The 111,139-nt window shown below is 69.9% G+C and carries 114 protein-coding genes (2 of these 114 running past the window's edge); 57 read left to right on the top strand and 57 right to left on the bottom strand.

Features of this window, described 5'->3' with window-relative positions; translation table 11 throughout:
* The 7 genes from FHR72_RS03685 to FHR72_RS03655 all read left to right on the top strand — a co-directional run.
* Nucleotides 1–355, top strand: partial view of a hypothetical protein gene (locus tag FHR72_RS03685; RefSeq protein WP_311736041.1) — the 3' portion only. 92 nt of this gene lie to the left of the window's left edge; 355 of the gene's 447 nt are visible here — the last part of the coding sequence; its start codon lies off the left edge, out of view; the stop codon is at nt 353–355.
* Nucleotides 352–1,638: a hypothetical protein gene (locus tag FHR72_RS03680; protein WP_183466518.1), complete on the top strand. Its 1,287-nt coding sequence runs from the start codon at nt 352–354 to the stop codon at nt 1,636–1,638. The genes FHR72_RS03685 and FHR72_RS03680 overlap by 4 nt, the downstream gene beginning before the upstream one ends.
* Before the next feature lie 29 nt (nt 1,639–1,667).
* Entirely contained in the window at nt 1,668–2,345 is a 678-nt protein-coding gene (locus tag FHR72_RS03675; protein ID WP_183466517.1) for a PAS and ANTAR domain-containing protein, read from the top strand.
* Nucleotides 2,342–2,947 (top strand): nicotinamidase, encoded by a 606-nt coding sequence (locus tag FHR72_RS03670; protein WP_183466516.1) that lies wholly within the window; start codon nt 2,342–2,344, stop codon nt 2,945–2,947. Before FHR72_RS03675 ends, FHR72_RS03670 begins: the two co-directional genes overlap by 4 nt.
* Nucleotides 2,948–3,071: 124 nt before the next feature.
* Nucleotides 3,072–5,219 carry a glycogen debranching protein GlgX gene (gene glgX / locus FHR72_RS03665; RefSeq protein WP_183466515.1) on the top strand — a complete coding sequence of 716 codons (2,148 nt, stop codon included), beginning with the start codon at nt 3,072–3,074 and terminating at the stop codon, nt 5,217–5,219.
* A 274-nt stretch (nt 5,220–5,493) separates the two neighbouring features.
* Nucleotides 5,494–6,324 carry an ABC transporter ATP-binding protein gene (locus FHR72_RS03660; protein WP_183466514.1) on the top strand — a complete coding sequence of 277 codons (831 nt, stop codon included), beginning with the start codon at nt 5,494–5,496 and terminating at the stop codon, nt 6,322–6,324.
* Nucleotides 6,314–7,135: an ABC transporter permease gene (locus FHR72_RS03655; protein WP_183466513.1), complete on the top strand. Its 822-nt coding sequence runs from the start codon at nt 6,314–6,316 to the stop codon at nt 7,133–7,135. Before FHR72_RS03660 ends, FHR72_RS03655 begins: the two co-directional genes overlap by 11 nt.
* Nucleotides 7,136–7,139: 4 nt before the next feature.
* Here FHR72_RS03655 and FHR72_RS03650 read toward each other — a convergent pair whose 3' ends face one another.
* Together FHR72_RS03650 and FHR72_RS03645 are read right to left on the bottom strand one after the other, a co-directional pair.
* On the bottom strand, nt 7,140–8,453 hold the full coding sequence (locus FHR72_RS03650) for a maltokinase N-terminal cap-like domain-containing protein (protein WP_183466512.1): 1,314 nt from the start codon (nt 8,451–8,453) through the stop codon (nt 7,140–7,142).
* Between the two features lie 34 nt (nt 8,454–8,487).
* The gene (locus FHR72_RS03645) at nt 8,488–9,537 is read right to left on the bottom strand and encodes a hypothetical protein (RefSeq protein WP_183466511.1); all 1,050 of its coding nucleotides are present in this window, start codon (nt 9,535–9,537) and stop codon (nt 8,488–8,490) included.
* Between the two features lie 157 nt (nt 9,538–9,694).
* Here FHR72_RS03645 and FHR72_RS03640 point away from each other — a divergent pair, with 157 nt between their 5' ends.
* The gene (locus FHR72_RS03640) at nt 9,695–10,513 is read left to right on the top strand and encodes a HugZ family pyridoxamine 5'-phosphate oxidase (RefSeq protein ID WP_183466510.1); all 819 of its coding nucleotides are present in this window, start codon (nt 9,695–9,697) and stop codon (nt 10,511–10,513) included.
* A 1-nt stretch (nt 10,514) separates the two neighbouring features.
* A complete protein-coding gene (gene pyrE / locus FHR72_RS03635) occupies nt 10,515–11,093 on the top strand; it encodes an orotate phosphoribosyltransferase (RefSeq protein ID WP_183466509.1) in 579 nt (192 codons plus the stop codon).
* 28 nt (nt 11,094–11,121) lie between these two features.
* Here pyrE and FHR72_RS03630 read toward each other — a convergent pair whose 3' ends face one another.
* Genes FHR72_RS03630 through FHR72_RS03615 form a run of 4 tightly spaced genes read right to left on the bottom strand, consistent with a single transcriptional unit; the run spans nt 11,122 to nt 14,972 of the window.
* Nucleotides 11,122–12,195 carry an ABC transporter ATP-binding protein gene (locus tag FHR72_RS03630; protein WP_396888385.1) on the bottom strand — a complete coding sequence of 358 codons (1,074 nt, stop codon included), beginning with the start codon at nt 12,193–12,195 and terminating at the stop codon, nt 11,122–11,124.
* Nucleotides 12,192–12,983, bottom strand: a complete 792-nt coding sequence (locus FHR72_RS03625) for an ABC transporter permease (RefSeq protein WP_183466508.1) — start codon at nt 12,981–12,983, stop codon at nt 12,192–12,194. Before FHR72_RS03625 ends, FHR72_RS03630 begins: the two co-directional genes overlap by 4 nt.
* The gene (locus tag FHR72_RS03620; protein ID WP_183466604.1) at nt 12,980–13,831 is read right to left on the bottom strand and encodes an ABC transporter permease; all 852 of its coding nucleotides are present in this window, start codon (nt 13,829–13,831) and stop codon (nt 12,980–12,982) included. Before FHR72_RS03620 ends, FHR72_RS03625 begins: the two co-directional genes overlap by 4 nt.
* A 1-nt stretch (nt 13,832) precedes the next feature.
* Nucleotides 13,833–14,972, bottom strand: coding sequence for an ABC transporter substrate-binding protein (locus FHR72_RS03615; RefSeq protein WP_183466507.1), 1,140 nt, complete (start codon nt 14,970–14,972; stop codon nt 13,833–13,835).
* Between the two features lie 109 nt (nt 14,973–15,081).
* Here FHR72_RS03615 and FHR72_RS03610 point away from each other — a divergent pair, with 109 nt between their 5' ends.
* Entirely contained in the window at nt 15,082–15,528 is a 447-nt protein-coding gene (locus FHR72_RS03610) for a TIGR03668 family PPOX class F420-dependent oxidoreductase (protein ID WP_183466506.1), read from the top strand.
* Nucleotides 15,529–15,606: 78 nt separating this feature from the next.
* Entirely contained in the window at nt 15,607–16,191 is a 585-nt protein-coding gene (locus FHR72_RS03605; protein ID WP_183466505.1) for a sigma-70 family RNA polymerase sigma factor, read from the top strand.
* On the opposite strand, the gene FHR72_RS03600 is transcribed toward FHR72_RS03605, so the two are convergent.
* From FHR72_RS03600 to FHR72_RS03585, 4 genes are all read right to left on the bottom strand, one after another.
* Nucleotides 16,167–17,075, bottom strand: coding sequence for a DMT family transporter (locus FHR72_RS03600; RefSeq protein WP_183466504.1), 909 nt, complete (start codon nt 17,073–17,075; stop codon nt 16,167–16,169). The two genes, FHR72_RS03605 and FHR72_RS03600, sit on opposite strands and share 25 nt — an antisense overlap.
* A 45-nt stretch (nt 17,076–17,120) precedes the next feature.
* A complete protein-coding gene (locus FHR72_RS03595; protein WP_183466503.1) occupies nt 17,121–17,429 on the bottom strand; it encodes a hypothetical protein in 309 nt (102 codons plus the stop codon).
* Between the two features lie 59 nt (nt 17,430–17,488).
* A complete protein-coding gene (locus tag FHR72_RS03590; RefSeq protein ID WP_183466502.1) occupies nt 17,489–18,775 on the bottom strand; it encodes an MFS transporter in 1,287 nt (428 codons plus the stop codon).
* Nucleotides 18,776–18,858: 83 nt separating this feature from the next.
* On the bottom strand, nt 18,859–19,728 hold the full coding sequence (locus FHR72_RS03585; protein WP_183466501.1) for a hypothetical protein: 870 nt from the start codon (nt 19,726–19,728) through the stop codon (nt 18,859–18,861).
* Between the two features lie 41 nt (nt 19,729–19,769).
* On the opposite strand from FHR72_RS03585, the gene FHR72_RS03580 reads away from it, so the two are divergent.
* Complete coding sequence (locus FHR72_RS03580; protein ID WP_183466500.1) at nt 19,770–21,722, top strand: potassium transporter Kup; 1,953 nt, start codon at nt 19,770–19,772, stop codon at nt 21,720–21,722.
* Here the strand turns inward: FHR72_RS03580 and FHR72_RS03575 are convergent.
* Both FHR72_RS03575 and FHR72_RS03570 read right to left on the bottom strand, forming a co-directional pair.
* The gene (locus FHR72_RS03575) at nt 21,705–24,071 is read right to left on the bottom strand and encodes a glycoside hydrolase family 65 protein (protein WP_183466603.1); all 2,367 of its coding nucleotides are present in this window, start codon (nt 24,069–24,071) and stop codon (nt 21,705–21,707) included. The genes FHR72_RS03580 and FHR72_RS03575 overlap by 18 nt on opposite strands.
* A gap of 2 nt (nt 24,072–24,073) precedes the next feature.
* A complete protein-coding gene (locus tag FHR72_RS03570) occupies nt 24,074–24,772 on the bottom strand; it encodes a beta-phosphoglucomutase family hydrolase (protein ID WP_183466499.1) in 699 nt (232 codons plus the stop codon).
* A gap of 40 nt (nt 24,773–24,812) precedes the next feature.
* On the opposite strand from FHR72_RS03570, the gene FHR72_RS03565 reads away from it, so the two are divergent.
* Nucleotides 24,813–25,685 carry an LLM class F420-dependent oxidoreductase gene (locus tag FHR72_RS03565; protein ID WP_183466498.1) on the top strand — a complete coding sequence of 291 codons (873 nt, stop codon included), beginning with the start codon at nt 24,813–24,815 and terminating at the stop codon, nt 25,683–25,685.
* On the opposite strand, the gene FHR72_RS03560 is transcribed toward FHR72_RS03565, so the two are convergent.
* From FHR72_RS03560 to FHR72_RS03550, 3 genes are read right to left on the bottom strand one after another with little or no spacing between them, the layout of a single operon-like run.
* Entirely contained in the window at nt 25,682–26,554 is an 873-nt protein-coding gene (locus FHR72_RS03560; protein ID WP_183466497.1) for a rhomboid family intramembrane serine protease, read from the bottom strand. The genes FHR72_RS03565 and FHR72_RS03560 overlap by 4 nt on opposite strands.
* A gap of 1 nt (nt 26,555) precedes the next feature.
* A complete protein-coding gene (locus FHR72_RS03555) occupies nt 26,556–26,963 on the bottom strand; it encodes a VOC family protein (RefSeq protein ID WP_183466496.1) in 408 nt (135 codons plus the stop codon).
* A gap of 50 nt (nt 26,964–27,013) precedes the next feature.
* On the bottom strand, nt 27,014–27,661 hold the full coding sequence (locus FHR72_RS03550; protein ID WP_183466495.1) for a nitroreductase family protein: 648 nt from the start codon (nt 27,659–27,661) through the stop codon (nt 27,014–27,016).
* Between the two features lie 293 nt (nt 27,662–27,954).
* On the opposite strand from FHR72_RS03550, the gene FHR72_RS03545 reads away from it, so the two are divergent.
* From FHR72_RS03545 to FHR72_RS03530, 4 genes are all read left to right on the top strand, one after another.
* Nucleotides 27,955–28,356: a heme-binding protein gene (locus tag FHR72_RS03545; RefSeq protein WP_183466494.1), complete on the top strand. Its 402-nt coding sequence runs from the start codon at nt 27,955–27,957 to the stop codon at nt 28,354–28,356.
* Between the two features lie 107 nt (nt 28,357–28,463).
* The gene (locus FHR72_RS03540; RefSeq protein ID WP_183466493.1) at nt 28,464–28,937 is read left to right on the top strand and encodes an Rv1352/Rv1906c domain-containing protein; all 474 of its coding nucleotides are present in this window, start codon (nt 28,464–28,466) and stop codon (nt 28,935–28,937) included.
* The gene (gene lipE, locus FHR72_RS03535) at nt 28,934–30,166 is read left to right on the top strand and encodes a lipase LipE (RefSeq protein ID WP_183466602.1); all 1,233 of its coding nucleotides are present in this window, start codon (nt 28,934–28,936) and stop codon (nt 30,164–30,166) included. Before FHR72_RS03540 ends, lipE begins: the two co-directional genes overlap by 4 nt.
* Before the next feature lie 171 nt (nt 30,167–30,337).
* Nucleotides 30,338–31,789, top strand: coding sequence for an LLM class flavin-dependent oxidoreductase (locus FHR72_RS03530; RefSeq protein WP_183466492.1), 1,452 nt, complete (start codon nt 30,338–30,340; stop codon nt 31,787–31,789).
* 19 nt (nt 31,790–31,808) lie between these two features.
* Here the strand turns inward: FHR72_RS03530 and FHR72_RS03525 are convergent, their stop codons facing one another.
* Nucleotides 31,809–33,143 (bottom strand): LLM class flavin-dependent oxidoreductase, encoded by a 1,335-nt coding sequence (locus tag FHR72_RS03525; RefSeq protein ID WP_183466491.1) that lies wholly within the window; start codon nt 33,141–33,143, stop codon nt 31,809–31,811.
* Nucleotides 33,140–34,054, bottom strand: coding sequence for a MetQ/NlpA family ABC transporter substrate-binding protein (locus FHR72_RS03520; protein WP_183466490.1), 915 nt, complete (start codon nt 34,052–34,054; stop codon nt 33,140–33,142). The genes FHR72_RS03525 and FHR72_RS03520 overlap by 4 nt, the downstream gene beginning before the upstream one ends.
* Nucleotides 34,055–34,222: 168 nt before the next feature.
* Between FHR72_RS03520 and FHR72_RS03515 the strand changes: the two genes are divergently transcribed.
* The 3 genes from FHR72_RS03515 to FHR72_RS03505 are packed head-to-tail and all read left to right on the top strand — an operon-like array spanning nt 34,223 to nt 36,836.
* On the top strand, nt 34,223–35,227 hold the full coding sequence (locus FHR72_RS03515) for a methionine ABC transporter ATP-binding protein (RefSeq protein WP_183466489.1): 1,005 nt from the start codon (nt 34,223–34,225) through the stop codon (nt 35,225–35,227).
* Nucleotides 35,224–35,928: a methionine ABC transporter permease gene (locus tag FHR72_RS03510; RefSeq protein ID WP_183466488.1), complete on the top strand. Its 705-nt coding sequence runs from the start codon at nt 35,224–35,226 to the stop codon at nt 35,926–35,928. Before FHR72_RS03515 ends, FHR72_RS03510 begins: the two co-directional genes overlap by 4 nt.
* 11 nt (nt 35,929–35,939) lie before the next feature.
* Nucleotides 35,940–36,836, top strand: a complete 897-nt coding sequence (locus tag FHR72_RS03505) for a MetQ/NlpA family ABC transporter substrate-binding protein (RefSeq protein WP_183466487.1) — start codon at nt 35,940–35,942, stop codon at nt 36,834–36,836.
* Between the two features lie 36 nt (nt 36,837–36,872).
* Here the strand turns inward: FHR72_RS03505 and FHR72_RS03500 are convergent, their stop codons facing one another.
* Genes FHR72_RS03500 through FHR72_RS03490 form a run of 3 tightly spaced genes read right to left on the bottom strand, consistent with a single transcriptional unit; the run spans nt 36,873 to nt 39,657 of the window.
* Nucleotides 36,873–37,988 carry an FAD-dependent oxidoreductase gene (locus FHR72_RS03500; RefSeq protein WP_183466486.1) on the bottom strand — a complete coding sequence of 372 codons (1,116 nt, stop codon included), beginning with the start codon at nt 37,986–37,988 and terminating at the stop codon, nt 36,873–36,875.
* A complete protein-coding gene (locus FHR72_RS03495) occupies nt 37,985–38,869 on the bottom strand; it encodes a DUF1295 domain-containing protein (RefSeq protein ID WP_183466485.1) in 885 nt (294 codons plus the stop codon). Before FHR72_RS03495 ends, FHR72_RS03500 begins: the two co-directional genes overlap by 4 nt.
* Nucleotides 38,866–39,657, bottom strand: a complete 792-nt coding sequence (locus tag FHR72_RS03490; RefSeq protein ID WP_183466484.1) for a glutaminyl-peptide cyclotransferase — start codon at nt 39,655–39,657, stop codon at nt 38,866–38,868. The genes FHR72_RS03495 and FHR72_RS03490 overlap by 4 nt, the downstream gene beginning before the upstream one ends.
* A 30-nt stretch (nt 39,658–39,687) precedes the next feature.
* Between FHR72_RS03490 and FHR72_RS03485 the strand changes: the two genes are divergently transcribed.
* Complete coding sequence (locus FHR72_RS03485) at nt 39,688–40,848, top strand: zinc-binding dehydrogenase (RefSeq protein ID WP_183466483.1); 1,161 nt, start codon at nt 39,688–39,690, stop codon at nt 40,846–40,848.
* A 12-nt stretch (nt 40,849–40,860) separates the two neighbouring features.
* Here the strand turns inward: FHR72_RS03485 and FHR72_RS03480 are convergent, their stop codons facing one another.
* Genes FHR72_RS03480 through FHR72_RS03450 form a run of 7 tightly spaced genes read right to left on the bottom strand, consistent with a single transcriptional unit; the run spans nt 40,861 to nt 46,889 of the window.
* Entirely contained in the window at nt 40,861–41,295 is a 435-nt protein-coding gene (locus tag FHR72_RS03480) for a cupin domain-containing protein (protein ID WP_183466482.1), read from the bottom strand.
* Nucleotides 41,296–41,312: 17 nt separating this feature from the next.
* On the bottom strand, nt 41,313–42,503 hold the full coding sequence (locus tag FHR72_RS03475; RefSeq protein ID WP_183466481.1) for an FAD binding domain-containing protein: 1,191 nt from the start codon (nt 42,501–42,503) through the stop codon (nt 41,313–41,315).
* A complete protein-coding gene (locus tag FHR72_RS03470; RefSeq protein ID WP_183466480.1) occupies nt 42,496–43,482 on the bottom strand; it encodes an amidohydrolase family protein in 987 nt (328 codons plus the stop codon). The genes FHR72_RS03475 and FHR72_RS03470 overlap by 8 nt, the downstream gene beginning before the upstream one ends.
* Nucleotides 43,479–44,237, bottom strand: a complete 759-nt coding sequence (locus tag FHR72_RS03465) for an ABC transporter ATP-binding protein (protein ID WP_183466479.1) — start codon at nt 44,235–44,237, stop codon at nt 43,479–43,481. Before FHR72_RS03465 ends, FHR72_RS03470 begins: the two co-directional genes overlap by 4 nt.
* Nucleotides 44,238–44,251: 14 nt before the next feature.
* On the bottom strand, nt 44,252–45,028 hold the full coding sequence (locus FHR72_RS03460; protein WP_183466478.1) for an ABC transporter permease: 777 nt from the start codon (nt 45,026–45,028) through the stop codon (nt 44,252–44,254).
* Entirely contained in the window at nt 45,025–45,855 is an 831-nt protein-coding gene (locus FHR72_RS03455) for an ABC transporter permease (protein WP_183466477.1), read from the bottom strand. Before FHR72_RS03455 ends, FHR72_RS03460 begins: the two co-directional genes overlap by 4 nt.
* Nucleotides 45,852–46,889, bottom strand: a complete 1,038-nt coding sequence (locus tag FHR72_RS03450; RefSeq protein ID WP_311736040.1) for an ABC transporter substrate-binding protein — start codon at nt 46,887–46,889, stop codon at nt 45,852–45,854. Before FHR72_RS03450 ends, FHR72_RS03455 begins: the two co-directional genes overlap by 4 nt.
* Nucleotides 46,890–47,000: 111 nt before the next feature.
* On the opposite strand from FHR72_RS03450, the gene FHR72_RS03445 reads away from it, so the two are divergent.
* A complete protein-coding gene (locus tag FHR72_RS03445) occupies nt 47,001–48,647 on the top strand; it encodes a helix-turn-helix domain-containing protein (RefSeq protein WP_183466476.1) in 1,647 nt (548 codons plus the stop codon).
* Here FHR72_RS03445 and FHR72_RS03440 read toward each other — a convergent pair.
* Nucleotides 48,616–49,452 (bottom strand): helix-turn-helix transcriptional regulator, encoded by an 837-nt coding sequence (locus tag FHR72_RS03440; RefSeq protein WP_183466475.1) that lies wholly within the window; start codon nt 49,450–49,452, stop codon nt 48,616–48,618. The two genes, FHR72_RS03445 and FHR72_RS03440, sit on opposite strands and share 32 nt — an antisense overlap.
* A 102-nt stretch (nt 49,453–49,554) precedes the next feature.
* On the opposite strand from FHR72_RS03440, the gene FHR72_RS03435 reads away from it, so the two are divergent.
* Nucleotides 49,555–50,274 (top strand): SDR family oxidoreductase, encoded by a 720-nt coding sequence (locus FHR72_RS03435; RefSeq protein ID WP_183466474.1) that lies wholly within the window; start codon nt 49,555–49,557, stop codon nt 50,272–50,274.
* Nucleotides 50,275–50,280: 6 nt separating this feature from the next.
* Here the strand turns inward: FHR72_RS03435 and hrpA are convergent, their stop codons facing one another.
* Both hrpA and FHR72_RS03425 read right to left on the bottom strand, forming a co-directional pair.
* On the bottom strand, nt 50,281–54,201 hold the full coding sequence (gene hrpA / locus FHR72_RS03430) for an ATP-dependent RNA helicase HrpA (protein WP_183466473.1): 3,921 nt from the start codon (nt 54,199–54,201) through the stop codon (nt 50,281–50,283).
* Nucleotides 54,202–54,244: 43 nt separating this feature from the next.
* Nucleotides 54,245–55,138, bottom strand: a complete 894-nt coding sequence (locus FHR72_RS03425) for a mycobacterial-type methylenetetrahydrofolate reductase (RefSeq protein ID WP_183466472.1) — start codon at nt 55,136–55,138, stop codon at nt 54,245–54,247.
* A 146-nt stretch (nt 55,139–55,284) separates the two neighbouring features.
* On the opposite strand from FHR72_RS03425, the gene FHR72_RS03420 reads away from it, so the two are divergent.
* The 4 genes from FHR72_RS03420 (at nt 55,285) to FHR72_RS03405 (ending at nt 60,812) form a co-directional block, all read left to right on the top strand.
* Nucleotides 55,285–56,454, top strand: a complete 1,170-nt coding sequence (locus FHR72_RS03420; protein WP_183466471.1) for a hypothetical protein — start codon at nt 55,285–55,287, stop codon at nt 56,452–56,454.
* Nucleotides 56,348–57,910 (top strand): protein adenylyltransferase SelO, encoded by a 1,563-nt coding sequence (locus FHR72_RS03415; protein WP_183466600.1) that lies wholly within the window; start codon nt 56,348–56,350, stop codon nt 57,908–57,910. Before FHR72_RS03420 ends, FHR72_RS03415 begins: the two co-directional genes overlap by 107 nt.
* Nucleotides 57,911–57,932: 22 nt before the next feature.
* Entirely contained in the window at nt 57,933–59,354 is a 1,422-nt protein-coding gene (locus tag FHR72_RS03410; protein ID WP_183466470.1) for a WS/DGAT/MGAT family O-acyltransferase, read from the top strand.
* Nucleotides 59,355–59,417: 63 nt separating this feature from the next.
* Entirely contained in the window at nt 59,418–60,812 is a 1,395-nt protein-coding gene (locus tag FHR72_RS03405) for an aspartate aminotransferase family protein (protein WP_183466469.1), read from the top strand.
* Nucleotides 60,813–60,835: 23 nt separating this feature from the next.
* On the opposite strand, the gene FHR72_RS03400 is transcribed toward FHR72_RS03405, so the two are convergent.
* Nucleotides 60,836–61,393: a hypothetical protein gene (locus tag FHR72_RS03400; RefSeq protein ID WP_396888389.1), complete on the bottom strand. Its 558-nt coding sequence runs from the start codon at nt 61,391–61,393 to the stop codon at nt 60,836–60,838.
* Between the two features lie 180 nt (nt 61,394–61,573).
* Here FHR72_RS03400 and FHR72_RS03395 point away from each other — a divergent pair, with 180 nt between their 5' ends.
* Together FHR72_RS03395 and FHR72_RS03390 are read left to right on the top strand one after the other, a co-directional pair.
* The gene (locus FHR72_RS03395; protein WP_183466467.1) at nt 61,574–62,017 is read left to right on the top strand and encodes a hypothetical protein; all 444 of its coding nucleotides are present in this window, start codon (nt 61,574–61,576) and stop codon (nt 62,015–62,017) included.
* A 90-nt stretch (nt 62,018–62,107) separates the two neighbouring features.
* Entirely contained in the window at nt 62,108–62,887 is a 780-nt protein-coding gene (locus FHR72_RS03390) for an SDR family NAD(P)-dependent oxidoreductase (protein WP_183466466.1), read from the top strand.
* On the opposite strand, the gene FHR72_RS03385 is transcribed toward FHR72_RS03390, so the two are convergent.
* Entirely contained in the window at nt 62,853–64,463 is a 1,611-nt protein-coding gene (locus FHR72_RS03385) for a GGDEF domain-containing protein (protein WP_183466465.1), read from the bottom strand. The genes FHR72_RS03390 and FHR72_RS03385 overlap by 35 nt on opposite strands.
* A gap of 132 nt (nt 64,464–64,595) precedes the next feature.
* Here FHR72_RS03385 and FHR72_RS03380 point away from each other — a divergent pair, with 132 nt between their 5' ends.
* The gene (locus FHR72_RS03380; RefSeq protein WP_183466464.1) at nt 64,596–65,669 is read left to right on the top strand and encodes a CobW family GTP-binding protein; all 1,074 of its coding nucleotides are present in this window, start codon (nt 64,596–64,598) and stop codon (nt 65,667–65,669) included.
* 31 nt (nt 65,670–65,700) lie between these two features.
* On the opposite strand, the gene FHR72_RS03375 is transcribed toward FHR72_RS03380, so the two are convergent.
* Nucleotides 65,701–66,255 carry a DUF1697 domain-containing protein gene (locus FHR72_RS03375; protein WP_183466463.1) on the bottom strand — a complete coding sequence of 185 codons (555 nt, stop codon included), beginning with the start codon at nt 66,253–66,255 and terminating at the stop codon, nt 65,701–65,703.
* A 29-nt stretch (nt 66,256–66,284) separates the two neighbouring features.
* On the opposite strand from FHR72_RS03375, the gene FHR72_RS03370 reads away from it, so the two are divergent.
* From FHR72_RS03370 to FHR72_RS03350, 5 genes are all read left to right on the top strand, one after another.
* Entirely contained in the window at nt 66,285–66,671 is a 387-nt protein-coding gene (locus FHR72_RS03370; RefSeq protein ID WP_183466462.1) for a DUF2237 family protein, read from the top strand.
* A gap of 33 nt (nt 66,672–66,704) precedes the next feature.
* On the top strand, nt 66,705–67,211 hold the full coding sequence (locus tag FHR72_RS03365) for a DUF4333 domain-containing protein (RefSeq protein ID WP_183466461.1): 507 nt from the start codon (nt 66,705–66,707) through the stop codon (nt 67,209–67,211).
* A 93-nt stretch (nt 67,212–67,304) separates the two neighbouring features.
* Nucleotides 67,305–67,952 (top strand): MOSC domain-containing protein, encoded by a 648-nt coding sequence (locus tag FHR72_RS03360; protein WP_183466460.1) that lies wholly within the window; start codon nt 67,305–67,307, stop codon nt 67,950–67,952.
* A gap of 153 nt (nt 67,953–68,105) precedes the next feature.
* Nucleotides 68,106–69,335, top strand: coding sequence for a mechanosensitive ion channel family protein (locus FHR72_RS03355; protein WP_183466459.1), 1,230 nt, complete (start codon nt 68,106–68,108; stop codon nt 69,333–69,335).
* A gap of 39 nt (nt 69,336–69,374) precedes the next feature.
* Nucleotides 69,375–70,304 carry a phosphotransferase family protein gene (locus FHR72_RS03350; RefSeq protein ID WP_183466458.1) on the top strand — a complete coding sequence of 310 codons (930 nt, stop codon included), beginning with the start codon at nt 69,375–69,377 and terminating at the stop codon, nt 70,302–70,304.
* A gap of 15 nt (nt 70,305–70,319) precedes the next feature.
* On the opposite strand, the gene FHR72_RS03345 is transcribed toward FHR72_RS03350, so the two are convergent.
* Nucleotides 70,320–70,754: a hypothetical protein gene (locus FHR72_RS03345; RefSeq protein ID WP_183466457.1), complete on the bottom strand. Its 435-nt coding sequence runs from the start codon at nt 70,752–70,754 to the stop codon at nt 70,320–70,322.
* 163 nt (nt 70,755–70,917) lie between these two features.
* Nucleotides 70,918–71,634 (bottom strand): NUDIX hydrolase, encoded by a 717-nt coding sequence (locus FHR72_RS03340; protein ID WP_183466456.1) that lies wholly within the window; start codon nt 71,632–71,634, stop codon nt 70,918–70,920.
* Nucleotides 71,635–71,691: 57 nt separating this feature from the next.
* Between FHR72_RS03340 and FHR72_RS03335 the strand changes: the two genes are divergently transcribed.
* Nucleotides 71,692–72,402: a hemerythrin domain-containing protein gene (locus FHR72_RS03335; RefSeq protein WP_183466455.1), complete on the top strand. Its 711-nt coding sequence runs from the start codon at nt 71,692–71,694 to the stop codon at nt 72,400–72,402.
* 363 nt (nt 72,403–72,765) lie between these two features.
* On the opposite strand, the gene FHR72_RS03330 is transcribed toward FHR72_RS03335, so the two are convergent.
* Nucleotides 72,766–73,749 (bottom strand): ferritin-like domain-containing protein, encoded by a 984-nt coding sequence (locus FHR72_RS03330; RefSeq protein ID WP_183466454.1) that lies wholly within the window; start codon nt 73,747–73,749, stop codon nt 72,766–72,768.
* Nucleotides 73,750–73,998: 249 nt separating this feature from the next.
* Between FHR72_RS03330 and FHR72_RS03325 the strand changes: the two genes are divergently transcribed.
* Complete coding sequence (locus FHR72_RS03325) at nt 73,999–75,009, top strand: iron-containing redox enzyme family protein (RefSeq protein ID WP_183466453.1); 1,011 nt, start codon at nt 73,999–74,001, stop codon at nt 75,007–75,009.
* On the opposite strand, the gene FHR72_RS03320 is transcribed toward FHR72_RS03325, so the two are convergent.
* Entirely contained in the window at nt 74,986–75,222 is a 237-nt protein-coding gene (locus FHR72_RS03320; RefSeq protein ID WP_183466452.1) for a CDGSH iron-sulfur domain-containing protein, read from the bottom strand. The genes FHR72_RS03325 and FHR72_RS03320 overlap by 24 nt on opposite strands.
* Nucleotides 75,219–75,911, bottom strand: a complete 693-nt coding sequence (locus FHR72_RS03315) for a HemK2/MTQ2 family protein methyltransferase (RefSeq protein ID WP_183466451.1) — start codon at nt 75,909–75,911, stop codon at nt 75,219–75,221. The genes FHR72_RS03320 and FHR72_RS03315 overlap by 4 nt, the downstream gene beginning before the upstream one ends.
* 85 nt (nt 75,912–75,996) lie before the next feature.
* Here FHR72_RS03315 and FHR72_RS03310 point away from each other — a divergent pair, with 85 nt between their 5' ends.
* Entirely contained in the window at nt 75,997–76,251 is a 255-nt protein-coding gene (locus FHR72_RS03310; protein WP_183466450.1) for a metallothionein, read from the top strand.
* Between the two features lie 6 nt (nt 76,252–76,257).
* Here the strand turns inward: FHR72_RS03310 and FHR72_RS03305 are convergent, their stop codons facing one another.
* From FHR72_RS03305 to FHR72_RS03295, 3 genes are all read right to left on the bottom strand, one after another.
* Nucleotides 76,258–76,962, bottom strand: coding sequence for a cutinase family protein (locus tag FHR72_RS03305; RefSeq protein WP_183466449.1), 705 nt, complete (start codon nt 76,960–76,962; stop codon nt 76,258–76,260).
* Between the two features lie 72 nt (nt 76,963–77,034).
* Nucleotides 77,035–77,406: a hypothetical protein gene (locus FHR72_RS03300; RefSeq protein WP_183466448.1), complete on the bottom strand. Its 372-nt coding sequence runs from the start codon at nt 77,404–77,406 to the stop codon at nt 77,035–77,037.
* Nucleotides 77,407–77,409: 3 nt separating this feature from the next.
* The gene (locus FHR72_RS03295; protein ID WP_183466447.1) at nt 77,410–77,688 is read right to left on the bottom strand and encodes a hypothetical protein; all 279 of its coding nucleotides are present in this window, start codon (nt 77,686–77,688) and stop codon (nt 77,410–77,412) included.
* Nucleotides 77,689–77,724: 36 nt separating this feature from the next.
* Between FHR72_RS03295 and ppk2 the strand changes: the two genes are divergently transcribed.
* From ppk2 to FHR72_RS03280, 3 genes are read left to right on the top strand one after another with little or no spacing between them, the layout of a single operon-like run.
* The gene (gene ppk2 / locus FHR72_RS03290; RefSeq protein ID WP_183466446.1) at nt 77,725–78,603 is read left to right on the top strand and encodes a polyphosphate kinase 2; all 879 of its coding nucleotides are present in this window, start codon (nt 77,725–77,727) and stop codon (nt 78,601–78,603) included.
* Nucleotides 78,604–78,654: 51 nt separating this feature from the next.
* Nucleotides 78,655–79,212: a type 1 glutamine amidotransferase domain-containing protein gene (locus FHR72_RS03285; RefSeq protein ID WP_183466445.1), complete on the top strand. Its 558-nt coding sequence runs from the start codon at nt 78,655–78,657 to the stop codon at nt 79,210–79,212.
* A gap of 51 nt (nt 79,213–79,263) precedes the next feature.
* Nucleotides 79,264–80,514, top strand: a complete 1,251-nt coding sequence (locus FHR72_RS03280) for an MFS transporter (RefSeq protein WP_183466444.1) — start codon at nt 79,264–79,266, stop codon at nt 80,512–80,514.
* Nucleotides 80,515–80,520: 6 nt separating this feature from the next.
* Here FHR72_RS03280 and FHR72_RS03275 read toward each other — a convergent pair whose 3' ends face one another.
* Nucleotides 80,521–81,618: a glycoside hydrolase 5 family protein gene (locus tag FHR72_RS03275; RefSeq protein ID WP_260155797.1), complete on the bottom strand. Its 1,098-nt coding sequence runs from the start codon at nt 81,616–81,618 to the stop codon at nt 80,521–80,523.
* A 309-nt stretch (nt 81,619–81,927) separates the two neighbouring features.
* Nucleotides 81,928–82,062, bottom strand: a complete 135-nt coding sequence (locus tag FHR72_RS26415; RefSeq protein ID WP_260155733.1) for a hypothetical protein — start codon at nt 82,060–82,062, stop codon at nt 81,928–81,930.
* Between the two features lie 78 nt (nt 82,063–82,140).
* On the opposite strand from FHR72_RS26415, the gene FHR72_RS03270 reads away from it, so the two are divergent.
* The 6 genes from FHR72_RS03270 to FHR72_RS03245 all read left to right on the top strand — a co-directional run bounded on the left by FHR72_RS03270 (nt 82,141) and on the right by FHR72_RS03245 (nt 88,300).
* On the top strand, nt 82,141–83,253 hold the full coding sequence (locus FHR72_RS03270; RefSeq protein ID WP_183466442.1) for an MBL fold metallo-hydrolase: 1,113 nt from the start codon (nt 82,141–82,143) through the stop codon (nt 83,251–83,253).
* A gap of 260 nt (nt 83,254–83,513) precedes the next feature.
* Complete coding sequence (locus tag FHR72_RS03265; protein ID WP_183466441.1) at nt 83,514–85,100, top strand: PP2C family protein-serine/threonine phosphatase; 1,587 nt, start codon at nt 83,514–83,516, stop codon at nt 85,098–85,100.
* Nucleotides 85,101–85,159: 59 nt separating this feature from the next.
* On the top strand, nt 85,160–86,206 hold the full coding sequence (locus FHR72_RS03260; RefSeq protein WP_311736046.1) for a cobalamin B12-binding domain-containing protein: 1,047 nt from the start codon (nt 85,160–85,162) through the stop codon (nt 86,204–86,206).
* Complete coding sequence (locus tag FHR72_RS03255; RefSeq protein ID WP_183466439.1) at nt 86,203–86,580, top strand: STAS domain-containing protein; 378 nt, start codon at nt 86,203–86,205, stop codon at nt 86,578–86,580. The genes FHR72_RS03260 and FHR72_RS03255 overlap by 4 nt, the downstream gene beginning before the upstream one ends.
* A 50-nt stretch (nt 86,581–86,630) precedes the next feature.
* Nucleotides 86,631–87,626: an NAD-dependent epimerase/dehydratase family protein gene (locus tag FHR72_RS03250; protein WP_183466438.1), complete on the top strand. Its 996-nt coding sequence runs from the start codon at nt 86,631–86,633 to the stop codon at nt 87,624–87,626.
* On the top strand, nt 87,623–88,300 hold the full coding sequence (locus tag FHR72_RS03245; protein ID WP_183466437.1) for an alpha/beta hydrolase family protein: 678 nt from the start codon (nt 87,623–87,625) through the stop codon (nt 88,298–88,300). The genes FHR72_RS03250 and FHR72_RS03245 overlap by 4 nt, the downstream gene beginning before the upstream one ends.
* 23 nt (nt 88,301–88,323) lie before the next feature.
* Here FHR72_RS03245 and FHR72_RS03240 read toward each other — a convergent pair whose 3' ends face one another.
* Nucleotides 88,324–88,692 (bottom strand): nuclear transport factor 2 family protein, encoded by a 369-nt coding sequence (locus FHR72_RS03240; protein ID WP_183466436.1) that lies wholly within the window; start codon nt 88,690–88,692, stop codon nt 88,324–88,326.
* Between the two features lie 84 nt (nt 88,693–88,776).
* Between FHR72_RS03240 and FHR72_RS03235 the strand changes: the two genes are divergently transcribed.
* Entirely contained in the window at nt 88,777–89,523 is a 747-nt protein-coding gene (locus FHR72_RS03235; protein WP_183466435.1) for an SDR family oxidoreductase, read from the top strand.
* Nucleotides 89,524–89,529: 6 nt separating this feature from the next.
* On the opposite strand, the gene FHR72_RS03230 is transcribed toward FHR72_RS03235, so the two are convergent.
* The 5 genes from FHR72_RS03230 to FHR72_RS03210 all read right to left on the bottom strand — a co-directional run bounded on the left by FHR72_RS03230 (nt 89,530) and on the right by FHR72_RS03210 (nt 93,423).
* Complete coding sequence (locus tag FHR72_RS03230; RefSeq protein WP_311736038.1) at nt 89,530–90,030, bottom strand: MarR family winged helix-turn-helix transcriptional regulator; 501 nt, start codon at nt 90,028–90,030, stop codon at nt 89,530–89,532.
* Nucleotides 90,027–90,482 carry an acyl-CoA thioesterase gene (locus FHR72_RS03225; protein WP_183466434.1) on the bottom strand — a complete coding sequence of 152 codons (456 nt, stop codon included), beginning with the start codon at nt 90,480–90,482 and terminating at the stop codon, nt 90,027–90,029. Before FHR72_RS03225 ends, FHR72_RS03230 begins: the two co-directional genes overlap by 4 nt.
* A 10-nt stretch (nt 90,483–90,492) precedes the next feature.
* Entirely contained in the window at nt 90,493–91,788 is a 1,296-nt protein-coding gene (locus FHR72_RS03220) for a hydroxyacid-oxoacid transhydrogenase (protein ID WP_183466433.1), read from the bottom strand.
* 102 nt (nt 91,789–91,890) lie between these two features.
* Nucleotides 91,891–92,514, bottom strand: coding sequence for a TetR/AcrR family transcriptional regulator (locus FHR72_RS03215; protein ID WP_183466432.1), 624 nt, complete (start codon nt 92,512–92,514; stop codon nt 91,891–91,893).
* Nucleotides 92,515–92,583: 69 nt separating this feature from the next.
* Nucleotides 92,584–93,423, bottom strand: coding sequence for an SDR family oxidoreductase (locus FHR72_RS03210; protein ID WP_183466431.1), 840 nt, complete (start codon nt 93,421–93,423; stop codon nt 92,584–92,586).
* A 70-nt stretch (nt 93,424–93,493) separates the two neighbouring features.
* Here FHR72_RS03210 and FHR72_RS03205 point away from each other — a divergent pair, with 70 nt between their 5' ends.
* Together FHR72_RS03205 and FHR72_RS03200 are read left to right on the top strand one after the other, a co-directional pair.
* Nucleotides 93,494–94,684 carry a metallophosphoesterase gene (locus FHR72_RS03205; RefSeq protein WP_183466430.1) on the top strand — a complete coding sequence of 397 codons (1,191 nt, stop codon included), beginning with the start codon at nt 93,494–93,496 and terminating at the stop codon, nt 94,682–94,684.
* Nucleotides 94,685–94,697: 13 nt separating this feature from the next.
* Complete coding sequence (locus FHR72_RS03200; protein ID WP_183466429.1) at nt 94,698–95,561, top strand: acyl-CoA thioesterase; 864 nt, start codon at nt 94,698–94,700, stop codon at nt 95,559–95,561.
* 18 nt (nt 95,562–95,579) lie between these two features.
* Here FHR72_RS03200 and FHR72_RS03195 read toward each other — a convergent pair whose 3' ends face one another.
* Entirely contained in the window at nt 95,580–96,014 is a 435-nt protein-coding gene (locus tag FHR72_RS03195) for an SRPBCC family protein (protein WP_183466428.1), read from the bottom strand.
* Nucleotides 96,015–96,023: 9 nt separating this feature from the next.
* A complete protein-coding gene (locus FHR72_RS03190; RefSeq protein ID WP_183466427.1) occupies nt 96,024–96,869 on the bottom strand; it encodes a 1-acyl-sn-glycerol-3-phosphate acyltransferase in 846 nt (281 codons plus the stop codon).
* Nucleotides 96,870–96,924: 55 nt separating this feature from the next.
* Here FHR72_RS03190 and FHR72_RS03185 point away from each other — a divergent pair, with 55 nt between their 5' ends.
* The 3 genes from FHR72_RS03185 to FHR72_RS03175 all read left to right on the top strand — a co-directional run bounded on the left by FHR72_RS03185 (nt 96,925) and on the right by FHR72_RS03175 (nt 100,660).
* The gene (locus FHR72_RS03185) at nt 96,925–99,510 is read left to right on the top strand and encodes a DEAD/DEAH box helicase (RefSeq protein WP_183466426.1); all 2,586 of its coding nucleotides are present in this window, start codon (nt 96,925–96,927) and stop codon (nt 99,508–99,510) included.
* Between the two features lie 195 nt (nt 99,511–99,705).
* Nucleotides 99,706–99,846: a hypothetical protein gene (locus FHR72_RS03180; protein WP_183466425.1), complete on the top strand. Its 141-nt coding sequence runs from the start codon at nt 99,706–99,708 to the stop codon at nt 99,844–99,846.
* 169 nt (nt 99,847–100,015) lie between these two features.
* The gene (locus FHR72_RS03175; protein ID WP_183466424.1) at nt 100,016–100,660 is read left to right on the top strand and encodes a vWA domain-containing protein; all 645 of its coding nucleotides are present in this window, start codon (nt 100,016–100,018) and stop codon (nt 100,658–100,660) included.
* Here FHR72_RS03175 and FHR72_RS03170 read toward each other — a convergent pair.
* From FHR72_RS03170 to FHR72_RS03160, 3 genes are all read right to left on the bottom strand, one after another.
* Entirely contained in the window at nt 100,657–101,487 is an 831-nt protein-coding gene (locus FHR72_RS03170; protein ID WP_183466423.1) for an LLM class F420-dependent oxidoreductase, read from the bottom strand. The genes FHR72_RS03175 and FHR72_RS03170 overlap by 4 nt on opposite strands.
* Nucleotides 101,488–101,559: 72 nt before the next feature.
* Nucleotides 101,560–102,705 (bottom strand): RNA polymerase sigma factor, encoded by a 1,146-nt coding sequence (locus FHR72_RS03165; RefSeq protein ID WP_183466422.1) that lies wholly within the window; start codon nt 102,703–102,705, stop codon nt 101,560–101,562.
* A gap of 15 nt (nt 102,706–102,720) precedes the next feature.
* Nucleotides 102,721–103,128, bottom strand: coding sequence for a YciI family protein (locus FHR72_RS03160; RefSeq protein WP_183466421.1), 408 nt, complete (start codon nt 103,126–103,128; stop codon nt 102,721–102,723).
* A 129-nt stretch (nt 103,129–103,257) separates the two neighbouring features.
* Between FHR72_RS03160 and FHR72_RS03155 the strand changes: the two genes are divergently transcribed.
* The 3 genes from FHR72_RS03155 to FHR72_RS03145 all read left to right on the top strand — a co-directional run bounded on the left by FHR72_RS03155 (nt 103,258) and on the right by FHR72_RS03145 (nt 106,087).
* The gene (locus tag FHR72_RS03155; protein ID WP_183466420.1) at nt 103,258–103,830 is read left to right on the top strand and encodes a DUF2231 domain-containing protein; all 573 of its coding nucleotides are present in this window, start codon (nt 103,258–103,260) and stop codon (nt 103,828–103,830) included.
* Between the two features lie 14 nt (nt 103,831–103,844).
* The gene (locus FHR72_RS03150) at nt 103,845–105,437 is read left to right on the top strand and encodes a phospholipase D family protein (protein WP_311736037.1); all 1,593 of its coding nucleotides are present in this window, start codon (nt 103,845–103,847) and stop codon (nt 105,435–105,437) included.
* A 167-nt stretch (nt 105,438–105,604) separates the two neighbouring features.
* The gene (locus tag FHR72_RS03145) at nt 105,605–106,087 is read left to right on the top strand and encodes a hypothetical protein (RefSeq protein ID WP_183466418.1); all 483 of its coding nucleotides are present in this window, start codon (nt 105,605–105,607) and stop codon (nt 106,085–106,087) included.
* A 42-nt stretch (nt 106,088–106,129) separates the two neighbouring features.
* Here FHR72_RS03145 and FHR72_RS03140 read toward each other — a convergent pair whose 3' ends face one another.
* The 3 genes from FHR72_RS03140 to FHR72_RS03130 all read right to left on the bottom strand — a co-directional run bounded on the left by FHR72_RS03140 (nt 106,130) and on the right by FHR72_RS03130 (nt 108,931).
* Nucleotides 106,130–106,813 carry a cysteine hydrolase family protein gene (locus FHR72_RS03140; protein WP_183466417.1) on the bottom strand — a complete coding sequence of 228 codons (684 nt, stop codon included), beginning with the start codon at nt 106,811–106,813 and terminating at the stop codon, nt 106,130–106,132.
* A complete protein-coding gene (locus FHR72_RS03135; RefSeq protein ID WP_183466416.1) occupies nt 106,810–108,183 on the bottom strand; it encodes a uracil-xanthine permease family protein in 1,374 nt (457 codons plus the stop codon). Before FHR72_RS03135 ends, FHR72_RS03140 begins: the two co-directional genes overlap by 4 nt.
* A 136-nt stretch (nt 108,184–108,319) precedes the next feature.
* Nucleotides 108,320–108,931, bottom strand: a complete 612-nt coding sequence (locus FHR72_RS03130; protein WP_183466415.1) for a TetR/AcrR family transcriptional regulator — start codon at nt 108,929–108,931, stop codon at nt 108,320–108,322.
* A 42-nt stretch (nt 108,932–108,973) separates the two neighbouring features.
* On the opposite strand from FHR72_RS03130, the gene FHR72_RS03125 reads away from it, so the two are divergent.
* A protein-coding gene (locus tag FHR72_RS03125; RefSeq protein WP_311736036.1) for a glycoside hydrolase family 3 C-terminal domain-containing protein crosses the window boundary here: on the top strand, nt 108,974–111,139 show its 5' portion. It continues 75 nt past the right edge of the window; only the first 2,166 of its 2,241 coding nucleotides appear in the window; the start codon lies at nt 108,974–108,976; the stop codon falls past the right edge of the window.

The following is a 111,139-nucleotide window of genomic DNA, read 5'->3' as shown; positions in this document are numbered from 1 at the left end:
CGAATCCGGTGAATCCGCCGGCGCCGCAACGGCGTCCAGCACGGGTGCGGCGAGTCCGTCGGAGATGACGGACGCGCAGGCCCCGCCCGATCAGCTCGTCATCGACGTGACGATCAAGGGCGGCACGGTGACCCCGACGAACGAGCAGCTGCAGGCCGGTCTCGGCGAGCAGATCGTGATCCGCGTGGACAGCGACGCGGCCGACGAGCTGCACGTGCACTCCACCCCGGAGCACACGTTCCCCGTCGCGGTCGGCCCGGCGCAGTCGTTCCAGTTCACCGTCGAGGTGCCCGGCCGGGTGGATGTGGAGCTGCACGAGTCGCACACCACGATCGCGACGATCCAGGTGCAGTGACCGAACAGTTCCTCGCCCACGGCCTGGGCGGCTCGACCGATCTGCCCATTCCGTTCACCTACGCCCTGATCGGTGCCGCATGGGCGCTGACGTTCACCTTCGCTGTGGTGGCGCTGGCGTGGCGAAAGCCGAAGTTCGACGCGGACCGCCCCGGACGTCCTCTGCCGCAGTGGGTTTCCCGCGCTGTCGACGCCCCGGTCACGCGCTGGGTGCTGGCGGCCGTCGCCCTGCTGCTGGCCGGCTGGGTGGCGGTGGCGTCGTTCCTCGGCCCGCAGAACGGCGAGAATGCGCTCCCGGGTGTGTTCTACGTGCTGCTGTGGGTGGGGCTCGTCGCGCTGTCGGTCCTCCTCGGCCCGGTGTGGCGGGTGCTGTCGCCGGTGCGCGCCCTGTACCGGTTCCTCGGCGGACGCTCCTTCGGGGGCCGCTACCCCGACGGGCTCGGCTACTGGCCTGCCGCCGCGGGCCTGTTCGCATTCGTATGGCTGGAACTGGCGAGCCCGGACCCGGGCTCGCTGGACGCCATCCGCACCTGGCTGCTGATCTATCTGGTGGTGACGCTGGCCGGGACGTTCTGGAGCGGGACGCGCTGGTGCGCCCGCGCCGACCCGTTCGAGGTGTACAGCGTGGTGGCGTCCCGCTTCTCGCCGCTACGGCGAAACCCCGACGGCCGCATCGCGATCGGCAACCCGTTCGACAACCTGCTCACCCTGCCGGTGCGGCCGGGCGTGGTCGCCGTGCTGTCGGTCCTGCTCGGATCCACCGCGTTCGACAGCTTCTCGGCGATGCCGCAGATGCGCCGGTTCGTCGACGAGATGACCGATTCGGCGTTCGGCGCGTCCGCGCTGCGGACCGCGGGGCTGGCCCTGTTCGTCGGCGTGGTCGCGACGACGTTCTGCCTGGCCGCCCGCGCCACCGGCGGGGTCGACGCCGCCCGGCGCCGGGAACTGCCGGGGCTGCTGGCACATTCGCTGATCCCGATCGTGCTCGGCTACGTCTTCGCACACTACCTGACCTACCTGATCGAACGCGGCCAGCAGACCGTGTACCGGTTGTTCGGCATGGCCGACGCCGAGGTGGTGTACCTGTTGTCGATGCACCCCGGGGTGCTCGCGACGCTGAAGGTCGGGTTCGTGGTGATCGGTCACGTCGCCGGCGTGATCGCCGCGCACGACCGGGCGTTGCGGGTCCTGCCCGAGCGCCATCAGCTCACCGGGCAGCTGGCGATGATGCTGGTGATGGTGGGTTACACGTTCACGGGGCTGTATCTGCTATTCGGAGGGTGAACGGGGCCGCGTTCGCTAGGGTTCGGTGCGTGGCGAGTGAGGACTCCCTGGAGCAGGCGCTCGCCGGTGGCGCACCCGAGCGCGTCGGCTGGTTCCGGTTCTATTTCGCCGACGAGCGGTGGGAATGGTCCGAGCAGGTCCAGATTCTGCACGGCTACGAGCCGGGCTCGGTGACACCGACGACCGACCTGGTGCTCTCGCACAAACATCCCGACGACCGCCAGCAGGTGGCCGCCACGCTCGAGGACATGCGGCGCACACACCGCACGTTCAGCACCCGCCACCGCATCATCGACACCCGTGGCGACGTGCACGAGGTCGTCGTGATCGGCGACCAGCTGCTCGACGACGGCGGGCGGCTCGTGGGCACCCACGGGTTCTACGTCGACATGACCCCGACGGACGCCCAGGCCAAGGAGATGGTGTCCGCGGCGCTGGCCGAGATCACAGAGAACCGTGCCGCCATCGAGCAGATCAAGGGCATGTTGATGCTGATCTACCGGGTCGACGACGAGACCGCGTTCGAGCTGCTGCGCTGGCGATCCCAGGAGACGAACGTCAAGCTGCGGGTGCTGGCCGAACAACTGCTCAGCGACTACCGCAAGGTGGAGTACGACGAGAACCTGCCCCCACGGGCCGCCTTCGACCACCTGCTGCTGACCGCGCACCAGCGCATCGAGAGCAGCGACGATACCGTGGCATCGTGACTACGAGATCGCCCCGGCAGGCGGCGACGACGACCCGGGCACTCCTCGTCGTGGACGTGCAGAACGACTTCTGCGAGGGCGGGTCGCTGGCCGTCGACGGCGGCGCGGCCGTCGCCCGCGGCATCTCCGCGCTGCTGGCCGGCGACCACCCCTACGCCCACGTGGTCGCGACGAAGGATTTCCACATCGACCCGGGATCGCATTTCTCGGAGACGCCCGACTACGTCAACTCCTGGCCCGTCCACTGCGTCGCCGACACCGCGGGCGCGCAGTTCCACCCCGACCTGGACACCACGCCCATCGAGGCGGTGTTCAAGAAAGGCCACTACTCGGCGGCCTACAGCGGCTTCGAAGGGACCACCGACGACGGCGCGACGCTGGCCGGGTGGCTGCGGGAGCGGGGTGTGGACGACGTCGACGTCGTGGGCATCGCGACGGACTACTGCGTGAAGGCCACGGCCGCCGACGCCCTCGCGGAGGGTTTCGGCACGCGGGTCGTGCTCGCCCTGACCGCGGGGGTCTCGCCGGTGTCGAGTGCCGATGCGGTCGGTGCTCTGCGGGCGGCCGGCGTGCAGATCGTGGAAGCGGCCCCGCAGGGGTGATAGTGGCCACTCGCCTGGCCTGGGGTTGTTTGCACTCCTTGTTTAGCGGGCAGTTCAGGCTGCGCGGACATGCCGCCGCTCAGGGTGCACCATAGGGTCACCTTGATCGAAAGGAAGGTGCCCTTTGACCACAGCCGCGCAGCCCCAGGCTCCCACTCTCGAACTCTGGCCCGGAAAGGCCTATCCGCTGGGAGCCACCTACGACGGCTATGGCACCAACTTCGCGCTGTTCAGTGAGATCGCGGAGAAGGTCGAGCTGTGCCTGTTCGACGCGAACGGCGAACAGACCGAGTGCTTCACCCTCCCGGAGGTCGACGGCTTCGTCTGGCACGGCTTCGTGCCGAACATCGAGCCCGGCCAGCGTTACGGCTACCGCGTCCACGGCCCGTACGACCCGGAGAACGGGCACCGCTGCAACCCGAACAAGCTGCTGGTGGATCCGTACTCGAAGGCCATCGACGGCAGCTTCGAGTGGAACCAGTCGCTGTTCAGCTACAACTTCGGTGACCCCGACAGCCGCAACGACGAGGACTCGGCCCCCCACATGCCGAAGTCCGTGGTCATCAACCCGTACTTCGACTGGGGCGTGGACCGGCCGCCCGGCCACGAGTACGCCGACACCGTCATCTACGAGGCGCACGTCAAGGGCCTCACGCAGACCCACCCCGACATCCCGGAGCAGATCCGCGGCACCTACGCCGCCGTCGCGCACCCGGCGATCATCGAGCACCTCACCTCACTGGGCGTCAACGCGATCGAGCTGATGCCGGTGCACCACTTCGCCAACGACTCGACGCTGGTCGACAAGGGACTGTCGAACTACTGGGGCTACAACACCATCGGCTTCTTCGCCCCCGACTTCAAATACAGCGCGAACCCGAACCCGGGCGGGCAGGTCCAGGAGTTCAAGGCGATGGTCCGCGCGTTGCACGAGGCGGGTATCGAGGTCATCCTCGACGTGGTCTACAACCACACCGCCGAGGGCAACCACATGGGCCCGACGCTGTCGATGCGCGGTATCGACAACGCCGCGTACTACTCGCTGGTCGACGACGACAAGCGGTACTACATGGACTACACGGGCACCGGCAACAGCCTCAACGTCCGGCACCCGCACTCGCTGCAGCTGATCATGGATTCGCTGCGCTACTGGGTCACCGAGATGCACGTCGACGGGTTCCGCTTCGACCTGGCCTCCACACTGGCCCGCGAGTTCTACGACGTCGACCGCCTGGCGACGTTCTTCGAACTCGTGCAGCAGGACCCGACGGTCAGCCAGGTCAAGCTGATCGCCGAGCCGTGGGACGTCGGCCCCGGCGGCTACCAGGTCGGCAACTTCCCGCCGCAGTGGACGGAGTGGAACGGCAAGTACCGCGACACCGTGCGGGACTTCTGGCGCGGCGAGCCCGCCACGCTCGACGAGTTCGCCTACCGACTCACCGGGTCGGCCGACCTGTACGAGCACACCGCGCGGCGCCCCGTCGCCTCGATCAACTTCGTCATCGCCCACGACGGCTTCACGCTGCGCGACCTCGTGTCCTACAACGAGAAGCACAACGAGGCCAACGGCGAGGACAACAACGACGGCGAGAGCCACAACAGGTCGTGGAACTGCGGCGTCGAAGGACCCACCGACGATCCCGAGGTGCTGGCCCTGCGGTCCCGGCAGGAGCGCAACTTCCTGACCACGCTGCTCCTGAGCCAGGGCGTGCCGATGATCTGCCACGGCGACGAGCTCGGCCGCTCCCAGGGCGGCAACAACAACGGCTACTGCCAGGACAACGAGATCACCTGGATCGACTGGTCCACCGCCGACACCGAGCTCCTGGAGTTCACCCGCACCGTCGCGCAGTTGCGCGCCGAGCACCCCGTGTTCCGGCGGCGGCGGTTCTTCAGCGGTAAGCCGCTGGGCCGCCGCGGGCAGGACAGCCTGCCCGACATCACGTGGTTCACCCCCGAGGGGGCGGAGATGACGGGCGAGGACTGGGGTTCGGGCTTCGCGAAATCGGTCGGGGTCTACCTCAACGGGCACGGCATCCCCGACATGGATGCCCGGGGCCAGCGGGTGGTCGACGACTCGTTCCTGCTGTTCTTCAACGCCCACTACGAGCCGATCGAGTTCACGCTGCCGTCGGAGGAGTTTGCCAAGTCGTGGATTCCGGTGATCTCGACGGCCGGTGAGCCCGGCGCCGACCCGCAGCCGGCCGGGGCCACCGTGTCCGTCGAGGCCAGGGCCGTGCTCGTGCTGAAGGCCGAAACGGACGCCTCCTGAGACACGGAACGAAAGGCGGCCTGAAAACCGTTGTGCGGCACCACGCTTAGCAGCGGAGTTGGCTCCGTTTTTGTGAACACGTGTGTTAGCTTGAATTCGCTGTAGCAACCGTGGTCACCGAGTCGGCACTGGGTTCTCCCGTGTGCCGCCGGCCGGGCGGGCCGGGTGTAGGAGCCGAAGAGCGGCGGCGACCTACCGGGTGGCCACGGTTGCCAGCTCCATGTCGCGCTCGGCGGGCCATCGAGGCCGGCCGGATGCCGCAGGAGGAGATCGCATGACCTCAGATTCGGATGCCGGCCTCGCGGTGGACTGCCGGGGCCTCACCCACCGCTACGGCGACTTCACCGCGGTCGAGGACTTCACCCTCGCGGTCCGCTCCGGCGAGACGGTCGGGCTCCTCGGCCCCAACGGTGCGGGCAAGACGACGGTGGTGCGAGTGCTGACGACGCTGACGCCCGCCCAGCACGGGCAGGTGCTGATCTTCGGGATGGACTCCCACCGCCGCACCATGGACATCCGGCACAACATCGGTTACGTCCCCCAGCAGCTCTCCATCGAATCGGCGCTGACGGGCAGGCAGAACGTCGAGCTGTTCGCCCGGCTCTACGACGTCCCGCGCAGGCAGCGGCGGGCGCGCGTCGAGGACGCGCTGCACGCGATGCAGCTGCTCGACGTCGCCGACGAGACCGCGGGCAGCTACTCCGGCGGGATGGTCCGCCGGCTTGAGCTGGCACAGGCGCTGGTCAACCGGCCGTCGCTGCTGATCCTCGATGAGCCGACGGTCGGCCTCGACCCGATCGCCCGCGAGGGGGTGTGGAACCAGGTGCGCAGCATGCAGGACGAATTCGGCATGACGGTGCTGCTGACCACGCACTACATGGAGGAAGCCGACGTGTTGTGCGACCGCGTGGCGCTGATGGACCACGGCAGGCTGCAGGTCGTCGGCAGCCCCGCCGACCTCAAGCGCCGCCTCACCGACGGCACCCGCGAGGCCACGCTCGAAGACGTCTTCCGCCACTACGCCGGCTCGGATCTGGCCGGCGAACCTCGCGGCGGTTTCCGTGCGGTGCGCGCGAGCCGGAGGACGGCACGCCGTGTCGGTTGAACCCCGCCCGCAGGCCGAGCTCGTCTCGGCGCCCCGCGGGTGGCGCCGCGTCCGTGGCACCTCGCGGCGTATCGGCGCGTTCGCGCTGGTGGAACTCCAGAAGCTGCAGCACGACCGCACCGAGCTGGTCACCCGGATGGTGCAGCCCGCGCTGTGGCTGTTGATCTTCGGGCAGACGTTCTCGCGGCTCGGGGTGATCGACACCGGCGGTGTGCCCTACCTGGCGTTCCTCGCGCCGGGGATCATCGCGCAGTCCGCGCTGTTCATCTCGATCTTCTACGGCATCCAGATCGTCTGGGACCGGGACGCCGGCATCCTGGCCAAGCTCATGGTCACCCCAGCGCCGGCCTCGGCGATCGTGACCGGCAAGGCGTTCGCCGCCGGTGTCCGCTCGGTCGTACAGGTCGTCGGTGTCGTCGCGCTGGCGTTCGTCCTGGGCGTGCACCTGACGGCCAATCCGCTCAAGATCCTCGCCGCGATGGGGGTGGTCGTGCTGGGTTCGGCGTTCTTCGCGTGCCTGTCGATGGCGCTGGCCGGGCTGGTGCGCAACCGCGATCGGCTGATGGGCATCGGGCAGGCGATCACGATGCCCCTGTTCTTCGCGTCCAACGCGCTGTATCCGGTCGAGGTGATGCCGCAGTGGCTGCGGTGGCTGTCCGCGGTCAACCCGCTGTCCTATGAGGTCAACGCGCTGCGGGGACTCCTGATCGGCACCCCCGCCAACGGCCTGCTCGACGTGGCGGTGCTGCTGGTGGCCGCGGTGCTGGCCGTCGCGGTGGCCTCGGCGCTGCTGCGGCGCCTCGTGCGCTGAGCCGTCAGGCGAGGATGCGCTCGATGGACCGCATCGGGATGGGCAGCCATGATGGGCGGAACCTCGCCTCGTACGCGGCTTCGTAGACGGCCTTGTCCAGCTCGTAGGCGGCCAGCACGTCCCCGATGCTGCGGGGGTCCACTCCCGCCACCGCGGCGTACCCGTCGCAGAAGGCCGCGCAGTTCTGGTCCACCCAGGTGCGCGCCTGCTGCGCCGTCTGCGGGTTGTCCCCGGCGTCGACGAGGCTCTGATAGGCGGCGTATTCGAACGACCGCAGCACCCCCGCGACGTCGCGCAGCGGAGAGTCCGGTCTGCGGCGTTCGTCGAGCGGCTGGCCCGGCTCGCCTTCGAAGTCGATCAGCAGCCAGTTCTCGGGGGTGCGCAGCACCTGGCCCAGGTGCAGGTCCCCGTGCACGCGGTGCACCGTGATCGAGGTGCCCGCGAGGTCGCGGTAGCGCTGCTCCACCAGCGGCGCGTGGCCGGCCAGCACGGGGGCGGCCTGCACGGCCGAGGCGAGCCGTTCCAGCGCGGTGTCCACGGGGAACTGCTGCACCGAGGTGCCCAGCGTGTCGGCCAGGGTCGCGTGCACCGAGGCGACCGCCTCGCCGAGACGGTAGGACTCGTCGGCGAAGTCTCCGGGCACCTCGTTGGCGAACAGGTCGCGGGTGCTGGCGGTCGCCATGTCCCAGCCCTCGGCGCTGTTGGCCGCGAACGCCGTCACCATGCCGAGCGCGCACAGTTCGGTGCCCGGGCCTGCCCACGTCGTCTCGAACGATCCGAGCAGTGTCGCGACGTGCGGGTTGCCTGCGCGAGCCAGCACCCGGTTCAGCTCGATGTCGGGGTTGATGCCGGGCGTGACGCGGCGAAAGACCTTGAGCATGGCGTCTTTTCCGAAGATCACGCTGGTGTTGCTCTGCTCGGCGCCCGACACCCTCGCGGGCGCGTCGACGGGCAGCGTCGTGTCCGGTTCCCTGCTGAACGTGAGCCCGCCGACGGTGGCCGAGGCGTCGATCAGCGACAGCAGCCTGGCCGCGGCCTGCGGGTCGAACAGCGCGTCGTAGGCGACGCGGGTTCCGCCCGGCCCGTCCTCGGTGCCGATCAGCGCCGCTTCGCCGTACCCGTCGACGGGCGCGTCCTTCCACAGGACGAGCACCTGGTAGCGCTCGGTGAACCCGTCGGTGTAGGCGACGTCGAGCAGCACGTGCTCGATGTCGTCGCCCAGCGGCGTCACGGCGGCCGGTTCGGCCGAGGCGAGTTCGCGGCTGCGGCCGGCGTACCACCGGCGGTGAATGATCCATTCGCTGAATGCCAGCGTCATGGTGTGGAACCTACCCAGGTGTGCCGAAAAGCAATCAGGGCAAGAAGCGTTCGGCCCCTGCGGTGCGGACGTAGCGGACGCTGTTGGCCTGCCGGTAACCGATCATCCCGCCGCTGAACGTCAGGAACAGAAGCCCCGCGACGCCGGGGACGGCCACCACCGCGATCTCGGCCACGGTCGTCTGCGTGACCCCGCGCGCGGACACGCTCGTCCGCGGTGCCAGCCCGCTCGCGGGCGTCGCCGGCAGCGGCGCCGTCACGCCCGGGGTGGGCCGTACCGACCCGCGGATCGCGGGCGTCGGGACGCCGGCCACGCCGGGCTGGGTGACACCCGGCGCCACGGCGGTCGCCGGTGACCCAGGGGGCAGCTTGGTCGGTCGGCCCGCCACGGTCGTCGACCGCGGCACGGTCACCAGCGGGGCGCGGAAGACCACGGGGCCCGACATCCCGCCACCGCCGCCTCCGCCCCCGCCGGTGGTGGTGCCCGACGTCGCGTCCGCGACCGGGGCCTCTTCCTGGGTGCGGAAGGCCGGGCCGGGCGCGGGCTGCGGCGCAGGGACCACGCGCAGCGCTTCGAGGAAGTCGGTCAGCGTGGGCACCGGAATCGCGACGGTGGTGTAGAAGGTCGACGCGCTCGGCCAGCTGCCCGCGGGGATCTCCCCGGGGGCCGGCAACCGGAACCACGGGATCGTGATCGTGCCGCTGAAGTCGCTGACCCGGGGTGCGGGCGCCCGCATCGGGGGTGGGTCGGCGGGGTCGTCGCGCCCGGGATCGACCGTGCTCCCGCCGCCGCCCTCGGGTTCGGGGTCGCTCGGGGCGGGTGCTTCGGCGTCGTCGGGGTCTTCGGCGGGCGATCCCTCGGACGGGTCGTCGGGCTCGGACGGAGCCTCGGGTTCGTTCGGTGCGGGGTCCGTGCCGCCGGAGTCCTCGCCCCCGGTGTCACCGGGGTCGTCGGTCCCCTGGCTGGACGCACCCGAATCTCCCGGCTGCGCCACGGCCGGCGCCGCGAGGGGCACCCCGCCCGCCACCCAGGTCAGCGTGAGGGCACCGGCAACCGCGAGGGAACGCAGCGCAGGCCCGACCATCGTGCACTCGATTCGCAAGAGTTCTGTTGCTCGCCAAGGGGTGAAACAACCCAATTCTCGCATATCGGCACAACCCGCCACTTTTTTTGGAACGGGCTCGCAAACCCTCCTTATCGACGGCACCGTCAGTTTCGGAGAGAGCAGATAGGGTGCCGACGTGACGACAGCCGGCCCGACCCGCGACCACGGCGACCCCGGAGATGCACCGACGGTGCCTCCGCCGCTGACCGAACCGGCCAACACGGTGCGCCCCTCGGCGGCCGAGGAGGCCCGCACGATCGCCGCGTCGACGAACAGCGGCACCCTGGCGACGCTGACCGCCGACGGCGACCCGTGGGCGTCGTTCGTCACCTACGGCCTGCTCGGCGGCGCCCCGGTGCTGTGCGTGTCCAACCTCGCCGAGCACGGCCGCAACCTGGCCGGCGATCCGCGGGCCAGCATCGCGATCGTGGCACCGGCCACCGAGACCGATCCGCTCGCCAACGCGAGGATCACCCTCGCCGGGCGCGTCGAGGCGCCCACCGGCGCCGAGCGCGACGCCGCGCGGGAGGCGCATCTGGCCGCCGTCTCCGCCGCGAAGTACTACATCGACTACAGCGACTTCTCGCTGTGGGTGCTGCGCGTCTCCCGGGTGCGCTGGGTGGGCGGCTACGGCCGGATGGACTCCGCCAGCGGGCAGGACTACTCGGCCGCCGAGGCCGACCCGGTCACGCCGCGGTCGGCGGGCGCCATCGCCCACCTCAACGCCGACCACGCCGAGTCGCTGGCGGCGATGGCCCGCACTCTCGGCGGCTACCCCGACACGACCGCGGCGACGTGCACCGGCGCCGACCGCTACGGACTGGATCTGCGCCTGGACACCGAGCGCGGCCTGGCCTACACCCGGGTCGGTTACGCGTCGCCGATCAATTCGATCGACGAATTACGTTCGGCCACCGTCGAGTTGGCTCGCCGCGCCCGCGACGGCGTGAAATAGGATGGGCGCCGTGAACGACCGTCCCCAGACCTGGCACGCCGCCTTCGACCTGATCCGCACCCGCGGCCACGAACGGCGCGAGGAGCCGTTCAAGCTCGCCAGCGGCCAGCTCAGCCACGACTACATCGACGGCAAGTACGCCGTCGACACCGGTGAGCGCCTGACGATCGTGTCGCGGGCGGTCGCCGACCTCGCGGCCGCGAACGGGATCGAGTTCGACGCCGTAGGCGGCCTGACGATGGGCGCCGATCCGCTCGCCCACGGCGTGGCCATGGTGACCGGCAAGGCGTGGTTCTCGGTGCGCAAGGAGCAGAAGACGCGTGGCCGCGAGCAGTGGGTGGAGGGCACCCGGCTGCAGGAGGGCACCCGGGTGCTGCTCGTCGACGACGTGATCAGCACCGGCGGCTCGACCGAACTCGCACTCGAACGCATCGCTCCGCTGGGCGTCGTGGTCACGGGGGTGATTCCCATGGTCGACCGCGGCGACGTCGCCGCGGCGCGCTTCGCCAAGCGCAACGTGCCGTTCCACGCGCTCGTGACCTACCGCGATCTCGGCATCGAACCGGTGGCCGACGTCTGAGAGGCGTGACGTCTGAGTGGTGTGACGTCTAGGTCGGGCGGCTGACGAGGACCCCGCCGGGCTCGAGCCCGACGGTGACGGGATCGCCCGGCGTGAACCGACGGGCGGCCGAACTCGCCATCTGCGCGAACAGCACCGCTCCGTCGGGCAGCGTGACGTTGACCCGCGAGATGGCGCCGAGGAACGACACCGAGCTGACCGTCGCGCGACCGGTGGGGTCCGGGGCGACCGTGACCGATTCGGGCCGCACCATCGCCACCCCGTCCCCGTCCACCGAACCGGGCAACGCGGGGGCGGTGACTCCCAGCAGCGACGCGGTCCCCGACGAGACCGTGGCCGGCACCTTGTTGTTCAGCCCGACGAAGTCGGCGACGAACGGGGTGGCCGGGTGGGCGTACAGCTCGGCCGGCGCGGCGAGCTGTTCGAGCCTGCCCTGGCTCATCACCCCGACGCGATCGGCGACGGCGAGCGCCTCCTCCTGATCGTGGGTGACGAACAGCGTGGTGGTGCCGACCTCGAGCTGCACGCGCCGGATCTCCTCGCGCAGCTGCGTGCGCACCTTGGCATCGAGTGCCGACAGCGGCTCGTCGAGCAGCAGCACCCTGGGCTCGATCGCCAGCGCCCGCGCCAGCGCGACCCGCTGCTGCTGACCACCGGAGAGCTCCTTGGCATACCGTCCGCCCAGCGCCGACAGCCCTACCAGCTCGAGCATCTCCCCGGCACGGGAAAGCCTGTCCTGTTTGCCCTTTCGGCGCATCTTCAGGCCGAACGCGACGTTGTCCAGCACGGTCAGGTGGGGAAAGAGGCTGTAGGCCTGGAAGACCATGCCCATGTCCCGCTTGCTGGCCGGGACCCGGCTGACGTCGACACCGCCCACCGACACCGTGCCGGACGTGGCTTCGTCGAGCCCGGCGAGGATCCGCAGCGCGGTGGTCTTGCCGCAGCCCGACGGGCCCAGCAGCGCCACCATCTCGCCCGGTTCGATGTGCAGCGTCAGGCCGTCGAGCGCGCGGGTGGTTCCGTACACCCGGGTCAGCTCGGTCAGCTCGACGGCGACGCTCGTCGTCTCGCGCGAGCGTCGGTCCATACCGGTCTTGGTCATACCGTCACCCCTGTCTCACGGACCCGGCCACGTCGCCCGCGGGTCACCAGCGACAGGATCAGCAGCAGCACGAACCCGAACAGCAGCGTGGCCAGTGAGGCCGCCACCGAGGTCGGGCCGTCGCTCTTGCCGATCAGCACGATCTGGACCTGCAGGGTCTCGTAGCCCGACAGCGACGCGATGGTGTACTCGCCGAGCACCACCGCGATGGAAATGAATGCGGCCGAGAGGATTCCCGACCAGATGTTAGGGACGACGACCCGGGTGATCGTGGTCAGCCACCCGGCGCCGAGCGACCTGGCCGCCTCCGAGAGCGTCTGCAGATCGATCGCCGACAGTGCCGCGTCGAGGGCGCGGTAGGCGAAGGGCAGCACCAGGATGACGTACACGAACGTCAGCGTCAGCGCCGATTCCCCCAGGAAGTATGTGACCCACAGGTAGACGTTGCGCAGACCCACCACGATCACCAGCGCGGGAATCGTCAGGGGCAACAGGCAACAGAATGCGAGCACGCCACCGGCCCAGGGGGCGCGCAGACGCACCCAGATCATCGTCGGGACCAGCAGCACGAGCATCGCGATCACCGTGAACACCGCGAGCAGCAGCGACACCACGATCGACTGGTACAGCGCCTCGTCGGACACCAGGTTCGCCCACGCCTGCCAGGTACGGCCGCCGGCGACCAGGTTGCGGGTGGAGAAGTCGGCCATCGCGTAAAGAGGGAACAGGAAGAACAGCGCGAACAGTATCCAGAGTGCCGCGCGCACAACCTTTGTCGACGCTCTCATGACAGCCACCGGGAACTGCGCCGGACGAGCAGGTTGTAGGCGACCATGACCAGTGCCACCACCACGATCATCTCCAGGGCGAGCGCGTAGGCGAAACCGGCCTGGCCCAGCACCACCTCGCTGACCAACGATGCGCGGATCAGCAGCGGCAGGATCGGGCTGCCCTGGCTGACCAGGGCCGCGGCGGTGGCGTAGGCGGCGAACGCGTTGGCGAACAACAGCAGCGCCGACCCGAGGAACGCCGGGGTCAGCAGCGGGATCGCGACCTCGCGCCAGTACGCGAACGTCGACGCGCCGAGACTGACGGCGGCCTCGCGCCACTGGTCGCGCAGGCCTTCGAGCGCGGGGATGAACACGATGACCATCAGCGGTATCTGGAAGTACGTGTACACGAGGATCAGGCCCGACAGGCTGTAGAGCCAGCCCGAGCCGGCCAGGTTGAACCCGAACACCTGCTGCACCCACAGTGTCAGCACCCCGTTCAGCCCTATCGTGGCCAGGAACGCGAATGCCAGTGCCACGCCACCGAATTGGGCCAGCACGCTGCACAGCGAGAGCACCGCCCGGCGCAGCATCGACGTGGGCGGGCTGCTGACGATCAGCCAGGCCAGCACTGCGCCCAGGAATGCGCCCAGCAGCGCCGTGGCCCCCGACAGCAGCACGCTGTCGGCCAGCGCGCTCAGTGCGGTACCGGTGAACAGCGCGGCGATCCGGTCCAGCGAGAAGACCCCGTCGGCATACACCGAACCCACGATGACCGTGACCGTCGGGATGATCAGGAAGATCACCACGACCGTCAGGAAGGGCAACAGCGGCAACGAGTCTCGCAGCCGCCGGCCGAACGTCACCTCAGCCAACAGCGGCAGCCCAGTTCTCCGAGAGGTACTTCGAGGCCGCCTCGGTCTGCTGGGGTGTCGGCACCGTCACCGGTCCGTCGACGACGGGCAGCGCGGCCGCCACGGCCGGGTCCAGCGTGCCGTCGGTGAGCATGGTGTCGGCCCGCACCGGCCGTACCCCGCCCTGGGCGTACAGGTTCTGGCCCTCGTCGCTATAAAGGAACTCCTGCCAGAGCCTCGCCGCCGCCGGGTGGGGCGCATCCTTGTTGATCGCCTGGTAGTAGTACCCCGCCACCGGATTCTGCGGCGGCACCAGCACCGTCCAGGACGGCAGCTTCTCGGTCTGCGACGCGTTGGTGTAGTTCCAGTCGATGACGACCGGGGTCTGGCCGGACTCGATGGTGGCCGGCGTCGGATCGACCGGCAGGAAGTTGCCCGCGTCGGCGAGCTTGCGGAAGAACTCGACGCCGGGGGCGATGTCGTCGGCCGAACCACCCTGGGACAGCGCCACCATCAGGACCCCGGAGAACGCGGCGCCGGCCTGCGTCGGGTCGCCGTTGAGCGCCACCTTGCCCTGGTACTCGGGTTTGAGCAGATCGTCGACGCCGGTCACCGGAGGCACCTTGGCCGAGTCGAAGCCGATCGACATGTAGCCGCCGTAGTCGTTGACCCAGGTGCCGTCGGCGTCCTTGAACGCCGCGGGGATGTCGTCGAAGTTCTCGACCTTGTACGGCGCGAACATCGCCGTGTTCGACAGCGCCACCGACTGTCCGAGGTCGAATACGTCGGGAGCGCTGCTGCGGCCCTTCTGCTGGGTGGCGGCGTTGATCTCATCCTGGCTGGACGCATCGGGTTGCGCGGAGTTCACCTTGATGGAGTACTTTTCGGAGAACGCGGAGATGACGGCACCGTAGTTGGCCCAATCCGGCGGCAGCGCAATGACATTGAGCTCGCCTTCGGCCCTCGCCGCCTCGACGAGGCCTTCCATGCCGCCGAAGTCCCGGGCCGAGGTCGCCTCCGCGGCGCTGACGCCCGACTCGGTCTGGGCGCCCGCGTTGTCCTTCTCCGGCGGCGCGCATCCCACGGCGCCGGCGAACAGGAGCAGGGGCGCGGCGGCGGCGAGCAGGCGGCGCGTGCGCCGTGAGGAGTTCATTGCCGAACCTTCCGATGGGCAGGAGGCTGCGCGGTGTCTCTGCGGTAACCGGCCGACGTCTCCGCCGTGAACGGATCCCGCCGACCGCACCGAACCCTACCCTGGTCGTATGGCCGAATCCGGTGCGTTCGATGCGATCGCCGCGTTCGCGTCGTCCCCGGTGGCGATGCTCGCGACCGCGGGGCCCGACGCCGTACCCCACGTGGTTCCGGTGGTGTTCGCGATCCCCGAACACCGCACGGACATCCTGTACACCGCCGTCGACGCCAAACCCAAGACGACACAACGCCTCCGTCGCCTGGTCAACATCGAACGCAACCCCACCGTGAGCCTGCTCGTCGACCACTACGACCCCGACTGGACGCAGCTGTGGTGGGTGCGTGCCGACGGTGCGGCGACGATCCATCACAGCGGCCTGGAGATGGCCAACGGGTATGCGTCGCTGCGCGCCAAGTACCCGCAGTACCGGCGCGTCGAGCTCGACGGCCCGGTGGTCTCGGTCGACATCCGGCGCTGGTCGTCCTGGCACGCCGGCGGCCTGGGGGATAACCGGTAGGCGGGGTTGCGGTTCTCCCGAACGGGATTGGGGGCCAGCCGGGCAGACCCGGGCCCCGCCACGCGCGAGAGTTTCCTCATGCGTACCGGCTCCCACGACGACCAGCTCACCGCCCGTTTCGAACGCGATGCCGTTCCGCTGATCGCGGAACTGTACCGCCACGCCTTCAAGTTGACCCGCGACCATGCCGACGCCGAGGACCTCCTGCAGGAGACGGCCGTCAAGGCCTACGCGGCCTTCGGCAGTTTCCGTGAGGGCACTAACCTCGTCGGCTGGCTGTACCGGATCATGCACAACACCCACATCAGCGCCTACCGCCGGCAGCAGCACCGTCCGACGCTGCAGTTCACCGACGAGTTCAGCGACGGTCAGTTGCTGGCGGCCAACCACAGCAGCGCCGCGCCCGGGTCCACCGAGGACGTCGTGCTCGCGGGCGCGGCCGACCCCGCGATCGTCGCGGCGATGCGGGCGCTGCCCGAGAAGTACCGCACCGCGGTCTATTACGCCGACGTCGAGGGCCGCAAGTTCCGGGAGATCGCCGAGCTGATCGACGTGCCGATCGGGACCGTGATGTCGCGCCTGCACCGCGGGCGCACGCAGTTGCGCGCGGTGCTGTCCGAGGTCGCGAAGGACCGGGGCTATCCCCTGCCCGAGGCGGCCTGAGCCGACTCCTCGCCACCGGTGAGGCGTTCCTCGTAGGCGCCCTCGTCGCGTCCGAGCGCGATCGTGCCCGCGACCATCGCGGCCGTCGAGACCCCGATCGCGATCAGGTCCCAGTGCCCGACGTTGAGGTGCTCGCCGAGCACGACCGCCCCGAGGATCACCGCGATCATCGGCTCCAGCACGAGCATGGTCGGCACCGACGTCTGCAGCGATCCGGCGTGGAACGCCGACTGCTGCAGCAGCGTGGCCCCGACCCCGATCAGCACCAGCAGGTAGAGCACCGGGGTGGTCAGCACCGCGACCGCACCCTCGTGGGTGAGCATGTGCATGACGAGCTTGGTCAGCACGGCCACGACGCCGAACAGGACACCGACGGCGACCGCCAGCAGCACCGCCCGGATCCAGCCCACGATGCGGGTCGCGACGATCACGCAGGCCAGCACCGCGACGGTGCACACGACGGCCACGACCGTCGAGGTGGTCAGCGACGCCTCGTAGTCACCCGGGCTGGCCTTGGCCAGGACGACGAAGACCGCCAGCGCGACGGTCAGCAGCACGGCCCAGGCCCACTCCGAGCGCGTCACCGTGCGGTGCGCGAGGCGGGCGCTGAGCGGCAGGGCGAACAGCAGCGCCGAGACCAGGATCGGTTGCACCAGCAGGAGCGAGCCGTTGGCCAGCGCAAGTGCCTGGAACACGAACCCCGCGACCGCCGACGCGGTGCCCATCCACCACAGGGGCCGGCGGATCAGTGTCGCGAACATGACGGGGCTGATGCCGTGCTCGGCGGGTACGTCGAGGGTGGCCCGTTGGCGAACCACGATGCCGACGGCGAGAAACACCGCGGCCAGGAATGCCAGCAGCACGGTAAGTCCATGGCCGATCACCCGACAAGGCAAGCACATTTCACCGCGCTGCGCCGAACCGCCTGATTAGGACGCTTCCTTACCCCCGACGTCCCCGACCACCCGAAGGTGCGGCCGCTGCGGCGTGGTCGCGGCGCCGTCCGGCGCGATCTTGTCGTTGACGGTGGCCACCACGGAATCCACGCGGTGCACGGCGCGGTCGCACAGCCCGCGCACGCGGTCGCCGGCGGTGTCGACGGCCGTGTCCACGTCGTCGGCGGCGCTGAGCAGGTAGGCGCGGATGTCGACCCGCAGCCGCTCGCCCGCCCGGCGCAGCCGGCGCCGCAGCCGGTCGTCGATCTCGACGGTGACGTAGGGCAAAACCCGGAGCTTCATCCCGCGCGCCTCCCCTGTGGATGCCTGTGGTGGATGCTTGAGCCCACCCTAGCCAAGCATCAGTGGACCTGCGCCAGCGAACGGCCGGCGCTCTCACGCAGGGTCAGCACCGTGCCCAGCGACACCGCGGCGGCCGCGATCAGATAGAACGCGGGGGCTATCGAGTTGCCGGTGGACGCGGTCAGCCACGTGACCACGTACGGGGTCGTGCCGCCGAACAGCGCCACACACACGTTGTAGCCGACCGAGAACCCGCTGAACCGAACGCGGGTGGCGAACAGTTCGACGCCGGCCGACACCGCGCACGAGATGTAGACCGACTCGATCGCGGCGAGCAGACAGTGCGCGGCGAGGGCGGCCACCAGCGAGCCGGAGGTGAGCAGCAGGAACAGCGGGTAGGCGAGCACGACGAACGCGGCGGCGCCGGCGATGAGCAGGGGGCGGCGGCCCACCCGGTCCGACAATGCGGCCAGGGGCAGGATCAGGACGAGCGCCACCACGCAGGCCAGGGTGATCGACAGGAACGCATCGGACTTCGAGAACTCCAGCGTCTTGATGAAATACGTTGGCAGGAAGGTGAACACGACGTAGTAGCCGATGTTGAACACGATGAACAGGCCGATCACCTGCAGGATCTGGCGCCACGACGTGCCGACGGCCTCCCGCAACGGCGAGTCGGAGGTCTTGTCGGCCTTGTTCAGCTCGGCGAACTGCGGGGTGTCGCCCAGACGCAGCCGGATGTAGAGGCCGACCAGGCCCAGCGGCCCGGCGATCAGGAACGGGATGCGCCAGCCGTAGCTCTCCATCGCCTCGGCGGGCAGCAGGGCCTGCAGCAGGGTCACGGTGACGGACCCGAGCAGGAACCCCAGCACGCCGGACCAGGCCATGAACGTGATCGTCAGCCCGCGGCGGCGGTCGCTGGCGAATTCGGCGAGGTAGACCGCTCCGCCGCCGTACTCGCCGCCGGCCGAGAAGCCCTGCAGGCACCGCAGCACGAGCAGCAGCAGCGGCGCGGCCAGACCGATGGTCTCGTAGGTGGGCAACAGTCCGATGCCCAGCGTGGCGGCCGACATCAGCAGGATGACGACCGCGAGCACCTTCTGCCGGCCGATGCGGTCGCCGAGGGGGCCGAAGAAGAACCCGCCGAGGGGACGCATGAAGAACGCCGCGGCGAAGATGGCGAAGGTGTTGAGCAGCGCGGTCGTGTCGTTGCCCGACGGGAAGAAGTGCGCGGCGATGAAGGTCGCCAGGAAGCCGTAGATCGCGAAGTCGAACCACTCCACGGCATTGCCGATCGAGGCGCCCGTCACCACCCGGCGAATGTCGGACTGCGGTTGCGGTTCCATGGCCGACCCCCGAATCTAAGCGTGGCGCTGAACATTTCGCTTACCGCGACGCAGTGATGCGCCGCTGCAGGCAACCTATCGTGTCAGCCTCTGACCGCCCGCTTGGCCGCCTTCACCGCGTCGGCGGCGTCGCGGCTGGCCTGCTTGCCCGCCGCGTAGGAGTCCTCGGCCGCGGCCAGCGCCTCCTGCGCCGCGGCGAGCCGGCGCTGCGCGTCCTGGTGCCGCAGCCGGGCGGTGGCCAGGTCGGACTGCAGCTCGGTGAGCGCGGCGTCGGCGTCGGACTTGGCCCGTTCGGCCGCGGCCAGCGCGGCACGGGCCTTCTGCGCGCGTTCGTCGACCTTCTTGCTGGGGGCCCTGTCGGTCGTGGTCTTCGCGCTTGGGGTCTTGGCACCCGGGGTCTTCGCGCCCGAGCCCTCCGCGGCCCTGTCCGGTCTCGGGCTCCTGGTGGTGGGGGCCACCGCCGAGGCCTGCTTGGCGGCACTGACCCCGAAATCGCCGAATCCCGACCACTGTTCGGCCTTGGCGAGGCGGCCCAGCCGGTCGGTGACGTCGGGATCGGCCACGGCGGCCTGCAGTGTCGAGGTCACGTCGTCGCGCAGCGCGGCCGACGGGGAGGACACCCCAGCCTGCGTGAGCGCGGTGCGGGTCAGCGCGTCGACGAGCTTGCGCTGCTCGGCGGTCAGTGCGCGGATGGCCTCGCCGTCCATGGCCGCATGCGCCTCGCGCAGCCGGGACCCGAGATCGGCGAGCTGCGCACGGGCCGCCGTGGTGAGCGCCAGCGCATTGACCGCCCAGGCCGCCGTCGTCGGTTTACGGCTGCCCGTGATGCGCTTGGCGGCATCGGTGTCCCCGCTCTTCTTGGCCGCCGCGGCCAGCCTGGTGCGCAGCCCGGTGAAGTCTTCGGGCCGGGCCCTGTACAACTCGTCGAGCGCCTCGTCGACCGCGAACCCCATGCCCTCCGTTCTAACGCGAAAGTCCGGCCGCGTCAGCGACAATGTGGCACATCGACAACACATCGGGGATCAGGAGCAGGAGCTCGCTGCGGCCTGCCATCGTGGTCGGGGCGCTCGGCGTGGTCTTCGGCGACATCGGCACCAGCCCGATCTACACCCTGGCGACCGTGTTCGACCCCGGTGATCCGCATCCGGTGCCGGTGTCGTCCCACAACGTCTACGGCGTGGTGTCGCTGATCTTCTGGTCGGTGATGACGATCGTGACGCTGACCTACGTGACGCTGGTGATGCGCGCCGACAACCACGGCGAGGGCGGCATCATGGCGCTGATCACCCTGGTCCGGAAGTGGGGGGCGCCCAGCACCCGGCACACGACGGCGGCGCTGGCCGCCCTCGGCGTCTTCGGGGCTGCGCTGTTCTTCGGCGACAGCATGATCACGCCGGCGATCTCGGTGCTGTCCGCGGTCGAGGGTCTCGAGGTCGTCGACCCCGACTTCAAGGACCTCGTCGTGCCGGTGACCGCCGTGATCATCCTCGCGCTGTTCAGCGTGCAGCGGCGGGGCACCGCGGCGGTCGGACGGTTCTTCGGGCCGGTGATGATTCTGTGGTTCGTCGCGATCGGCGCGCTGGGCGTCGGCGGTATCGCGCGCAATCCCGACATTCTGAGGGCGCTGTCGCCGACCTACGCCCTGGGCTTCCTCACCGGGCACTTCCACATCGCGTTCTTCGCCCTGGCCGCCGTCGTGCTGGCGGTCACGGGGGCCGAGGCGCTGTACGCCGACATGGGCCATTTCGGCCGCAAGGCGATCACCCTGGGCTGGCTCGGCCTGGTGCTGCCGGCCTGCACCCTGAACTACCTCGGGCAGGGCGCGCTGGTGCTCGATGACGAATCCGCCGTGCGCGCACCGTTTTTCCTGCTGATGCCGGAGTGGTCGCGGATCCCGCTGATCCTGTTGGCGACCGCGGCCACGGTGATCGCGTCGCAGGCCGTCATCACCGGGGCGTTCTCGGTGGCCTCGCAGGCCGCCCAGCTCGGCTACCTGCCGCGGCTGCGCATCCAGCACACCTCGGCCTCGACCATCGGCCAGATCTACGTGCCGTGGATCAACGGCGTGCTGCTGGTCGCCGTCCTGATCCTGGTGTTCGCGTTCCGCAGCTCGTCGGCGCTGGCGTACGCGTTCGGCATGGCGGTGACAGGCACCATCACGATCACCACCCTGCTGTTCCTCTACCTGGCGCGCACCCGGGCGGGTGCGCCGCTGTGGCTGGTGATCGCCGGGGGTGGCGCGCTGCTGTGCGTCGACCTGATGTTCTTCGCGGCCAACATGACCAAGCTCGTGCACGGCGCCTGGCTGCCGCTGCTGATCGCCGTCAGCGCGTTCACGGTGATGACGACGTGGCAGCGCGGGCGCGTCGTCGTCACGCGGGCCCGGCGCGAGGCCGAAGGCCCGATGCAGGACTTCATCGACGGTCTGGGCACCAGGACCCCGCCGCTGCTGCGGCTGCCGGGCACGGCGGTGTTCCTCAATCGGGGGGCGGACGGGCGGGAGGGGTACGGCGACGACACCGCGCCGCTCTCGATGCGGTCGAACGTCGACCACAATCATGTGCTCGCCGAGCATGTGGTCATCGTGTCGCTCACCACCGAACCCGTCCCCCGGATAGCGGACGCCGAGCGGCTCAGCGTCGACGATCTGGGCGCCGCAGACGACGGAATCATCCGTGTGATTGCCCGTTTCGGCTACATGGACCGGGTCGACGTGCCCCGCGCCCTGCGGCTGCTCGACCCGTCACAGACCGAGGGCCCGCTGGACCTCGACCACGCGACCTACTTCCTGTCCAAGCTCGAGCTGTGCCAGGGCGACGCTCCCACGATGGCGCCGTGGCGCAAACGGCTCTTCATCGCGACGTCCCACATCACCGCCGACGCGGCCGCCCACTTCGGCCTGCCGCTGGACCGGACGGTGATCATCGGGTCACGACTCCAGATCTGAGGTCCGCTTGCGCCGCAGCGGTTCCCGTCCCGGCGGCTGCTGCGGGGGCGGGAGCAGCGGAACCCGCGGCCGTACGGGGACGCGGGTCGGCTCGGAGGTGGTGATCTCCAGCGACTCCCCCGCGTGCCGGATCGTCAGGGCCCCCCGCGGACCGTCGCGCAGCGTGTAGGTCACCGTGTCGTGGTCGGCCTCGACCGTCACCCGGAAACCCCGCCAGCGCAACCGGAATCGCAGCCGGGAGATCCCCGAGGGCAGGTGCGGATCGAGTGCGAGGACGCCTTCGTCGTCGCGCAGTCCGCCGAATCCCCCGACCAGGGCGGTCCAGCTGCCCGCCAGCGACGCCAGATGCAGCCCGTCACCGGTGTTGTGGTGCAGGTCCCGCAGATCGATCAGGGCCGCCTCGTAGGCGTAGTCGTGGGCCAGTTCCATGTGGCCGACGTCGGCGCACATCACCGCCTGCGTGCACGCCGACAGCGAGGAGTCCCGCGTGGTGCGCCGCTCGTAGTAGTCGACGTTGCGGGCCTTCTGCTCGGGAGTGAACGCATGGCTCTGCCACTGCATCGCCAGCACCAGGTCGGCCTGCTTGATCACCTGCGTCGGGTACAGCCGCACATACGGTTCGTGCAGCAGCAGTGGGTATTTCGTGTTCGCGCGGAAGTCCCACTCCCTCAGGTGGGTGAACCCGTCGCACTGCGGGTGCACGCCGAGCTCCTCGTCGTACGGAATGTGCACCGCGTCGGCGGCGTCGCGCCACGCGGCGGTCTCCTCGGTGTCGACCCCCATGTCGCGCGCCGCGTCGGGGTGGCGCGTGCACGCGTCGGCGGCGATCCGCAGGTTCTGCGCCGCCATCAGGTTGGTGAACACGTTGTCGCGCACGATCGCGGTGTACTCGTCGGGTCCGGTCACGCCGTCGATGCGCCACCTGCCGTAGCGGTCGTGGTGCCCCAGCGACAGCCACAGCCGCGCCGTGTCCACGAGAACGGCCAGCCCGCAGTCTTTTTCGAGCGAATCGTCCCCGGTGACCACCCGGTAGCGGTCGAACGCCATCGCGATGTCGGCGTTGACGTGGAACGCCGCGGTGCCCGCCGGCCAGTACGCCGAACACTCCTCGCCGCGGATGGTGCGCCACGGGAAGCTGGCCCCCTTGAGGTCCAGTTCGGCCGCGCGGGCGCGGGCCAGATCCAGCGTGGACGCCCGCCAGCGCAGCGCATCGGCGGCCGCCCGCGGGGCGGTGTAGGTGAGCACCGGCAGCACGAATCCCTCGGTGTCCCAGAAGGCGTGGCCGTCGTAGCCGGTCCCGGTCAGCCCCTTGCCGGCGATGGCACGGCGCTCGGCGCGGGCACTGGCCTGCAGCACGTGGAAGAGCCCGAAGCGCACCGCCTGCTGGCAGTCGGCGTCGCCGTCGACCTCGACGTCGGCGCAGTCCCAGAAGTCGTCGAGGTATTCGCGTTGCGCGTCGAGCAGGCCCTGCCAGCCCGTGTAGCGGGCACCCGCGATCGCCGCGGCCACCTGGTCACGCAGCGCCGGCCGGGACCGCAGGCTCGACCACCCGTAGGCGAGGAACTTGACCAGACGCAGCCGCTCACCGGATTTGAGTGCGCAGACGAACGTCGTGCGCGCCCAGTCCTCCCCGGCGTCACCGCTGATGTCGACCCGGCCCTCCGCCTCGATGAGGTGGTCCATCGCCGCGGCCATGGTCAGCTCGCTGGCGCGCGTGCGGTGGATCAGCATGGCTCCGTTCTCGCTGACCTCGTGCTGCACCGCCTCCAGCGGTTTCTCCAGTACCGCGGCCACCCGCGGATCGTCGGACTGCGACGGCTGGTCCTCGTTGGCGACCAACTCGGACTGCACCGTCAGCAGGACGTCGTCGACGGCTTCCACGATGTACTCGATGGCGGCCAGCCCGCGCTGGGCCAGCGACACCAGCCGGGTCGAGTTCACCTTCACCCGTTTGCCCGACGGCGCCACCCATTCCGCGGTTCGGGTGAGGGTTCCGGCGCGCATGTCGAGAGTCCGCTCATGCGAACATAATTCGCCGTACCTGACGTCGAACGGCTCGTCGTCGACGAGCAGGCGGATCAGCTTGCCGTTCGTGACGTCCACGATCGACTGGCCGTCCTCGGGGTAGCCGAAGCCCGCCTCGGCATAGGGCAGCGGACGGATCTCGTAGAACCCGTTCAGGTACGTCCCGGGGAGCCCGTAGGGCTCGCCCTCGTCGAGATTGCCGCGCAGTCCGATGTGCCCGTTGGACAGGGCGAACAGCGACTCGGTCTGCGGCAGCAGGTCGATCCGCAGCTCGGTCTCACGCACCTGCCACGGCTCCACCGGGAAGGCGTCGTCGGTGATCATCATTATGTGAGCAGGTCCCCCAGGTCGGTGACGACGATATCGGCGCCGTTGTGCCGCAGCTCTTCTGACTGTCCGGTGCGGTCCACACCGACCACGATCCCGAACTCCCCGGCGCGGCCGGCGGCCACCCCGGACAGCGCGTCCTCGAACACGGCGGCTTCCGCCGGCGCGACGTGGAGCAGCTCGGCGGCGCGCAGGAAGGTATCCGGCGCGGGCTTGCCGCGCAGACCCTGCTCGCGCAACGTCACGCCGTCGACCCGCTCCTCGATGAAGACGTCGAGCCCGGTCAGCTCGAGCACCTCGCGGGTGTTGGCGCTGGAGGACACGACCGCGCGACGCAGCCCGGCGTCGGCGGCGGCCTGCAGGTAGCGCCGCGACCCCTCGAAGACCTCCACCCCGTCGCTCTCCAGCGTCTGCCGGAACATCAGGTTCTTCCGGTCACCCAACCGCGTCACCGTCTCCTCGTCGACGGAGATCCCGCGGCTGTCGAGGAACGACCGGATGCCGTCGGCGCGCGGCTTCCCGTCGACGTAGCGCTCGTAGTCCTCGCCCGCGTCGAAGGGACGGAACTGCTGCTGCAGGGTGTGCAGATACTCGTCGAACATCGCCTTCCAGGCGCGCCGGTGCACGCTGGCGGTGTCGGTGAGCACGCCGTCGAGGTCGAAAAGGCACGCGCGTATCCGTTCGGGAAGACCGAGCATTACCCACTCATACCCCCTTTCGCTCAATAGCTTGTTGGTCATGCGCATCGGTGTCGTATTTCCCCAGACAGAGCTCGGCGGCGACCCGGAGGCGGTCCGTGCCTACGGCCGCCGTGTCGAGGAGCTCGGTTTCACCCACCTGCTCGCCTACGACCATGTGCTCGGGGCCGACCCCGACGTGCACACCGGCTGGGCGGGTCCCTACGACATCGACACCACGTTCCACGAGCCCCTGGTGATGTTCGGCTTTCTCGCCGCGGTCACCACGTCGTTGGAGCTGGTCACCGGTGTGGTGATCCTGCCGCAGCGCCAGACCGCGCTGGTGGCCAAACAGGCCGCGGAGGTGGATCTGCTCAGCGCCGGCCGGCTGCGGCTCGGGATCGGGCTGGGCTGGAACGCCGTGGAGTACGAGGCGCTCGGCGAGCGGTTCACCACCCGCGGGCGGCGCGTCGAGGAACAGATCGAGCTGCTGCGCCGACTGTGGACGCAGCGATCGGTCAGCTTCGACGGCGACCACCACCGGGTGACCGGCGCCGGGATCGCGCCCCTTCCGACGCAGCGGCCCATCCCCCTGTGGATCGGCGCCGCGAGCCCGCCCGCCTACGCGCGCGTCGGTCGCCTGGCCGACGGCTGGTTTCCGATGCATCCCCCGGGTCCGCGCCTCACCGAAGCCCTCTCGACGATCGCCGCGGCCGCGCGCGACGCCGGACGTGACCCGGCCGGCATCGGCATGGAGGGCCAGGTCAGCTGGCAGCACGACCTTGAGCGCGTGGTCGCCGACCTCGACGCGTGGGCCGAGCACGGCGCCACCCACGTCGCGGTGAACACGATGGGAGCGGGCCTGCGCACCGTCGAGGAACACCTCGCGGTGCTGGAGACCGTCGCCGGCCGCGTCGGTCTCCGGCCCAGCTAGGCGAGCCCCATCAGCGCCCGCAGATCCGCGGTGCGCCACAGCACCAGGCCGGCGAACACGACCAGCAGCGCCACCACGGCGCCGGCCTGCACCAGGGTGCGCTGCGCCCGGGGCGCATACGCGAACGCCGCGGCCACCAGCGCGCCCGTCACCAGCCCGCCGATGTGCCCCTGCCAGCTGATGTTCTGCGAGCTGAACAGCGGGAAGAGGAACGTGAAGGCCAGGTTCAGACCGATGATCATCACCACCGACCGCACGTCCATGTTGAGTCTCTTGCCCACCACGAACATGGCGCCGAACAGACCGAACACGGCACCTGAGGCGCCGGCGGTCAGCGCATCGAGGGTGAGCAGGTAGACGAGTACCGAACCGCCGAGGGCACTGACCAGATACAGCGCGGCGAACCGGACCCGGCCCAGCGCGATCTCCAGCGGCGGGCCCACGAAGTACAACGCCAGCATGTTGAACGCGATGTGGGTGATCCCGAAGTGCAGGAACGCCGAGGTCAGCAGCCGGTAGACGTCGCCGTCGGCGACTGCGGGCGGCCACAGGCCCAGGGCGCGTTCCAGCTCCGGCGACGCCATCTGCAGCGCGAACATCAGCAGGTTCACGCCGATGAGCGCGTAGGTCACCACCGGCGTCATGGTCGCGGGCCGCTGGGCGCCGAAGGCGTTAATCACGGGGCGCACCGAGCGGGCCGCCTCCCCGACGCAGTCCACGCACTGGTGCCCCACGGCCGCGTCGCGCATGCACTCGGGGCAGATGAAGCGGTTGCAGCGGGTGCAGCGCACGTAGGTCTGCCGGTCGGGGTGCCGGTAGCAGGTCGGCACCTGCTGCGGCGGGCCCGGCTGCGGGTAGGGATAGCCCACGTCAGAGGGTCCCGAACAGCTCGATGTGGTTGCCGTCCGGATCCGCCACGAACATGAACCCCATGCCGGGCACCGGCGCGAACTCGGTGACCGGTTCGACGACCTCGTACTCCGAAGCCTCGAACGCCTCACCGACGGCCCGCAGCCCGTTCACCCCGATCGTGAAGTAGCGCAGCCCCGCCTGGCTGCGCCCGCCGCCCGGTGCGGCCGGGGCAGGCGGCGCAGTCGTGTAGGTGACGAGCTTGAGCACGCTGCCGCCCAGGGAGTAGCGGCGTTGCCTGCCGCCCTCGAAGTCGATCTCGCCCTGCGGCTCCAGTTCCAGGAAGCCCTCGTAGAACGCGACCATCGGGGCCAGGTCGGTGGTGACGAGCCCGACCTCGATGCCCGGTGTCAGCAGGTCCAATTTCACTGTGTCTTCTCTCCCGTCGCTTCGCTCGCCCCGCGGCAATTTCCCCCAAACTATCCGCCGAGCAGCTCCGCCGCCCCGCCATCCCAGGTGTCCAGCCTGACGGCGTCGGCCAGCGGCCTGCGCCGCAGCGGGCCGTGCCTGCCCTTGGGCCACCCCACCACGACGTGGCCGGCCAGCATCCAGTCCTCGGGCACCCCGACGGCATCCCGGAGCACGCGCTCGCCGTCGTAGGACGCCCAGCTCGTCAGGCAGGCGCCCAGCCCCTGCGCCCGCGCGGCGAGCAGGAAGTTCTGCATCGCCGGGAAGATCGACCCGCCGAGCAGTAGCTCCGAGGCCGTCGGGAACCGCTTCTGCGTGAACAGCACCGAGGTGAACTCGCCGGCGCGGTCGTGCAGCTCGTAGGTCGCGCGGTTGTTGCGGGCCCGCGGACTGTCGTCGTCGGGGGCGGGCCGGCTCATGCGGTAAACGGGCTCGATCACGGCCAGCGCGTGCGCGGCGGCCTGCGCGACGACGGCGCGCTGCGCGGCTGACCGCAGCACCACGAACCGCCATGACTGCGCGTTGGCGCCCGACGGCGCCCAGGTGGCGGCTTCGAGGCAGCGCCGCAGCGTGGCGTCGTCGACAGGTTCGTCGGTGAACCGCCGGATCGTGCGGGCCGTCGACATCGTCTCCCAGATGTCCGTGCTCGATGCGCGCATGACACCGAAGCTATCGGACGAATGGCCGGTAACAATTCGACAACGACACAGATCACGATCAATTAAGCAATCGCGCGCAACTCTGAGAAAGCTCAGGATTCGGTGCCGGTTATTTCGTTGGCAGCGAACAGTTTCGCCGAAATTGAGGCCAATGTCACCGTCGCCGGGAGTAACGCTCGCGGGGTTTCGACCTCGGCGTTTGGCGCCGAAGTTTGGTCCCTTCAGATTCGGCTACTTTGGTCTGCGGGCGGGGAAAGCAGTGACCGATTCACAATACGAAGGACCAATCAATCATGAATTTCAGTGGTAACACCGTGCGCCGTGGTGTGGCCGGTATCGGGGCGGCCTGTGTCCTAGGCGGTCTCGCCGCAGCAACCGTTGCCGCGCCGGTCGCGTCGGCCCAGCCGGCGGGATGCTCCGCCAGCGATCTGACGGGCACCGTCAGCAACGTGACCGCCGCAGCACGCGGCTACCTCGACACGCACCCGGGCGCCAACCAGGCGGTCACCGCGGCGATGAACCAGCCGCGGCCCGCAGCCGAGGCCAACCTGCGCGGCTACTTCACCGCCAACCCCTCGGAGTACTACGACCTCCGCGGGATCCTGGCACCGCTCGGTGACGCGCAGCGCAACTGCAACGTGACCGTGCTGCCCGCCGAGCTCCAGTCGGCCTACGACACCTTCATGGCGGGCTGATCACCCTCAACAGGAAGCGGCGTCGGAAATCTCCCGCCGCCGCTTCCTCGTATGTGGCCGCCTCGTATGTGGCCGCCTCCCGGTCCCACCCTTTAGACTGCCTAGCTATGAGGCTGACGACCCCCGCCGCGCTCGGCGCCGCGGCCACCTCCGCCTGGTTGGCCGCCTGCATCGTGGCCGCCCCGATGGCTTCGGCCCAGCCGGCGCCACCCGCGCCGCCGGCCCCCACCCCGCCCGCGCCGGGTGCACCCGCTGCGGGGCTGAAGACCACGATCGAGGCCAGTGGCACCTACGCCGTGGGCACCGACATCGCCCCCGGCGTGTACCAGTCGGCGGGGCCCGTCGACGACGGCGCCTGCTACTGGAAGCGATCCGCGGGCGACGAGATGGTCGACAACCGGCTGACGAAGAAGCCCGCGTTCGTCCAGATCATGCCGACCGACACCTCCTTCACCACCAGCGACTGCCAGGCCTGGCAGCTCACCAACGCGCCGATGCCACCGCAACCCGGGCCCGGCGACCTGCTCGGCCAGCTGACACAGGCGATCGGCAGCGGCATGTTCTCCGGCGGCCCGCGCTGAGTTCGGGCCGGATCGCCGTCCCCGCGGACCTCGACGCGGTCACCGCGATCGGGGACGAGGATCATGCGGGCGTCGATCCCGCCGCGGTCGAGCGGATCTGGGAGGCCGCCCGGCACTGGTACCGCGCGGGCATGCACCCCGCGATCCAGGTGTGCCTGCGCCGCGACGGCAAGATCATCCTGGACCGCGCGATCGGCCACGCCTGGGGCAACGGTCCCGACGAGGGCTCTGCCACCGAGAAGATCCCCGTGCGCACCGACACCCCGTTCTGCGTGTACTCGGCCGCCAAGGCCATCACCACGACGGTGGCGCACATGCTCGTCGAGCGCGGGGCGTTCTCCCTCGACGACCGCGTGTGCGAGTACCTGCCGACCTACACCAGCCACGGCAAGGACCGGACCACCATCCGGCACGTGATCACGCACAGCGCCGGCATCCCGTTCGCGACCGGCCCCAAACCGGACCTCAAGCGGATGGACGACAGCGACTACGCCCGCGACATGCTCGGCCGGATGAAACCCGTGTACCCCCCGGGACTGATCCACATCTACCACGGCGTCACCTGGGGCCCGTTGATGCGCGAGATCATCTCGGCGGCAACGGGACGCAACATCCGCGATATCCTGGCCGACGAGATCCTGGGCCCGCTCGGCTTCCGCTGGACCAATTACGGTGTTGCCGCACCGGATGTTCCGCTCGTCGCCCCCAGCCATGTGACGGGCAAGCCGCTGCCGCCGCCGATCGCGAAGGCCTTCAAGACGGCCGTCGGCGGGACCCCGCAGCAGATCATCCCGTTCTCGAACACGCCCCAGTTCCTGACCGGGGTCATCCCGTCGTCGAACACGGTGTCCAACGCCAACGAGCTGTCCCGGTTCGCCGAGATACTGCGCCGCGGCGGGGAACTCGACGGTGTGCGGGTGATGTCGGCAGACACGCTGCGGGCAGCGACGAAGGAGGCGCGCCGGCTGCGCCCCGATCTCGCCACCGGTCTGCAGCCCATGCGCTGGGGCACCGGATACATGCTGGGCTCCAAGCGGTTCGGTCCGTTCGGCCGCGACGGCTCCGGGGCGTTCGGCCACACCGGACTGACCGACATCGCGGTGTGGGCCGACCCGGAACGGGCGCTGTCGGTCGCGGTGGTCAGCAGCGGCAAGCCCGGCGGGCACCGCGAGGCGAAGCGATACCCCCAGCTGCTCGACCGCATCAACGCCGAGATCCCGCGGATCTGACGCAGGCCCCCGAGCCTGCCCCGCTCGCACCGCGAGCGCGCGTGTCTGCACACGAAACGCTGCGCAGTGCCGTGCAATGGCGCACGCTCGCGCTCGCCGACCGAGCGCAAGATTCTGATCGCGCTGAACCTAACCGGTGACGACGCGACGGCGACCGAACAGCCTTTCGGGGTGACCCGCGTGATCCGCTTCAACGCCTTCGACATGAACTGCGTCGCCCACCAGTCGCCCGGCTTGTGGAAGCATCCCGACGACCAGTCGTGGCGCTACAAAGACCTGGAGTACTGGACCGAACTGGCCAAGCTGCTCGAACGGGGCCGGTTCGACGGGCTGTTCATCGCCGACGTCCTCGGCACCTACGACGTGTACGGCGGCAGCGACGAAGCCGCGATCCGTCAGGCCGCTCAGATCCCGGTCAACGACCCGCTGCTACTCGTCTCGGCGATGGCACTGGTGACCGAGCACCTCGGGTTCGGCATCACGACCGGCACCGGTTTCGAGCACCCGTACCCCTTCGCCCGCCGCATGTCGACCCTCGACCACCTTACGAAGGGCCGCATCGGCTGGAATGTCGTCACCGGCTATCTGCCCGCCGCCGCACGCAACATGGGGCAGACCGACCAACCCGCCCACGACGCCCGCTACGACCACGCCGACGAATACCTCGAGGTGCTCTACAAGCTGTGGGAAGGATCGTGGGAGGACGACGCCGTGGTGCGTGACCGCGCTCGCGGCGTATTCACCGACCCGGCCAAGGTGCACCACATCGGCCACCGCGGACCACATTTCAGTGTTCCCGGCATGCACCTGTCCGAGCCCTCGCCGCAGCGGACGCCGGTGATCTATCAGGCCGGCTCGTCGCCGCGCGGCGTGCGCTTCGCCGCCGAGAACGCCGAGGCCATCTTCACCGCGTCGCCGACGAAGGCGATCCTGCGGGAAACGGTCAGCACGATCCGCCAGGAACTCGAGATCGCCGGACGCGACCCGTATTCGGTCAAGATCTTCAACCTGTCGACGATCGTCACCGCAGCCACCGACGAGGAGGCCCACGCGCGCCACGCCGAGTACCTGTCCTATGGCGATCCCGAAGGCGCGCTGGTATTCATGTCCGGATGGATGGGTGTCGACCTGTCCCGCTACGGCCTCCACGAGCCCGTCGGCAACGTCGACTCCAACGCCATCCTCTCGGCCGTTGCCGCGTTCCAGTCCGCTGATCCCGACGGCCGCGAATGGGCCGTCCGCGACATCGCGGAGTGGGGCAAGATCGGGGGCATGGGCCCGCGATTCGTCGGGTCCGGGATCAGCGTTGCCGATTCTTTGCAGGAGTGGGTCGAGGAAACCGACGTCGACGGCTTCAATCTCGCCTATGCGATCTCCCCCGGCTCGTTCGCCGAATTCGTCGATCATGTCGTGCCGGTGCTCTCGGAGCGGGGCGCCTACCAGACCGCGTATACGCCAGGTACATTGCGGCACAAGCTGCTCGGTCACGGCGACCGCCTGCCCGACGATCACCGCGGCGCGCGCTACCGCGTCGGCGGACCTCTGTCGACGATCATCGACCGCCCGGCCACGCTGCCATCCTCGTCGGCATCGACGGCGTCGCCACCCGCGGCGGGACGCTGACGTCGCAGCAGCCGCCGGCTCACACCGCCACGGCCCCACCCGCCGCCGGCACCCGCGCCAGACCGAGGTGACCACGCAGCGTGGTGTGGGTGTACTCGCGCCGGAACACACCGCGATCCCGCAGGATCGGCACGACGTGGTCGACGAACAGTTCCAGACCGGACGGGAAAACGTCCGGCATCAGGTTGAATCCATCAACGGCGCCGGCGACGAACCACTCCTCGATCGCATCGGCGATCTGTTCGGGCCCGCCGATCACCAACCGATGCCAGGTGATCACGCGGTCGAGAAGCTGGCGCACGGTCAGGTTCTCGCGCCGGGCCAGGTTCACGACGATGTCGCGGGCACCCTGGGAACCGCCGTGGGCCACCGCTCCGTCGAGGAGCCACTGCGGCAGCGGTGTGTCCCAGCTCAGCTCACCCGGGTCAACGGACAGCTGCGACGCCAGATGCGCGAGACGGCGGTCACCGGCCAGCTCGTTGAGCTCGTCGTTGCGGCGGCGGGCCTCGGCTTCGGTGCTGCCCAGCACGAACGACAGCCCCGGCATGATGCGAATCGCGTCTCGTGGGCGCCCATAGGACACTGTCCGCGAACGCAACTCGTCCGCGTTGCGCAGAGCATCGGTCAGTGACGCCTGCGCGGCGAACACGCCGTCGGCGTACCGGGCCGCCAGATCGAGACCACCGGTCGACCCTCCGGCCTGGAACAGCACCGGGTGTCCCTGCGGTGAACGGGGCAGGGTGAGCGGCCCGTCGACGGTGAAGAACTCACCGCAATGGTCGATGGTCCGAATGGCCCCGATCCGGCTGAACGCTCCGGTGCTTTTGTCGGCGAGCACCGCGTCGTCGTCCCACGAATCCCACAGGGCCCTCACGACATCGATGAATTCGGCTGCGCGACGGTACCTTTCGCTCCGACCGGGTTGCGCTGCGCGCCCGAAGTTGTTCCAGGCATACGGATCACTGCTGGTGACGACGTTCCACGCCACCCGCCCGCGGCTGAGGTGGTCCAGCGACGCGAATCGTCGTGCGACGTTGTACGGCTCCTCGAACGACGTCGAGACCGTTGCGATCAGCCCGAGGTGGGTGGTCGCCGACGCCAACGTCGACAACAAGACCAGTGGATCGAGCGCCAGCGGTGGCGCGTCCAGCGGTTCGTCCGGGGACTGGAACAGCGAAGGGCTGTCGGCGAGGAAGAGTGCATCGAGGGTTCCGCGTTCAGCGATGCGGGCCACCCGGATCCAGTAGTCGGGGTCGGTGAACCAGTGCGCGTCTGCGTTCGGGTGCTGCCATGCCGCCGGGTGCATCCCGTCGGACAGCACGTTGACACCCAGGTGCAGCTGGCGCCCGGTCACGCCGGGTCACCGGGCAGCGCCAGCTTCTGCACCTCGGGATCGTCGGCGATGAAGGCTTGAACGCGCGGGTCCTGGAACGCCTTGACGAGATTCTGGATGTTCTCCGTGTCGGTGTAGTCGCTGCCGACAGTCAGCACAGAGGCGAAATCGTCAGGCGACTTCGGGGCGAAGATCAGCGTGTCCTCCGACACACCAGCTGCGAGAAACGATTCCGCGTAACCGACGATCGCGTCCAGATCGCGCAGCGCGCGCGGCTGGGCTCCGAAGTCGAGGAGCGTGAACGTCAGGGTCTTCGGGTTCTCGGCGATGTCCTTGATCGTGAGCGCGGTGATGTCGGCTCCCGGCCGCAGCGTCACGAGGCCGGCCTGGGCCAGGTACCAGATTCCCTGCGCATTGTTCGCCGGGTCGGCGAGCAGGGAAACCGTTGCCCCGTCGGGAATCTCCTGAGGTGTCCGGTACTTCTCCGACCAGATGCCGAACACCCAGTGGAAGAACGGCCCGGTTGCGGCCTCCTCCCGGAAGCCCGGGTTCGCGTCGAGCACCTGCTGCAGCCAGTGTTTGTGCTGGAAGATGGTGCCGGCATACCGGCCGTCGCTGATCGCCTGGTTGATCTGCGTGCTGTCGCCGAGCCCGACGGCGCCGACCTTTATCCCGTAGTCGGGGGCGATGTTCTCCGCGATGTATTCGATGATCCGCTTCTCGGCCGGGTTCGAGTCGAGGTAGACGACATCGAGGGTGGCGCCGGCTGTCTCGTTGGGCGACACGGTGCCGCTGCTGCGCACGACGAGGAACGCGGCGATGGCGGCGACGGCGACGAGCGCACCGACCAACAGGTACGGCCACCTGCGCCGCGTGTCGATGGTGAAGCCGTGCGACGCAGAGGAGACCGAGAGTGTGTCGTCGATACTCATTCCCGCAGTGTGAGACCCCGCGGCGGTAAGGCCCATGCTTTGGCTCACGCTGGCCACAACTGCATTGATTCACGCTGAGCGCAACGCTTTTGAAAGCCACGCCGCGTCGGCACAGTCACCCCCGACGGCGACGACGCCCGCGCACTCTTCCCTTTCCCGGAGACGGACATGATCGAACTGACCGACCTGACGAAGGTCTACGGTGATGGCGAGCACCGCACCGTTGTACTCGACCGCATCAACTTCCGCGTCGACGCGGGCGAGATCCTTGCCGTCGTCGGGCCGAGTGGTGCGGGCAAATCGACGCTGGCGCAGTGCATCAACCTGCTGACCCTGCCGACGTCCGGCTCCGTTGTGGTCAACGGTGAAGATCTCACCACGCTGTCGGCACAGCAGCTGCGGGTGGCGCGACGCCGGATCGGGACCGTGTTCCAGTCCAGCGGGCTGTTCGAACGACGCACCGCCGCGCAGAACGTCGCGCTGCCCCTGGAGTACCTCGGTGTGACCAAGGCCGAGACCGCCAGGCGTGTCGCCGAACTGCTGGAGCGGGTCGGGCTCACTGCGCGCGCCGACCATTACCCGTTCCAGCTGTCCGGTGGGCAGCGGCAGCGCGTCGGCATTGCGCGGGCGCTGGCGCTGCGGCCCTCGGTGCTGCTGTCGGACGAGGCGACCGCGGGTCTCGATCCCGTCACCACCGCATCGGTCGTCGCACTGCTGCGCGAACTGCGCGACGACCTGAACTTGTCGATCGTCTTCATCACCCACGAGATGGACACCGTGCTCAAGATCGCCGATTCGGTCGCGCGACTCGACCACGGCAGCATCGTCGAATCGGGTCGGCTCGTGGATCTGCTCACCGATCCGGACTCCGCACTGGGCGCCGGGCTGCGTCCGCAGGGAGCGGCCGCGCCCGCGCATGCAGGGCAACGCATCTGGCAGGTCGTCTACGACGCGCCGAACGTGCCGGCGGACTGGATCGCCCGCGCTTCGACGGATCTCGGCACTCCGCTGGCGGTTCTGGGCGCATCGGTACAGGACATCGGCGGGGTGACGGTGGGCAGCGCGACACTGGGCATCCCGGAGCATGCCACCGGCCGGGTGACCGACGTGCTCGCCCGTTACGGCCTGGCCATCGCCGGGGCACCGGCACCCGCGCTCGAGGTCGTCGCGTGACCACCGCGCTGCTGGCGAATGCCACGGTCCCGGTCGACGAACTACCCGGCCTGTTGTTTCCGGCCCTTCTCGACACGTTGACCATGGTCGGCATCGTGATGACGATCGTCGTGCTCGTCGGGGTCCCGCTCGGCGCCCTGGTGCATAATCTCGCACCGGGCGGCCTTTTCGAGAATCCCTCCGCGCACACGGTTCTCAGCTGGGTCATCAGCATCGGCCGGTCACTGCCCTTCCTGATTCTGATGGCCGCGATCATGCCGTTCACCCGGTTGCTCACCGGGACCAACATCGGCATCGCCGCCGCGGTGGTGCCGATGTCGCTGGCCGGCATCGCGTTCTTCACCCGGATCGTGGAGAACTCGCTGCGGTCGGTGCCGCCGGCGGTGGTCCAGGTGGGGCGCGCGTCGGGCGGGTCGCGACTGCAGATCATCCGCACCGCACAGATCAACGAGGCGGTGCCGTCCATTCTCGGCGGCCTGACGATCAACATCATCGCGATGATCGAATACTCCGCGATCGCGGGAACGATCGGCGCGGGCGGCATCGGTTACGTCGCTGTCACCTACGGATACCAGCGGTTCGATCAGGGCGTCATGCTCGCCACCATCGTCATCCTCGTCATCACCGTCGCCGCCGTCCAGCTGATCGGCGACGCTCTCGTCCGTTTCACCACACCGCACGCGCGCACCCGCGCCGCCTGAGAGGAACATCCATGGCAACCACTACCCCCGCCGTCGACGGCGAGCACGGGTTCGAACTGAAGCGCAGGCCGAGATGGCTGTGGATCGGAATCAGTGTTCTCGTCGTCGTGGCAGTCGTCGTCGGCGCCCGCATCTGGTTTTTCGGCGACGCCAAATCCGCCAACGAGATTTCCGGTGCGACGCTGATCGTCGCCACCAACGAGGGCAACGCCGCCGAACAGGCGCTCATCGAGTTCATCAGCCGCGAGGTCGCGCCCCGCCACGGCATCAAGGTCGGCTTCCGGGGACTCGCCGACAGCAACACGATCAACCGCGCCGTCAGCGACGGCGAGGTTGCCGGGACGATCTACCAGCACAAGCTGTGGCTCGGCCAGGTGCTCGAAGCCAATCCCGACTTTCGCGAGCAGGCCGCGACGCCGGTGTTCCGGTGGGGGTTCGGCATCTGGTCGTCGAAGTACACCGAGCCCGCGCAGCTACCCGATGGCGCCACCGTGTCGCTGTATTCGGACCCCGCCAACGAGGCGCAGGGGCTGTGGCTGCTCGAACGCGCGGGGCTGATCACGCTCGACCCGAACGTCGACAAGTGGACCGCGACCCAGAAGGACATCGTCGCCAACCCGAAGAATCTGCAGTTCACCTTGCTCGATTTCGCGGCACAGTCACGCTCGCTACCCGACCTCGACGCCGCGGTCGGTTACACCGAGTATTACCTGGCCGCGAAAGTGCCGCTGCAGCAGCAAATCTTCGCGCCGCCGGCGCCCGATGAGTTCGCCGGACAGCTGACCATCGGCAGCCGTTGGGCCGACACCGACAACATCACCAGGCTGGTCGAGGCATTCCAGGATCCTGCGGTGCAGCAGTTCCTGGCGACCGACCCGACGGTCAAGGGGATCCTGCTGCCCCTCTGATCCGCGGCACCTCCCCGCGAGCAGACGCCCGGTGACTCACTTGTCCTGTCGCACACCGCGATAGATGCCCCACCGCACGATCACCGGCATCAGCACGGTCTCGAACGCCCACGCCGGGAACCGGAACGCGGTGCCGTTGGGCGCGAACACTTCGAGCCCGTCGGGCTGTATCCCGAGCACCGAGCCCCAGCGCCGCGTCGGCGGCCGATAGCTCTTGAGTGGCTCACCGGCGAAGAACGCCCGCACGTTGCGGGCCAGCAGCCCGTCGGCGCGGTTGCGCGCCGAGCTGCGCAGCGGATCGGTCGCGGCGACGTCCCCGACCGCGAAGACCTCCGGATGCCCAGGTACCTGCAGTTCCGGTGTAACGCAGACGAATCCGCCCTCGTCGAGCAGCTCGGCGGGCAGCCACCCGGTGTTGGGCCGCACCCGTCCGATCGCCCACAGCACCGCATCGGCGTTCGCGGGCTCCTGCCCGGTGCTCCACCGCACGGGACCGGAGGTGAGCTCGTCGCCGGTGAACCCCGGCTCCAGCTGGGCCCGGTGCCCGGGCCACAGCACCACGCCGGCCTCGCGCAGCCGGCTGCTGACCTTCTCCCACGTCCGGGGGTGATGTCCGACGAGCGCGCGATCGCCGGGGAAATACAGCTCGACGGTCTTGTCGGGCCACGCGGTGGCGATCTGGGCGGCGCTGCTGACGGCCGCGGCGCCACCGCCGACGACGATGACCGACCTTGCGGCCGAGAGCTTCTCGTGCGGGTCCCGCAGACCGTCGCCGACCTGCGCGGCAGTCTGGAACCCGGCCTGCCGCCAGAACCCGTTGGACACCCCGGTCGCGATGACCAGCGCGTCGTAGCCCACCTCGGTGGTGCCGCCGCTGGGCAGTGCCACCGACACGGTGCGCGCGGCCAGGTCGACCCGCGTCAGCGTGCCGTGCACGGTGCGTACCCTGTCCAATCCGCGGAAGCGCGCGAACGGAATCCAGTTGTGCCGCGCCCAGTCGTCGGGGCGCGCCAGCCGCCACCCCAGTTCCTGGCCGCTGACAAGGCCGGGTTTCGCCGAGATCCCGACGACGTCGGCGTGCCGGGCCAGCTTGATCGCCGCGAGCACCCCGACATCGCCCAGGCCCGCGATGACGACGCGCCTGCCCGTCATGTGCGCACCTTCGCCGGGGGCCGGGGCACGAACCGCGACACCCGGTCGACGACGTCCTGATAGCCGGGCCGGCGTTCGAGGCTGCGGGCCTCCATCATCGGGATGCTGGCCCCCAGGAACATCGCGAGCATCGCGGCGGCGCCGAGGAACAGCCACCACGAGCCCGGCGCGGCGGCGATGCCGAACAGGGCCAGCGCGAACCAGAAGCCGAACTCGCCGAAGTAGTTCGGATGCCGCGACCAGCTCCACAGCCCGCGGTCCATCACCTCACCGGGCTGCTTGTGCGCGACGAACCGGTGCATCTGCGCATCAGCGGCGAATTCCAGGGCCACAGCGGCCATCCCGACGACGAACGCGAGCACCGACAGCCACGCCAGGCCTCCGCCGGGGGTCGTCACCGCGACGTACACCGGCAGCATGCCGAGGAACACCTGCACGGTCGGGATCAGGTGGATCGCCACCAGGTCGGCGACGAACTCGAACCGGCCCGCGCGCTCCCGGAACATCGGATAGCGCCAATCCTCGTGGTGCAGACCGGGAAACGCGTACACCCAGTTGCCGGTCAGACGCACCGCCCAGACCGTCACCAGGACCGCCAGCAGCCACGTGCTCAGCGTCGAGACCCCCGCCTCGTACCACCAGTAGAACAGCAGCAGTGGCGGGACGACGCTCCAGTACGCGTCGTAGAAGCTGGAGTTGCGGTACGCGCGGCTGAACGCGAACACGACGAGCGTCGCGACCACGTCGGCGACGAACGTGTCCAGCCACAGCCGGCCGGTGGACGGCCCCCAGATCAGCCAGGCGGCGGCCACGGCCACGGCCACCACGTAGGCGGCGGTGACGACGGCCAGCGAACGGGTCTTGCCCGCTGTCTGCGTCATGAGTCTGCGAGCTGCACGCGGAAGGTCTTGGGCCAGTACTTGCCGGTGAGCAGGAACTCCGAACCCCGGACGTGGGCGATGCCGTTGAGCACCTGCGCGCTCGGCGGGATCCCGCGGGCGCGCAGCGACGACGCGTCGACGACGAGGCCGACCACCCCGGTGCCCGGGTCGATCCGCACGATCTCGTTCGACGGCCACACGTTGGCCCACACCTGACCGTCCACGCACTCGAGCTCGTTGAGGCCCGTGACCTTCTCGCCGTTGCGGGTGACCGAGACGCTGCCGGTCTCCGCCAGCTCCGAGGGGTCGTTGAACGTCAGCCGGTCGGTGCCGTCACTGCGGATGAGCCGCCGGCCGTCGTAGCACAGCCCCCAGCCCTCCGGGGGGATCGGAAGCTCCCGGGTCGTCGACAGGCTGGCCCTGTCCCATTCGATCGCCATCCCGTTCTGCCAGGTCAGTTGCCAGATCCGGGAGTCGACGACGGTGATGCCCTCGCCGAAGTACTGCGTGGGGACCGCGACGGCGCGGAGCACCCGGCCGGTGTCGGGGTCCAGTTCGCGCAGTTGCGATTCGCCCTCCAGTCCGGTGCCCTCGTAGAGGATCCCGTCGTGGATCTCGAATCCCTGGGTGAAGGCCTGCGGGTCGTGCGGGATCTCTTCGAGCACGACGGGCTCGATGACGGGGGCGGGGCCGGCCTGCGCGACCGGCGGCGAGGCGCATCCGGCCACCACCGCCAGTGCCAGCACCGCCCCGATGCGCGGCGCGGCCCGTTGCCAAGAGGGAGTCATACCGTCGTTCTACCGTGCAACGATGGCGGAATGAAAGCGGTCAGTTGTGTCAACAGCACTTTTTCCGTCGTCGACCTGCCCTCGCCGCGGCCCGGGGACGGCCAGCTCGTACTCGACGTGCTGCGCTGCGGCATCTGCGGATCCGATCTGCACGCCAAGGATCACGCCGACGAGCTGACCGAGGTGATGGCCGAGGGCGGCTACCACGACTTCGTGCGCAGCGACACGCCGGTGGTCATGGGTCACGAGTTCTGCGGCGTGGTCGCCGAGCGCGGACGCAAGACCGGCAAGGAGTTCGCCCCCGGGACGACGGTGGTCTCCTTTCCGCTGCTGCGCGCCCAGGGTGGTGTGCACCTGACCGGGCTGTCACCCAAGGCGCCCGGCGGCTACGCCGAGCAGGTCGTGGCCGAGGCCGCCCTGACGTTCGCGGTGCCCAACGGCCTCGACCCCGCGACCGCGGCGCTGACCGAACCGATGGCCGTGGCCTACCACGCGATCCGGCGCAGCGAGATCTCCGCCAAGGACGTTGCGATCGTGCTGGGGTGCGGGCCGGTGGGGCTGGCCGTCATCTGCCACCTCAAGGCCCGCGGCGTGCGCACCATCGTCGCGAGCGACTTCTCGCCCGGCCGGCGCGCGCTGGCCACCCGCTGCGGCGCCGACATCGTGGTGGATCCGGCCGAGGACTCGCCGTATGAGGCCGTGCCGGCCAAGCAGCGTGGCCTGACCGAACTCCCCTCCCTCTACGAGCTCGGCGTCGGCTCGATGGAGAAGCTGCGCAAGGTCCCCGGCTGGGCGCACGTCTACCGGGTCGCCGACCGCCTGGGCGGCACGGCGCCGAAGCGTCCGGTGATCTTCGAATGCGTCGGCGTGCCCGGCATGATCGACGGCGTGATCGGCGCCGCCCCGCTGGCGTCCCGGGTCATCGTGGTCGGCGTCTGCATGGGCGACGACAAGCTCCGTCCGGCGATGGCGATCGGCAAGGAGATCGATCTGCGGTTCGTGTTCGGCTACACCCCGATCGAGTTCCGCGACACCCTGCACATGCTCGCCGACGGCAAGCTCGACGCGTCCGCCCTGGTGACCGGCACGGTCGGGCTCGACGGCGTGGCCGCGGCGTTCGACGCGCTGGGTGACCCCGAGACGCACGCGAAGATTCTGATCGACCCGGCCAGCACCGCCGTCGCGCCGTAGCGGTCCGCTCCCCTACAGATCCAGCGGCGCGTTCGCCGAGTCGAGGTGCTCGACGGTGGTGAACACGAGGTCGGTGTCGCCGACGTTCTCGATGTCGTGCAGCAGGTACTCGTCGGCCGAGAACGTGAAATGCCGTGTCTCACCGGCATCGTAGGACACGTCGCGGGTGGTGCCGTCGGAGGTGTGCTGGCGGCTGGTGCCGGCGTTGACGGCGGTCCAGAAGTAGTCGAGCACGTGGCGGTGGGCATGCCAGCGCTGCCCGGGCGCCAGGCGGATCTCCCACACCCGCACGCGGTCGTTCTCGCTGAGCAGCCGGGATCCGACATGCCCGTCGTGGGAGTGGCGGCCGAATTCGGCGCGCAGCTCGTCGCTCCAGCCGTCGAAGTCGGTGGCGACCAGTGTTCCGGCCAGCGGGGCATCGGTCAGGAATTCCGAAGTGCTTGTCATGGTGGTCCTTTCGTGGGTTAACGCCCGGGCCCGTACAGGCCGAACCGGTTGTCGGGATGGCCGGGCACCCAGGTGCCGGTGACCTGTGATCGGGTGCCCATCTCCTTGACCCGCCGCAGCAGCCGCTGCGCGAGCTCGAGCTGACCGGGCTCCCATTTGGCGAGCGCCTCGGCCACGTCGGCGCTGTCGGACAGCGCGTCGTAGAGCGCCCACGCGTTCGCGGCGGCCTTCGCCGTCCCCGCCGCGGCGTGCGGCCGCGCCGCACTCGCGGCGTCGCCCACCAGCGCCACCCGGCCCACCGCCATCTGGTGGGCGCCGACGTCGTACACGGCCTGCAGGTAGGGCTGCTCGGTGCGGCACACCACCTCCGCCGCGGCCGGGGCCAGCACGTCCGCTGCGGCCGAACGCATCTCGTCGACGAATCGGTCCTGCACCTGGCCCGGATGCAGCGAGACGCCGGCGACGAAGCCCCGCTTGTCGGTCATCAGCTCGTCGAGCGCCCAGCCTTCGGCGACGTTGCGGTACCAGACGTAGTTCAGCAGCCGCTGCCCCTCGGCCAGGCCCCCGTCGGGCGACGGGATGGGGTAGACGTTGATGTGGGTGTGCGGTCCGAAGCTGTAGCTGATCGAATCCTTGAGCAGCTCGAACGTCTCGGCCGACACCTGGCTCTCCGGGACGGTGCCACGCCACCCGACGTACCCCGAGTACTCGAGCCGCGACTCCGGGGAGATGCGGCGCCGGCTCGGCGAGGAGATGCCGTCGGCGAAGACCACCAGCTCGGCCCGTTCGACGCGGCCCGAGGTGAACCGCACCTCGACGCCGTCGGCGTCCTGGTCGAATCCCGAGGCGTACTCACCGAGGTGGTAGCACTCGGTGCCGAAGTCCGACAGCAGTGCGCGGTAGAACGTGCCCCACGAGGTGTAGCTCCACGGCGCGGCCTCCCGGTGCACCACCGCGTTGTCGGCACCGAGGTACTGCACGAAATGGGTGGAGGTGCTGACGGTTTCGGGATGCTGGCTGCTGCACTCGACGAACCAGCGCAACGTGTCGGGTTGCAGCACGATGCCGCCGCCCCGGCCGTCGAGGTCGGTCGGGGTGCGTTCGAAGATCGCCACCTCGAAGCCGAGCCTGCGCAGCAGCAACGCGGTGGTCAGACCGCCGATGGATCCGCCGATGACGATCGCGCGGTGACCGCTCCAGTCATTCATGGTCTTCTCCTGTTCGGAGCCCGAGGAAGGCCCGGGCGTTGGCCTCGAGGGCGGCGTCGTCGATGCCCGCCGCGTGCGGTAGGTGCAGGGGGTCGTGGGTGCCCATGTCGAACGGGTAGTCGCTGCCGCACATCAGATGCGACCGGTCGGCCTGTGTGGCAAGCAGTTCCAGAGCCGGAACGTCATGGGTGAGGGTGTCGAACCAGAGGTCGGCGAAGGTTTCGCGCGGGGCCCGCGAGCCCGCCGAGCGGACGTCGGCCCGGTGCTGCCACCCGTGCTGCCAGCGACCGACCAGCCCCGGTGCGCAGCCGCCGCCGTGCACCAGGCAGATGCGCAGGCCGTCGAGGTCGTCCAGGACACCGCCCAGAGTCAGTGCAGCTGCCGCCGTGGCGGATTCGACCGGGTTGCCGATGAGGTTGGCCAGATAGTAGGACGACCATTCCGGCCGGGGCAGCTGCATCGGGTGCACCAGCACTGGCGCGCCGTGTTCCGCTGCGGCAGCGAGTATCTCGCGCATCGGGGCGACGTCGAACGACGTGGCGCCCAGCAGGGGTGGCAGCGCGATACCGGGCGTGACCCCCGACGAGGACAGTGCCGCGATCTGCTTGCGCGCCGATTCGGGCTGGTGCAGCGACACCAGGCCGAGGCCCAGGAGGCGTCCACCGCTGCCGCGGCAGACCCTCTCCAGTTCGTCGTTGTAGGCGCCGACGAAGTCGTCGACGTCCGGATGGTCGACGATCGGGAACGCGAACGGCGGTGCGGAGAGCACCCGGGCCCCGAGGCCCGCGGTGTCGGTGTCGGCCAGCACCGCGCCGATGTCGCTCATCGCGTCGGTCTGGATGGACAGCGGCAGATCTCCCAGGTGCAGCTGTCCGCGGTGATCGCGTAGCGGGGGCACCGGCGACCCCGGTGCCAGCCCGAACAGGTCCCGGGGCAGCCAGTGGGCGTGGACGTCGATGGGTCCCGGTCGCACTCTCATGCCGCCGAGCCCTGCGCCTCGAGCCGCTCGAAGCGGGCCAGGATCTCGGCCTGCAGCACGGCGACCGCCGGATCGGAGGCGCGGCGGGGCCGCGGCAGGTCGACGTCGATGATCTCGTGGACGCGGCCACCCGGTTCGAGCACGACGATCCGGTCGGACAGCTGCACGGCCTCGGTCACGTCGTGGGTGACGAACATGACGGTGCGCCGCGACTCCAGCCAGATGCGCTCCAGGTGCTCCCGCAGCGTGCGCGAGGTCATCGCGTCGAGGTGGCTGAACGGTTCGTCCATCAGGAGCACGTCGGGCTCGACGGCGAACGCCCTCGCGATGCCGATGCGCTGCTGCTGACCGCCGGACAGCTGGGCCGGGAAGCGGTCCGCGCAGTGGCTGAGCCCGACGAGGTCGAGGTAGTGGCGGGCACGCTCCTGCCAGCCGGCGCGTTCGTGTTGCACGAACCCGAGGTTGGCCATCACGGTGCGCCACGGCAGCAGCCGCGGATCCTGGAAGACGTAGCCCACGCGGGCGTCTCGCGCGCCGGCGCGCAGCCGGACGCTGCCGGCGGTGTGCGTCTCGATACCCGAGACGATGTTGAGCAGCGTGGTCTTTCCGCTGCCGGACGGGCCGACGACCGAGACGAACGTCTCGCCGGAGATGGTCAGGTCGACGCCGTCGATCACCCGGGTCACCGCGCCGCGGCGGTCGGTGAATTCCTTGACCAGTCCCTGGATTTCGATGGAGGCTTCAGGCTTGTTCATGGTTCTTCGCTTTCTTAAACGGAGCGCCAGCGGGTGGCGAAGCGCTCGATGGGGCCGAGGATCAGCAGGTCGGCGACGATCAGCAGGAGGATGAACACCAGCACCCAGGCCAGGAAGCCGTCGAGCTGGTTGGCGTCGTACCAGTAGCGGGCCCGCCAGCCCACCCCGGAGGTGGCGCCGAACCATTCGGCGAGCAGCAGACCGTTCCAGGCACTCATGATCGCGAAACGGGCGGCGGCGACGGTGGATCCGGCGACCGCGGGGGCCACGATCTCGCGCAGCACCCGCGCCTGGGGCACCCCGAACGAGCGGGCCATCAGGATCAGGTCGGCGGGTACCGCCCTGGTGGCCTTGGCGATGTTGACCACCACGAACGGCAGCCCCGACAGGAACACGGTGACGACCGGGGTGAGCCAGCCGAACCCGAACCACATGGTGGTCAGCAGCGCCCAGATCACCGCCGGGATGGCGAGGGCGGCCGCGGTCAGGTCGGAGAACGCGAGATCGGCGACCCGGGACAGGCCCATCAGCACGCCGAGCACGGCGCCCACCACCAGCGCGGCCGCCAGGCCCAGGACGAAGCGGTTCATGCTGATCGCCAGGTTGTGCCACAGTTCGCCTGCCGCCGACTCGGATCCGAGCCGCTCGATCGTGACGGCGACCGAGGGCACCCGGTTGCCGACGGCGACGGCGAGCTGCCAGCCGGCCAGGACGGTCAGCAGTGCCGCGAGGATTGCGGTGGCGCCCGTGGTCTGTCCCCGCAGCTGGCGCTGCCAGGTCTGGGTGGTCATGCGATTTCCTTCCGCCAGGCGAAGAAACGGTTCTCCAGGTGTGCCAGGCCCCGCTCGATCAGGACCATCGCGACGATGAACAACGTTGTCCACGCGAGCATGTCGGCGACGTGGAATTCCTGGTAGGCCTTGCGGATCATGAACCCGACCCCCGAGCTCGCCCCGAAGACCTCGGTGAGGGCCTCCACCTTCCAGGCCATCGCGAAGCCGTACCGCACGCCGGCGAAGACGAACGTCGTCAAGGCCGGCAGGTACAGGTGCCGCAGCACGTCGGTGCGGCTGCGTTCGAAGGCCTGGCACATCGACAGCAGCCTGCCGTCGACGGAGCGCACACCTTCGGCGACGTTCATCGCGATGAACGGCAGCGCGACGAGGGCGGAGACGACGATCGGCCCGCCCGCGCCGACGCCGAAGATCAGCAGGCCGAACACCGCGTAGGTCAGGCCGGGCATGTTGCCGAGCACGAACAGCGGTAGCGAGAAGTACGCGGACATGAATCTGCTGCGGCCCATGAGGAATCCGACGACCAGCCCGCCGGCCATCGCGATCGCGAAGCCCGCGGCGATCTTGCCGATGCTGGCCGCGAAGTTCGTGACGGCCTCACCGGAGGCCACGATCTCGATCACCTGGTGGGCGACTGCGGAGGGCCGGGGCAGGATCGGGTCGTCGACCCACTGGGCCAGAGCGGCCCAGGCGCCGACGGCGACCACCAGGGCCAGCCCCGACACCAGCCAGCGCCGGTGGGAGAGCGGGGTACGGGCGGGCCGCCGGGACGCGGACCGGGCCGGTTCGGGCCGGGCGTCGGGCGGGGAGACAGTCTGGGTCACGGCTGGACTCCTTGGGTCGGCAGGAACTGTGGGTCGACGACGTCGTCGCCGATGACCCCGGTGGCACGCATCAGGTCGAAGATGGAGCTCTCGTCCTCGGCCCACTGCTGGTCGAACCGGACTTCGTCGGTGACCCAGTCGTGCTCGGCGACATAGGCTTTCATGAAGTCGATGTCTTCAGGTGTCGCGACGGCGAAGTGCTGGGGGTAGCGCTCGATCATTTCGTCGCGGTGGGTCTGCCACTCCGCGAGCCCGCGGTCCCACAGGTCGAGGAAGGCCGACACCTCGCCGGGGTGGCCGTCGACCCAGTCTCTGCGCGCGACGAAGACGTTGCCCATCGGACCGTCGTGGCCCGGCGCGACCAGCTCGGCGAACAGATCCGCCGAGGATTTCCCGTCGTAGAGCGGACGCACCGATCCGTCGCGCAGTTCCCGCGCCGAGAGGTCCGGGTAGCAGATGCACGCGTCGATCTCACCGCGCGCCAACAGATTCGACAGGTTCTGGATGTCGGCCACGACGAGGTCGAAGTCCCCGTCGACCACGGTGAGGTCGTGCATCTGCCGGACGAGGGCGCTCCACACCAGCGTGCCGGAGACGGTCGTGAACACCCCGAGGCGTCGGCCCTTCAGGTCGGCCAGCGAACGGGCCGGGTCGTCGGCGCGCACCAGGATGCGGCTTCGTTCGGCGTTGTACTTGCCGATGATCACCGTCTCGCGCTGCGTCTGCTCCTCGAGCCCGGGAACTTCGAACGACGCGGTCGAGATGATGTCGGCGTGGCCGCCGGCGAAGAGGCCGAACTCGTCCCAGGTGGCGCTGGTCTCGATGGTGTACCCGGTGTCGCGCTGCCACTGGTCGACCAGGCCCGTCTCGTTCATGTAGTCCCAGATGGGGTCCGGGGCGAACGTGAAGCGGATGACGCCGTCGCGGGCCGAGCGCGAGGACGCGGGCCCGCCCAGTCCTGCCGAGCACCCGGTCAGCAGCACGAGCATCGCGGTGGCGGCCAGGGCCACGCAGGTTCGGAGTAGAGAAGTCACCGGCGACCTCCTTCTTCTGTGACGGTCTGTGACGGTGATCACGGGATTTCACGATGCGCGTCGACCCACCGCCGAGGCAATGTCTGCACACACATACTTATGCTGTCGGTTATGTCTTCGAGCACACTCCCGCCTCTGGAGGGCTGGCTCGGCGCGCTGGCCGAGATCGGCGAGGCCGTCGGCGGGGACGAACCCGTGACCGACCTGCTGAACCGGGTGGCCCGCACGGCGTGCACGCTGCTCGGATACGACTTCTGTGCGGTGTTCCTTCCCGCCGGCGACGGCCGGGCGCTGACGATCGAGGGTTCGTACGGACTGTCCGCCGACTACATCGCACAGGTCAACGCGAATCGTCCGATCCTGCTCGACGAGCGAGGAGAGCGCGAGGCCCCGACGAGCCTGGCGTTCCGCACCGGGGACGTCGTCACGCTGGAGGACATCGAGCTGGTGCCGGACTTCACCTGGAGCGGGGTCGCCCAGGAGCAGGGTTACCGCGCGCTGATCTCGGCGCCGCTGCGCCGGGGCGGCGACGTCGTCGGTGCGCTCAACGGGTACCGCACCGCGCCGCACCGGTTCGACCGCGCCGAGATCGGACTCGTGACCACGCTGGCCACCCAGGTCGCCGTCGCGCTGAACACCGCCCAGCTCCGCGCCCAGGAGCAGGCCACCATCCACGAGCTGCGCCGCGCCGAGGAGGTGCACACCCTGCTGACCGCCACGGCGCTGCGCGGCGAGGGTGTTGCGGGTGTGGCCGAGGCGCTGTCGGAACTGCTCGACCGCGGCGTGCGGATCCAGGACGTCTACGGCGAGACCCTGGCCGAGACGCGCTGGCCGACATCGGACGTCGAAGACCCCGCCGCCGCGGCGGTGACGCTGGACGGTGTCGAGGTGGCCCGGATCCACGTCGCCGCCACCGACGCCGAGCTGTCGCGGCTCGACGTCCGCGCCGTCGAGCACGCGACGGTCGTCACCGCGCTGGAACTGCTGCGGGCGCGCACCGCCGCCGAGGTCGAGCAGCGGATCCGCGGTTCGCTGGTCGCCGATCTGCTGAGCTCCGACGACGCAGGGATGCCGGCGCTGCTGGACCGGGCACGCCGCCTCGGCTGGGACCTGTCCGGCAGCCATTCGCTGATCGCGGTGCGGCCTGCCGCCGAGCGCACGCTGGCGGCCGCCGACCGGTTCGTCGCCGGTGTGACACCGCGACCGCTCGCCGCGCTGTACCGGGGCGATCTGGTGCTGGTGTGGCCCGACGGCGCAGGCAGCCCGGTCGACGCCGCGGCTCGCCTGCTCGAAAGCATCAGCCCGGCGACCACATCCGGCGAACCGGTGGCGGCGGCGGGCCGGCGGGCCGAAGCCCGGGAGCTCCCCGGATCTTTTCGGACGGTCCGCGGTGCGCTCGACCTGGCCGGTGACGCCGGGGGCCGGCGGGTGATCGATCTGAACGAGTTCACGATCGACCATCTGCTCCTGCAGCTCGACGATCCCCGGTTGCTCAGTGCGTTCGCCACCTCGGTGCTCGGCCGGGCCGTCGACTACGACCGCGCGCGTTCCACCGAGCTGGTGCACACGGCGCGGGTGCTCCTCGACCACGGCCTCGATCGCCGGGCCGCCGCGAGCGCCCTGCACCTACACCCGAACACCGTGGCGCAACGCGTTCGCAGGCTCGAAGAGCTGACCGGACTGCAGTTTTCGCGGCCCGCCGACCTGCTGCAGCTGACCGCCGCGCTCAGCGTGGCCCGGGTGGCTGCGCTGCGCTGACGGCCAGCGATCCGAGCAGCGCCAGTGCCTCGGCGCTCGTGGTGCCGGCCTCGGCGTGGTAGACCACCAGTTCCTGCCCCGGGGTGGACCGGACGTCGAAGGTCTGCATCGCCAGGGTCAGCGGACCGACGTCGGGGTGCCGGAAGTGCTTGCGCTGCACCGACTTCCGGCGGGCGTCGTGCCGCGTCCACAGCTCGGCGAACTCGGGGCTGTCCTGCAGGAGTTCGGTCAGGACCGTGCGGATCCTGGGATCGTTGGGCGCCTGGCCGTGACCGTGGCGGAACCCGGCGACGGCATCGGCGGCCACCGCGGCCCAGTCGGCGTAGAAGGTGCGCGCCCCCGGTTCGGTGAACACGACATGCATCAGGTTCGTCGAATGTGCCCACTGCGAGAACAGCGCGTCGGCGATCTGGTTGGAGGCCAGCACGTCGTAGGCGCGGTTGTAGACGATGGCGGGGTTGTGGGGCCACATGCTCATCAGCTGCAGCAGTGCGGGATCGACGCGCGCGTCGGACGTGCCGTGGTCCCGGGGGCTCAGTGCGGCGAGGCGGAAGAGGTGGTGGCGGGCGTCCTCGGGCAGCCGCAGCGCCGCGGCGAGCGCGTCGACCACCTGGGGTGACGGGCGGCGCTCGCGGCCCTGCTCCAGCCGGGTGTAGTAGTCGACGCTCAGCCCCGCCAGCAGAGCCACCTCCTCGCGCCGCAGACCCGCGACGCGTCGCTGTCCCGTGGTCGGGAGGTCGACGTCGGCGGGCGTGACCTGCGCGCGCCGGGCCCGCAGGTACTCCCCCAGCTCGCTGCCCGTCACGCCGTCCGATGGTAGCGAGCGCCGCGCGGCTGTTCCTGGGTGTGGCGCTCCCAGGAACACTGCGTCCTCGTCCGGCGGGCGCCGATGACGCACAGTGGTGGCATGAACAACACCGACATCGCCCTGGTCACCGGGGCAAGCAGTGGAATCGGCCGGGCCGTGGCCCGGCGGCTGGCGGCCGACGGGTTCACCGTGATCGCGGCGGCCCGGCGGACCGACCGATTGCAGGAGTTGGCGGCCGAGGCGGCCGGGACGCTGATCCCGTGCGAGCTCGACGTCACCGACCGGGCCGCGGTGCAGGCGGCGGTGGACGGGATCGTCGCCGAGCACGGTGCGCTCGACGTGCTCGTGGCCAATGCCGGGGTGATGCCGCTGTCGCGGCTCGACGCGGGTCTGGTCGACGAGTGGGACCGGATGATCGACGTGAACGTCCGGGGACTTCTGCACGGAATCCACGCGGTCCTGCCGCATTTCACGCGGCAGGAGCGCGGCCATGTCGTGACCGTCGCCTCGGTCGGCGCCCACGAGGTGGTCCCGACCGCGGCGGTCTACTGCGGCACCAAGCACGCCGCGTGGGCCATCACCGAAGGTCTGCGTCTGGAATCCCCACCGTGGCTGCGGGTCACGACGATCTCACCCGGGGTGGTGGAAAGCGAACTGGCCGAGAGCATCAGCGATCCGATCGCCCGGGGGGCGATGGCCGACTACCGGCGCAACGCGATCGGTCCTGACGCGATCGCCGGTGCGGTCGCCTACGCGGTGGGCACCGACGCCGACGTGGACGTGAACGAGATCGTCATCCGGCCGACCCGGCAACGCTGAGCGTGATCACCCCTGGATCGCGTCGAGGGCGCGGTAGATCCGCTGCTCGCTGACCGGTCGGGGCGTGCCGAGCTGCTGCGCCCAGAGACTCACCCTCAATTCCTCGATCATCCGGCCGATCTCGATCACCTCGGGCGCGGCGGCGCGGGCGGGCGAGAGTGCCGCGCGCACATGGTCGTAAGCGTCCTGGACGGCGGCGACGCGGTCCATCCGCTCGCGGTCGGCGCCGAGGCCGTGAGGCAGGCGCTCAAGGCGACGGCTGATCGCGGTCAGATACCGGGCGAGATCGCCGAGCCGGGCGGCCCCCGTCGCGGCGACGAAACCGGGCCCGACGAGCCGGGCGAGCTGGGCGCGGATGTCGGCGACCGCATCGGCTTGCGCCGCCGTCGGTTTCGCGGGCAATGCGAGCTCGACGTCGTGCAGTGCGGCGAGCACCTTCTCGACGCGACGCAGGATGTCGGCGGTGGTCTGCGCCAGCGCGCCGCCGACCCGCTGGCGGGCCGCGGCGAAGTCGGCCTTCGTCCACACCGGCGACGGCGACAGGATCTGCACGGCCGCGGCGGCGCAGTCGTCGATCAGCGCCGCCAGGGACCCGTCGGGGTTGCTGCCGAGCACCAGCCGCGTGCGGGTGTCGAGGCCGCGCTCGACGTTCTTGGCGATCGACGGGGCGGCGAGCAGCAGCAGCCGCTGGCAGCCAGCGGCCATCATCGCGTCCTGCTCGGCCTTCGTCGCGAAGACCCTGATGTCGACGGTGGGGCCCGCCGCGACCAGGGCCGGGTATCCGCGCACCGTGTGCCCCGAGGCGCCGGCGCGTTCCACCACCCGGGGGAGCTCGTCGAGATCGTCGGGCCAGCTGCGCAGCCCGGTGCGTTCGAGGTCACCGGCGACGGTGTCGGCCACAGCGCGGCGCGTCGGGGCGGCCAGCTGACGCTGCAGGTCGTCGAGGTTCTTGCCGCGCGAGACCACGGTGCCGTCGGCGCTCTCGACGGCGAAGGTGACGCGCAGGTGCGGGGGAAGCTTGTCGAGGTCGAACGCATCGATCGGCACCAGAACTCCGGTACGGCGGCGCAATTCGCGCTGCACGGCATCCAAGAGAGGTCCGCTGTCGGGGGTGATCGAGTCGAGCAGCGCCCTGGCCGTGTCGGGAGCGGGAACGAAGTTGCGGCGCAGGTCTTTCGGCAGCGAGCGGATCAGCGCGGTCAGCAGTTCCTCCCGCAGCGCGGGCACCTGCCAGGCGAAGTCGTCGCCGCCGAGTCGGGCCAGGACGTCGACCGGGACGTGGACGGTGACGCCGTCGTCGGGTGCGCTCGGATCGAAGCGGTAGCTCAACGGGAGCGTGAGGTCACCGGCCTGCCAGGCATCGGGCTGGTCGGCGCCGGCATCGGCCCGCAGCAGGTCGTCCCGCGTCATGGTGAGCAGGTCGGGGTTGCGGTGCCGCTCCTTGCGCCACCAGCCGTCGAAGTGCCGCGACGACACCACGTCGGCCGGCACGCGGGCGTCGTAGAACGCGAAGATCTCGTCGTCGCCGACGAGCAGGTCCCGGCGTCGGGCGCGGTCCTCCAGGCCGGCGAGTTCCTCACGCAGCCGGGCGTTGTCGCGGAAGAAGTGGTGTTTGGTGCGCCAGTCGCCCTCGACCAGGGCGTGCCGCAGGAACAGGTCCCGCGACACCTCGGGGTCGACCTGGGCGTAACCGATGCGACGACGGGCCACCAGGGGCAGGCCGTAGAGCGTCACCCGTTCATAGGCCATCACCGCGCCGCGCTCGGCGTCCCAGTGGGGCTCGCTGTAGGTGCGCTGCAGCAGGTGGCCGGCCACCCGCTCCACCGCCTCGGGGTCGATCCGCGCCGCGGTCCTGCCGAACAGGCGGCTCGTCTCGACGAGGTCGGCGACCACGACCCAGCGCGGCGGCCGCCGGCTCAGAACCGAGCCCGGCGCCAGCACGAACTTCGCGTTGCGGGCGCCCTCATAGGTGCGGCCGTCGGTGTCGCGCATCCCGACGTGTGACAGCAGCCCGGCTGTCAGCGCCGAGTGCACCGCCGCGGCGTCGGCGGGCTCGTTCTGCTCGGGGCCTTCCTGGATACCGAGGTCACGGCAGATGCCGCGCAGCTGCCCGACCAGGTCCTGCCATTCGCGGATCCGCAGGTAATGCAGGAACTCGTCGCGGCACATCCGCCGAAAAGAGCTGCCGGAGCGTTCCTTTCGCTGCTCCCGCAGGTACTGCCAGAGGTTCAGGAAGGAGGTGAAGTCCGAATGCTGGTCGGCGAAGCGGGCATGCTTCTGCCGTGCCGCGTCCTCGCGGTCGGTGGGCCGTTCCCGCGGGTCCGGGATCGACAGAGCCGCGGCGAGCACCAGCATCTCGCGCACGCAGCCCTCGGTGTCGGCCTGCAGGATCATCCGACCCAGCCGAGGATCGACCGGGATCTGGGCGAGCCTGCGTCCGACGTCGGTGAGGGCGCCTTCCCGGTCGAACGCGCCGAGTTCCTGCAGCAGGGCCACGCCGTCGCGGATGCTGCGCGCATCGGGCGGATCGAGGAAGCCGAAGGCCTCGATGTCGCCGAATCCGAGCGCGGCCATCTGCAGGATCACCGCGGCGAGGTTGGTCCGCAGGATCTCGGGATCGGTGTAGCGCGGGCGGGATTCGAAGTCCTGCTCGGAGTACAACCGGATGCAGACGCCGGGGGCGGTGCGGCCCGAGCGGCCCGCGCGCTGGGCGGCCGACGCCTGCGAGATCGGCTCGATCGGCAGCCGCTGCACCTTGGTCCTGCGGCTGTACCGGGAGATGCGCGCGGTACCGGGGTCCACGACGTACCGGATGCCCGGCACCGTCAGCGATGTCTCGGCGACGTTGGTGGCCAACACGATTCGGCGGGCGGTGCGGCCCGGCGAGAACACCTTCTGCTGCTCGGCCGTCGGGAGGCGCGCATACAGGGGCAGCACCTCGGTGTGGTCCGGGTCCGTCACCGCCCTCAACGCCTCGGCGGTGTCACGGATCTCGCGCTCACCCGACAGGAACACCAGCACGTCACCGCGCGGTTCGGCCTCGAGTTCGGCGACGGCGTCGATGATCGCCTCGGTCGGATCGCGCAGCTCGGTGCGCACCACCTCGTGGTCGGGGTCGTCGGGGTCCTCGTCGTCCCCGCCCGGCACCACCACCTCCAGTGGCCGGTAACGGATCTCGACGGGGTAGGTCCGTCCCGAGACCTCCACGATGGGTGCGTCGCCGAAGAACTGCGCGAAGCGCTCCGGCTCGATCGTCGCCGAGGTGACGATCACCTTCAGATCGGGCCGGCGCGGCAGCAACTGGCGCAGGTATCCCAGGAGGAAGTCGATGTTGAGGCTGCGCTCGTGGGCCTCGTCGATGATCAGGGTGTCGTAGCGCAGCAGCCGCCGGTCGCGCTGCACCTCGGCGAGCAGGATGCCGTCGGTCATCAACTTCACCAGGGTGCGGTCGCCGGCCTGGTCGGTGAACCGCACGGTGTAGCCCACCGCCTCACCGAGAGGAGTGCCCAGCTCCTCGGCGATGCGGGCGCCGACCGTGCGCGCGGCGAGCCGACGCGGCTGCGTGTGGCCGATGGTGCCGCGGATACCCCTGCCCATCTCCAGACAGATCTTCGGCAGCTGCGTGGTCTTGCCCGACCCGGTCTCGCCGGCCACGATGACGACCTGGTTGGCCGCGATGGCCGCCGCGATGTCCTCGCGGCGCTCGGTGACCGGCAGGTCGGGGTAGGTGATCTCGGGGACGGCGGCGAGCCGGGTCGCGACGAGCGCCTCCGCGGCGGCGAACCGTTCGGCGAGGCGGTCGAGCTGTGGCGCGGTGGGGTTGCGCAGTTGGCGCAGACGCCGCCCGAGCCGGGCGGCGTCGTTGATCGTCAGACCGTCCAGGCGTGCGCGCAGGGCACGGACGTCGGTCGGGGACGATTCGGGCATCCGGCCACGATAGGCGTCGCGGCGGCGGGGCGCCCCCGGGGTGTCAGGGGGTGTCGGGCGACCAGTAGGCCAGCATCTCGGCCAGCGTCTCGAAGGCTGCGGTGTTGACGCCGTACGTCGCCTCGAAGTGCACGCTCAGCGGGAAGCCGAGGTCGCCGACCCCGTCGATGACCCGCTTGTAGAGGTCCACCATCAGTTGGCGCCGGCCGGCCGGATCGGTGTCGGCGAGCGTCCTGACGAACTCCTGCTCCTGCGCGACGGCCTCGTTGCCGGGGTCCTGGATCAGCCAGTTGATGAGCCCGACCCGGCTCTCCACCTTCGGGACGAACCCGAACGACAGCAGGATCTCGGGGCGATGATCGGTGGACTGCGCGAACTCCTTCAGGAAGCCCACGATCGCGTCGGAGTAGAGCAGCTGGGTCATGCCGTAGGTGGCGCCGCGGTCGCACTTGAAGTTGAAGCGGCCGTGCTCGCCCTCGCGCGTCGGGATCAGGATGACGCCCCGGTTCTCGACGACCCCGTCGAAGATCGACAGCGCGTCGGTGGGCGCCACGCCGCCACCCTCGCCGTCGCTGAGCGTTCGGGGCACACCGACGAAGGCGATGCCCTCGAACCCGCTGTCCCCGAGCCGGGCGAGCCGGCCGTGCAGCGTGGGTTCGTCCATGAATGCGGTGACCTGGGTGCACAGGCCCTTGATGCCGGGGAGCTCCGGCTTGATCATCGTCCAGAAGTCGAGGACGTCGAGCTTGGGTTTCATCTCGATGGGACGGTCGCCGTCCTCCTCGATCATGCCCGGGATCATGACGTGGCGGACCCGTCCGGCCAGGCCGGCCTCCGCAGAGCAGCGCAGCACCTTCTCAGCCTCTTCGAGAGCCCGTTCCTGCCCGCCGTCCACGTTCGGCGGCACGAGCTCCAAGGCGATCGTGTTCAAGCTCACAGCATTGCTCCACATCTGATGACGAATGTCCCCCGGCGGCCTGCCGACCTCGTCGTCGTGGCCTCGCGTTCCCCCATGAGTCGGGAAAAATCACCATACCTAAGGCGCCGGGGCCCGCCGGAGTGAGCTTTCATGGGAAGAGACCTATGAAGATGCTGCCCGATACACAGAGACCGAAGACACCTCCGATCCTCCTCGCAGCGCTGGCCCTGATCACCTGCCTGCTGGCCGCCTGCACCGGCGTGGACTCCACGGCGCCGTCCGGCACGCCCGCCGGCACCACTGCGACGTCGCGCTCGCCGTTCGACCCGACGACCACGGCGGCCAGACCCGACACCTCGGTGCCGCTGCTCGCCTACCGCGCGGCCGACGAGATCGGCCTCGTCGAGGGCACCACGGTCGTCGCCACCGCCCAGGGCGCGTTCCCGCCGTCCAACGATCTGCTCACCACCGAGGACGGCAGGTTCGTGTTCGCCCGCACCGTCGACGGGCAACTGGCCACGCTCGAAGTCGCCAGCGGTGAGGGGACGACCCGCGCGATTCCCGTGGGCCCGTCGCTGGGCACGGCGGGTGGGAGCACGATCCTGTGGTGGGAACAGCCGAACCGGCTGATGAGGCTGGACCTCGCCGACCCGAATTCCCGACCCGAGCTGGCGCAGACCGTCGACCTGCCCGCCGTCGCGGGGGTGCGTCCGGGTGACCCGCGGCTGCTGGTCGCCCGCGGCGGGACCGCGGTGCTGGCCAGGGTCGAGGCACCGCCGTCGCCGTTCGGCGGCCCGGAAACCCTCTACGCCGTGCGCGGGCCGGGGCCGCCGTCACCGCTCGGGCAGGCCGACGCCAACAGCCCGGTGGCGGTGGCCCGCCTCAGCCCCGACGGCGCCTCGCTGGCCTACGCGCTGTACCGCGCCACCGGCAGCGACTGCGGCTCCGCGGCGGTCGTGACCTCCGACGCCGCCGGCACCCAGCAGACGTTCGATGTGGCGGGCGCGGACGCCGCCGCCGGGTCCCGGGTGACCAAGCTGTGGTGGCCGGCCAGCGGAGCACCGACGCTGAGCCTGACGACCTGGGTGTGCGGACAGCCGCAGACCTACCCGCCGGTGGTGTGGGAGGTCGCCGACCAGCAGATCGCGCAGGCGGCCCCGCCCACCTCGGCGTTGCAGACCGCCGAAGTCGCCCCCGGCCAGCGCGCGCTGCTCCTTGCGCGTGCCGATGCGCCCGGCGAGCTGTCGGGCACGCTGGTGTTCGAGGAGGGCACGCGGCGCTTCACCCTCAAGCCCGGAGTCGACGCGATCGCCGTCATCCCGCCGTCTCCGTAGGCTGGGTGGGGTGAATCTCGCACTGCAGAGCCGATTCGTCGGCGAGCTCCCCGAGCTGGCGGTGCGGTGGAAGGCGGACGAGGCGCCCGAGCCGCACCTACTGGCCCTCAACGAACCGCTGGCCGCCGAACTCGGCCTCGATGCCGAGTGGCTGCGCTCGCCCGACGGTCTGGGTGTGCTGACCGGCACGGTCGTCCCGTCCGAGGCGACCCCCGTGGCGCAGGCGTACGCGGGTCACCAGTTCGGCGGCTTCCAACCGCGGCTCGGCGACGGGCGTGCGCTGCTGATGGGCGAGCTCGAAACGCCCGACGGGCGCCTGCGCGACCTGCACCTCAAGGGCTCGGGGCGCACCCCGTTCGCCCGCGGCGGCGACGGGCTGGCCGCGGTCGGACCGATGATGCGCGAGTACGTGATCAGCGAGGCGATGCACGCCCTGGGCATCCCGACGACGCGGGCACTGGCCGTCGTCGCCACCGGACGCCCGGTGTACCGCGAGATGCCGCTGCCCGGCGCGGTGCTGGCGCGGGTGGCGTCCAGTCATCTGCGGGTCGGGACGTTCCAGTACGCGGCCTCGACCGGCAACGTCGACGTGCTGCGGCGGGTGGCCGATCACGCCATCGCCCGGCATCACCCCGCCGCGGCAGAGGCCGAGCACCGCTACCTCGCGCTGCTCGGGGCGGTCAGCGACGTGCAGGCGCAGCTGATCGCGCGCTGGATGCTGGTCGGCTTCATCCACGGCGTGATGAACACCGACAACATGACGATCTCCGGCGAGACCATCGACTACGGACCGTGCGCGTTCATGGAGCCGTTCGACCCGAAGACGGTGTTCTCCTCGATCGACGCGTGGGGGCGGTACGCCTACGGCAACCAGCCCTCGATCGCGCTGTGGAACCTGGCCCGCTTCGCCGAGACGCTGCTGCCGCTGATCGACGAGGATTCGGCCTCGGCGATCGAGAAGGCCGAAGGCGTGCTGGGCGGGTTCGCCGCGCGGTACGACGCCGAATGGACCGACGGCATGCGCACCAAGCTCGGCGTTCCCGGTGCCCCCGCGGAGACGACGGCGGGGCTGATCGAGGATCTGCTGACCCAACTGCACCAGAGCGGGGTCGACTTCACGTCCTTCTTCCGGCGGCTCGCGGCGGCGGCCCGCGGTGAGAGCGAACCGGTGCGCGGTGAGTTCATCGACCTGGCCGCGTTCGACGGATGGCTGGAACGCTGGCGCGCGCTGGGGCCCGATGCCGACCTGATGGACCGGGTCAACCCGGTCTACATTCCGCGCAACCACCTCGTCGAGGAAGCGCTGACCGCGGCGACCGCCGGCGATCTGGTGCCCGTGGAGAGCCTGCTGGACGCTGTCCGGTCGCCGTACGACGAGCGGCCGGGCCTGCAGCGGTACGCCGAGCCTGGGGCCAAGGAGTTCAGCGCCTCCTTCCAAACCTTCTGTGGAACCTAGGCGCGACGGCTAGCGTGCATCCGTGAGCGCCAACAGTGTCCGTCTGGGACTTCAAGATCTGATCTTCATCTACGGCGAGACATCGAGTTCGAAGATGCACGTCGCCGGGCTGCTCCCGTTCACCCCGCCGGCCGACGCCCCGCGGGACTACCTGCGGCAGATGATCGACGACGCGCGTCAGCAAGAGGTGATGGCGCCGTGGAACCGCAAGCTCGCGTACCCGCGTCTGCAGTTCAGCCCGCTGCACAGTTGGGTCACCGACGAGGATTTCGACTTCGACTACCACGTGCGCCGGTCGGCGCTGGCCAGCCCCGGCGACGAACGGGAGCTCGGCATCCTGGTGTCGCGGCTGCACAGCAACCATCTCGACCTGACGCGGCCACCGTGGGAACTCCACGTCATCGAGGGCCTGGAGGGCGGCCGGTTCGCCCTGTACATGAAGATCCACCACGCCCTCGTCGACGGCTACAGCGCGATGCGCATGCTGAGCCGCAGCCTGTCGACGGATCCGGAATCGCGGGACACCCGGATGTTCTTCAACGTGCCGACGCCGGCGCGGGCCCGACGGGAGCCCGCCGAGTCGTCCAATCCGCTGACGGCCACCCTGCGCACGCTGGGCGGCGTGGGTTCGGCGGTGACCGGCGGCGTCTCTTCGGCACTGGATCTGACTGCGGCACTGGTCAATACGCAGATCAGGCGGGACGGCGACAACGTCCACATCTCAGGTTCGGCATCGGCGCCGCACAGCATCCTCAACGCCAGGATCAGCCGCAACCGCCGGTTCGCGACCCAGCAGTACGAGTTCGACCGGCTCAAGAAGCTGAGCTCCCAGCACGGCGCGACGATCAACGATGTGGCGCTGGCGGTCATCGGCGGCGGCCTGCGCAAGTTCCTGATGGAGTTCGACAAACTCCCCGACCGGTCGCTGGTCGCGTTCCTGCCCGTCAACGTCCGGCCCAAGGGCGACGAGGGCGGCGGCAACGCGGTGGGCGCGATCCTGTCGCCGATGGGCACCGACATCGAGGACCCGGTCGAGCGCCTCGACGCGATCACGGCGGCGACGCGCGCTGCCAAGGGACAGCTGCAGACGATGACCCCCGCTGCGATCATCGCCTACACCGCGGCGCTGCTCGCGCCGGCGGGCGGGCAGATCGCCGGGGCCCTGACCGGGGTCCAACCGCCGTGGCCCTACACGTTCAACCTGTGCGTGTCGAACGTTCCGGGCCCCCGGGAACCGTTGTTCTTCAACGGTTCCCGACTCGAAGCCACCTACCCGGTCTCGATCCCGATCCACGGCATGGCGTTGAACATCACGCTGCAGAGCTACGCCGACACGATCAACTTCGGCTTCGTCGGCTGCCGCGACCGCCTGCCGCACCTGCAACGGCTCGCGGTGTACACCGGAGACGCCCTCGCCGCGCTGGAGGACGCCTCGCAGAGCTGACCCGTCGGGGCACGTTCGGCTGCGCAGTTTCCGCTTCCGGCCGCGGGGATCTACCGTTTAACTGTGTTGAACCAGTCGCTCGAAGAATCCACGCTGCCCAACGGGCTCACCGTCGACGAAGCCCGCGCGGAGGCCGCCCGCACCTACGAGCTCGACCGCGCCCACGTGTTCCACTCGTGGTCCGCGCAGGCCGACATCTCCCCCATGACGATCGTCGCCTCCGAGGGCTGCCACGTCTGGGACGGCGACGGCCGTAAGCTGCTCGACTTCTCGTCGATGCTGGTGAACACCAACATCGGTCATCAGCACCCGAAGGTCGTCGCCGCCATCGCCGAACAGGCCGCCAAGCTGTGCACCGTGGCCCCTCAGCACGCCAACGACGCGCGTTCCGAGGCCGCCCGGCTGATCGCCGAGCGCACCCCGGGCGAGCTGAACCGGATCTTCTTCACCAACGGCGGCGCGGACGCGGTCGAACACGCGGTGCGGATGGCCCGCCTGCACACCGGCCGGTACAAGGTGCTCTCGCGCTACCGCTCCTACCACGGCGGGACCGAGACCGCGATCAACCTCACCGGAGATCCCCGCCGCTGGCCCAACGACCACGGCAACGCCGGCGTCGTCCACTTCTTCGGACCGTTCCTGTACCGCTCGCAGTTCCACGCCACCACCGAGGCCGAAGAATCCGAGCGGGCCCTGCAGCACCTGCACGACGTGATCCGCATGGAGGGCCCCACCACCATCGCGGCGATCATCCTCGAGTCGATCCCCGGCACCGCGGGCATCATGGTGCCCCCGCCCGGATACATCGCCGGGGTGCGCGCCCTGTGCGACGAGTACGGCATCATCTTCATCGCCGACGAGGTGATGGCCGGCTTCGGCCGCAGCGGTAAATGGTTCTCCATCAACCACTTCGACGTCACCCCCGACCTGCTGACGTTCGCCAAGGGTGTCAACTCCGGCTACGTGCCGCTCGGCGGTGTCGCCATCAGCCCGGCGATCGCCGAGACCTTCGCCCACCGCGCCTACCCCGGCGGCCTCACCTACTCCGGTCACCCGCTGGCCACCGCCGCCGCGGTCGCCACCATCAACGCGATGGCCGAGGAGGGCATCGTCGAGAACGCCGCCCGCGTGGGCGCCGAGGTCATCGGCCCCGGGCTGGCCGATATCGCCGCCAAGCACGCCTGCGTCGGCGAGGTCCGCGGCGCCGGCGTGTTCTGGGCGGTGGAACTCGTCGCCGACCAGGCCACGCGCGAGCCACTGGCACCCTACGGAAGCTCCAGCGCGACAATGAATTCGGTGATCGCCGAATGCAAGAAGCTCGGAATGCTGCCGTTCGCCAACTACAACCGCATCCACGTGGTGCCGCCGTGCATCGTCACAGCCGAGCAGGCCCGCGAAGGCCTGGCGATCCTGGACCGGGCACTCGACGTCGCCGACGCCGCGCTGAGCAACGCCTGAGCCAGGTCAGCTGAGCCGCGTCGCTAGTTCAGTTCGCCGCCGATACCCCGCTCCAACGCGGCGCGGGCCCGCTCGGGCAGCACGATCAGCCCGTGCAGTTCCCGCTGCGCAAGCCGGTAGGCGCTGTCGCGTTCCTGCGGCGTGGCGCCCTGGTCCGACGCCACGGACAGCAGGCGCTGCGCCCGGGAGAGCCGTTCCTGTTCTGCGGCGGTGAAGTCCGCGCGGCCACGCCGCATCGCCTCCGCCTCGGCGATGTCGAACGCGGCCACGTACTCCTGCACGGCGTCCAGGTATTCACGGGTCGCGTCCCGGTCGTCGGCCAGATCCGCGCTGTCGGCCGGCCGCAGGAAGTCGGCGCGTAACTTCGCGCGGTGGAACCGCTGCGTCAACGGATCGCGCATGTCGGTGATCAACGGCCGGTCCAGCAGCGTGGCGACGTCCAGTTCGTAGTCCAGCCAGCGCGCGTCCGTGCGGTCGTGCTCGTCGAGGGCACGCCGGATCACCCTGCGCGCCGCCGCGTCCGGGTCCTCGACCGACGGCCGACGTGCCGACACGATGGCCCGGAACGTCGCGTAGCCCACACCGATGAGCGGCAGCAACACGAGCAACAGCTCGACCAGTCGTATGAGCAGCCCCACACCGCCAGCATGCCTCACGAGGCACTTAGGAAACCTTCATAGGAACAGGGTTTTGAATTTGTGTCAGACGGCAACAGAGCTGTTATGCGAAACAAGACATCTGCTCTCGGAATCTTCGGACCTATGCTCTTCGCGGGCGCCGCGGCGACTGCAATCGCAACCGCGCCCCTGACTTTCGCCCAGCCGGCCCCGCCGCCGTGCTTCAACGCCGACGGCACGCCGTGTGCCGGCATCGGCACCGCGGGCCCGGGCGGCGCGGCAGGCGCCATCCCCGGTGGCCCCGGTGGTGAGGCAGGCCCCGGCGGCGCTGCGGGTGCCGTCCCCGGCGGTCCGGCCGGCGAAGCCGGACCCGGCGGCGTCAGCGGCAGCACCAACCCCGGCGGTGTGGCCGGTGCGGCAGGCCCCGAGGGCGCGTCCGGCGCGATCCCGGGCGGCCCGTCCGGTTCGGCCGGGCCCGAGGGCGCCAGCGGCAGCACGAACCCCGGCGGCGTCAGCGGTTCGGCGGGACCCGACGGAGTCGCCGGCTGTATCCCGAACATCGGCTGCGCCACCATCCCCGTCCCGTAGCACCCGGTCACACGACCACGGCAGCATCGCGAAAACGGCCGGACCCGAACGGGTCCGGCCGTTTTCGTGCGTGCGGCTACGGTGTGGGGCATGACCAACGAGGTTCCGACGACGCTGCTGGCCGGGCGCGTCGTCATCGTCACCGGCGCCGCACGGGGTGTGGGCAAGGGAATCGTCGCAGCGCTCATCGAGCGTGGTGCCGCGGTGCTCGCCGTCGACCGGGACGAGGCCGGCCTGAACACCACCGTCGAGCTGTGGGCCGGGTCGGGGCGACCCATCGCCGCGCTGGTGGCCGATCTGCGCGATCCGGAATCCGCAGCCCGCATTGTCGCCTCCGCCCGCGACACCTTCGGCACGGTGCACGGGCTGGTGAACAATGCGATCGCGACCAACGAACCCAAACCGCTGCAGGACATCACCCGCGAGGACTACGACCTCGTGTTCGACGTCGGGCCGCGCGCGACGTTCGCGTTGATGCAGGCGGTCTATCCGGTCTTCCTCGACAACGGCGGCGGCAGCATCGTCAACCTCGGCTCGGGTTCGGGCACCATCGGCCTGCAGAAGTTCGGCGCGTACGCCGCGGCCAAGGAGGCCATCCGCGGTATGTCGAAAGTCGCTGCGCTGGAATGGGGTCGAGTCGGCATCCGGGTCAACGTGGTGTGCCCGTACGCCGAGACCGAGAGCATTGCGACGTGGCGCGAATGGGATCCGAAGACCTACGAGCGGACGGTGCGCGCCGTTCCGCTGGGGCGGCTGGGCGACGTCACCACCGACATCGGCCCGGCAGTCGCCTTCCTGCTCAGCGACGAGGCGGCGTTCGTCACCGCCCAGACGATCATGCTGGATGGTGGGGCGGCCGGTTTCCGCTGAGCCGTGTCGCGCAGTAGACGGTGAGCACCTGCACCAGCGGTGCGATGTCGACGAGATGCTGGTGGCCGTCGCGGGAGTAGAGCTCCAGCAGATAGCACCGCTCCCCCGCCGGCACCCCCACGCCCAGCACCGCGTGATAGCCGAGCTTGGACAGCAGTGCGGTCTCGGCGGGATCCGAGCCCTCCAACCCGATGGCGGCGACGAAGGTGCTGCCCTGCCGCAGTGCCCGGGCCGAGGCGGGATACTCCACCAGGTCGTAGGTGCCGGGCCCCAGCTCGGTCATCACCGACAGACCCGACTCCTCGCGATAGACGCAATCGGCACTGCGGATCGAGCGCAGCGCCCCGTGGTCGTCGATGCACTGCGACAACGCCCAGGCCGCGGTGCCGAACACCTGCTGGGCCTGAAGGGCCAGGAACTCCAGCGCCTTCGGGACCGTCAGATCCGGCTGCTCGCCCAGGATCTTCACCACCACCGCTGTCAGCCGCTCGGCGCTGCCCGCACCCCCGACATCGCCGTCGCGGCGGTCGATGCCGCCCTGCACCGCCGAGGTCGCCACCCCGGTGCTGAATCGTGCGGGCCCCTGGCGTTTGGCCTCCCTCAGCGCAGCGTCGGCGGCCGCGAGCAGGTCGTCACCACCGGCTGTCCCGGGACCGCACGCGGCCGCGCCCCACGACACCGTCACCTCCGAGCCCACGGAGTCGCGGATCGACGTGGTCGCGTCGATGGCGAAGACCTGCGCCGAGCCCAGCGTCGCGTCGGGCAGCAGCACACAGAACTCGTCTCCGCCGAGGCGTGCGGCGACCGACCCTTCGATGCCGCGCGTCAGTCTCTCCAGCACCCGAGCAATCTCGCGCAGCAGCTGGTCACCCGCGGGGTGTCCGTCGCGGTCGTTGATCCGTTTGAACCCGTCGAGATCGCAGAGAAGGGCAACGGGATACTCTGTGGCCCAATCGATGTCCGCGAGATGCTGGTCGATCGCGCGCCGGTTGGCGATCCCGGTGAGCGGGTCCTCGAACGCATAGCGCCAGACGGTGCTGAACAGTTCGGAGCGGCCGATCGCGATGGCGGTGTGCGCGGCGATCGCCTGCAGCAGTTGCACATCGCCTTCGGTGAACCGGCGCCCACTGCTGCCCGTCGCCCAGATCGAACCCCACATCGAATCGCCGACCATGACGGGCACGGCGAGTTCACACTCCTTGCCGACCGAGGTCAGGATCCGCCGGGTCTCGGGTGGACAGTCCGCATCCCGGATCGCGAATGTATACGAAATACCCTGGCTGAGAAGGCGATTGATGTTCGAGTCGGCGGCCACGGGGTAGAACTCGTCCTGCGGCCAGCGCTTCACCGGAGGCTGGAGATCGCCGACGTTCAGCAGGACGCGCAGCGCGGCGCGGTCGTGCTCCCAGCGGCACAGGGACAGCGAGGCCGCGTCGAGGGCGACCATGGCCTGTTCGGCGATGACCTCCAGCACCTCGTCGAAATAGTGGGCCCGTGAGACGGCGTCCGAGATGCCGAGCAGGGCTTTGAGCACGGGGAGTTCGTCGGCCGAACCGGCTTCTGACTCACCCTGCACCTGACAGCCCCCATCGCGCCCAGATGATGGCGCAAACGGTCATGCTACCCATTCGGGTCACGGTTCGGGCCGTGGTTCGGGCCATGGTTCGGGCGTGGTAGACCCCCTGCCCAGCCTGTAGCCTGCCGTGCTGTGCAGCCGATTCCCGTCATCGCGTTGACCGGCTACCTCGGCGCCGGAAAGACCACGCTGCTCAACCATGTGCTGGGCAGCCCGAACGCCCGGATCGGCGTCGTCATCAACGACTTCGGCGAACTCAACGTCGACGCCGGGTTGGTCACGGGGCAGATCGACGAACCCGCGTCGATCGCCGGTGGGTGCATCTGCTGCCTGCCGGACGAGGGTGGCCTGGACCTCGCGCTCACCCGGCTGGCCGACCCCAGACTGCGCCTCGACGCCATCATCGTCGAGGCGAGCGGGCTGGCCGACCCGGTCGCCGTGTCCCGGATCATCCGGTTCAGCGGGGTCGACGGTGTCCGTCCTGGCGGGGTGATCGACGTCCTCGACGCCGCGACCCACTTCGACACCGTCGACCGTGACGCCACCCCTCCCGCGCGCTACGGCGCGGCGACGCTGGTCGTGGTCAACAAACTCGATCAGATCGCCGACGCCGACCGGTCCGGCGTGCTGCAGCGCGTCGAAGCCCGGGTCCGCACCCTCAACCCGACCGCCTACGTCGTCGGGGCCACCGCAGGGCGCATCGACCCGGCACTTCTGTACGACATCGCCGCGACCGCGCAGGAGCCGGGCCAGCTGACCTTCCGCGACGCCCTCTTCGACACCGGGGCCGACACCGGGGCCGATTCCGGGGCCGATTCTGGAACCCCCGGCACCGCGCCGCACGCCCACGATCACGACCACGTGCACGCGGATTCGGTGACCGTCTTCGGGGACGGCGCCGTGGACCCCGGGGCGCTGATCGACCTTCTGGAGGAACCGCCGCCGGGCGTCTACCGCATGAAGGGCACCGTCGCGGTGCGCTACCGGTCGAGCACCAGGAACTACGCGGTGAACGTGGTGGGTCCCTCGGTGCACATCGCCGCCGCCCCGGCCCGGGCTGTGGCCAACAGCCTCGTCGCGATCGGCATGGGGCTCGACGTCGAGGACGTCCGGGAGAGAATCCGGGCCGCGCTGACACCACTGTCCGGCGCCGCCCCGGCCCACGGTGTCCGGCGCCTGCAGCGCTACCGCAGGCTCAGTATCTGAGAGACGACCCCCGCTTCAGCGCAAGCCGAGGTCAGCTCATCGCATCGAGGAGGGACAGCATCCGCGTCGTCGTCGCCCAGTTCCGGATCGTCATCAACCGGTACTGCGGTGTCCCGACGATGCGGTTCATCCGGCTCTTGGTCTTCTCGGCGATCAGCCGGGTGAAGTAGACGACCCCCGGGCCCGGCCACGCCTCGTCGACACCCTCGCGCGTCTGCACCACCCCCATCGCCTGCTCGGCGGTCAGCGGATCCTTCAGGAAGACCACGTCGCGATGGTGGTCCTCGGCGCGCGCGGCGAAATCGACAGGCGCCTCGTTCACGACGGCCCGCATCTGAGGGTGCGAACGCACGACCACGACCGGCGGGGTTTCCAGGTGTTCCCGCAGCAGGGCCTCGATGTCGGACTCCAATGACGTTCGCGCAGAATCGGTTTCGAACACCACGTTGCCCGACTGGATGTAGGTGCCGACCTCGCCGTAGCCGGCCTCCTCGAACAGTGCCCGCAGATCGGCCATCGAGATCTTGTTGCGGCCGCCGACGTTGATGCCCCGCAGCAGCGCTGCATAGCGGACCGTGGACGCCATGCCCGGCGACGCTACGCGATACTGGGCAGATGGTGGACCGGAATGTCCTGGGCGGACCGTTGGATCCCTGCGGCACCGAGCCTTTGACGGGCTTCTATCGCGACGGGTGCTGCAGCACCGGGGACGAGGATCTCGGCCGCCACACGATCTGCGCGGTGGTGACCGCCGACTTCCTGGCCCATCAGCGCTCCATCGGCAACGATCTGTCGACGCCGATGCCGGCTTACCGCTTCCCGGGGCTGAAGCCGGGTGACCGCTGGTGCGTGACCGCACTGAACTGGCTGCGGGCCCACGAGGACGGTCACGGGTGTCCGGTGGTTCTCGCATCGACCCACGAACGCACGCTCGAGGCGGTGCCCCTTGAGGTGTTGCAGCGCTATGCCGTCGACGTTCCCGACGATCTCGCAGGTCTCTAGACGGGCGACCGGCGCGACCATACGATCCTGACCATGATCAAGTTCGGGCTCGCCTGCGGCGCCGCCCTCACGATGTCGGCCTGCTCCTTCTCCTTCGGCGGGCTGGACTACGACAAGCTCGAAACCAAGATCCGGGACGCGCTCAACACCACCTACTCCGACACCGGTGAGACGGTCTCCCGTGTCGAGTGCCCCGAGCAGTCGCCCGGCCCCGAGGCCGGTGACAGCCTGCAGTGCACGGCCGAGGTCGGCGGGCAGACGGTCCGCGTGGACGCGAAGGTCACCAACGACGAGTACGACGTCGAATACGAGACCAGGGACACGCTCTTCGATCTGCAGGCCGTGGCCGACGGTCTGTCGGACGAGGTGTCCCGGCAGGTCGAGTTTCCGGTGACGGTGGACTGCGGCGAGGGGTTGAAGCCCGTCGAGGTCGGCAAGACCTTCGACTGCTCCGCCACGGACACGCAGGGCGAGCAGCGAACCCTTCGGATCACCGCGGCTCCCGTCGGCGAAGACGACAGTTGGGAACTGCTCAGCTGACTCCAGGGTGGTCCCGCTGTCGCCTGGGATGGGCTTGGGGTGGGCCCTGGGGTGGGCGGAAGACGAACGCCGGCAATGCGGTTAGCTTCGGGTATGGCTTCGGTGTTGACGGTGAACAAAGCAGCAGAGCCCATCGACCTGGGTCGGCGGCGGTCGGGGATCGACAAACGACCCAGCTCCGAACCGCTGGAGGTGCGTGCGCCGGGCCCGCGCAAAGGCGGGCTGGGCAGCGGCATCGTCGGCGATTCCGTCTGTGACAGCAAGCATCACGGCGGCGACGACCAGGCCGTCTACGCCTACGCCCGCGAGGATCTCGACCACTGGGAGGGCCGGCTGGGACGTGACCTGACCAACGGCATGTTCGGCGAGAACATGACGACTGGTGGCGTCGACCTGACCAACCTGCTGATCGGGGAACGCTGGGCCGTGGGCGACGACGGCCTCGTCCTCGAGGTCACCAGCCCCAGAACGCCGTGCCAGACGTTCGTGAAGTGGCTCCAGATCCCCGGCTGGATCAAGACGTTCACCGCGGCCGGGCAGCCGGGCGCCTACTTCCGTGTGATCGAACCGGGCACGATCCGCGCCGGGGACGAGATCCAAGTCCTCAGCCGCCCCGACCACGAGGTGACGATCAGCATGGTGTTCCGGGCATTGATGGGCGAGTCGGCGTTGATGCCCACACTGGCCGCAGCCGAGGCGCTGCCCGCCAGGATCAAAACGCAGATCGCCCGCCGCAGCTAGACCCGCTGTGACGGTGTGAGCTCGATCCCAGATCGCCCAGGACGCGCCGCGGACGGTTTCAGCGCCGGGTTGCCGGGAACGCTTCGACGGAACGACGCCGTCGTCGTGTTCTCTCATGCCCACTGACAACCGCTCTTGGAGTCTTCTTCTGTCATGGACGACCCGATCGAATTCACCTCCGCAACACATTTCGCCCGGGACGCCGCGTGGATCGCCGGCTCCGTCGCCCTCGCCTACGCCGTGGGCCTCGCCCTGTCCTGGATCCTGCAGCGCCTGGGGCGACGCAGCACGCTGGTGCATCACATCGCCGATCTGACGCGGCGGCCACTGCGCGCGACGCTGGTGGTGATCGCGGCGTCGGCGGCCGTCCGGCGCATCGTGGACATCAGCTCGAGCTGGCGCAGCTGGGTCGACCACGCGCTGGTGATCGCGCTGATCGCCACCCTGACGTGGATGGTGGCCAGCCTGGTGCGCGTGGCCGAACGGCAGGTGATCTCTCGATTCGCCGGCGGTGACGAAGGCCTGACCGATGCGGACCGCCACCGCCGCAAGATCAAGACCCAGGTGCTCACGTTGCGCCGCATCGCCGTCGCCATCATCGTGATGCTCGGCATCGCCGCGGCGTTGATGACGTTCCCGTCGTTCAGCGACATCGGTAAGACGCTGTTCGCCTCGGCCGGCGTGTTGACGGTCGTCGCCGGCCTGGCCGCGCAGACCTCGCTCGGATCGGTGTTCGCCGGCATCCAGATCGCCTTCTCCGACGCCATCCGCGTGGGCGACGTCGTCGTCCTGGAAGAGGAGTGGGGACGCATCGAGGAGATCACTCTGACCTACGTGGTCGTGCACCTGTGGGACGAGCGTCGCCTCGTTCTGCCGTGCACCTACTTCACCTCCACGCCGTTCCAGAACTGGACCCGCAATGCGACCGAACTGCTCGGCACCGCCGAGATGGACGTCGACTTCACGGTCCCGTTCGATGCGATGCGCGCCGAGCTCGACCGTCTGCTGCGCGCAAACCCGTTGTGGGACGGCCGGGTCGGTGTTCTGCAGGTCACCGATGCGGTCGAGGGTTCGGTGCGGGTGCGGATGCTGGTCAGCGCGTCGAACGCGGGGCAGCTGTTCGATCTGCGGTGCGATGTCCGTGAAGGCATGGTGCAGTGGCTGCAGCGGACCAACCCCGATGCGCTGCCGCGTCAGCGCATCGAACACCAGACGGACACCGACCGGGCGCTGCCGAACGCACTCGCCCATCGAGGTCGGCCGCAGGCGGATTCGGGTCTGTTCAGTGGAAGCGCGAAGGCGGAGCGCCGCGGCAGGGCCTTCGACGGTGACGACGAGCAGCAGCACAACGGGGAGCTGGCGCGGGTCCACTACGACGGGTAGACGGCCTGCGGGCGGGCCTCTTTGGCACCATGGGTTCCGATGAAGACCCTCTCACCCGAGGACCTCGCCGAGCGCACCCGGCGGGCCGGTCAGGCCGCGATCGACGCGGCCCGCGATCTCGGCCTCGGCGTGGACCGAGCGCGGGTTCTGCACGACGTGTTCTCGGTCGTCGTCCACCTGGAGCCCGAGCCGGTCGTGGCCCGTATTCCCGTGGTGCTGACCGCCAGTACGGACCCCGAGCGACAGGAAGCCCGCCAACAGCGGGAGCTCGACGTCGCCGCGTGGCTGGACACCCAGGGTGTTCCCGTGGTTCCCCCGTCGCCGCGGGTGCCCCGCGCGCCGGTGCGGCGGGACGGTTTCTCGCTGACCTTCTGGGAGCTGGCCGAGCTCGCCGAGGACCATGAGCCCTATCGTGGCGTGGGATTCGACCACAGCGCACGGCTGCACGCCGCACTGGCCGGTTATCCGGGTGAGCTCCCGTTCCTGACTCCGTTCACCGAGGGCCTGCCCGACATGATGGCCGGCCTGGACAGCGCAGACATCCTCACTGCCGAGGAGGTGGATCGTGCCCGATCGGAATTCGAGGCCCTGCAGGCGATCCTGGGCGATCGCGACACATTTCTCGCGGCGTTCCCCGGGGTAACCGTGCAGCCGATTCAAGGTGATGCGCCGTCGCACAACGTGATCCGGACGACGGCCGGCATCCGGTTCTCCGACTTCGAGGACGCGTGCTGCGGTCCCGTCGAGTGGGACCTCGCGATGCTTGGCCCGCAGGCCGTCGCAGACTACGAGCAGGCAGCGCGCGAATTCGGGTTACGCCGAACCGATCCGGAGGTGCAGCGCGTCCTCGATCATGCCAGGCGCCTGCAGTTCGTCGCGTGCGTGACGTTGATTCCTGCGCTCCCGCTGCTCGCCGGCGGGCTGTCCGCCGCGTTGGACGAATGGCGCGCGGCGCCCGTGTTCGGCTGAGCCGGGGACGGACGTCTAGACGGGCAGTTGGTAGTCCATCGGCGGGCCGTCGGGCCCGACCATCTGCCGGTCGGCGATCGCGGTCGCGACCGGAACGCCGTCGCGGATGACACCCATGACCACGACGTTCTGCTGCAGCGCCGTCGGCTGGCCGATGTGGGTGGTGGAGGGCGTGATCCTGAAGGTGGTGCTGACTCCGGCGGCCGTGGTGGTGGTCAGTGATGTCGGCGACGCTGCGGTCACCTGCCCCACCCGCTGGATCTGCTGAGGGGCGGCGGCCGCCTGCGGCCCGACTGACGTCTGCCCGGCCGCTGTTTGCCCGGCTGGAACGCTCTGCACGGCCGGCGCCGCCTGCGCGACCGAGACCGACGATTGCTGGGCCACCGGGGCGGGCGGGGCTTCCAGGATGTTGGTCATCACGACCCACCCCGTCACTCCGGCCGCGCCCATCAGGGAGACCGTGGTCAGACGCTGAGCGCGGTGACGGCTCCGGCGATCGCTCCGGTGCTTTCCGCTGTGCTGGGTCGCTGTCATCTCACTTACATCCGCTGTCGGGGAGTTCGCTGTCGAGAGGTGGTCTACCCGGACCGGCGCCGCGGAAAACAGAGTGCCGTCATTTCCAGGCGAACACCGGCTGCTCCAGCTCGTCCACGGCGTCGGGGCGCCCCTCCAGGCCCAGCCACCTCAGCTGCAACAGGATCGCCCCCGTGGGCGCATGGATGAGGTCGTTCCCGAGGGGAATCTGCACGACCGGGCGCGGACTCTCCGGGATCGTCAGGAACCGTGGGGAGTCCTCACGGAGCAGTTGATGCAGCCCGACGCGATAGACGGCCACGACTTCGTCGGGTGCAGGCGTCGGGTCGAGCCGTCCGCCGCCCCACACCACCACCGGCGTGATGACGTATCCCGACCGTGTCGAATAGTCGTCAAGCATTCCGAGCACGGCGGACTCCGGCAGCCGGACCCCCACCTCTTCGTCCAGCTCTCTCAGGGCCGCCTCGACGACGGTCTCGCCCGGGTCGAGTCTCCCGCCGGGCAGTGCCCACTGCGCCGAATGGGTGGACAGTCGGGACGCCCTGCGACAGAGCAGAAATGCCGCGCCGCCCGAGACATCGACCATGCGCCCGTCGAGATCCTCGGGCATCGGCCGCCCGGCGATCCAGTCGTCGACCGGCGCGGGATCCACGCGGTCCTCCCCCACCTCGGAGTCGACCAGCACCACCGCGACCGCCGCGTGACGTCTTGAGGGGTCCGTCACCGAACGCCGCTCGTGCCCGCCCAGGTTGTGCCGGATCCGGTCCCGTAACGCGGCGTCGTAGCTGATGGTCACCGACCGACAGTAACCCGTAGGTGGATTCGACCCGCCGGTCGTGGGTATTGCGCGGGCATGGAATCGCTTGCCACACAGACGCTCGATCAACTCGGTGGGCCGGGCAGCGTTCTGGCCCGGCAGAAGCGCGACCACGTCGAACTGGACCGGCTGATCCACGCCGTCGACGACGCCCGCGGGTCCGCCCGCCTGCAGTTGCTCAACGATCTGTGCCGGCTGGTGTTCCCGCATGCGTTCGCCGAGGAGTCCGTCCTGTGGCCGGTCATCCGGCGTGTCCTGCCCGACGGGGAACAGCTCACGCTGACGATCGAACAGGAGCACCAGGAGATCAACGAGTTGTTCACCGCGCTGGAGCGCAGCGATCCCGACAGCCACGAGCATCACCGCCTGTGGAGCCGCATCTCCGCGTTGCTCAGCCAGGACGTCCGCGACGAAGAGGACGAACTGTTACCGAAGTTGCAGGCGGCGCTGCCGCGCACCCGCCTGATCGCGTTGGGCGCTGCATGGGAAGCGGTGCGGCGCACAGCGCCCACCCGCCCGCACCCTGTGGTGGCCCGGCGCCCACCGGGCAATGTCGTTGCCGCCCTGCCCCTCACCGCGATCGACCGGTCGCGCGACCATCTCGACCGGCATTCCCGGCGGACGTCCGGCCGGTCTGCCGCTGCGGCGCATCGCCTTTCGGCCCTGCTCGCGTCGGTGGCCGGCGCGGTCGAACACGTCCCGCCGCTGACCCGGGGTGAACGACCTCAGACGCACAGCGGCCAATAGCGACGGGGCCTGATGACGGGGGCTTACCGCACGCGTCCCTAGAGGGCCTTCCACCAGTTCACTCCCGGCGACACCGGGGTTCCCCAATACTCGTGCGCGGTCGGCGTTCTGGGCGTCGCCCACGTCCGCACGGCGGCGGTGACGCGTGTCCAAGCACGTGCCCACCCCGGCTGCGCATCGACCCTCGACACCGTCGAGAACCCGGAGAACCTCGACACCCTCGACCCCATGAGACCCCTCCCGACCGTCCGGACGGTCGCGCGCCGCCCGGAGCTTTCGGCACCTACCCGCATCCGCGGGGAGCGAAACGCGACCGAGCCGACACGGTGTCCCGTGTCGGCTCGGTGCTGGTGCGTCAGTGGATCAGTTGTTGATGCCGACCACTTCCTGCGCGATGGCGGCGATACGCGTCTGCGCGGCCGAGACGACGCGCTGACGGTTCTTGTGCGCCTCCTCGTAGCTGATGATCACGCGGATGTCGGACGGCTCGGTGAGTTCCTTCACCGCATTCGCCGCATCCGTGACGGTCAGATCGTCGTAGTTCGAGATCGGCAGCTCCTCGGAGTTGAGGACGCCGGTCGCGCCGCGAGCCGCATGGATGGCGTCGGCGGCGTCGTCGGCGCCCTGCTCGCGGGTGACCCGCTCCGCAGCTTCCAGGGCACCGTCGCGGGCACCCGAGAGGGCCCGGCCGGCGATGTCACCGGTGCGCTGGCCGCGCTCCACGAGATCGGCGAGGGCCGGTCGGACGGAGCGAATGGCCTCGGCCACCCGCTCGGCGCTGCGCGTCGACCAGGTGAAGGGCAGGTTCGCCAGCTTCACGGCCAGCCCGGCAGCGGCCTGGGTCGGGGTCCTGCGCAGAGCCGCGGGTCCGCCGAGCGCATCCTCGGCCAGGACCGTGGTCAGCCACTCGACCGTGGCGGTGTGCGCGGTGATCAGGCGGGTGGCCAGCGCTTCGACGTCCTGATGCTTTGCGGCGACGGCGAGAGCCTTGACGTAGCGCGAGCGGTCCAGCAGCTGGCCTTCGAGGGCGAGATCGCCCAGCAGGGCCTCGTCGAACGGCTCCGCCTGCTCGGTGAGGGCCTTCACCGCAGCCGCGGCGCGGCCCAGGAACGGGCCGATGACGTCGGGAAATCCACCGAGGTCGCGGATGGCGCGCTCGATCGCCTCGGCGCGGTCGCGGGCATTCTCGGCGTTCTGGGTCAGCTCGCGCCGCACCGCGTCGGTGCGGGCCTGGGACACGCGGGTCTCGGCGACCTGGATCTCGGTGTGCGTCAGATCCAGTACCGTGCGCAACTGCGCGATCAGCGTGGCGGTGGTCGATTCGGTCGAAACAGCCGTGGTGGCCATAGGTCTTGTTCACCCCTTGTCTTGTTGGATTGAGCCGTCGTCCGGCTCGTAGGTCGGTCGTCAGCGTTGTGCTGCGCTCGATAGGTCGGTTACCCGAAGACGGCCGCAGGCATGACTCTGATGACCGGTTTGTGAGAAAGGCAGCAACGAGGTGTAGGGGTGGGGGGCTCGTGGGTACACCGCGGCGACCCAGGACCGGTACGGCCGTCTCGGTTTGACGCCGGTGGAGGCGGGTACGTAGCGCCCGTGATGCCGACGCTAGTCCAACCGACCCTGCCCGATCCGCGGGGTCCGATCTCGATGTCCGTGGTGGAGTTGCTGGCGGAGCGCGCTCCGCTGCGCTATCTGGCCAAGGTCGAGACCTCGCTCGCCGACGCGGATCCCGCCGGAATCGATCTGCAGCTCGCCCTCTACATCTGTTACGAGCTGCACTACCGCGGATTCGCCGGCGTCGACAACGCCTGGGAGTGGAACGCCGGCCTTCTCTATCTGCGTGGCCGGCTGGAAGAGATCTTCCTGGAGGACATCCGGCGCGGGGTCGGCGACATCGAGCCCGACGCCAGTGCCCTCGCCGAACTCGACGCTCTGTGCGTGGAACCGGTCAACGGCACGGGCCTGTCCTACTACATGCGCGACAAGGGCAGCTGGGAGCAGATGCGGGAGCTCTTCGCGCACCGGTCGCTGTACCACCTCAAGGAGGGCGACCCCCACGCGTGGGCCATCCCGCGGCTGACCGGTCAGGCGAAGGCGTCGTTCGTCGCCGTGGAGTTCGACGAGTTCGGGGCCGGCAAGGGCGCCCGACTGCACCAGCAGCTGTTCGCCGACCTGATGGCCGCCGCCGATCTCGACACCAGGTACCTGGGCTACCTCAACGACGTCCCCGCACCGACGCTGGCGGTGGTCAACGTGATGTCGCTGTTCGGTCTGCACCGCAGCCTGCGCGGTTCGGCGGTCGGACATTTCGCAGCCACCGAGGTCACCTCGCCTCCCGGATCACGCCGGATGGTGCAGGCCCTGGAGCGTCTGGGCGCGCCCGCCGACTGCAGTGCGTTCTACGCCGAGCACATCGAGGCGGACGCGGTGCACGAGCAGGTGGTGCGCACCGATGTGGTCGGGGATCTCGTGCAGCGCGAGCCGGAACTGGACCGCGACATCGTCTTCGGCATCCGGGCCTTCGACCTGGTCGAGGAGCGCCTGGCCGATCACATCATGGCGTGCTGGAGCGACGACCGCAGCTCACTGCGCCGAAGCCTGGACTGACTTTCCCGACGACGAACCGTCGCCGCGTTCGCGGCGACGGTGGCTGGTGTCGCACAGAGGGTAGGTCTTCGAGCGGCGGCATGCGCAGATCGCCACCATGAAGCGGTCCGATTCGACCACCCCGCCGTCCGGAAGCTCAATGCACACAGGACCTTCCACCATGACCGGGCCGCCTGGGACGACCCGGACCACGCGGGATTCCTTATCGCTCACGGGGCATCGGCACGGACCACGACGATGCGCTCCTGCTGGCTGTTGCGGCCGAGCAGCCCGACCCGCCTCAGCCAGGGGGCACGCTGGGTCATGACCGGTCCGAACGGGATCAGCTGCTGCGCAGCCACTTCGGCCTGCATGCCCTGGTCGCGGAAAGCGCTGACGGTGCGCTGAACGTTGGAGCACTCCGAATGGACGACCAGCATGGTGCCACCCTCCTCGAGGAGCAGAGGAGCTGCGGCGCACAGCGGGTCGAGGATGAGTCGACCGTCCGGTCCGGCGTCCCACGCTCGCGACGGGCCGGCCTCCGACGGGATGGCGTCGCGGTCGTCGACCGGGAGTTGCGGCACGTAGGGGGGATTGGCGAGCACGACGTCGAACGGACCGAACTCGACTGCGCGAGCCCACGACCCACGGTGCACATCCACCTCTACCCCGGCGGCCAGCGCTTCCGAGCGCGTCCGCTGTACCGCCTTGGGGCAGATGTCGAACGCGGTGACCTTCGCCGCACCCGCCGCGGCGGCCGCGACCGCGACCACTCCGCTGCCGGTACACAGGTCGGCCACCCGCGCACCCGGGGCGAGCCCGGCTGCCAGCATGGCATCGATCAGCAACTGCGAATCTTCTTGCGGGGGATACACCTCGACGGCGGCGTCGGTGGCGTCGAATTCGGTATATGCGCTCGTCACGGATCTCTGATGCCCGATTCCGGACTCCCCAAACGTTTGTCGTCGTCAACGTTTGTCGTCGTGAACGCCGGGAAGACTGCCCTCCATGACTATCTGCGACACATGCGGCAACGACTACGACAAAGCATTCACCGTCACCTTCCACGACGGCCGGGCCGCGACGTTCGACAGTGTGGAGTGCGCAGCCGTCCAGTTGGCTCCGGACTGCGGGCACTGCGGATGCCGGATACTCGGGCACGGCATCGAGACCGACGAGGGCATGTTCTGCTGCGCACACTGTGCGCGCAAGGACACCAACGCCGATGTCAATGACCGCTACCCGGTACCCCCCGGCGCCTGACGGGAGCTACAGCCGCCCCACCGCGTACGACGCGCCCTCGTTGGTCTTCCCGTTGACGCCGTACAGCGAGTGGGGCAGGTTGGGCCCGCCGTCCGGGGCGCCGTTGCAGATGCTGTCGCCGGGCTCGCACAGCTGAAGCGTCTTGTCGGCGTAGAGCGGTCCGATGGTGATGGCCGGGGCGCCGTACCTCTGCAGGAACGGACCCGACGGGGTGCCGAACAGCACCACGGCAGCCACGTGCTCGGCGACCTCCGGCGGCAGCGGCGCGGGCGCGACGGCTGCGGGCACCGAGCTCGGGACCGTGGCCGACGTGGTGAAGCCGGAGACGACCGCGCCCTGGGAGAAGCCTCCGAGGATCATGCGCGTGTTCGGGCAGACATCGGACATGCTCTGCAGGTGGTTGCCGGCGTCGCGGATGCCGTCGATGACGGTCTGCGCGAACAGCGGGCCGTCGGCGAAGTTGTTGCCGGCGGGGTAGTTCACCGCGTAGACGCCCACCGACCGGGGCGCGGCCTGCGCCCGCACGGCGTCGACGAACGACTGTCCGACTCCCCCGACACCGGCGGGTTCGCTGGTCCCTCGCGCGAAGACGACCTCGACGTCCGGGCACGGCTGTTGGGCGGCCGCCGTCGGAGCACCGACACCGATCACCGATGTGAACGCACCGAGCATTGCTGCACCGGCGGCACCGGCAATTCGACTGAGTTTCATGTGGTCATCCCTTTCCTGCGAGCCCGCGGCTGCGCCAAGGGTCAGTACCACCGACTCAGGGGGCTAAAACACTTAGCTGGAGGGCTCGGCGGTAATGCCGGCCGTGGTGTCGAGATGCTGCAACAGATCGTGAGCCGCGAGTTCGACCGCCTTGTGTCGCCACTGCGCGGCCCGGTACACGCACGCGATGAGGCCCGAGCGGTGCACCCGCCGGAAATCTCCGCAGACGAACGCGTACCGCGCCTTGGTCTCGTCGGCGGCGCCCTGGGTCAGGCCCAGGTACCACCGGCTGTAGGCGTCCCAGTCGTGCGATTCGAGGTAGGCGTTCTGGGCTCCGGCGTCCGGCTGCACCTCGCCCCAGTCGCTGTCGAGGACGTACTGCCGGGAGTCGATCAGGCCGCGGACGTAGGTCACCGCGGCGGCGTTGACCTCATACCTCGCCATGGCCTACCTCTTCAGGTCGTTGTGCGGCGTCGGGCTCTGGCCGGACTCCCACTTCGATTCCAGCGTCCGTTCCACGACCGTGTCACCGGGTAGTTCGACGTCGCACGTCTCCCCGTCGTCGCCCTCCAGCGTGACGATCACGGTCGGGCCGGACGTGCCTTCGGTGTCGTTCTTGTGCACGACCTTGTATTCGCCGGGCTCATCGGCGCCGGGCACCGTCAGGGAGATGACGTCCCCGGGGGCGACGTCGTCGAGGCGGGCGGTATCGGACTGAGCTGTCATGGGTTCGACGTTAGAGGACGCGGGAAGCCCCCAGGTATGCCTGAGTTCAGTTTGGACGACCTGTTCGCCGAAGGGCACGGGTACTCGATCGACGACCGGGACGAGGACGAACCCGTCCTGCTCGACCGCGACGGCGCGCCGGTCGAGACGTGGCGCGAGGGCTATCCGTACCCGGAGAAGATGCCGCGCAGCGAGTACGAGCGTGAGAAGCGGCGGCTGCAGATCGAACTACTCAAGCTGCAGAAGTGGAGCAACCGCACGGGCACCCGTCATCTCATCCTGTTCGAGGGCCGCGACGCCGCGGGCAAGGGCGGCACCATCCTGCGCTTCGTCGAGCACCTCAACCCCAGGAGCGCGCGCGTGGTCGCGCTCGACAAGCCCACCGACCGTGAGAGGACCCAGTGGTACTTCCAGCGCTATGTGCGGCACTTCCCGGCGGCCGGGGAGATCGTGCTGTTCGACCGGTCCTGGTACAACCGCGCCGGGGTGGAACGCGTAATGGGCTTCTGCACACCCGAGCAGTACTCCGAATTCGTCAGGCACACACCGATTTTCGAGCAGATGCTGATCGAGTCGGGCATCAACCTGGTCAAGCTGTGGTGCTCGGTCTCCCCGTCCGAACAGCGCACCCGGTTCGCCATCCGGCTGGTCGACCCGGTGCGCGAGTGGAAATTCTCGCCGATGGATCTGGAGTCCTCGGATCGCTGGCGCGACTACACCGAGGCGAAGGAGGCCATGTTCGCCGCGACCGACACCGACCTGGCGCCGTGGATCGTGGTCAAGAGCAACGACAAGAAGCGCGCCCGGATCAACGCGATGCGGTATGTGCTCCACCGCTTCGACTACGACGACAAGGACCACGACGTGGTCGGCGCCCCGGATCCCCAGATCGTTGGCCGGGCGCTGACGGACTGATTTCGGACCCCGGGAACGGGGTACGCGCCCGGCAACGAGAGGAGTCAGCACATGCCGAACGAACTTCAGGGACGCAGGATCGCCTTCCTCGCCGCCGACGGCGTCGAGAAGGTCGAATTGGAACAGCCGCGCGCGGCGGTCCAGGACGCCGGCGGCCAGGTCGACCTGCTGTCGGTCAAGGACGGCGAGATCGATGCCCGCAACCACGATCTGGAGCCGGCCGGGTCGTTCCCGGTGGACCGGGTCGTCGGTGACGCCCGCGTCGAGGAGTACGACGGGCTTGTGCTCCCCGGGGGAACGGTCAACGGGGACAAGTTGCGTCTCGACGAGGGCGCGGTCGCGTTCGTCCGCGAGTTCGTGCAGTCGGGCAAGCCCGTGGCCGCGATCTGCCACGGCCCGTGGGCGCTCGTCGAAGCCGACGTCGTCCGGGACCGCACCCTCACGTCGTATCCGAGCCTGCGCACCGACCTGCGCAACGCCGGCGCGACCGTCGTCGATCAGCAGGTCTGCATCGACGGCAACCTGATCACCAGCCGCTCGCCGAAGGACCTCGACGCGTTCTGCCAGGCCATCACCGACCAGTTCGCGACCACGCCAGCACACACCTGACGGGCCCCGCTCGATTTTCCGGCAAATACATCGCTGTGCTATGCATATTTGATGACTGCGGAGGCCGCCACCGTCGGGTTGCCGTCGCGCTCTGCGTTCGGCCTGATGTTCGACCGCGTCTTCGGTGCCCTGTTCTGGGGCAAGATGTTCGCCGTCGTGGCCGTGTGGACGCACGGCATCGTCGCGGCGATCGTGATGTACGACGCCACCCGCTCGGCCCTGATGGTGGGTCTGGTCGGTGTGGTCCAGTTCGCGCCGCAGCTGATCCTCGCCCCGACCAGCGGCAAATGGGCCGACACCGGTAACCCGGCCAGACAGATCCTGCTGGGCAGGGTCTTCTGCGTGATCGGTTCGGGATCGATCGCGGTGTGGATGTTCGCCTCCCCGACGCTGCACGGCATGGCCGTCGCCATCCCGATCCTGATCGGCACGACCCTCGTCGGCTTCGGGTTCGTGATCGGGGGCCCGGCGATGCAGTCGATCGTGCCGCTGCTGATCCGCGACGGCGAACTGGCCACGGCGATGGCGCTCAACAGCATCCCGATGACCGTCGGCCGCATCCTGGGGCCCGCCGCCGGCGCCTATCTGGCGGCGCACCTGGGCCCGGCGACCGCGTTCACCGTCAGCGCGGTGCTGCACCTGGTCTTCGCGCTCTTCCTGGTGGCCGTCACGTTCCCGGCACCGCCCACGCGCCGCCCGGGCACCGACTACCGCGTGCGGGTCGCCGTCCGGTACGTCCTGGCGGACCGGCCGTTGCTGCTCGCCCTGGTCGCGGTGACGACCGTCGGCATCGTGTCCGACCCGTCCATCACGCTGGCACCCTCGATGGCCGACGCCCTGGGCGGCGGCGCGAGCATGGTCGGCACGCTGTCGGCGGTGTTCGGCGTCGGTGCCGCGGTGGGCATGGGCGCGCTGGCACTGCTGCGCGGACGTATCGCCTCGGCGTACGTGTCGTCGATCGGCATGGCGGTGCTGACCGTGGGCAGCATCGTCCTCGCGGTCGGTATGCAGCCGTGGATCGCCTTCACCGGTTTCGTACTGGCCGGCTTCGGCTTCGGGTGCGCCATGACCGGGCTGTCCACCGTCGTGCAGGAACGCGCTCCGGAAGAGCTGCGCGGACGCATCATGGCGCTGTGGCTCGTCGGCTTCCTGGGCTCCCGGCCGATCGCGGCGGCGCTGCTCGGCGGTACCGCCGACCTGGTCAACGTGTACACGGCGTTCGGGCTGGCGGCCGCACTGAGCCTGGTCGTCACCCTGATCTGCCGCCCGGTCCGGCTGGCCGACGCCCCCCGGGCCGTCTGACCCGGATCAGCTCGGGCGGTGGCGCCCGGTGAGTTCGCGGATGGTGGCGATCTCCACGGCGCGGTACGGACTCCCGTCGGTGTTCAGCAGGTCGTGGAACCACAGCCGTGGCTCCAGTACCGGCCGGTCCCAGGAGTCCCATGGCAGGAACGTCTGGGTCTTGCCCGCCACGAACCCCCAGGTGTACGCGCCGATGGTGCGGGCCTTGGTGATCGGCAGGATCGACTCGACCGTGCTGTCCAGCGTCCGCGCCATGTACTCGGTGCACAGCATCGGTCTACCCAGCGGGGTGAGCTCCTGCAGCCGCCGGTCGAAACCCCGGGCATCGGCGTAACTGTGGAACGTGATCACGTCCGACAGATCCAGCTGGATCCGGTTGATCTCGCTGCGGCGCGCCGCATCTCCCCATTCACCCTCCCAGACACCGCTGGTCAGGGGCTGGATGGGATCGACGGAGCGGGCCCACTGGAACACCTGGGGCAACAGTTCGACGACGCGTTCCACCTTGTCGGGCCGCTCCACCTGCTTGTACGCGTCCGCCGGGTTGTCGGGCTCGTTCCACAGATCCCAGCCGAGCACCCGCCGGTCGTGGCGGAACTGGCTCAGCACACCGATCACGTAGTCGCGCATCACCCGCCGGTAGCCGGGGTCGCCGAGGTGTTCGGCGCCCGGGCTCTGCACCCACCCCGAGTTGTGCACGCCCGGCACCGGGTCGCGCTGCTTACCGAGGCGGGGATGCGGATCCCAGCACGAGTCGAACAGCACGAACAGCGGCTTGATGCCGTGGTGGGCGGCGATGTCGACGAACCGTGCGAGCCGCCGCTGGAAGCCCACCCGGTCCTGCACCCAGAGCAGGTCGTGCAGAAAGACCCGAACGGTGTTGAGCCCGATCAGTTTTGCCATCCGCAGCTCGGTGTCGATCCGGCGGGGATCGAAGGTTCCCGGCTGGAACATCTCCAGCTGGTTGATGGCGTTGGCCGGGATGAAGTTCGCCCCCACCAGCCATCCCTGAGCGCGGTGCCAGCGATGCGCGCGATCCGGTGACCAGCGCGACAGTTCGGCGGAGGCGCGGGGGACGCAGGTCAGCGTGGCGCCGGCCGCCATCAACACCGGGATTGTGAGCGCAGTACGACGATCGACGAGAGGGGCGGGTGCCAAGAAACGAGTCCTTCGGTCGAGATCGGTCGGCTCGCCCACCCGGCCGCACCGCGAACCCCGGAGAAACCCGCACGGGGAGCGGCGACGTCGTCGTCGGCACTGCCGGGCAAGTCGACGGTCGCCAGTGTATCGACGGCGCCCCGACGTCCGTTACACCCGCAGTTCAGGACCTCTCTGACCCGATCATCAACGCACAGAAGCCATTTCGCGGGCGCTGTCAAGCCCCGTGGCGAAGTGGCCGGCGCAGCCGGGCGCCTACTCGGTGCCGCTCTCGGCGTCGGGAATGCCCTCCGGCGGCGGGGTCGCGTAGGCGGGATTGGCGCTCGGAACGTCGTCGGAGGATCCGGTGTCGTCGGAACCGGGCTGCGTCTCGCGGTTGTCGGTGACCATGCCACCCTCCTTACCCGCTCCGCGGCGTCTCACGCGAAGTTCCCTGGTGCGGGCCCACCGGCCGATACTGTGAGCGCCATGGGGGGCGGCTGCGGGTGTGGGGACGGGCACGACCTCTCGACGTTCTCGCGCAGGGCGGCCCTGACCGGTTCGGCCCTTCTCGGCGCCGGTCTCCTCGGCGCGGCGACAGCCACCAGCTCGGCACAACCTGCACAGGCCCCCGCCGCGGCGCTGCCGCACACGGCATTGATCACCCTGGGCGTGCAGGCCGGACCGCCGCCGGTCGCGCACCGGGTCGGCATCTCGTCGGCGCTGAAGATCGGCAGCGACGTGTACGTGATCGACTGCGGCCTCGGCTCGCTCAACGCGTTCGCCGACGCAGGCCTGCGCTTCGGCGACCTGCGGAAGATGTTCATCACCCACCTGCACGCCGACCACATCGTCGACTACTACAGCTTCTTCCTGTCGGGCGGCGCCTCGATGCGTCCCGGCGCCACCGCCGTCGAGGTGTTCGGCCCGGGACCGGCCGGCGGGTTGCCGCCCAGCGAGGTGGGCAACCCGAACCCGCCCGTGGTCGACCCCGGTAATCCGACGCCCGGTCTGGCCGCCACCACCGACGCGTTGATGCAGGCGTTCGCCTACACCAGCAACATCTTCATCCGGGACAACGGCACCAACGACATCCGCAACCTCATCCGGGTGAACGAGATCGCCGTGCCGCCCGGCTCGGACTTCCGCAACCGGGCCCCGGCCATGGCGCCCTTCCCTGTGGTGTCCGACGACAACGTGGACGTGACCGCGATCCTGGTGCCGCACTACGACGTCTACCCGTCGTTCGCGTTCCGCTTCGACCTGAAGGCCTCCGGGGTGTCGGTGACGTTCTCCGGCGACACCGTCAAGTCCGAGAACCTCATCGCGCTGGCCCGCGGCACGGATGTGCTGGTGCACGAGGCGATGTTCAGCCTGGACACCGCGTTCTACGGCAACCGGTTCCCGCCGAACTACCTGCCGAACTCGCACACCTCCGCCGTGCAGGTCGGCGAGATCGCCGCGGTCGTTGCGCCGGGCCATCTCATCGTCAGTCATTACGACCCGCCGGACCTGCCGGATTCCCAGTGGTTCGACGCCATCCGGAAGAACTTCGGCGGCAGGACGACCATCGCCCGCGACGGTCAGGTGTTCCCGCTCTAGGACGGCACGGCGCGGTGACCTCCCGTACTTGCGCGCGGGCCGGGCCAGCCGAGATCCGCGACCATCCGGGGCGCCTGGGGCGGTGACGGCGGAGTCGGGAATGTCACTCTCGGCGACGTGCCCCCGTCGTCGACGCCGGTGGCGCCGCGATTGACGGTGTCGCAAATCTGACCTTGATCCCAGCGCTGTCGACATCGTTTAGCTCGGCGAATAGAGTCGGTAGACGGCCGGACGCTGTCCGGTCCTGTGAGGAGGCAACGATGGGTGACATCACACCCCTCGACGTCGACTCGGGCATAGACGCTGCATGGGGCTCAGTTCCTCACCCGGTGCTGGTGGTCGATCGCGACGGAATGGTCCGTACGTTGAGCACCTCGGCCCGGTCGGTGCTGCCGGACGTCCGTCCTGGCAGCGCACTGGAGGAATTCGTCCCCTCCTGGCTCTCGGGCGCCCGCCACCGCGAGGCGACCCCGACGCCACTCCCTGACGGGGAGGTCGCCTGGTGGCTGACCGACGGTTCCGACCGGACGGTCCGCGACACCCAACAGGCCCTGAACCTGGAGCGGGAGCGCGCAGCGTTCCTCGACGAGGCGTCGGCGATGCTGATGGCATCGCTGAACATCGACCGGTGCATGGAGGCAACCGTGCAGCTGGCGGCGCGGCATCTCGCCGACGCCGCGGTGCTGGTCGCCCCGATGACCGCGGGAAGCATCCCGGTGGTGTGCAGCGGTCCCGACGGGTCCGCCGAACACCGCACCGTCGACGCCGAGCCGGTCGAGGTGGCCGGGCTCAGCGAGGCGTTGCGCGGTTTCCCACCCGTCCCGTCGCGCTGGATCGACCCCGCGTCGGTCCCGGACTGGCTCGTCCCTGTCGGGTTCACCGGTCAGGTCGGATCGGTCGTCATCACCCCGCTGCCCGGGCACGGCGTGCCCGCCGGTGCGCTGGTGCTGCTGCGCCGCAATTCGCAGACCGCGTTCAGCGAGGGTGAGGAGATCTTCGCCCGCCTGTTCGCCGCCCGCGCCGGCGCGGCTCTGTCCGCCGCCCGGCTCTACGCCGAACAGTCCGCGATCACCCGCACGCTGATGCGCGACCTGCTCCCACCGCAGCTGCACCGACTCGACGGCATCGAGCTCGCGGGCGGCTACCGCGCGTCGGAGGACCACGAGGCCATCGGCGGCGACTTCTACGACGTCCATCCGCCGGTCAAACCCGGCGACGAGACCCTCGTCGTGCTCGGCGACGTCTGCGGCAAGGGCCTCGAAGCCGCCGTTCTGACCGGCAAGATCCGCAACACGCTGCAGGCGCTGGCGCCGCTGGCCGACGACCACCTGCGCGTGCTGAAGCTGCTCAACAGCGCGCTGCTCTCGGTCGACGACACCCGGTTCGCCACGCTCGTGCTCGTGTCGGTGACCCGGCGCGACGGGCAGGTGGAACTTCGCCTGACCAGCGCCGGCCACCTCGCACCGCTGATCGTGCGCAACGACGGGCGGGTCGAGGAGGTCGACACCCGCGGCACGCTCATCGGTGTGATGCCCCAGATCAGGGCCCGCACCGTGCAGACCGTGCTGGCGCCCGGCGAGACCTGCCTGCTGTTCACCGACGGCGTCACCGAGGCACGCGGCGGGCCGCTGGGCACCGACCTGTTCGGCGAGCAGCGCCTGGCCGCGGCCCTCGCCGAATGCGCCGGCCTGCCGGCCGAAGCGGTGGTCGAACGCATCATGATGCTGACCACCCAGTGGGTGAACGAGCAGGCGCACGACGACATCGCGGTGGTCGCGATCACCGCGCCGCGCCGCACCCACCTCAGCGCCGTCGACGGGCACACCGCCGGGAGGTACACCGCGTGAGCACACAGGACACCGGTGCCCGCGCGACGAGAACCGTCGAGGACACCGGCTACCAGGTCGTGCGGGACCGGCTCTGGGGAGCCGTCCTCGACGGGGACGAATACGCGGCGGCGACGATCGTCTTCGCCGCGGTGGACGACGGTATGGCCCCCGAGGACGTCCTGCTCGATGTCATCGCCCCGGTCCAGCACCGGGTCGGCACCGAATGGGCCGCCAACCGGATCACGGTCGCCCAGGAGCACGCCGCCACGGCCATCAACGACCGGGTGATCGCGGCGCTCGCCCATCATCCGCAGAGCCGCCGCACGCCGCAGGCCGGCCGGGTCACGGTGGCCTGCGTCGACGGTGAGTGGCATGCGCTGCCCGCGCGGCTGCTGGCCGAGACGCTGCGGTTGCGCGGCTGGGACGTCGACTTCCTGGGTGCGCAGGTCCCCACCCCGCACCTGATCGCCCACCTGCACCAGCACGGTCCCGACGCCGTGGCGCTGTCGTGCATGATCCCCACCCGGTTGCCGACCGCGCACGCGGCGATCACCGCCTGCCAGGCGGCCGGTGTGGCGGTGCTGGCCGGTGGCGCGGCGTTCGGCCGCGACGGCCGGTTCGCCCGGCAGTTCGGCGCCGACGCCTGGGCCCCCGATGCCCGTGCGGCCGCGGATCTGCTGAGCCGCGGGCTGCGCCCGATCCAGATCGCCGCCACCCATCAGCCGATCGACGATCTGCCGCATCTGGCCGATCAGGAGTACACGATGGTGCGGGGCAACAGCGTCCAGCTGGTGAAGGCGACGGTCGACGAGCTCGACCAGCGGTACCCGGCGATGCGCGACTACAGCGAGGCGCAGCGACAGCGCACGATCGAGGACATCGCCCACATCGTCGACTTCCTCGCGACCGCGCTCTACACCGACGACGACGAGTTGTTCGCCCAGTTCATGGGCTGGACGGCCGACGTCCTGGTGGCGCGCGGAGTCCCCGCCGCCTCGCTGATCCCGGCACTGGACTCGCTGGCCGGGCAGCTGCCCGAGTATCCGCGCACCCAGCGTCTGATCGAGGCGGCCCGCGCCGCCCTCTCCCAGCCCGTGACCGCCGACCCCCCACTTCCCGCATGAAACTCACACTCTCGGTCCATTCCTCGGCCCACGCCGCCCGCGTCCGCGTCGTCGGCGACCTCGACTACGGAACGGCGGGCCTGCTCGTCGACACCGTCTCGGAGTTGCTGCGCGACAAGGGAACACTGCGGGACCTGCATCTGGACTTCACCGAGCTCGCGTTCTGCGACTCCGCAGGCCTGTCGAGCCTGGTGCGCATCCACCAGCGTGCCTCGGCCGCGGGCATGCATCTGCACCTGGACCACCGCACACCCCAGCTCGACCGCGTCCTGAACATCACGGGCCTGCTGGAGTTCCTCACCACCCGCCCGTCCGCGCAGGAGTCCGCCGAGTCCGGCGCTTCCGCCGAGTCCGGCGAGTCCGACATCGGCTGACCCCGGCCCCGGCTCGTTTTGCCGGCGGCAATGCGGGAACCCGGTGCGGCATGTCCTTACGCGTCGCCGTCACCGGGCCAACGGGTGAGATCGGGATATCGACCATCTCGGCGCTCGAAGCGCATCCGGAGGTCACGCAGATCGTCGGCATGGCGCGGCGCCCCTTCGATCCCGCCGAACAGGGCTGGACGAAGACGGTGTACCGGCAGGGCGACATCCTCGACCGCGAGGCCGTCGACCGGCTGATCGAGGACGCCGACATCGTGGTGCACCTCGCGTTCATCATCATGGGGTCGCGCGAGGAGAGTGCCCGCGTGAACCTCGAGGGCACCCGCAACGTGTTCGAGGCCGCGGTGGCCTCACCGCGCACCCGCAGGCTCGTCTACACCTCGTCGGTGGCCGCCTACGGATACCACTCGGACAACCCCGTCCCGATCACCGAGGATGTGCCCGCCCGCGGATCCGCCGAGCACTACTACTCCGAGCAGAAGGCGGCGTGCGAGGCCGCGCTGACCGAGGTCACCGCCGGGTCCGACCTCGAGGTCTACGTGCTGCGTCCGTGCATCGTGGCCGGACCCAAGGCCACGGCGCTGGCAGACGTGATGCCCTGGAACCAGCTGCCGATGCCGGTCCGCAGGGTGACGCAGGCCCTGCCGCTGCTCAAACCGCCGTTCCCCGACCCGGGCACCCCGCTGCAGCTGGTCCACCACGACGACGTCGCCACGGCCATCGCGATGGCGGTGACCACGACCACCGCGCCTCCGGGCGCCTACAACATCGCCGGCGACGGGGTCCTGTCCATGTCGGCGGTCGGCGAGGCGCTGGGCGCCAGGCCCCTGCGGGTGCCGCTCGCCGCGGCCAAGGCGACGTCGGAGGTGCTTGCCCGGCTGCCGTACGTGCCGTCGGCGCTGGAGTGGCTGCACGCGGGCCGCACGTCGGTGGTGATGGACACCGGCAAGGCGCGCAATCAGCTCGGATGGCGGCCCAAATACACCGCGGAGGAGACGCTGTCGGCGCTGGCCAGCACCGTGAGCCAACCCGGATGAGGACGGAGCAGTACGCGCCCGGGCGGTCCGTCGACCTGTTCGGCGAACCGTCGGCGCGCAGGGTCCTGCTCTGGCACGGCACGCAGACCGACGCTCGCGCGTCGGTGGGCGTCCTCGCCGAGCTGCTCGCCGAGCGCGGGCTCGGTGTCGTCGCGCCCGACTGGGATTCGCACAGCGACGACGGCGGACGCGCCGACCTGCTGGCCTCGGTGGAGTTCGCCCGGTCGTGGGGTGAGGCTGCCGGCGCGCTCGCGGTGGTCGGCTGGTCGTTGGGCGGCCTCGCTGCCGCCGGTCTGACCGCGCACGCGTCCCGGCACGGCTACCCGCTGGCCCACACCGTGTGCCTGGCCGGGGCGTTCGTCGTCCGCGATCCGGTCTCGGGTGCCGACGACGTCGTCGACGAGCTGCGCACCGTCGACGTGCCGACCCCGTTCACCCTGCTGCACGGCACCGCTGACGACGTCGTCCCGCCGGAGGTCAGCCGGCAGTTCGCCGGGCGTTTGCACACGGCGGATTGGCCGGTGCGGTTGATCGAGATGGACGCCGACCACGGGAACATCGCCGGGGCACGGTACGACGCGGCGGCCGATCGCTACGGTCCGGCCTCCGACCCGGTGACGCGCCGCGTCGCCGCGGAGGTCGCCGACCACATCGCCGCCGCGCTGGCGGACTAGGACCCGCTTGTCGGCCCGGCCACTCACGGCTGCGGGGGGATGAGGACCGTCCACAGGTCGGTGATCTTCCCGTCCTTGATCAGCGCCGCGTCGAAGCCGCCCATGACCGTCGCTCCGGTGGCGGGGTCGACGAGGTTCCACGCGAGATGCCCGAATCCGGGCACCTGATGCACCGGACCGGCCGCCACGAACTGGCTCTCACCCAGATTCGCCTGCAGCTGAACGCATTTCGTCGCCAGCTCGGCGCGTCCGGTGACCACGCCGTCCTCGTCGGTCCAGCGGACGTCCTCGGCATAGGTGGCGGCGATGGCCGCCTCGCGCCGGGATTCGTCGCGCTCGTTGAACACCTCGATCAGGTTCGCGCGCATCAGGTGTTCGATGGAATCGGGCATCGGATTCTCCTCCAGGGAATAGGTGACATGTCACCGAAGTTGTGATGGGCAGAAGCTCATCCACCACAGCACAGGAGCGCAGCAATGGCACTACTGAACGACAAGACAGCACTGATCACGGGCGGGACCTCCGGCATCGGACTGGCCACGGCACAGCGGTTGGCCGCCGAGGGCGCCCACGTCTTCCTGACCGGGCGCACGCAGTCCACCGTCGATGCCGCCGCGGCCTCCATCGGGGAACGGGCCACCGGTATCCGCGGCGACGTGTCGCAGCCGACCGACCTCGACGCCGTCTTCGACGCGATCCGGGCCCACGGCCGCGGCCTCGACGTGGTCTTCGCCAACGCAGGCGGCGGGGAGTTCGCCACCCTCGAGGACATCACCCCCGAGCACCTGGCCGAGACGTTCGGCACCAACGTCTACGGCACCGTGTACACCGTGCAGAAGGCCCTGCCGCTGCTCAACCCCGGCGCATCGATCGTCCTGACCGGATCCACCGCCGCACACAACGGCACACCGTCGTTCAGCGCCTACGCCGCGTCCAAGGCCGCCATCCGTTCACTGGGCAGGACGTGGGCGGCCGAACTGGCCGGTCGCGGCGTCCGCGTCAACACCGTCACCCCCGGGCCCGTCGAGACGCCGGGACTCAAGGGGCTCGCTCCCGAGGAGGGCCAGCAGGCGCTGCTCGACGGACTTCGGGCCGACGTGCCGCTGGGGCGCCTCGGGCATCCGGACGAGATCGCCTCGGCGGTGCTCTATCTCGCGTCGGACCTGAGCAGCTTCGTCACCGGTACCGAGTTGTTCGTCGACGGCGGAGCAGAGCAGCTCTGATCGCGCTCACCGCGGCCCGTCCTCGTCGAGCTCGGGCCGCGGTAGCGTGCCGTGCCGCAGGATGGACTCGTAGACCGCCTCGAGGAGGTCGGCGAGCTGATCCTGACGGTCGCTGTCGAGTTCGGAGAAGAACAGCGTCCTGATCCATGCCGCGTGCGAGGGCGCCGCCGAGTCGAACGCGCGCCGGCCGGCCTCGGTGAGGACGACGTCGGTGGCCCTGCCGTCGGAGTCGGAGCGCCGGCGCTCGACCAGTCCGCGCGCGCTCATCCGCTGTACGTGGTGGGACAGCCTGCTGCGTTCCCAACCGATGGTGGTGGCCAGCACGTTGAGGTGCGCGCGCGAATCACGCGACAGCGTCAAGGCATTCATCACCGTGAAGTCGGGCAGCGACATGTCGCAGTCGGCCTGCAGCTGCCGGTTCATCTCGTACTCCATGCGGTGGTACACCCGCATGTAGCTCAGCCAGGCGCGCCGCTGGACGGGATCGAGGCGCCCGGGCGCCGTCACCGGGTGTCCTCGGTGACCAGCGTGGCCAGCGCCGCCCTGAGGGGTTCCGGGATGGGGACGGCGGTGCGCTGTTCGCGGTCGACGAAGACGTGGACGAAGTGGCCGTGCGCGACCGCCTCACCCGGGATGTCGGGATCGGCCGGATCGTCGGCGAAGATCCCGATGCCGTAGGTCACCGACCGGTTGCCGAGCTTGTCCACGCGCAGTCCGGCACGCAGCGCGTCCGGGTAGGCGACGGGAGCCCGGTAGGAGCATTTCGATTCCACCACAAGGGCGATCACCGGGGAGGTCTGGATGTCGAGCCCACCCTCGCGGATCAGATAGTGGTTGGCGACGGTGTCGAAATAGCTGTAGTACGTCACGTTGTTGACGTGGCCGTAGACGTCGTTGTCCATCCACCGGGTGGTGATCGGAAGGAAGTAGCCGTAGTCGGTGGTGCGGTGACCGGTCATGCCCCCCACCTCACCAGTACCGCATCGACTGGGTGAAAGTCGTTGCCAGCAGGGCCTTGTCGAGCTCGATCGGCGCGTTGCCGAGCAGTCGCTGCTGGGGCCAGGTGCCCTCGGCGAGGCTCCGGCTGTCCGCGTCGGTGTAGCCGACACCACCCAGGCCGTTGGGCATGCCGACCTCCTGCATGATCCGGATGACGTGGTCGGCGAGGACCGCGCCCGCGTCCTCGGGGGCGGCCCCTGCGGTGTCGGCACCGAGATGTCCCGCGGCGTCCAGATGGCGCACCGGGTCGGTGTGGCCGGTGAGCCGGAACGCCGCAGGCGCGTTGAGGATCACCGACATCCCGTGCGGCACAATGGGTTCAGCGTCAGGATAGCCCTCGGGGCGGAAGTCGCGGACCTGGCCGGCCACCGCATAGGCCATCGCGTGGGGCAGGTGCACCCCGGCGTTGCCGAACGCGATGCCGGCCAGCGTGGCGGCCCACATCACCTGCTCGCGCGCCTCCCGGTCGGAGGAATCCGCGACGGCGCGCGTCAGGTAGCGCCCGAGCAGGGTCAGCGCTTCCCGGCAGCCGAGGTCGCTCCACGGGTTGGCGCCCTGGCTCATCGGACGCAGCGTGGGCCGGTCCGGTGCGGTGCGGCGGGTGTAGGGACGGGCGGTGTAGGACTCGAGTGCGTGCGACAGCACGTCGAGTCCGCTGCACGCGACCACCGTGGCGGGCAGGGTGTCCGTGCAGTCGGGGTCGACGAGCGCCTCGGTCGGGCGCAGCGCCGGCGACGCGATGCCGGTCTTGGCGGCCATCGACAACAGGTCGAAGATCGCGATGCCGGTCACCTCGCTGCCGGTTCCCGACGTGGTCGGGCAGGCCAGGTGTGGCCGCAGCGGCCCCGGCACGGCCGCGCCCTCCCCGACCGGCGCGTTGACGTAGTGCAGGAAGTCGGCCGGGTGGCTGGCGTAGAGGTTGGCGGCCTTGGCGGTGTCGATCACCGATCCGCCGCCCACCGACACGTACCCGTCGGGCTGCACCTCGGTGGCGAATTCGGCTGCCCGCCGGAAGGATTCGTCGGTCGGCTCGACCCGGACGTCGGTGTAGGACACCACGTCGAGACCGGCGTCGCGCAACGACTGCCGCACGGTGTCGAAGACCGGCAGCGCGGCGACCACGGGATCGGAGAACAACGCCACCCGGTGGACGCCCCACGCCGCGGCCCGGTCCCCGACCTCGGCGAGGCACCCCCGCCCGAACGTGATGCGCGAGGCATCGACGGTGAACGCGCCCTCGGCGGCGCTGTCGTGGCAGCAGCTCATCCTGCACTTCTCCCGGCTCCGGGTCGACGGCGGTCGACGCTCGTATCGTCGCACCCACTATGCCCCGCGTCCCGGCTGTCGACGAGGACGGGCGGGTGGGGCTCAGCCGGTCCGGCGGGACGACCGCGACGGCAGACCGGCCGCGGCGGGTCCGAGCCACTGGCTGAGGAAATCCCTCAGTTCGGCGCCCTGGTGCGGCGGGCTGCCGGGGTCGAGGAGCAGCGAATGTATCGAGCGCAGACCGAACTCGGCGAGTCTGTCCAGTGCGAGGTCGTCGTATCCGTAAGCGTCCCAGTCGACGTCGAGCCGGTGCAGCAGTGCCCTGCCGAAGGCCCGTGCGGTGTCGGAGGTGATCGACGGGACCAGTCCGCCCCGCCCACGCTGATTGAAGAGGAACTCGATGGTGTCGTCGTGGGCGAGTGCCTCGATCGTGAACGCGACGCCCTCGACCATGGCCGCCGCGGGTTCCCGGTAGCCCCGCAGGTGCCCGGCCAGCTGGTCGAGGAATCCGTCGGCCGAGCGCATCGCGCACGCCATCAGCAGCGCGTCGGTGCTCGGGAAGTAGCGGTAGACGGTCTGCCGCGTCACGGCGAGTTCGCGCGCGACGTCGGCGATCCGCATCGAGGACCCCCGGGCGGCGATGATCGCGTCCGCGGCGTTCAGGATGCGCTCGATGGCCTCCTCGTCGGAGGCGGGGGTGTTTCCGCCCCAGCCGTGGCTACGCACGCCGACATCCTATCGGCCCGGTGCCGGGCAGCGCGCGCACTGCGGGTCGGTGGCGAACACCCAGGCGTGTCAACTCTTTTCGGCGGCGACGCGGGCCCGCTCGGTCATCGAGGCGATCACACCGCCGTCGTTGAGGATGTCGGTGCCGGTGAGGTAGCCGGCCTTGTCGCCGGCGCAGAACGCCAGCAGCTCGGCCATCTCCTCGGCCCTGCCCCACCGCGGAACTGCGGCGTCGGCGACCATCGCCCCCGCGCCGGCCTGCTCTTCGAGGCGGCCCATCTCGGTGTCGACCGACCCCGGCGAGACCGACACGATGCGCAACCCGCGCCCGGTGAAGCGCTCGGCCTGCGCCACGGTGTACCACCGGACGAAACTCTTGCTCACCGCGTAGGACATTCCCGAGCGGGCCTCCTCCGGGGCGATCGCGCAGGCCGCCATCATCTCGGTCATGAAGCGGTCGGGGTCCTGCAGCGCAACCGGAAACGCCGACGTGGGGATGATCTCGGCGGGAAGCATGTGTGCGGCCATCGACGCGACGTTCACGATCGCCGCGCCCTCGGGGGCGACCGCGAAGAACTCCTCGTCGACGTTGACGGTGCCCAGCGCGTTGGTCCGCATCACATACTCGGCGTCCCCCATGCTCGGGCTGACCCCGGCGGTGTGGACGACCGACACCAGCGTGCCGAGGCCCGTCACCCTCGCGAAGAGGTCCTTCACCGCCTGCCGGTCGGTCACGTCGCAGACCACCGCGGTCGCGTCGACACCGCGGTCGGCCAGGGCCGCCGCGGCCCCCTCGAGCCGGTCCTGCCTGACGTCGCACAGCACCACCGCGTGGTCGCGCCCGATGATGTCGGCGGTGGCCCGGCCCATGCCGCCGGCGCCGCCGGTGATTAACGAAACTGCAGCCATCTGTAAACCTCCCCGGTTATTGAACACCGCGGCGGGCCGGGGCGGAACAGCGCGCCGGTACTTTCGATAGATGACAGACAACCCCGCCGAGGTGGTCGAGCAGGCCGCCGACGAGCGCCCGCGGCGCCGGCGCCGGTGGCGACGCGTCGCCGTCGTGCTGACGATCATGGCCCTGCTGTTCGGGGTGCCGTGGTGGTCGCTGGTGGTCGGCGGCGCCGCGTGGCCGACCGCTGTGGTCGTCGCCGGCTCGGTGGTGTTCGCCGCGGCGTTCGCGGCGCTGCCGGCGACGATGATGCTCGGACACGCACGCCGGCGGGACCGGGCGGCCGCGCTCGGCGATGCGCTGCTGGGCGCGGCGTGGGTGCTGTTCGTGTGGTCGGTCCTCGGCCAGCTCCTCGAGGTGGGTCTGCTGCTGGGCGGTGTCGCCGACCCGCTGCGTTCCCGGATCGTCACGGTCGTCGTCCTCGCGGTCGTGGCCGTCCTGCTGGGCTGGGGCCACTTCGAGGCGATGCGGGTACCGCGGGTCAGACGCCTCGACGTGACGCTCCCCCGCCTCGGGCGCGGTCTGGACGGGCTGCGCGTCGCGGTCATCACCGATACGCACTACGGGCCGATCGACCGGGCCCGCTGGTCGGCCGGTGTGGTCGAGCGGGTCAACACCCTGAACGCCGACGTGGTGTGCCACGTCGGAGACATCGCCGACGGCACCGCCGAGATCCGGGACGCCCAGGCGGCCCCGCTGGCCGACGTGCGGGCGACGTCGGCGCGGGTGTACGTCACCGGAAATCACGAGTACTTCAGTGAGGCCGAGGGTTGGCTCGACTACATGGCACGCATCGGATGGGACGTGCTGCACAACCGGCACATCACGGTGGAGCGCGGCGGTGACCGGCTCGTCGTCGCCGGTATCGACGACGCCACCGCCGCCGGCTCGGGGGTGCGCGGTCACGGTGCCGACCTGGGCACCGCGCTCGCAGGCGCCGACCCGCAGTCGCCCGTGTTGCTGCTGGCCCATCAGCCCAAACAGGTGGTGCACGCCGCCCGCGCGGGGGTGGACCTGCAGCTGTCCGGCCACACCCACGGCGGACAGATCTGGCCGTTCAACTTCCTGGTTCGGCTGGAGCAGCCCGTGGTCTGCGGGCTGAGCCGTCACGGCGAACGCACCCAGCTCTACACCAGCCGCGGCACCGGTTTCTGGGGCCCGCCGTTCCGGGTTTTCGCCCCCAGCGAGATCACCCTGCTGACGCTGCGCAGCGCCTAGGCAAGATGTCCGGGTGTCCTCCTCGCTGGGCGACGTGCTCGCCTCCCTGCAGCTCGAATCCGACAGCACCCATTCCTCGTCGACACAGGCGTCGGAACAGGCGTCGGGGCGGTCGTCGTTCGTCGGCGCGCAGCTGCCCGCGCCCGCCAACCACATTCTGGGCGGCCACATCTCGGCCCAGGCACTGCTGGCAGCCAGCCTGACCGCGCGCGGCCGCACCCCGCACAGCGTCCACACCTACTTTCTGCGACCCGGCGACGCCCGAGAGCCGGTGACGTTCGAGGTGGTCCCCCTGCAGGAGGGCCGGACCTTCTCGGCGCGCCGGGTGACGGCCCGCCAGGGCGACGAGATCCTGCTGGAGGCGATGTCGTCGTTCAAGGAGAGGAACCCCGGCGCCGAACCCGTCACCTACCAGCCACCCATTCCCGAGGTCGCACCACCGGAATCGCTGCCCGAGGTCGCGCCCCACTTCGCGGAATCGGACGACACGACCCCGGGCCAGTGGGCGAGCCTGCGGTGGTTCGAGCGGCGCATCGTCGACGCCTTGACCGCGCCGCCCGCGCTGTCGCGGATCTGGTGGCGACCCGACGGCAGTGTTCCCGACGACCCGGTGCTGACGGCGTCCCTGGTGGCGTACCTGTCGGCGGTGACGCTGACCGAGCCGGCTTTCGCCGCACGCGGCGGCGTCAGGGTGTCGGCGCAGCGGGACCATTCGGTGTGGTTCCATTCGGCGGCCGACCTGTCGGACTGGCTGCTCTACGAACAGTCGTCGCCGAGCAGCGCCGACACCCTCGCGATGGCCAGCGGCACGATGTTCAACCGCAACGGGAACCTGGTGTGCACGGTCCGTCAGGAGATGTACTTCCCGCCTCGCTGAGGATCGGTTGCGGGTCGCTCAGCCTTCGACGAGCACCTTGAGCTGCCGGACGGTCTGGTCCATGATGCGGGCCACCTGCCGCGACGCGACGTAGTCGGCGATCAGACCGAGGACACCCCCGGGCGCCTCGTAGGCCAGCCGGAACGTCACCTTGGTGCGACCGTCGCCGGCGTCGCGCATCCGGAACCGTCCCCGCAGCGTCACGCCGGTGATCCCGATCCAGGCCAGGTCGCGTGCCTCGTCGAACTCGACCACCTCGATGACACCGCCGATGGGGACCGAACCCACCTTCCAGTGCACGGTGTAGCGCGAACCCACCCCGACGGGTCCGTCGGTGACGGTCTCCCACCGCTCCAGGCTGGCCATGAACTCCGGGTAGCACCCCGGGTCGCTGACGTGCTTCCACACCAGGTGCGGCTCGACGTCGACCATCACGCTGCGGGCAAGTCGCATCGCTGCCTCCTAACCGAGAATCGGGAATCGCCGCTCGGCGCCGAGTCGGTCCACGGCCGACTGCAGGCTGCCGAGGACCCTGTCGTTGACGTCGTCGTCGCTGCTGCCCGCGATGTCGTCGGGATCGATCGGGTCCTGCACCTCGATCACGATCTTGGTCGGCAGCGGGAGCCGGGGCACCATGTCGCTGACCGCCAGCCCCCACGGCGGCGCCAGCAGGATGGGCACGCTCTTGAGGCGGGCGATCTTGTCGACCCGCAGCAGCCGGGCCAGCCACTGGCCGCGGTCGAGGAACAGCGCCGCCTCCTGGCCGCCGACGCTCGCGATCGGCACGATCGGCACCCCGGCCTCGCGCGCCAGCTTCACGTATCCCTGGCGTCCGCCGAAGTCCACCTCGTGGCGTTTCCAGGACGGTCGGAACACCTCGTAGTCGCCACCGGGGTAGACCAGCAGCGCGGCACCGGACTTCAGCGCGAGCGTGGCGTTGTCGTGGTTGGCGGCGACGGTGCCGAACTTGCGCAGCGACCCGAGGCCCGGCATGGACACCACCAGGTTGTGCGCGAGCTGGTAGAACGGGCGCTCGATGCCGAAGTACGAGCAGAACGCCAGCGTGAGCACGAATGTGTCGGGCGGGAGGTTGCCGCCGCTGTGGTTGCCGACCAGCAGCACCGGCCCGTTGGCCGGGATGCGGTCCAGACCGCGGACGTCGGCGCGGAAGTACAGCGAGGCCAGCAGCCACAGCCCGGGCAGTTGTTCGCGGATGTAGTCCGCATCGCGTTGATCGAGGTCGGCCTTCGGCACGCGCGCGCCGACCTCATGCTTGACCCATTCGAGGACATCACCGAACCCCGCCATGGGAGGTGATATTGACAACAGTGCGGTTCGGCAAACCTGGCAGGCTGTATCCCTGATGGCCACCCTGATCGAGAATCCGAACGACCTGTCCGCGCTGCGCGCGGTGGGTTCCGATGCCGACGAGCTGTTCGCGGCGTTCGCCGAGTGGGCGGCCGACCGCGGCACCACGCTCTACCCGGCGCAGGAGGAAGCGCTGATCGAGCTGGTCAGCGGCGCCAACGTCATCCTGGCCACCCCGACCGGCTCCGGGAAGTCGTTGGTGGCCACCGGCGCGCAGTACGCGGCCCTGGCAGCGGGCCGGCGCAGTTACTACACGGCGCCGATCAAGGCGCTGGTGAGTGAGAAGTTCTTCGCGCTGTGCGACGTGTTCGGCGCGGCCAACGTCGGCATGCTCACCGGCGATGCGGCCGTGAACTCCGAGGCGCCGATCATCGCGTGCACGGCGGAGATCCTGGCGAACATCGCGCTGCGCGAGGGGGGCCCTGCGAACACCGCCGAGGATCTGGTCGTGATGGACGAATTCCATTTCTACGGTGACCCCGACCGCGGCTGGGCCTGGCAGGTGCCTCTGCTGGAGCTGCCGCGGGCGCAGTTCCTGCTGATGTCGGCGACGCTGGGTGACGTGACGTTCCTGCGCGACGACCTGACGCGGCGCACCGGACGGCCCACGGCGCTGGTCGCCAACACCGAACGTCCGGTACCGCTGTTCTTCTCCTACGCCACGACGCCGATGCACGAGACCATCCAGGAGCTCGTCGACACCCGGCAGTCGCCGGTCTACGTCGTGCACTTCACCCAGGCGTCGGCGCTGGAGCGGGCCCAGGCGTTGATGAGCGTCAATGTCAGCACCAAGGAGGAGAAGGCCGCGATCGCCGACATGATCGGGGCGTTCCGCTTCTCGTCGGCCTTCGGCGCCACGCTGTCGCGCCTCGTCCGGCACGGCATCGGCGTGCACCACGCGGGCATGCTGCCCAAGTACCGGCGGCTGGTCGAGCAGCTGGCGCAGGCGGGTCTGCTGAAGGTCATCTGCGGCACCGACACCCTCGGCGTCGGGATCAACGTGCCGATCCGCACGGTGGTGTTCTCGGCGCTGTCCAAGTACGACGGCACCCGCACCCGGCTGCTCAACGCGCGCGAGTTCCACCAGATCGCCGGCCGGGCCGGGCGGGCCGGGTTCGACACCGCGGGCACGGTCGTGGTGCAGGCGCCCGATCACGAGGTGGAGAACCTCAAGCAGTTCGCCAAGGTCGCCGACGATCCGAAGAAGCGGCGGAAGCTGGTGCGCCGCAAGGCTCCCGAGGGCATGGTGCCGTGGAGCGAGACCACCATGACCCGCCTGGTGGACGCCGCGCCGGAACCGCTGACCAGCAACATGCGGGTGTTCACCGGGATGATCCTGAGTGTGGTGGGCCGGCACGGGGCGGGTGATGGATCCAGCGATCCGTTCGAGGCGATGCGGCGGCTGCTGACCGACAACCACGAGTCGCGCAAGAAACAGCTGCGGCTGATCCGCGAGGCGGTGGGCATCGCGCGATCGCTGCTGCAGGCCGGCGTGGTGGAGAGGTTGGACGCGCCCGAACCCGACGGCATGTCCGCTTCCCGTCGCTCCGCTCGCCCCGTTCGCTACCGGCTGACCGTCGACCTGCCGCCGGACTTCGCGCTGAACCAGCCGCTGTCGACGTTCGCCCTCGCCGCGATCGGCCTGCTCGATTCCGAATCGGAAAGCTATGCGCTGGACGTCGTTTCGGTGATCGAGGCGACGCTGGAAGACCCGCGCCAGGTACTGGCGGCGCAGCTGAACAAGGCCAGGGGCGAGGCCGTGGCGCAGATGAAGGCCGACGGCATCGAGTACGACGAGCGCATCGAGCTGCTCGACGAGGTCACCTACCCGAAGCCGTTGGCCGACGTGCTGGAGCACGCGTACGAGGTGTATCTGCAGAGCAATCCGTGGGCCGCCGACGGGAAGCTGTCACCGAAGTCCGTGGTGCGCGAGATGTGGGAGCGTGCCTTCACCTTCCGGGAGTACGTCAGCGTCTACGGGCTTACCCGCTCCGAGGGCGCGGTGCTGCGCTACCTCTCCGATGCGTTCAAGGCGCTGCGCTCGGGCGTGCCCGCGACCGCCCGCACCGAGGAGCTGACCGATATCGTCGAATGGCTCGGAGAGCTTGTCCGCCAAGTCGATTCGAGCCTGCTCGACGAATGGGAGCAACTCACCAGCCCCGACCAGCCCCACGATCAACCGGTCGCGGTACCCGCGCGGCCGCGACCGCTGACCGGCAACGAGCGGGCGTTCACCGCGATGGTGCGCAATGCGCTGTTCCGCCGCGTCGAACTCTTCGCGCGAGAGCGCTGGGACGAGCTCGCAGCCCTCGACGGCCGGGCGGGGCTCTCGGCGCAGCGCTGGCAGGAGATCGGGGACGACTACTTCGACGAGCACGACGACGTCGGGACCGGCGCCGACGCCCGCGGGCCCGCACTGCTGATCATCGACCGTCAGCCCGGTCTCTGGCGGGTGCGTCAGATCCTCGACGACCCTGCCGGAGACCACGATTGGGGATTCGAGGTGGAGGTCGACCTGGACGCCTCCGACGAGGAGGGCGTCCCCGTGCTGCGGCTCACCGACGCCGGCCGCCTGGACTGACCGCGTGGGCCGACTGCGGCCGGACGCGGCGATCCGCACCCACCCGCCCAGGGCCTGTGACCCGCCTCTCTGTCCGCAAAATCACACGTCAGCGGTTTGATTTACCTGCACGTAACACGGACCATCGAAGGAGTCCGGCCGATGGGCGACCCCCGAATCGCGCCGAACCCCACACCACACATCAGGAGTCCGAGAATGTTCGCGCAGTACCGTGCCGCCCGCCAGGTCAACCGTGATCGGCGTCGTCTCTACGCGCGGATTGCCTCGATGCCGCACTCCACCGTCCGCGACGAGCTCGTCGCCGTCGCGCAGCGCTACGAAAACGCCGACCGCTGACGCTGCGCTGAGGCGTAGAATGTGATCAGTGCCGCATCCACCGGGTGGACGACGCGCACCTGATCATCCCGGGTCTTCCGCCCGCCGATGCCGGTGGCGATACGAGCAATCACCATGTGCCTCCACGCCCGTCAAGCCGGGTAGCCGATCGACGCTGCTGGAGGCAATCGTGACCAATCCCGACAAGACGCTCATCGCCGCGCTGCTGGACCGTTCCGGTTCCATGAAGACCTCGAAGGCCGCCACCGAGGACGGCTGGCGCGAACTGATCAACGAGCAACGTCAGCAGCCCGGCCTGTGCGAGGTCACGCTCGCCCAGTTCGACACGGTCTACGAGCTGGTGTACCCGCCGACCGACATCGCCCTGGTGCCGGACTTCGAGGTCGTCCCGCGCGGTATGACCGCTCTTCTGGACAGCACGGGACGGTTCATCACCGAGGTCGGCCGACGCCTCTCCGCCCTTCCCGAGAACGAGCGGCCCGGGACGGTCATCTGCATGATCATGACCGACGGCATGGAGAACTCCAGCACCGAGTGGACATGGTCTGCGGTGCGGGATCTGATCGATCAGCAACGCCGGCAATGGAATTGGCGGTTCATCTTCCTGGGTTCCAACATCGACGCCGTCGAGGTCGGAGCCAGGATGGGTGTCGCCGCCGAGGACGCCATCACCTACGACAGCAGCCACTACACGAGTACGGTCGCCGTCAGCGCTGCGGCCAGCTCGTGGATCGGGTCGGCCCGCGCCGGCCGGCGCACCGGGTTCACCGCCGCCGACCGGGCTGCGGCGATGAGCGAACCCGGGACGACCTAGCCGCGGTAGTGTGCGACCTGCTCGGCGTAATCGTCGAGCAGGCGCAGACTTTCGTCGAGCGGCTTGGTGGGGAGCAACAGGTTGACCTGCCCGAACCCGAGTTCCTCCGAGGCCTGCCAGTAGTCCGGGTCGGCGGGGGTGCCGAACTGCGTCAGCGGGACGTCGTGGGAGGCGCCGGCGCGGATCTGATCGATGCGCATGGCCAGTCGTTTCGCCGGCAGCGGGTTGGAGATCCAGCCGGCGCCGTGGCGGATGATGCGCTTGACGGTCGCATCCGAGTCGCCGCCGATGAGGACGGGCGGATGCGGCTTCTGCACCGGCTTGGGGCGTAGGTAGGACGACGCGAAATCGACGTATCTGCCGTGGTATTCGGCCGGCTCGTCGGTCCAGAGCGCCTTGATCGCCTCGATCCGCTCGTCCAGCAGCGCGCCGCGGGTCTTGGGGTCGGTGCCGTGGTGGCGCAGTTCCTCGATGTTCCAGCCCGCGCCGACGCCGAACACGAAGCGGCCCTGGGAGATCAGGTCGATGCTGGCGGCTTCCTTCGCGGTGACGATCGGATCTCGCTGGATGAGCAGCGCGATCCCGGTGATCAGCTGGATCTTCGAGGTCACCGCGGCGGCCGCGGCCAGCGTGACGAACGGGTCGAGGGTGCGGTAGTAGATCGACGGCAGCTCACCGCCGAGCGGATACGCCGATTCCCTGCTCGCCGGGATGTGGGTGTGCTCGGCGACGGCGAGCGCGTCGAAACCCCGCTCCTCGACCGCGCGGGCCAGCGACACGGTGTCGATGGTGTCGTCGTTGACGAACGTCGAGATACCGAACTTCATGGGCGCCCCTCACTGGCTGTCGTCGGCGGTGGCAACGCCGGGTCCCACGAGGCTATTCCACTGCTCCCCTTGTCACCGGGCGCGCAGTCGGGCCGCCTGCAGGGTGAGGTGGTTGCGCTCGGACACACTGGACGCCTGGGCCGCCGCCTCGGCGTACAGCCGGGCTGCCGTCGCGGTGTCGCCGGCCTTCTCGTGGAGGTAAGCCCTCGCCGCGGTGTGGCGCGGGAGCCGCGGATCGAGACCGGCCAGCGCGACGAGGCCCGCCCGCGGCCCGTCGGCCTCACCGACGGCGACAGCGCGATTCAGGCGCACCACCGGGCTGTCGGTCAGCGCGGCGAGCTCGTCGTACCACTCGACGATCTGCACCCAGTCGGTGTCGGCGGCGGTCTGCGCATCGGCGTGTAGCGCCGCGATCGCGGCCTGGGCCTGATACTCGCCGAGCCGGTCGCGCGCCAGGGCGGACTGCAGCACGGCGACGCCCTCGGCGATGAGGTCCCGCCGCCACAGGCTGCGGTCCTGGTCGGCCAGTGGCACGAGGCTCCCGTCACCGCGGGTGCGGGCCGCGCGCCGCGCGTGATGGAGCAGGAACAGTGCCAGCAACCCGTGTGCCTCGGTGTCGGCGGTCAACGCCGCCAGCTGCCGGGCCAGCCGGATCGCCTCGACGGCGAGGTCCGCGGCATCCGGGTCGCCGGTGTAGCCCTCGTTGAACACCAGATACAGCACTTTCATCACCGTGGCCAGGTCACCCGGTTCGTCGAGGCGGGAATCGGCAATCGTGCGCTTGGCCCGGCTGATGCGTTGCGCCATCGTCGTTTCCGGCACCAGGTAGGCCTGCGCGATCTGGCGGGTGGTGAGCCCCCCGACGGCCCGCAGGGTCAGCGCCGTCGCCGAGGCGGGGCTCAGCGCGGGGTGCGCGCACAGGAAGTAGAGCGTCAAGGTGTCGTCCACCGATTCCGTGGGCCCCGGAGCCGGCTCGTCGACGACCCGCAGCTCGCGCTCCCGCCGGGCCGTGTCCGAGCGCGCCATGTCGAGGAAGCGGCGCCATGCCGTGGTGATCAACCAGCCCCTGGGGTCGTCGGGGTGGCGGTCGGGCCACGTCTCCCACGCCCGCACCAGTGCCTCCTGCACGGCGTCCTCGGCGGTCGCGAAGTCCGCACCCCGGTGCACGAGCGCAGCCAGCACACCGGGGATCAGGTTGCGCAGCTGCGCCTCGTCCACGGCTGGTCGGTACGGCTAGTCGGTGGTGGCCGGACCGGCGGTGAGCAGGGGCCGCACCTCGAGCCACTCGTGGATGGGGCGGCCCCCCGCCCCCGGTGCCGCCGACAGCTCGCCGGCGAGCTCGACCGCACGCTCGTAGCTGTCCACGTCGACGATCATGAAGCCCGCGATCAGGTCCTTCGTCTCGGCGAACGGGCCGTCGGTCACGGGTGGTTTCCCGTCACCGTCGTGGCGCACCCAGGCGCCGTCGGCCGACAGCGCCTGGCTGCCGACGAACTCTCCGCTGTCGCGCAACCGGTCGGCGAAGTCGTTCATGTACTGCAGGTGAGCGTCGACCTCGGCCGGGGTCCAGCGGTCCATCGGCACGTCGTTGACCGCCGCCGGGGCGCCGCGGTAGTGCTTCAGGAACAGGTACTTCGCCATCGGGTTCTCCCTTCGAGTCGGCGACCCGTGTCGGTCGCTCATCCCTGGGACGGAGCCGTCGCCCCATTCTCGACATCCCCCGGAGATTTTCCACGGTTGGGCCCCGCGTCACCCGGGTAGATCGGGTCCATGAGCAGCCTTCATGCACTCCTGGCGCGCGTCGAGGACGCCGCCTCCCTCGATGACACCGCCGACAGGGCGGCCCACGTCGCCGACCGCGTCGTCAGCCGCGCCGGTCTGGCCGGCCTGCTTCGCGGGTCCTGGCTCGGCCACCCCGTCCACCCCCTGCTGATCACCGTGCCGGTCGGCACCTGGCTGAGCGCCGCGGTCTTCGACCTCGGGTTCAAGGACGCCACCACCGCGCGCCGCCTGCTCGGTGTCGGGCTGGCGGCCACGCCGCCGACCGTGCTGGCCGGATGGGCCGACTACGTGCTGCTCGACCGGCGGCAGCGCCGGGTCGGGTTGGTGCACGCCGCCTCCAACGCGGTGGGGGTCGCGATGCTGTCGCTGTCCTATCGGGCGTACCGCCGCGAACGGGAACGCGCGGCACGCACGTACCTGCTTCTCGGACTCGGGGCGATGGGCGTCGGCGGGGCGCTGGGCGGGCATCTGTCCTATGCGCAGGGGGCGGGCATGTTCCGGTGGCAGCCATGGCGCGCCGTGACGAACCGCAGCCCCGCCGAACATCTGCGCGCGGCCTGAGATCCGGTGTCCCGGTGGCCGAGGTAGCGGACTGGTTCCTGACGACGGCGCAGCGCGGCAACCCTGCGACCGAGATGCCGGACTGGTGCACCGGCAACCGGGTCGAGCCACTGATCCACGGCGCGACGTACTTCGACCGGCTCGCCGCCGAGGTCGAAGCGATGCAGCGCGGCGACTGCCTGTTCTTCACCGACTGGCGGGGTGACCCCGACGAACGGCTGCGCGACGACGGGCCGACCATCTCCGAACTGTTCTGCGGGGCCGCGAAGCGGGGCGTGACGGTCAAGGGTTTGATGTGGCGCTCGCACCTCGACAAGTTCTCCTACAGCGAGGAAGAGAATCAGCATCTCGGCGACGCCATCGAGGCCGCAGGCGGTGAGGTCCTGCTCGACCAGCGGGTCCGGTTCGGGGGCTCCCACCACCAGAAGCTGGTGGTGCTGCGGCATCCCGGCGCCCCCGAACGCGACGTCGCGTTCGCCGGTGGCATCGACCTGTGTCATTCGCGCCGCGACGACCATGAACACCGCGGCGATCCCCAGGCGGTCCGGATGGCCGAGGCCTACGGCGACACGCCGCCGTGGCACGACGTCCAGTTACGCATCCAGGGCCCTGTCGTCGGGGCGCTGGACGCCACGTTCCGCGAACGCTGGACCGACCCCTCGCCGCTGGACATGCTCTCGCCGATCGCGTGGATCGCCGACAAGCTGCGCCGCGCCGATCTGACCCCGGACGAGCTGCCCGCACAGCCGCCCGACCCGGGCGAGCGCGGGCCGCACTCCGTCCAGGTGCTCCGCACCTATCCCGATGCGCACTTCTCCTACGCCTTCGCCCCGCGCGGGGAGCGCAGCGTGGCGCGCGGCTACACCAAGGCGCTCAAGCGGGCCAGGCGCCTGATCTACCTCGAGGACCAGTACCTGTGGTCCAAGCACATCTCCCAGCTGTTCGCCGAGGCCCTCGCCGCCAATCCCGGCCTGCACCTCGTCGCGGTGGTGCCCCGGCATCCCGACGTGGACGGACGGTTCGCGCTGCCACCGAACCAGGTCGGCCGCAGGCAGGCGATCGACACGTGCCGCGATGTCGACCCGCAGCGGGTGCACATCTTCGACGTCGAGAATCACGCGGGCACACCGGTGTACGTGCATGCCAAGGTGTGCGTCATCGACGACGTGTGGGTCAGCGTCGGCAGCGACAACTTCAACCGGCGGTCGTGGACGCACGACAGCGAGCTGTCCTGCGCGGTGCTCGACGAGACCCGCGACGAGCGTGATCCCCGCGATCCGGCGGGACTCGGCGACGGTGCCCGCCTCTTCGCCCGGGACCTGCGCCTGCGCCTGCTGCGTGAGCACCTCGACCGCGCCGCGGACGGCAGCCAGGACGACGGCCTGCTGGACCCCGAGGACGCCGTCGCCACGATCGCGTCGTCGGCGGCGGCCCTGCAGGACTGGTATGACGGCGGCCGGGCCGGACCTCGGCCACCGGGGCGGCTGCGGCCCCACCGGCCCGAGAAGCTCGGCCGGCTCACCCGTCTGTGGGCCGAACCCGCCTACCGCGCGTTCTACGATCCCGACGGACGCAACTACCGAGACCGGTGGCGTCAGCGCTGGTAGCGCTCCCCTCCCCCTCGCCCGGACGTGCCTGTGCCATGCCGGGCTGTTCGCCGTGTCCGATTCGAGATCAAGGTTTGTCTCATTTGTCACATGGGTAACTCTGTTCACAGCGCGGCGGCGCGCCCGCGCACACCACACCCTGAGAAAGAGACGAATGGGATTTCGGAATGAACACAGTCCTGTACTTCAGCCCTCGCGGCGCAGTTTATGAGACCCGGGCCTACACCAAGGCCGACATCGAGAAGCTCATGCACGACCAAGGGCTTTACTGCCTGACCAGCACCGACCGCCAGTTCGACTTCTGGTTCAGCCCGTCGACCCCCGGCTGCCAGCGCCGGGTGAACCGTGCGGCCACCGAATTGCTCATGGCCACCACCAATTTCAGTGCCAAGTCCGTCCCGCTGCTGCGCGGATGTGTCGTGGTCGCGACCCACGACGCCGACGGCGATCTCGACGGGCTCAGCTGGCAGCAGCTCGATCAACTTGTGCAGCACAGTAACTCGATCTCCAAGCGCGACGACCGGGCACTGGACCGGCGCATCGCCAAGGACGCCACCCGCCATCGTCGCAAGGCCGTGCCCGCGGCCGCTCCGGCTCCGGCGCCCGCCCCCGTCAGCTGCGCGCGCCCGCGCGCCTCGGCGGCCCGCTGATCCGCGCGCTCGACACCCGCGCCACCGACGCTCCCGGGGGACTCAGGCGTCCCAGCTCTCAAGCAGGGATTCCGACGACGTCACCAGCCCGAGGTGCAGTGAGACGATCGACAGCGCAGCCGACTCCAGCCCCTCGTCGGTTCCCCGCACGAGATCGTGCAGCACCGTCACCCGGTAACCGAGGTTGGACGCGTCGAACGCGGTGTTGAGCACGCAGCAATCGGCCATGATGCCGTCCAGCACCACGGCGGTGACGCCCATCTGGCGCAGCAGGAAGTCCAGGTCGGTGGGGTAGAACGCCGAGAGACGCTTCTTGCCGGTGACGATCTCGTCGCCGGGGGCGACCGCGGTCGCGAACTCCGTCCAGCGGCTGCCCTGCAACGCGTGCTGTTCGGCCCCGGGTATCGGGCCCACGTGCTGGGGGAACGTCACCCGCCACGCGCTCGAGCTCGCGCCCTTGACGTCGTCGGCTCCCGACGCCCGCAGTTCGGATCGCACGTGGATGACCGGTACGCCGCGCTCGCGGACCTGCCGGTGGAAGGCGTCGACCGGTCCGATGATGTCGCGGCCGCGGGGCGCCGGGCACGGGCACTCCGGGTCCTCGGACAGATGGCCCTCGTGCATGTCGATGGACACGACGGCGGTGCGGCGGGGATCCAGCCACGCCGCGAAGTCGGCGCGCGGGTCGAGGTCGTGTTCGGCGCCGTGCACCAGGTGGCGCGTCATGACGCCTCGTGCACCGGCGTGGGGGCGGCGACGTGACGGCGCTCCAGCATCGGGCGGGCACCGAAGTTGACCGCGATGTGCAGGCCGAGCAGCAGGAGAATCCCCAGCATCATGGGAGTGTCGATCAACCCTGCGACCTGAGGTGGCAGACCCGCCAGGATGTCCTCCGGAATCCACTGCGCGCCAAGGGAGACGATGAACGACGTCGCCGCAACGGCGACGTTGAGATCGTCCCAGCGGACCTTCTGCAGCATCTGCACGCCACTGATGGCGATGATGCCGAACAGGATCGTCGAGGCCGCCGAGAGCACGGCGCCGGACAGGCCCGCGATGAACAGGCTGACCTGGGGCAGGAATGCCAGCGCGAGCGCGAACGTGCCGGCGGCCATCGTGACGAACCGGCTGCCGATCCGCGTGATGCGGATGATGCCGACGTTCTCGGGGTAGGACGTCGTGCCGATGCCGCCGAACGCCGCGCCGACCGTGGAGCCGAGGAACTCGGTGAACAGACCCCGGTTGATCCGGTTCACCGAGAGCTTCTCCCCGCCCCAGCCGGCGACCAGGGTGTACATGCCCATGGCCTCGGCGCCGGCCTGGAAATAGGCCAGCAGCATCAGCACCACCACCGGCCAGGCCACCCCGAAGCCGAACGGGAACAGCGTCGGGACTCCGAGCAGGTCCGCCTGACCGATGTCCGGGGGCGACCAGACGCCGACGATCAGCGCCAGGATCGATCCGACCACGATCCCGGTGACGATCGCGGCCCGCTTGAACAGAGTGTTACCGCCGAAGATCATGCAAGCGACGATGACCACCACGACGACCAGGCCGATCCAGAAGCTCGACCAGCCGTAGCCGTCGGTACCCGGTGTGCCGAACCATCCGGGAAGTCCGATGCTGGCGAGCTGCGCGCCGATGATGATGAACAGGGTCCCGAACACGATCGGATCCGCCGCAAACCGACGGATGTGGCCGAAGAGGCCCCACCTCCCGACGGGGATGCTCAGCGCCATGAAGATCAGGCCGGCCACCACCATCGAACCGAACGCCGTGCCGAGATCGTAGGTCGCGGCCCCGGCAAGGATCGCGACGAAGAAGGCGGCGGTGGGACCCTGCACAATCGGAAGACGGACGATGCGGCTCGACTGCAGGATGGTGACCAGCCCCGTGAGCAGGAAGCAGGCCTGCACGATGCGGCTGACGTCCTGCTGACTCAGATCCAGCGTCGCGCCGATCAGGACGGGAAAGATCCAGATGCCCGTCAGCGCCAGCAGGTGCTGCAGCCCGAACAAGCCGGTCTTCGGCAACGACACGCGGTCCTGGATACCGACGTCCAGGACTGCGTCGTCCGCGACAGTGACTTCAGACACATCGTAATCATTACGCCGCTGCTGAACTGCTGTCAACCGGGTCGGGGAGGGTGATGACAGGCTGTAACCGCTGGTAACTGAGCTGTTACACGGAGCTGGATCGCGCCGCGGAGGTGGTAGGCAAATTCGACAGCACTCAAACTGATCGGCGCGCGCGCCGACCGAACAGACCCCCCGCAGCGTCCTCCCACGCCGACACCAGGTCCACCCGGTCCGGCTCCTGCAGCCACTGGATCTGCAGCCCGTCCATCATCGCCAGCAGCCGGCGGGCCAGCGCCTCGGGGTCGTCGGCGTGCCCCGAGGCGAGGTCGGCGAGCGCGGCGACCGCCCTGCGCCGTCGGCGCTGGAAGTACGCGTGCGCGGGGTGGGTCGGCGTCAGCGACTCCCCCTGCAGCACCGTGAACAGGCGCACCACCTCCGGCGCGGCGGCGTTGCGGCGCACGATCGCCGAGCACATCTGCCGCAGGAGCGGCACACCCGTCCGCCGTGGCTGCCCGGCCAGGTCCTCGGCGAGGGCACGGGCGTCCTCCTCGTCGCGATGGGTGAGGACTTCCAGCAGGAGCGCTTCCTTCGACCCGACGTGGTGGAGCAGGCCCGGCACGGTGATACCGCAGGCATCGGCGACATCCTGGGTGGACAGGCCCCAGAAGCCGCGCTCGGCGATCAGCGCTGTCGTCTCGGCGATGATCTGCCGACGGCGTTCGGCGGCAGGCAGGCGCCGTCGCCGGTCCCGTTCTGTGCGTACCATGGTCCACACACCCTAACTTAGTGACTACTCAGTAAGGCGAATGTGGCTGACAGATCGGATATCTCGGGCCTGACCCTGCAGGAGAAGGCGGCGCTGGGCGGCGGGGCGGACATGTGGCGCACGAAGGCGGTGGGCGACCTCCCCGCCATCGCCCTGGTGGACGGACCGCACGGCGTGCGGATGCCCTCCGACACCTCGACGATGAACCTCGACCCGTCGGGGACACTGCCCGCGACATGTTTCCCGCCGGCCGTCGCGGTGGCGCAGACATGGAGCCCAGCGTTGGCGCGACGAGTGGGTGAGGCGCTCGGCGCCGAATGCCGCCACTTCGGGGTCGACGTCCTCCTGGGCCCGGCGGTCAACATCAAGCGAGATCCCCGCTGCGGCCGCAATTTCGAGTACTTCTCCGAGGATCCGCTGCTCACCGGCGCTCTGGGCGTCGCGTGGGTGGACGGTCTGCAGAGCACGGGCGTCGGGGCCTCGCTGAAACACTTCGCGGCCAACAACACCGAAACCGACCGGATGCGATCGGACTCCGACGTCGACATGCGCACCCTGCGCGAAATCTATCTACGGGCCTTCCAGCGCATCGTCGAACACGCGCGGCCGTGGACCGTGATGTGCTCCTACAACCGCATCAACGGCGTTCCCGCCGCCGAGAACCACTGGCTGCTCACCGAGGTGCTGCGCGGCGAGTGGGGCTTCGACGGGGTCGTGGTCAGCGACTGGGGGGCCGTGAGCGACCGCCCGTCCGCCACGGCCGCCGGTCTCGACCTGGAGATGCCCGGCAGCGGCGGGCTCACCGACGCCGATCTGGTGGCCGCCGTCGAGTCGGGCGCGGTGTCCGCGGCCGACGTGGACCGCGCCGCCGCCCGGGTCGCACGGTTGGTTCGCCGCGCATCGGCTGGGGAGAAGCCGGGCGTGGCCTACGACGCCGATGCCCACCACGCCCTCGCGCGGGAGGTGGCCGCGCAGGCGATCGTCCTGCTGCAGAACGAGGGCGACCTGCTGCCGCTGGGTGCTGAAAAGATCGCTGTGCTCGGCGAATTCGCGCAGTCGCCGGTCTACCAGGGCGGCGGCAGTTCCCACGTCGTTCCGTCGGCGCTGGACATTCCGCTGGAGGAGATCCGTCGCCGCGCGGGCTCGAGCGAGGTCACCTACGCCCCGGGTTTCAGCACGACGCACGAGGATGACGGCCCTGCGCTGCGGGAGGACGCGGCGCGCCAGGCGGCGGACGCCGACGTCGCCGTGGTGTTCCTCGGCGTGCCCTCGGGGGCTGAGTCGGAGGGCTGGGACCGTGAGCACATCGACCTGCCCGCACCCCAGCTCGACCTCCTGCGTGCCGTTGCGCAGGTTCAGCCGCGGGTGGTGGCGGTGCTGTCCCACGGGGGCGTGGTGCGGTCCGGCACGGTCGCCGAGCTCGCACCGGCCGTCGTGGACGGCGCCCTGCTCGGCCAGGCCGGTGGCGGAGCGCTCGCCGACGTGCTGTTCGGCCGGGTGAACCCGTCGGGCCGGCTGGCCGAGACTGTGCCGCAGCGGCTTTCGGATGCGCCGTCCTACCTGAACTTCCCCGGCGAGTCGCGTCGCGTCCGCTACGGCGAGCGCGTCTTCGTCGGCTATCGCGGTTACGACGCGGCCGAGCGGGCCGTGGCATTCCCGTTCGGCCACGGGCTGTCCTACACCACGTTCGAGTACCACGACATCGACGTCCGCCTCGCCGCGGACACGTTGGCTGTGGGCCTCACGGTCACCAACACCGGCCCGCGTCAGGGTCGCGAGGTCGTCCAGGTGTATGCCGGTCTCGAGGGATCACGGGTGTCCCGTCCCCCGCGCTGGCTGGTCGGTTTCGGCGAGGTGATCCTGGAGCCGGGCGAATCCCTTCGGTGCACCATCGATGTCGGCCTCGACGAACTGGCCTACTGGAACGTCGACATCGACGCCTGGACCGTCGAGGAGGGCGAGTACACGATCTCGGTCGGGGCCTCCAGCCGCGACCTGCGTCTCACCACGTCGGTGCCGGTGGCCCCAGACCTCGGCGTCCAGGACTCCGCGCCGCCCGTAACACTGCAGTCGACCCTGGGTGAGGCCCTGGCCCATCCGAGGGTGGGGCCCGCGCTCGTCGACGCGATGCAGCGGCTCGGCGGGGACGGCATGCCGAACGCCGAGGCGATGGGCACCGATCTGCTGCGCATGATGGCGCAGGTGCCC

Source organism: Mycolicibacterium iranicum (assembly GCF_014190915.1).
GTDB lineage: Bacteria > Actinomycetota > Actinomycetes > Mycobacteriales > Mycobacteriaceae > Mycobacterium > Mycobacterium iranicum_B.
This window is presented reverse-complemented; position numbering and strand designations above follow the sequence as displayed.

Bases quoted from the DNA above. Each gene is read 5' to 3' on its own strand.
- FHR72_RS03250 (WP_183466438.1), top strand. From the start codon at position 86,631: ATGTCCTTACGCGTCGCCGTCACCGGGCCAACGGGTGAGATCGGGATA.
- FHR72_RS03575 (WP_183466603.1), bottom strand. From the start codon at position 24,071: ATGATCACCGACGACGCCTTCCCGGTGGAGCCGTGGCAGGTGCGTGAG.
- FHR72_RS03355 (WP_183466459.1), top strand. From the start codon at position 68,106: ATGGACGACCCGATCGAATTCACCTCCGCAACACATTTCGCCCGGGAC.
- ppk2 (WP_183466446.1), top strand. From the start codon at position 77,725: ATGCCTGAGTTCAGTTTGGACGACCTGTTCGCCGAAGGGCACGGGTAC.
- FHR72_RS03210 (WP_183466431.1), bottom strand. From the start codon at position 93,423: ATGGCTGCAGTTTCGTTAATCACCGGCGGCGCCGGCGGCATGGGCCGG.
- FHR72_RS03370 (WP_183466462.1), top strand. From the start codon at position 66,285: ATGGTGGACCGGAATGTCCTGGGCGGACCGTTGGATCCCTGCGGCACC.
- FHR72_RS03500 (WP_183466486.1), bottom strand. From the start codon at position 37,988: ATGACGGGCAGGCGCGTCGTCATCGCGGGCCTGGGCGATGTCGGGGTG.
- FHR72_RS03590 (WP_183466502.1), bottom strand. From the start codon at position 18,775: ATGGAACCGCAACCGCAGTCCGACATTCGCCGGGTGGTGACGGGCGCC.
- FHR72_RS03185 (WP_183466426.1), top strand. From the start codon at position 96,925: ATGGCCACCCTGATCGAGAATCCGAACGACCTGTCCGCGCTGCGCGCG.
- FHR72_RS03570 (WP_183466499.1), bottom strand. From the start codon at position 24,772: ATGCTCGGTCTTCCCGAACGGATACGCGCGTGCCTTTTCGACCTCGAC.
- FHR72_RS03540 (WP_183466493.1), top strand. From the start codon at position 28,464: ATGAGGCTGACGACCCCCGCCGCGCTCGGCGCCGCGGCCACCTCCGCC.
- FHR72_RS03395 (WP_183466467.1), top strand. From the start codon at position 61,574: ATGCTCTTCGCGGGCGCCGCGGCGACTGCAATCGCAACCGCGCCCCTG.
- FHR72_RS03465 (WP_183466479.1), bottom strand. From the start codon at position 44,237: ATGAACAAGCCTGAAGCCTCCATCGAAATCCAGGGACTGGTCAAGGAA.
- FHR72_RS03365 (WP_183466461.1), top strand. From the start codon at position 66,705: ATGATCAAGTTCGGGCTCGCCTGCGGCGCCGCCCTCACGATGTCGGCC.
- FHR72_RS03285 (WP_183466445.1), top strand. From the start codon at position 78,655: ATGCCGAACGAACTTCAGGGACGCAGGATCGCCTTCCTCGCCGCCGAC.
- FHR72_RS03240 (WP_183466436.1), bottom strand. From the start codon at position 88,692: ATGCCCGATTCCATCGAACACCTGATGCGCGCGAACCTGATCGAGGTG.
- FHR72_RS03300 (WP_183466448.1), bottom strand. From the start codon at position 77,406: ATGGCGAGGTATGAGGTCAACGCCGCCGCGGTGACCTACGTCCGCGGC.
- FHR72_RS03270 (WP_183466442.1), top strand. From the start codon at position 82,141: ATGGGGGGCGGCTGCGGGTGTGGGGACGGGCACGACCTCTCGACGTTC.
- FHR72_RS03615 (WP_183466507.1), bottom strand. From the start codon at position 14,972: ATGAACTCCTCACGGCGCACGCGCCGCCTGCTCGCCGCCGCCGCGCCC.
- FHR72_RS03205 (WP_183466430.1), top strand. From the start codon at position 93,494: ATGACAGACAACCCCGCCGAGGTGGTCGAGCAGGCCGCCGACGAGCGC.
- FHR72_RS03310 (WP_183466450.1), top strand. From the start codon at position 75,997: ATGACTATCTGCGACACATGCGGCAACGACTACGACAAAGCATTCACC.
- FHR72_RS03190 (WP_183466427.1), bottom strand. From the start codon at position 96,869: ATGGCGGGGTTCGGTGATGTCCTCGAATGGGTCAAGCATGAGGTCGGC.
- FHR72_RS03330 (WP_183466454.1), bottom strand. From the start codon at position 73,749: ATGGCCACCACGGCTGTTTCGACCGAATCGACCACCGCCACGCTGATC.
- FHR72_RS03610 (WP_183466506.1), top strand. From the start codon at position 15,082: ATGGCCGAATCCGGTGCGTTCGATGCGATCGCCGCGTTCGCGTCGTCC.
- FHR72_RS03605 (WP_183466505.1), top strand. From the start codon at position 15,607: ATGCGTACCGGCTCCCACGACGACCAGCTCACCGCCCGTTTCGAACGC.
- FHR72_RS03625 (WP_183466508.1), bottom strand. From the start codon at position 12,983: ATGAGAGCGTCGACAAAGGTTGTGCGCGCGGCACTCTGGATACTGTTC.
- FHR72_RS03435 (WP_183466474.1), top strand. From the start codon at position 49,555: ATGAACAACACCGACATCGCCCTGGTCACCGGGGCAAGCAGTGGAATC.
- pyrE (WP_183466509.1), top strand. From the start codon at position 10,515: ATGGGCGCCGTGAACGACCGTCCCCAGACCTGGCACGCCGCCTTCGAC.
- FHR72_RS03265 (WP_183466441.1), top strand. From the start codon at position 83,514: ATGGGTGACATCACACCCCTCGACGTCGACTCGGGCATAGACGCTGCA.
- FHR72_RS03275 (WP_260155797.1), bottom strand. From the start codon at position 81,618: ATGGCGGCCGGCGCCACGCTGACCTGCGTCCCCCGCGCCTCCGCCGAA.
- FHR72_RS03235 (WP_183466435.1), top strand. From the start codon at position 88,777: ATGGCACTACTGAACGACAAGACAGCACTGATCACGGGCGGGACCTCC.
- FHR72_RS03155 (WP_183466420.1), top strand. From the start codon at position 103,258: ATGAGCAGCCTTCATGCACTCCTGGCGCGCGTCGAGGACGCCGCCTCC.
- FHR72_RS03225 (WP_183466434.1), bottom strand. From the start codon at position 90,482: ATGACCGGTCACCGCACCACCGACTACGGCTACTTCCTTCCGATCACC.
- FHR72_RS03470 (WP_183466480.1), bottom strand. From the start codon at position 43,482: ATGAGAGTGCGACCGGGACCCATCGACGTCCACGCCCACTGGCTGCCC.
- FHR72_RS03220 (WP_183466433.1), bottom strand. From the start codon at position 91,788: ATGAGCTGCTGCCACGACAGCGCCGCCGAGGGCGCGTTCACCGTCGAT.
- FHR72_RS03160 (WP_183466421.1), bottom strand. From the start codon at position 103,128: ATGGCGAAGTACCTGTTCCTGAAGCACTACCGCGGCGCCCCGGCGGCG.
- FHR72_RS03255 (WP_183466439.1), top strand. From the start codon at position 86,203: ATGAAACTCACACTCTCGGTCCATTCCTCGGCCCACGCCGCCCGCGTC.
- FHR72_RS03390 (WP_183466466.1), top strand. From the start codon at position 62,108: ATGACCAACGAGGTTCCGACGACGCTGCTGGCCGGGCGCGTCGTCATC.
- FHR72_RS03305 (WP_183466449.1), bottom strand. From the start codon at position 76,962: ATGAAACTCAGTCGAATTGCCGGTGCCGCCGGTGCAGCAATGCTCGGT.
- FHR72_RS03420 (WP_183466471.1), top strand. From the start codon at position 55,285: ATGAAGATGCTGCCCGATACACAGAGACCGAAGACACCTCCGATCCTC.
- FHR72_RS03295 (WP_183466447.1), bottom strand. From the start codon at position 77,688: ATGACAGCTCAGTCCGATACCGCCCGCCTCGACGACGTCGCCCCCGGG.
- FHR72_RS03645 (WP_183466511.1), bottom strand. From the start codon at position 9,537: ATGGTCGGGCCTGCGCTGCGTTCCCTCGCGGTTGCCGGTGCCCTCACG.
- FHR72_RS03475 (WP_183466481.1), bottom strand. From the start codon at position 42,503: ATGAATGACTGGAGCGGTCACCGCGCGATCGTCATCGGCGGATCCATC.
- FHR72_RS03130 (WP_183466415.1), bottom strand. From the start codon at position 108,931: ATGGTACGCACAGAACGGGACCGGCGACGGCGCCTGCCTGCCGCCGAA.
- FHR72_RS03660 (WP_183466514.1), top strand. From the start codon at position 5,494: ATGACCTCAGATTCGGATGCCGGCCTCGCGGTGGACTGCCGGGGCCTC.
- FHR72_RS03650 (WP_183466512.1), bottom strand. From the start codon at position 8,453: ATGACGCTGGCATTCAGCGAATGGATCATTCACCGCCGGTGGTACGCC.
- FHR72_RS03170 (WP_183466423.1), bottom strand. From the start codon at position 101,487: ATGAAGTTCGGTATCTCGACGTTCGTCAACGACGACACCATCGACACC.
- FHR72_RS03375 (WP_183466463.1), bottom strand. From the start codon at position 66,255: ATGGCGTCCACGGTCCGCTATGCAGCGCTGCTGCGGGGCATCAACGTC.
- FHR72_RS03485 (WP_183466483.1), top strand. From the start codon at position 39,688: ATGAAAGCGGTCAGTTGTGTCAACAGCACTTTTTCCGTCGTCGACCTG.
- FHR72_RS03180 (WP_183466425.1), top strand. From the start codon at position 99,706: ATGTTCGCGCAGTACCGTGCCGCCCGCCAGGTCAACCGTGATCGGCGT.
- FHR72_RS03460 (WP_183466478.1), bottom strand. From the start codon at position 45,028: ATGACCACCCAGACCTGGCAGCGCCAGCTGCGGGGACAGACCACGGGC.
- FHR72_RS03580 (WP_183466500.1), top strand. From the start codon at position 19,770: ATGTGGCACATCGACAACACATCGGGGATCAGGAGCAGGAGCTCGCTG.
- FHR72_RS03520 (WP_183466490.1), bottom strand. From the start codon at position 34,054: ATGAGTATCGACGACACACTCTCGGTCTCCTCTGCGTCGCACGGCTTC.
- FHR72_RS03145 (WP_183466418.1), top strand. From the start codon at position 105,605: ATGAACACAGTCCTGTACTTCAGCCCTCGCGGCGCAGTTTATGAGACC.
- FHR72_RS03505 (WP_183466487.1), top strand. From the start codon at position 35,940: ATGGCAACCACTACCCCCGCCGTCGACGGCGAGCACGGGTTCGAACTG.
- FHR72_RS03550 (WP_183466495.1), bottom strand. From the start codon at position 27,661: ATGCGCGCATCGAGCACGGACATCTGGGAGACGATGTCGACGGCCCGC.
- FHR72_RS03585 (WP_183466501.1), bottom strand. From the start codon at position 19,728: ATGGGGTTCGCGGTCGACGAGGCGCTCGACGAGTTGTACAGGGCCCGG.
- FHR72_RS03360 (WP_183466460.1), top strand. From the start codon at position 67,305: ATGGCTTCGGTGTTGACGGTGAACAAAGCAGCAGAGCCCATCGACCTG.
- hrpA (WP_183466473.1), bottom strand. From the start codon at position 54,201: ATGCCCGAATCGTCCCCGACCGACGTCCGTGCCCTGCGCGCACGCCTG.
- FHR72_RS03515 (WP_183466489.1), top strand. From the start codon at position 34,223: ATGATCGAACTGACCGACCTGACGAAGGTCTACGGTGATGGCGAGCAC.
- FHR72_RS03480 (WP_183466482.1), bottom strand. From the start codon at position 41,295: ATGACAAGCACTTCGGAATTCCTGACCGATGCCCCGCTGGCCGGAACA.
- FHR72_RS26415 (WP_260155733.1), bottom strand. From the start codon at position 82,062: ATGGTCACCGACAACCGCGAGACGCAGCCCGGTTCCGACGACACCGGA.
- FHR72_RS03630 (WP_396888385.1), bottom strand. From the start codon at position 12,195: ATGACCAAGACCGGTATGGACCGACGCTCGCGCGAGACGACGAGCGTC.
- FHR72_RS03445 (WP_183466476.1), top strand. From the start codon at position 47,001: ATGTCTTCGAGCACACTCCCGCCTCTGGAGGGCTGGCTCGGCGCGCTG.
- FHR72_RS03350 (WP_183466458.1), top strand. From the start codon at position 69,375: ATGAAGACCCTCTCACCCGAGGACCTCGCCGAGCGCACCCGGCGGGCC.
- FHR72_RS03595 (WP_183466503.1), bottom strand. From the start codon at position 17,429: ATGAAGCTCCGGGTTTTGCCCTACGTCACCGTCGAGATCGACGACCGG.
- FHR72_RS03280 (WP_183466444.1), top strand. From the start codon at position 79,264: ATGACTGCGGAGGCCGCCACCGTCGGGTTGCCGTCGCGCTCTGCGTTC.
- FHR72_RS03565 (WP_183466498.1), top strand. From the start codon at position 24,813: ATGCGCATCGGTGTCGTATTTCCCCAGACAGAGCTCGGCGGCGACCCG.
- FHR72_RS03335 (WP_183466455.1), top strand. From the start codon at position 71,692: ATGGAATCGCTTGCCACACAGACGCTCGATCAACTCGGTGGGCCGGGC.
- FHR72_RS03495 (WP_183466485.1), bottom strand. From the start codon at position 38,869: ATGACGCAGACAGCGGGCAAGACCCGTTCGCTGGCCGTCGTCACCGCC.
- FHR72_RS03325 (WP_183466453.1), top strand. From the start codon at position 73,999: ATGCCGACGCTAGTCCAACCGACCCTGCCCGATCCGCGGGGTCCGATC.
- FHR72_RS03545 (WP_183466494.1), top strand. From the start codon at position 27,955: ATGAATTTCAGTGGTAACACCGTGCGCCGTGGTGTGGCCGGTATCGGG.
- FHR72_RS03415 (WP_183466600.1), top strand. From the start codon at position 56,348: ATGCGCCCGGCGAGCTGTCGGGCACGCTGGTGTTCGAGGAGGGCACGC.
- FHR72_RS03345 (WP_183466457.1), bottom strand. From the start codon at position 70,754: ATGGGCGCGGCCGGAGTGACGGGGTGGGTCGTGATGACCAACATCCTG.
- FHR72_RS03140 (WP_183466417.1), bottom strand. From the start codon at position 106,813: ATGACGCGCCACCTGGTGCACGGCGCCGAACACGACCTCGACCCGCGC.
- FHR72_RS03490 (WP_183466484.1), bottom strand. From the start codon at position 39,657: ATGACTCCCTCTTGGCAACGGGCCGCGCCGCGCATCGGGGCGGTGCTG.
- FHR72_RS03245 (WP_183466437.1), top strand. From the start codon at position 87,623: ATGAGGACGGAGCAGTACGCGCCCGGGCGGTCCGTCGACCTGTTCGGC.
- FHR72_RS03195 (WP_183466428.1), bottom strand. From the start codon at position 96,014: ATGCGACTTGCCCGCAGCGTGATGGTCGACGTCGAGCCGCACCTGGTG.